Genomic DNA, 115,343 nt, shown 5'->3' on the forward strand with positions numbered 1-115,343 from the left:
CCGCGCCGCCGAACAGGGCCTGTCCGCCGACCGGTTGGTCCCGCTGTTCGAGCAGCTCTTCGCGGCCGTGCTGAAGACCGCCGTCCATCCGAAGCGGCTGCCCGCCAAGCGCCGCATCTTCTTCCGGCTGGCGAGCAGGCTGTACCGCCGCCACCGTCCGGCCGGCCACCGCATGCCGGGCGGCAGTCTGGGCGTCCAGCACCGGCTGCTGGCGACCGGGGCGTACACCGCCTTCCGAGCCCTGCGGGGCGTCAACCAGTCGGCGTCGAAGGCGGCCGAGCACCTCCCGCGCCCCCGCATGGTGCGCACGCGTCTGCGGTACGCGGCCAATCTGCGCCGCCCGCTGGATCCGAACCTGGCGGTGTACTGCGCCTATTGGGGCCGCGGCTACGCCTGCAACCCGGCCGCGATCCACGCCAGGGCCCGCGAACTCGCCCCGCATCTGCGCTCGGTGTTCCTGGTCGAGCCGGACCAGGCGCACACCGTGCCGCAGGACATCGAGCACGCGGTGATCGGCAGCGCGAAGTACTGGGACGTGCTGGCCCGCGCCACGTACCTGGTCAACAACGCCAACTTCGCGGACGCCGTCGTCAAGCGCCCCGGCAGCGTGCACCTGTCGACCCAGCACGGCACCCCGCTGAAGAAGATGGGCGTGGACCAGGCGACGTATCCCGTGGTGGCGGCCGCGACCGGCAGCTTCAGCAAGCTGCTGGCCCGCATCGACCGCTGGGACTACAACCTCACCTCCAACCGTCACTCCACGCAGATGTGGGAGCGGGCCTTCCCGGCCGCGCACGAAACGCTCGAGTACGGCTATCCGCGCAACGACGTCTACTACACGGCGACGGCGGCGGACGTGGCCCGTATCCGGGCGGAGCTGGGGATCCCGGAGGGCAAGACGGCCGTCCTGTACGCGCCGACCCACCGCGACTACCACACCGGCTTCGACACCGGCCTGGCCCTGGAGGCCTTCTGCGAGGAGGCCGGCGAGGACGTCGTCGTCCTCCTGCGGGCCCACTACTTCTACGACCAGGGCACGGCACGGAACACCGGCCGGATCATCGACGTGACCGCGCACCGCTCCTCCGAGGACGTGTGCCTGGCCGCCGACGCGCTGATCACCGACTACTCGTCGATCATGTTCGACTACGCCAACCTGGACCGGCCCGTCGTCGTGTACGCGGACGACTGGGACGTCTACCGGGAGACCCGGGGCGTCTACTTCGACCTGATGGAGGTCCCGCCGGGCCCGGTGGCACGGACACCCGGCGAACTCGCCCGTGTCTTTCGCGACGGCTCCTGGGCGTCGCCCGAGTCCACGGCCGCGCGCGCCGCCTTCCGGGAGCGTTTCTGCCAGTTCGACGACGGCCGCGCCGCCGAGCGCGTCGTACGCCGGGTGCTGCTGGGAGAGCCGCCCGAGTCGATCCCGCCCGTGATCCCGCTCGCCGAGCGCACCCCGGCCCCGGTCCCCGCCCTTGTGAGGAACTGAACCCGTGCCCCGCTTCACCATCATCGTCCCCGTCTTCAAGGTGCAGGGCTTCCTGCGCGAGTGCATCGACTCGGTGCTCGGACAGTCGTACCCCGACTTCGAGGTGATCGCCGTCGACGACCGCTCGCCCGACCACTGCGGCGCGATCCTCGACGAGTACGCGGAGCGCGACGAACGGGTGCGGGTGCTGCACCTGACCGAGAACGTCGGCCTCGGCCGGGCCCGCAACGCCGGCCTGGAGCAGGCGCGCGGCGACTACGTCCTCTTCCTCGACAGCGACGACTTCTACACGCCCGGCCTGCTGGCCGCCGTAGCCGACCGGCTCAAGAGCGCCGAGGACCCGGACATCCTGGTCTTCGACCACGTACGCACCCACTGGTGGGGGCGGGGCGGCCCCAGTGACGCCTCCACCCTGCTGGCCGCCGCGGGCCAGGACGTCTTCGACCTCCGTCAGAGCCCGCAGTACGTCCACCTGTTCCTGGTCGCCTGGAACAAGGCGTACCGGCGCGACTTCTTCCAGGAGCACGGCCTCCAGTACGCGCCCGGCCTGTACGAGGACGCGCCGGTCACCTACCGGTCGATGGTGCTGGCCGAGCGCATCGCCTGTCTGAACCGGATCGGCGTCGAGTACCGGCAGCGGCGGCAGGGCGCCATCACCAAGACCCCGGGGCGCCGGCACTTCGACATCTTCACGCAGTACGAGGGCCTGTTCGCGTTCCTGGAGGAGCACGACGACCTCGCCTGGGCGCGCCCGCTGCTGTTCGAACGGGCCTTGGACCACATGCTGTTCGTGATCGCCCGCGAGGACCGGGTGACCCTGGCGGACCGTGGCAACTTCTACCGCGAGATCCGCGCCTTCCACGAGCGGCACTGCCCCGAGGGCTTCGTCCCGCCGGACGGCGACCGCGGCACGGAGATGCGGCTGCTGGCCTCTGCGCCGTACGCCTCGTACGCGGCGCTGCGCGCGTCGCGCGGTCTGCGCAGGCTCGCGGGGGCGGGCAAGCGGCGCACGCTGGGCAGGGCGTCCACGGCGGCCCAGCACGCCTGGTACCGGGCCCAGTCGAAGCTGCCGCTCGATCCGCACCTCGCCGTCTACTCGGCGACCCACCATGCGGGCGTGCACGGCGACCCGGCCGCGATCCACGCCAAGGCCCGCGAACTGGCGCCGCACATCCGCGGTGTGTGGGTGGTCCGGGAGGACGCGGTGGACTCGCTGCCGCCCGGCGTCGACCATGTGACGCCGGGCTCGCGGCGCTACCGCTCGGTCATGGCGCGGGCCACGTACTGGGTGAACAACGTCAACTGGCCCGGCGCGCTGGTCAAACGCCCCGGCCAGGTCCACCTGCACACCCATCAGGGCACGCCGCTCAAGTACATGGGCGCCGACCTGCTGACCAAGCCCGGCGCCCGGCACGGGTTCAGCGTGCCGAAGATGCTGCACCGCGCCGACCGCTGGGACCTGAGCCTGGTCGCCAACCGCCACTCCGAGCTGGTGTGGGACCGGGCGTATCCCTGTCACTTCACCTCGCTGCGGACGGGTAGCCCGCGCAATGACGTACTGGTCGACCCGGCGGCGGATCACGGCGCGGCCGTCCGCGCGCGGCTCGGCGTCCCCGCCGGGAACACGGTCGTGCTGTACGCCCCGACCCGCCGCGAGTACCGGCGCGGCGGGCATGTCGACCGGATCGACCTGGCCAGGTTCGCCGCGGACCTCGGCGCCGGCCACACCCTCGTCGTACGCCTGCACCCCAGTCTCGCCACCGGCACGACGCGCGGGCTCGGGCTCGCTGATCTGCACGCGCGCGGCGTGCTGATCGACGCCACGGACGAGCCGCACGTCGAGGACCTGATGCTCGCCTCCGACGTACTGGTCACCGACTACTCGGCCCTGATGTTCGACTACGCCAACCTGGACCGGCCGATCGTGATCCACGCCGACGACTGGGGCGCGTACGCGGCGAGCCGGGGCGCCTACTTCGACATCACCGCCGAGGCGCCGGGCCATGTGTCGCGCTCCTACCGGGAGTTGGCGTGGCTGTTCGCCTCGGAGACATGGCGGGACGAGGAGTCGGCGGGCCTGCGGGCCGGCTTCCGGGAGCGGTTCTGCGAGTTCGACGACGGGCGGGCCGCCGAGCGGGTCGTACGGACGCTGCTGCTCGGCGAGCAGATGCCGGAACCCGCGGCAACCCCCGTGCTGCCCGCCCCGGCCGCTGAGCGGGCCCACTCGATGCGGTGACGTCGGTTGCTGGGGCCGAACGGAAGCAGCGCGGACGCCGGCCACCGGCGTCCGCGCTGCTTCTCCCCGTGCGGGGCGGCCCTGACCGGCTGCGAGGCGAGTCAGGTGATCCGTGGGGGCTACTCGATGACGAGGTCGACCTCGATGTTGCCGCGGGTGGCGTTGGAGTAGGGGCACACCTGGTGGGCGGTCTCGACGAGCTTGCGGCCGGTCGCCTCGTCCACGGTGTCCGGAAGCTCGATGCGGAGGGTGACCTTGAGGGCGAAGCCCTCGCCCTGCTTGCCTATGCCGACCTCGGCGGTCACGGCGGCGTCGCTGACGTCGACCTTCGCCTGGCGGCCGACGAGGCCGAGGGCGCTGCCGAAGCAGGCGGCGTAACCGGCGGCGAACAGCTGCTCCGGGTTGGTGCCCTCGCCGTTGCCGCCCAGCTCCACCGGCGGGGCCAGCTTGAGGTCGACCTTGCCGTCGTTGGAAACGGCGCGACCGTCACGGCCGTGGGTGGCGGTGGCGACAGCGGTGTAGAGCGCGTCCATGGATGACCATCCCTCTCGAGTTCACGTTCGGCGGCTCTTGCGTGGCCGCCTCACGGCCATAAGTAGAGCACACAATTCAATTGCGCACAACTAAATGGCTCGCAAGAGCTATCCTGGAGGCATGACCACCGAGCCCGAGACCCCCGCGACCGACTGGCTCCGCCTCGACCAGCAGATCTGCTTCTCCCTGCACGCCACCTCGCGCGCCTTCGGCGGCGTCTACCGCGTCGTCCTCAAGGACCTCGGGCTCACCTATCCCCAGTACCTGGTGATGCTGCTGCTGTGGGAGCACGGCGATCTGCCGGTCAAGAAGCTGGGCGAACACCTGCGGCTCGACTCCGGCACCCTGTCCCCGCTGCTCAAGCGGCTGGAGACGGCCGGTCTGGTACGGCGTGAGCGCAGCGCCCGCGACGAGCGCTCGGTAGAGGTCCGGCTGACCGAGCAGGGCACGGCGATGCGCGAGCGCGCGGTGCAGGTACCGCGCCGCATCGCCGCGGCGACGGGCTTCGACGTCGACGAGATCCGCACCCTGCGCGCCCGCCTCGACGAGTTGACCCACGCCCTGGACGCGGCCGTGACTTCGGAGTCGGCGGGGCATCCGGAACAACAGGCATAGGTCGCGACCTGCCGGACTACGGACGGGACGGCAACCCCGGCAACCCCTCGCAGCCCGGCGGCGGACAGGGTGAGCCGCTGGTGCGCCGGACGGTCGCCGCAAGGGCCACCGCGGACGGAGAAGCCGTCGTCTGCGCCGGGCGGCGGACATAGAGGCGGAGGGTCACGCGGCCGCTGACGTATTTCTCGCGGGCGGTGAACTGCTCCTCCACGAGCGCGAGTTTGACGCGGTCGGCCGGGTTGCCCGGACGCAGCCGCGAGCGCAGCAGCCTCGAATCGGCGACGACCCAGACGCGGTCCGCGCCGAGGAGCTTGCGCCGTAGCTCGCCGGGGGCGGATTCGCGGCCGCTGAGGGTGCCCGACCGGGGCCCCGACTCCCGGAGCGCGACGTCGCGGGCCTGGCTGAACCCCTTCGGATACGTCAGTGCCGCGAGCCGCCAGGTCGACGGCAGGTACAGCACCGGATCGCCGGGGCGGATGTCGCGGGCGGCGACGGCGGCGACGGCGGCGAGGTTCTCGGGGCGGTGCGCCGGGGAGCGGTCCTGCCGGTAGAGGGGGAGGCACTGGACGAAGGCGAGGCCGACGGTCACGACACCGGTGAGGGTGACGTAGCGGCCGTAGCGCCGTCGGCTGCCGAGCGGTCGCAGGTGCCCCAGGGCCACGGCCACCCGGTCCAGGCCCGCGGCCGTCAGCAACGGCGCCCCCGCCAGCGCGTACAGCACATACCGCTCGTGATACAGCGGCCGGTACTGCGACACGGTCATCAGGATCACCGGCGGCAGCACGAGCAACGGGAACGCGACCACCGCCGGCCGCCCCGCGCCGAGCCCCACCACCATCAGCAGGACGCACACCCAGAACACCGCCCCCGTCGGACCGGTGGCGAAGTCCCGCACCAGCGCCTCCGCCTTGTCCCACCCGGGCACGACCAGCCACGCCACCTGCCCCGACTGCAGCTGCGACACCCACACCAGGGGCAGTACGACGACCCCCACCAGCCCCGCCGCCCGCACCCAGTCGAGCCACACCCTCCTCGGCACCCGCGCGAGCAGCAGGGTCACCGCATGAGCGCACAGCGCCAGCACGACCAGCTCGTGCAGCAGACAGGTCACGGCGAGGAGACCCCCGTACCGCCACCACCACCCCCGCCGCGGACGGCCCTCCACCGCCGGCACCAGCAGCAGTGTCGCCCCGGCCACGCCCGCCGCGACGATCGCGTACGACCGTCCCTCCTGCGCGTAGTGGCCGGTCAGGGGCGTGACCGCGTAGAGCAGCCCGGCCCACAGTCCGACTCTCGGCCGGGCCAGCCGGACACCGAGAGCCGCGACCAGGCCGGCCGTCGCGGCCGCCCCGCACACGGACGGGAGGCGCAGGACGACCTCGCCGGGGTGGACGGTGAGCACGAGGTGCATGAACAGGTAGTACAGGCCGTGCACCGCGTCCATCCCGTGGAGCAGCTGCCAGATCTGCGGCACCGTCCGCCGCCCGACCAGGAAGGTGACGCTCTCGTCGCCCCACATGCCGCCTCGGTCGAGACCCCACAGTCCGATCGCGAGTATGACCGCGGCGGGTACCGCCACGGCCACGATCTCCGCACGCACCCAACGACGGTTCGCCCGCCCCGCGTCCTCGATCTCCACACGGCTGATTTTGTGCGGTTGGCGAGCGCTTAACGGGGATTGACGGTGTTTTAGCTCTTACACACCATTCGCCCGGCTTACGATCCGCCGTGATGAATGCAGCGATCACCCTTGTCCGCACACACCGTCTCCTCACACTCGGCGCCGCCTGGCTCTCCACCCGTGCCCTGATGCTGTGGCTGCTCGCGCACAACGCGACGCCGCTGCTCGGCCGGGGCGGGGTCGCGCGGGAGGTGTGGCGCCTGTACCACCACTGGTACGGCGTCCTCGCGCACGGCGCCTTCCCCGCGCACGACCCGCTGTGGCAGTACCCCCCGGGCGCGGGCGCGGTACTGCTGTCGCCCGCTCTGCTGCCGGGCCTGACCTACTTTCAGGCGTTCGTGGCCCTCACCCTCGCCGCCGACGCGGCGATCACGCTGGCGCTGGCCCACGCGGGCACCCGAACCGGCCGCACCCTCCTCGGGGCCGCGATGTGGGTGGCCGGTCTCCCGCTCCTCCTGCACGTCCCGCTCGCCCGCTACGACGTGCAGGTCACGGCGTTCGCCGTCATCTCCCTGTTGACGTTGTCGCGCTCCACGCGCGCGTACGGGGTGCTGGCGGCGCTGGGCGCACTGGTGAAGGTGTGGCCGGCGCTGGTGCTGCTGGGTACCCCGAGAGGGCGCACGACGCGTTCCGCGTGGGTCTGGGCCGCCGTCACCGGGGCCGGGTCGCTCGCGCTCTTCTCGGCGCTGTTCGCCAACCCGCTGGCGTTCCTGCGGCAACAGGGCGGCCGGGGCGTGCAGATCGAGTCGCTCGGCGGCACGGCACTCGCCCTGGCCACGCATGCCGGATGGCCGGGGAAGGTCCGCTACCAGTACGGCGCGCTGGAGTTCACGGGACCGCATGTGCGGACCGTCGCGCACGTGTCCCTCGCGCTCACGGCGGTCGCCTTCGGGCTGCTGCTCCTGTGGCGGCTGCGGGCCCGGCACTGGACGCCCGCGACGCCGTACGACGCGGCGCTGAGCGCGGTGCTGCTGTTCACTGTCACCAGCCGGGTGATCAGCCCGCAGTACATGATCTGGCTGCTGGGCACAGCCGCCGTGTGTCTGACCTCGCGGCACACCGTGCAGCGCCCGGCGGCCGCCCTGATCCTGGTGGCGACCGCGCTCAGCGTCGTCGCCTATCCGACCCTGTACTCCCAGGTCAGGGCGTGCACGTGGACGGGCTGCGGCCTGATGCTCGCCCGCAACGGGCTACTCGCCGCAGCCGCCGTACTGTCCTTCACCCGCCTGTGGCGCTCCACCGCCACCCCGCCCACGATGCGGAACCAGGCACCACGCGTGTCCCCCGATGCACGGGGCGTCGCACCGGTCGTGCACGTATGACTCCCCGGGCCTGCTTCACTGATAGCGACGTCAGCGCACATCGCACACCTCAGGCCAACTGACGAGGGGACGGCCGTACATGACCTGGCTGATCACCGGCGGTGCCGGCTACATCGGGGCGCACGTCGTCCGGGCGATGTCCGAGGCGGGCGAGAGGGCCGTGGTGTACGACGACCTGTCGACGGGCATCGCCGAGCGCGTGCCGGACGGGGTGCCGCTGGTGGTGGGTTCGACGCTGGACGGCGAGCGGGTCGGGCGGGTGCTCGCGGAACACGACGTCACCGGCGTCGTGCACCTGGCCGCGAAGAAGCAGGTGGGCGAGTCGGTGGACCTGCCCCTGCACTACTACCGGGAGAACGTCGAGGGCCTGCGCGTCCTCCTGGAGGCCGTGACGGCGGCCGACGTGCCGTCCTTCGTGTTCTCGTCGTCCGCGGCCGTCTATGGCATGCCTGACGTGGACCTGGTGACGGAGGAGACGCCCTGCGTGCCGATGTCGCCGTACGGCGAGACGAAGCTGGCCGGCGAATGGCTGGTCCGCGCGACGGGCCGGGCGACCGGCCTGTCCACCGCCTCCCTGCGCTACTTCAACGTGGCGGGCGCGGCGACCCCCCGGCTCGCGGACACCGGAGTCTTCAACCTGATCCCGATGGTCTTCGAGAAGCTCACCGAGAACGCAGCCCCGCACATCTTCGGCGACGACTATCCGACCCCCGACGGGACATGCGTACGCGACTACATCCACGTGGTCGACCTGGCCGAGGCACATGTCGCGGCCGCCCGCGCGCTCCGGTCGTCCCCCGGCCGCGACCTCACCCTCAACATCGGCCGCGGCGAGGGCGTCTCCGTCCGCGAGATGATCGACCACATCAACACGATCACGGGCTACGACCGCCCCCCGACCGTCACCCCGCGCCGCCCCGGCGACCCACCCCGAGTCGTCGCCTCCGCCGACCACGCCGCCACCGAACTGACCTGGAAGGCCAAGCACGACATCCAGGACATGATCACCTCGGCCTGGGAGGGCTGGGTGCGACTGCATCCGGAGGCGGCGCGGGACTAGTGCCGCCGCCGTCGACCTCGGCAGCGACACGGACACCGATCAGGTCACTGATGGTTCAGATACGTCAGTACGGCCAGCACCCGGCAGTGGCCGCTGTCGTTCGGTGGCAGGGACAGTTTGAGGAAGACGTTGCCGATGTGTTTGTGGACCGCGCGTTCGGTGACGACGAGTGTCTTGGCGATGGTCGCGTTGTCGTGGCCCTCGGCCATCAGTGACAGCACCTCACGCTCGCGCGGGGGGAGCGGGTCGAGGGTCGTGTCCTTGCGGCGGGCGAGGAGTTCGGTGACGACCTCGGGGTCGAGTGCCGTGCCGCCGGCGGCGACCCGCTCCAGCGCGTCGAGGAACTCGCCGACCCGGCCGACCCGGTCCTTGAGCAGATAGCCGAGCCCGCTCGCGCCCCCGGCCAGCAGTTCGGCGGCGTACGTCTCCTCGACGTGCTGCGAGAGCACCAGCACCGGGAGCCCGGGGATCCGCTCGCGGGCCGCCAGCGCCGCGCGCAGGGCCCTCGTCGCGGAAGCCGGGCGGCATGCGCACATCGAGCGCGGCGGCGTCGGGGCGGTGCTCCAGCAGCGCGGGCAGGACCTCGGGCCCGGTGCCCGCGACGGCCACGACCTCATGTCCGGCGGACGTCAGCAGGAGGACGAGCCCTTCGCGCAGCAGGGCGTTGACCTAGGCGATCACGACTCTCACGGCAGTCCCGCCTCAACTCCGGCCACCGCACGCGGCGACTCGTTCCCCGGTCACGGGCGGCCGGCGAGCGCACCATACTCACAGCGCTTTGGGACGCTCACAGCGACTTGAGACGCTCACAGCGCCTTGAGCGCCTCCGCGGTGGCCCGCGCGAGCGCCCCGAGATACCCCTTCGGCAGCTTCGGGCTGCGGATCACCACCGAGCGCCAGTACAGGGGGCCCGAGATCAGGTCGAGGGCCAGCTCGTCGTCGAACCCCTCGCGGATCTCGCCGCGCCGCTCGGCCGCCACCAGGATCTTGCTGGCCACGCCCTCCTGTCCCTCCCGCAGCGTCTTCTGCATCGCCTCGGCGATCTCGGGGTTGCGGGCCGCCTCGGCCTGCAGGTCCGGGATGATCTGCGAGGCCACCGGGTGGCGCAGGGCGCGCGAGGTGACCTCGTACAGCAGGCGCAGATCGCCCTCCAGGGAACCCGTGTCCGGCGTCGGCAGGCCCATCACCGCGAGCGCCGAGACGACGTCGAGCACCAGGTGCAGCTTGGAGCGCCAGCGGCGGTAGACCGCGGTCTTGCCGACGCCCGCGCGGCGCGCGATGCCCTCGATGGACATCCGCGCATAGCCGACGGCCGCGAGCTCCTCGAAGACTGCCGCCCGGATGGCTTCCGTCACATCCTCGCGGAGTACGGCCGCCCCGGCGGGGGCACGGCGGCGCGGACGCGTCTGGGGCTCGTCGGCGTTCGTCGTCATGCGGACCAGCATAGGGCGTTACGACGAAACGGTTGCGTTCCGACGTCAACTCGGCCTACGCTCACGTTGCGACGATACGGTCCCGTCCCGACGTAAGAGAACATGAAGAGAAACGTAAGGAAACGTGGGGCAACGGGCCGGCCGGACGCCGGCATCCCCTCCCCCCGAGCGAAAGCAGCGGATGTGAGCCAGGTCATCCACACACCGCCCCCGGCGTCGGCTCCGGCCGACGACGACCTCGCGGCGCTCGCCGCACGGCACGGCCTGTCGGTCAGCGGTGCCCGCCCCTCCCTGCCTGCGTACATCCGGCAGTTGTGGGACCGGCGCCACTTCATCACGGCGTTCGCCACGGCCAAGCTCACGGCGCAGTACAGCCAGGCGAAGCTCGGCCAGGTCTGGCAGGTCATGACCCCGCTGCTGAACGCGGCGGTGTACTACTTCATCTTCGGCGTCCTGCTGCACACCAAGAAGGGCGTGCCGGACTACATCCCGTTCCTGGTCACGGGCGTGTTCATCTGGACGTTCACGCAGAGCTCGATCATGGCGGGCACCCGCGCGATCTCCGGCAACCTCGGCCTGGTCCGGGCGCTGCACTTCCCGCGGGCCGCGCTGCCGATCTCCTTCTGCCTGCAGCAGCTCCAGCAGCTGCTGTTCTCGATGGCCGCCCTGGTCGTCATCCTGCTCTGCTTCGGCGTGCCGGTCGCCTTCTCCTGGGTGCTGGCGATCCCGGCCCTGGTGCTGCAGTTCACGTTCAACGCGGGCGTCGCGATGATCATGGCGCGGATGGGTGCCAAGACGCCGGACATCGCGCAGCTGATGCCCTTCGTGCTGCGCACCTGGATGTACATCTCGGGCGTCATGTGGAACATCGACAAGCTGACCGGCAAGGGCAGCGGGCTGCCGCACTGGGTGGCTCCGGCGCTCAAGGCCAATCCGGCCGCCGTCTACATCGACCTGATGCGGTACGCCCTGATCGACAGCTTCCACTCGCGCCAGCTGCCGCCCCACGTGTGGGCGCTCTCGGTGGGCTGGGCGCTGCTCGCCGGCGTCGGCGGCTTCATCTACTTCTGGAAGGCTGAGGAGACGTACGGCCGTGGCTGAGTACACCAACGAGTTCACCGACGAGTACGCGGACGCGTACACCGACGCGCTCCCCCAGCTCACCGACGCGCTCCCCGCCGACCAGATCCCCACGGTCGTCGTCGACGGCGTCGACATCGTCTACCGGGTCAACGGCACCGGCGCCGGACGCGGCTCCGCGACCGCCGCCCTCAACCGCATGCTGCGCCGGGGGCAGGCCGAGAAGGCAGCAGGCGTGCGCAAGGTGCACGCCGTCAAGCACGTGTCGTTCGTCGCCTACAAGGGCGAGGCGATCGGCCTGATCGGCACCAACGGCTCGGGCAAGTCGACGCTGCTGAAGGCGGTCGCGGGCCTGCTGCCGGTGGAGAACGGCCACATCTACACCCACGGCCAGCCCTCTCTCCTCGGCGTCAACGCCGCCCTGATGGGCGACCTGACCGGCGAGCGCAACGTCCACCTCGGCGGCCTCGCCATGGGCATGTCCCGCGAGGAGGTCAGGGAGCGGTACCAGGACATCGTCGACTTCTCCGGCATCAACGAGAAGGGCGACTTCATCACCCTGCCGATGCGCACGTACTCCTCCGGCATGGGCGCCCGTCTGCGCTTCTCCATCGCCGCCGCCAAGGACCACGACGTGCTCCTCATCGACGAGGCGCTCGCCACCGGTGACCGGTCCTTCCAGAAGCGGTCCGAGGAACGCATCCGCGAACTGCGCAAGCACGCGGGCACGGTGTTCCTGGTCAGCCACAACAACAAGTCGATCCGCGACACCTGCGAACGCGTGCTGTGGCTGGAGCGCGGCGAACTGCGCATGGACGGACCGACCGAGGACGTCATGAAGGAGTACGAGGCCTTCACCGGCGACAAGAGCGACAAGGCCAAGCCGAAGCCCAAGGTAGCCGTCGCTTCCTGACTGCCTGGCTGCCTGGCTGCCCGACGTTCTGACGTTCTGACGCTTCAACGACGAGGGCGCCCCGAGCCGTTCGGCTCGGGGCGCCCTCGTCTTCGTAGGCCTGCCTACGTGGCCGTGGCCACAGGGCTTACGAGTGCGTCCGCAGCAGTGTCCTCATCGTCCGCATCGCCACCGACAGGTTGGCGAGGTCGAACGTCTCCGAGCCCTGGATCTCGTCCAGGGTCGAGCGTGCCCGGCCCAGGATCGCCGCGTTCTTCTCCTCCCACGCCTTGAAGCGCTGCTCGGGAGTCGAGGTGCCGTTGCCCACGGCCAGGACGTCCGAGGTCACGGCCGCGTGGGCCGCGTACAGGTCCTCGCGGATGGAGGCGCGGGCCATGGACTGCCAGCGGTCGGTGCGGGGCAGCTCGATGATGCGGTCCATGAGCTGGGTGATGTGCAGCCGGTCGGCGAGGTCGTAGTAGACCTCGGCGACGTCCATCGGCTCCTTGCCCATACGGTCGGCCACCGAGACGATGTCCAGCGCCGGGAAGGCGGAGGAGAACCCCGCCACCCGTGTGGCCAGCTCGTCCGGGACGCCGGCGCCGGTCAGCTCGTCGTAGATCTGCTGCCACCACTCGAGGTCCGCGCCACGCATCAGCTTGGTCAGCTGCTGCCAGACCTGTTCGACGCGCTCGGCGAAGAAGTCGACCGTCTCGGCCAGTTGCAGCGGCTGCGGCCGGTTGTTGAGCAGCCAGCGCGTACCGCGCTCCACGAGCCGGCGCGAGTGCAGGCGGATACGGGTCTGGACGGCGGCCTCGACCTGGTTGTCCAGTCCTTCCACCGCGTCCCACACCGGTGCGGAGCGGAAGATCGCGCGGGCCGCGGTCTGCGCCCTGACGATCTCCTCCAGCGAGGCGCCGGTCTCCTCGCGCAGCCGGTGCAGATAGGTCGTACCACCCGTGTTGACCGTGTCGTTGACCAGGACGGTCGTGGTGATCTCACGGTTCAGCGGGTGGCCGTCGATCTGGTCGGTGAACTTCTCGCGCAGCGCGGCCGGGAAGTAGGTGTGCAGCAGACCGCGCAGATACGGGTCGTCCGGCAGCGAGGTGTGCAGCAGCTCGTCGGCGACCGTGATCTTCGTGTACGCCAGCAGGACGGCCGTCTCCGGGCTGGTGAGGCCCTGGCCCGCGCTGAGGCGCTCGCGGATCTGACGGTCGGCCGGGAGGAACTCCAGCGCCCGGTCCAGATGGCCCGAGCGCACCAGGTGGCGCATGTAGCGCTGCTGGGCGTGGAGCATGTCCTTGGACTGGGCGAGCGCGTTGGCGATCGCCGTGTTCTGCGCGTAGTTGTTGCGCAGGACCAGGTGGCCGACCTCGTCGGTCATCTCGGCGAGCAGCTTGTTGCGCTGCTTGACGGTCATGTCGCCGTCCGCCACCAGGCCGTTGAGCAGGATCTTGATGTTCACCTCGTGGTCGGAGGTGTCCACGCCCGCGCTGTTGTCGATCGCGTCCGTGTTGATCTTGCCGCCGTGCCGTGCGAACTCGATCCGGCCGAGCTGGGTCAGGCCCAGGTTGCCGCCCTCGCCGACGACCTTGACGCGCAGGTCGGCGCCGTCGACGCGGATGGGGTCGTTGGCCTTGTCGCCGACGTCGGCCTGGGTCTCCGTGCTGGCCTTCACATACGTACCGATGCCGCCGTTCCACAGCAGGTCCACCGGGGCCTGGAGGATGGCCTTCATCAGGTCGGCCGGGGTCATCTTGGAGACCTTGCCCTCGATACCGAGGGCCTCACGGATGTGCGAGTTGAGCGGGATGGCCTTGGCGGTACGCGGGAACACGCCGCCACCGGCCGAGATGAGCTCGGTGTTGTAGTCGCCCCAGCTGGAGCGCGGCAGCTCGAAGACGCGGCGACGCTCGGCGTACGAGGTCTCCGCGACCGGGTTCGGGTCGATGAAGATGTGCCGGTGGTCGAAGGCGGCGACCAGGCGGATGTGCTCACTGAGCAGCATGCCGTTGCCGAACACGTCGCCGGACATGTCGCCGATGCCGACGACCGTGAAGTCCTCGCTCTGCGTGTCGACGCCCAGCTCCCGGAAGTGCCGCTTGACGGACTCCCAGGCACCGCGGGCGGTGATGCCCATGCCCTTGTGGTCGTAGCCCGCGGAGCCGCCGGAGGCGAAGGCGTCGCCCAGCCAGAAGTTGTACGTCTCCGCGACCCCGTTGGCGATGTCCGAGAAGGTCGCGGTGCCCTTGTCGGCGGCGACGACGAGATAGGTGTCGTCCTCGTCGTGGCGCACGACGTCGGCCGGGGGCACGACCTCGCCGGCCACCATGTTGTCGGTGATGTCGAGCAGGGCCGAGATGAACGTCTTGTAGCTGGCGATGCCCTCGGCCAGCCACGCGTCCCGGTCCACGCTCGGGTCCGGCAGCTGCTTGGCGACGAAGCCGCCCTTGGCGCCGACCGGCACGATGACGGTGTTCTTCACCATCTGCGCCTTGACCAGGCCGAGGATCTCGGTCCGGAAGTCCTCACGCCGGTCGGACCAGCGCAGACCTCCGCGCGCGACCTTGCCGAAGCGCAGGTGCACGCCCTCCACACGCGGCGAGTACACCCAGATCTCGAACGCCGGGCGCGGCGCCGGCAGATCGGGGATCGCCTGCGGGTCGAACTTCATGGACACGTACGCGTGCGGCTGGCCGCCCGCGGCCTCCTGGAAGAAGTTCGTACGGAGGGTCGCCTTGATGACCGTCAGGAAGGACCGCAGGATCCGGTCCTCGTCGAGGGAGGCCACCTGGTCGAGGGCCGCCTCGACCTCTTCGAGGAGGGCGTCGACGATCTCGCGGCCCGCGCGCTGGCGGTCCGGCGACATCCGCGCCTCGAACAGCGAGACCAGCAGCCGGGTGGTGTGGACGTTGTTGCGGAGGGTGTCCTCCATGTAGTCCTGCGAGAAGGTGGAGCCCGCCTGCCGCAGGTACTTCGCGTACGCCCGCAGCACCATCGCCTGACGCCAGTCCAGCCCGGCGCTGAGCACGAGGGCGTTGAAGCCGTCGTTCTCCGCCTTGCCGGTCCAGGTGGCGGCGAAGGCCTCCTGGAAGCGCTCGCGGCCGTCGTCGCCGAGGTAGTCCCCGCCGCCGTTCGCCGACTTGGGCATGCGCAGGCCGAAGTCGTAGATCCACGCGGTCGTGCGGTCCGAGCAGCGCAGCTCGTACGGCCGCTCGTCCGTCACCTCGACGCCGAGCCGACTGAGGGCCGGCAGCACCGCCGACAGGGAGACGGCCTCGCCCCTGCGGTAGATCTTGAACCGGCGCTCCTCCGGGGCGGCGCCCACGGGCTCGTACAGGCTGAGCGAGAAGTCCTTGCCGCTCGCCGCCTGCGCCTCGCTGAGCTGTTCGAGGTGGACGAGGTCGGCGACCGCGGCACGCGGCGTGTGGTCCGCCTTGTAGCCCTCGGCGAAGGCGCTGCCGAACTTGCGCAGCAGCTCTGCGGCCTTCTCCTCGCCGCACTCGGCGTTCAGTGCCTCGGCGAAGCCGTCGGCCCAGGAACGCGCGGCCTCCACCAGCCGTGCCTCGATGCGGTCCTTGTCGGCGTCGGACAGCTCCGGCAGCTCGGTGCCCTGCGGGACGCGCACCACGAAGTGCAGCCGGGAGAGGATCGACTCGGTGTTCCAGGCCGTGAAGTCGACGCTGGTGCCGCCGAGTTCCTCCTTCAGGATGTCGATGATCCTGAGGCGGACGCCGGTGGTGTAGCGGTCGCGCGGGAGGTAGACGAGGGCGGAGTAGTAGCGCCCGTACTCGTCCTGGCGCAGGTAGAGGCGAAGCCGCCTGCGCTCCTGGAGGTAGAGGACGGAGGTGGCGATGGTCTCGAGCTCGTCGGCCGGGGTCTGGAAGAGCTCGTCGCGCGGGTAGGTCTCCAGGATCTGCAGCAGGTCGCGCCCGTCGTGGCTGTTGGGCGAGAAGCCGGCGCGCTCCAGGACCTCCTCGACCTTGCGGCGGATGACCGGAACCCGGCGCACCGACTCGGTGTACGCGGCGGAGGAGAACAGACCGAGGAAGCGGCGCTCGCCGACGACATTGCCGTCCGCGTCGAACTTCTTGACGCCGATGTAGTCCAGGTACGACGGCCGGTGCACGGTCGCGCGGCTGTTCGCCTTGGTCAGGACGAGGAGCTTGTGCTCGCGGGCCTTGGCGCGGGCGTCGGCGGGCAGCCGCTCGAAGGACGGGCTGACCGGGTGGCTCTCGTCCGCGGCGTGCTGCGGGTCGGAGCGCAGGATGCCGAGGCCGGTGCCGGGCACGGCGGCCAGCGAGTCGTCCTCGCGCAGCTCGTACTCACGGTAGCCGAGGAAGGTGAAGTGGTCGGCGGACAGCCAGCGCAGCAGCTCGCGGGCCTCCTCGACGTCCTGCTCGCGCAGGTCGGGGGCGACGGGCTCGGCGGGCAGCTCGTCGGCCATGCGCAGCGCCGCGTCCCGCATCTTGTCCCAGTCCTCGACGGTCTCGCGGACGTCGGACAGGACGCGCAGCAGGTCGGCGGTGATCTGCTTGAGGTCGCCGCGGTCGGTCTCGCGGTCGATCTCGACGTGGATCCAGGACTCGGTGTGCGCGTCGTGCGGAAGGTCGCCGCCCGTCTGCGCGCTGAGCACCTCGATGAGCTTGCCGGTGACGTCCCGGCGGACGACGATCTGCGGGTGGATGACGACGTGGATGCCACGCCCCTGCCGCGTCAGCTCATTGGTGACGGAGTCGACCAGGAAGGGCATGTCGTCGGTGACGACCTCGACGACGGAGTGGCTGCACGTCCACCCGTTCTCCTCCACCGTGGGCGTGTGCACCCGCACGTTGGCCGTGCCCTGCGGGCGGTTCTCGGCCAGCCGGTAGTGCGAGAGTGCGGCTCCGAAGATGTCGACCGGGTCGCGGCCGCTGAGGTCCTCCGGGGCGGTGTGCAGGTAGTAGCGCTGGAGGAACGCGAGCACGGTGTCCCGGTCGGGTGTGCCCTCATCCGTCGTCCCAGTCGGTAGGTGCCCCCCGACCGGGCTGTTCTCAGCTACCCGGGCGGCCCTCTCGAGCAGCTCGGCCTTGGCTTCGTCCAGCTTGGTCTGCATTGTCCTCTGGCTCCTGTCGCGCGCCATTGCGTGACGTAGAAGGAAGTACGGGCTCTTCCCCTGGGACGTGACGCCGTGACGCGGGGTGTCCGGTCTGCTCCGACGCTATGCCGCAAGGGGAGATGAGCGGGGGGTTATCGGCCATTCTCAACGCGCCCACGGGGTGTGACGCTGCTCTCGGCGGCGTCTGCTTCCGGGGTGTGTGCGGCGTCCTGGGGGTCCGTGCGACCCCGTCCCGCCCGCGAGGACCAGCGACCGCCACCCGGTCACGGAGGTGTTCCGTGCTCACCGGGCGTAGGGCAGGGGCATGGATGCCCCCGCGAGCTATCGCGCTGATCACGCCATAAGGCTATCGCTCACCATGGGGGGCCCGTCATGAGCCGTATGTGTACAAAACCAGGGGTCGAACTTTGACACTCTGCACAGGGGCGTGAGCCCTGTTGTCGTGCGGGTCGGCGATTGCAGCCCTTCATCTGATCCCCCTTGCTCGAAAACGACCGGACCTCTTGGCAAGGCCACCCCCTCAGAGGCACGTTGCCCATGACAGCGCACGCCCTCCCGAGGGGAGCCGCCCGACATGACCGCGAAAATCCTCATCGTCACCGGCGACGCAGCAGAGTCACTCGAGGTCCTGTACCCGTACCAGCGCCTCCGCGAGGAGGGCTACGAAGTCCACATCGCGGCCCCCGCCCGCAAGAAGCTCCGGTTCGTCGTCCACGACTTCGAACCCGGCTTCGACACCTACACCGAGAAGCCCGGCTACACCTGGCCGGCCGACCTCGCCTTCGCCGAGGTCGATCCCGGCCAGTACGCCGCCCTCGTCATCCCGGGCGGCCGCGCCCCTGAGTACCTCCGCAACGACCCCGAACTCCGCAAGATCCTCAAGTCCTTCTTCGACGCGGACAAGCCGGTGGCCCAGATCTGCCACGGGCCCCTGCTGACCGCCGCGGTGGACGGTCTGCGCGGACGCCGGGTCACGGCGTATCCGGCGCTGGAACCCGACATGCAGGCCGCGGGCGCCAGCTTCCAGGACGCCGAGGCGGTGGTCGACGGCACCCTGGTCTCGTCCCGCGCCTGGCCGGACCACCCGGGCTGGATGCGCGAGTTCCTGACCGTGCTGCGCGCGAAGGCACCGGTGACCTGACTGACCCCACCGCCGCGCGTACGCCCGCCGGCTCAGGCCGCCAGCCGCTCCGCCTCCGCGACGGCCTCCGCCAGCGAGTCCACCACCGGCACGCCCACCTCTTCCAGACTGGCCCGCCCGTGCGAACCGCCGGTGTAGAGCACGGCCCGTGCCCCCACGTGCCGTGCGGCCACCGCGTCGTCGGCGGCGTCGCCTATCACCACCGTGCGAGCCGGGTCCACACCGGTCAGCGAGGCGAGGTGCCGCACCATGTGCTCCGCCTTGCTGCCGCCCGAGGGCCCGGTCCGCCCGTCGACGCGTATGAAGTGCGCCTCGATCCCGAACCCCCGCACCAGCGGGACGAGTTCGTCGTGCCCGTACATGCTGAGGATCGACTGACTGCGGCCCGCCGACCGCCATCCGGCGAGCAGCTCCACCGCGCCGGCGGTGAGCCCGCAGCCGACCCGGTGCTCCGTGTAGTAGCGGTGGAAGGTCACGTCCATGACCTCCCACTCGGCGTCCGTCGGCAGCCGCCCCAGCAGCCGCTCGTAGAACTTCGGCACCGGCACGCAGTACAGCGCCCGGTACTGCTCCATCGTGATCGACTCAAGGCCCAGCTCGCCGAATGCCGCGTTCGTCGCCCCGATGATCGCGTCATTGTCGTGGAACAGCGTCCCGTTCCAGTCCCAGACGATGTGCGTCCCTGTCTGCTTCCCCATGCCAAAAACGTACCCGCCACCACTGACAATCAAGAGAACTGCAGGTCAGAAAGGCGTTGAGAGGTCAGACAGGCATGGAGCCGGGCGCGGGAGGGCTCAGACCCCGAGTTCCACCAGGTTGGGGATCTCCTGCGTCGCGTACCACAGCAGCTCGTGGTCCTCGGCGCCGTCCACCACGAACTGCGCGTCGTCGTCCCCGCGGTCCGCCGCCTCCAGCGCCTCGGCCGCGGCGGCCACGTCCGCCTCCGCCTCGTCGAGGTCGACGTGCACGGCCGCCGCCTTGGCGAGCCGTACGGTCCCGGTCACCCGTACCTCGCCGAGCGCGGCCGTGTCGAGACCCCGGTCGGGGTCAGCGGCCGCCGCGCCGTCGGGCACGTCGACGGCGACCACGACGCGGCGTCGTACCGCCCGAGGGTCCGCGGCCAGCAGCCGCAGCGAGGCCAGCGCGGCGCGGTTCAGAGCCGCGTACTCCAGTTCCTCGATGTCGTCGGAGAGGTACCACTCGCGCAGGGCGGGCGTGACGGCGTAGGCGGCGAGCGGCCCCGCCCCCAGCTCTCCCGTCTTGTACGCCTCGGCGAGACCGGAGAGGGTCAGGGGGACGTAGACGCGCATGTCTGGCCGCTTTCGTGGTCGGGTACCGGGCGCGGCAGCCGCGCCGTCCGGAGGGGCTTCAGGATACGTGCGGGGGTCCCCTTTCGAGTCCCTGCCCCCAGCCCCTCAGGCGTCCACTTCCCGCCCGGGAAGTCACCCGGCGCGCCCCCGTGATCATGGGCTCCGGCAGCCCCTCCGTCACCCTGATAGGTGAAGAATCCAGCCACTCCAACCCGGGCCCTCAGGTCCTTGCCGCAGCGGTCCCGCGCCCCGTACAAGATCCCCAACGCAAAGTTACCGCCCGGTATCAATCGGGCCCTCCGAACGGGGAAGCGCATGCACAAGGTCATGACCAGGGCGCAGCACCAGCCGGGCACCCGCCCTCCCGGCCGCCGCGACTCCCGCCGCCCCGGCGGCGCTCCTCCCCGTATCCCGGGCGGAACCGCGACCAGCACCGCACCGGGCGGCGGCCGTCCACCGGGCTCCCGGGCCGGCGGCCACTCTCCGGGCACCAGGCCCGACGACAACCGCCCGCCGACCGCTCACGCCGGGCCGGCCAGCGGCGCGACCGCCGCCCGCACCAGGCCGGCCACCCCGCCGAAGACCACCGCGCCGTCAGCCACGGGCCCCTGCGCGAGCACCTCCATGGCTCCCGCCTGCCGCACCACCACCCACGCCCCGCCGGATGTCGTTCCCACCCCCGGCGAAGCCGCATCGGCCGCCCCGGTCACCGGGATCACGGCCGGCCACCCCAGGCCGGCCCCCCGGCCGCGTCCCACCGACGTCTTCGCCGATCTCCTGCTCGCCGTGCTGAGCGGCCAGCGCCCGGTCCACTCCATGCTGCGGCACACCGCGGGCCGGGCCTACGACGAACTGGCCTGGCTCGCGGAACGCGGCCCCCTGCGCACACGCGGCACCCGCCCGGTCGTCCGCGACATCGGCTACTACGAAGCCCGTCCCGGCGCTGTCGAGGCCTTCGCGCGCGTCGGCGCCGGCGACCAGCTGCGGGCCATGGCCTTCCGCCTGGAACGCGGCCAGGACCTGCGCTGGCGCTGCACGGCGGTCGAACTCGGCGGCCCGCGCCCACCGCGCCCCACCGACGACTAGGGCGGGCAGTACGCCGAAGGGCCGGGCCACCCCGAGGTGGCCCGGCCCTTCAAGCCGCTGCTACGGCGCCCAGGCGCCGCTTCCTACTTCCTGCGGCGCCGCCCGCCCCGGGACTGCTTGCGCCGCTCCGCGCGCGTGAGACCGTCGGCCTCGGAGCGCACGGGCTCGTCGTCGTCGCCGAAGTCGCCCTCGACGGTTCCGCCCTCGCCGTCCACGGTCGGCGCGGAGAAGTGCAGGTTCCGGCGTTGCGGAGCGTCCAGCCCCTTCGCACGGATCTCGGGACGCGAGCCCGCTTGCGCCGGCACCGCGTCCTGCTTGTCCATGTCGACCGGCTGGGCGTCCTCGACCGGGACCTCCTCGACCTGCTGCTCGACCTGGACCTCCAGGTTGAACAGGTAGCCGACGGACTCCTCCTTGATGCCCTCCATCATCGCCGTGAACATGTCGAAGCCCTCCCGCTGGTACTCGACCAGCGGGTCCTTCTGCGCCATCGCGCGCAGGCCGATGCCCTCCTGGAGGTAGTCCATCTCGTAGAGGTGCTCGCGCCACTTGCGGTCCAGGACCGACAGCACGACCCGGCGCTCCAGCTCACGCATGATCTCGGAGCCGAGCTGCGACTCCCTCGACGCGTACTGCTCGTGGATGTCGTCCTTGATGGACTCGGAGACGTACTCGGCGGTCAGACCCGCCCGGTCACCGGCCGCGTCCTCCAGCTCCTCGACGGTCACCTTGACCGGGTAGAGCTGCTTGAAGGCGCCCCACAGCCGGTCGAGGTCCCAGTCCTCCGCGAAGCCCTCGGCGGTCTCCGCGCCGATGTACGCGTCGATCGTGTCGTCCATGAAGTGCACGACCTGCTCCTGCAGGTCCTCGCCCTCCAGGACGCGGCGCCGCTCGCCGTAGATGACCTCACGCTGGCGGTTGAGGACCTCGTCGTACTTCAGGACGTTCTTACGGGTCTCGAAGTTCTGCTGCTCGACCTGCGACTGGGCGGAGGCGATCGCGCGCGTGACCATCTTGTTCTCGATCGGCACGTCGTCCGGGACGTTCGCCATCGACATCACGCGCTCGACCATCTGGGCCTTGAAGAGCCTCATCAGGTCGTCGCCGAGGGAGAGGTAGAAGCGGGACTCGCCGGGGTCGCCCTGACGGCCGGAACGACCGCGCAGCTGGTTGTCGATACGACGCGACTCGTGCCGCTCGGTGCCCAGGACGTAGAGCCCGCCGAGGTCCTTGACCTCCTCGAACTCCGCCTTCACGGCCTGCTCGGCACGCTCCAGGGCGGCGGGCAGGTACTGCGCCCACTCCTCGATGTGCTCCTCCGGGTCGAGGCCGCGCTGGCGCAGCTCCGCCTCGGCGAGGTCGTCCGGGTTGCCGCCGAGCTTGATGTCCGTACCACGGCCGGCCATGTTCGTGGCCACGGTCACGGCGCCCTTGCGGCCGGCCTGGGCGATGATCGGCGCCTCACGGTCGTGCTGCTTCGCGTTCAGCACCTCGTGCTGGATGCCTCGCTTGGAGAGCTGCTGCGAGAGGTACTCGGACTTCTCGACCGACGTCGTACCGACGAGGATCGGCTGGCCCTTCTCGTGCTTCTCGGCGATGTCGTCGACGACCGCCTCGAACTTGGCCACCTCGGTGCGGTAGATCAGGTCCGACTGGTCCTTGCGGACCATCGGCCTGTTGGTCGGGATCGGGACGACGCCGAGCTTGTAGATCTGGTGGAACTCGGCGGCCTCGGTCATCGCCGTACCGGTCATGCCGGAGAGCTTGCCGTAGAGGCGGAAGAAGTTCTGCAGGGTGATCGTGGCGAGGGTCTGGTTCTCGTCCTTGATGTCCACCCCTTCCTTCGCCTCGATCGCCTGGTGCATGCCCTCGTTGTAGCGGCGGCCGGCGAGGATACGGCCGGTGTGCTCGTCGACGATCATGACCTCGCCGTCGATGACGACGTAGTCCTTGTCCTTCTTGAAGAGCTCCTTGGCCTTGATGGCGTTGTTCAGGTAGCCCACCAGCGGGGTGTTCACCGACTCGTAGAGGTTGTCGATGCCCAGCCAGTCCTCGACCTTGCTGACGCCGGGCTCGTGGATGGCGACCGTGCGCTTCTTCTCGTCCACGTCGTAGTCGCCGGTCTCCTCCTCGCCCTTCAGCGGGTTGCCCGCCTCGCCCTTCTTCAGGCGCGTGACCAGCTTGGCGAAGTCGCCGTACCACTTGGTGGCCTGGTCGGCCGGGCCGGAGATGATCAGCGGCGTACGGGCCTCGTCGACCAGGATCGAGTCGACCTCGTCGACGATGGCGAAGTTGTGGCCGCGCTGCACCAGTTCGTCCTTCGACCACGCCATGTTGTCGCGCAGGTAGTCGAAGCCGAACTCGTTGTTCGTGCCGTACGTGATGTCGCACTCGTACTGCTCGCGGCGCTCGGCCGGCGTCATGTTCGCGAGGATGCAACCGACGGTCAGGCCCAGGAACTTGTGGACGCGGCCCATCATTTCGGAGTCGCGCTCGGCCAGGTAGTCGTTGACCGTGATGAGGTGGACGCCCTCACCGGAAAGCGCGTTGAGATACGCGGGCAAAGTGCCGACCAGGGTCTTGCCCTCACCGGTCTTCATCTCGGCGACGTAACCGAGATGGAGCGCGGCACCACCCATCATCTGGACGTCGTAGTGACGCTGTCCGAGGACACGCTTGGCGGCCTCGCGTACGGTGGCGAACGCCTCGGGGAGCAGGTCGTCCAGGCTCTCTCCGTCGGCGTACCGCTGCTTGTACTCATCGGTGAGGGCCCGCAGCTCGGCGTCGGAGAGGTCGACAAAGTCCTCTTCGATGGACTTGACCTGGTCCGCGATGCGGTGCAGCTTGCGCAGGATCTTGCCTTCGCCTGCACGCATGATCTTCGAGAGGACGGACACGGGGGTTGGTCTCCTTGCCGGTCGGGCCTGGGACGGTCGGTTTCCATTTGACTTACTGAGCAACGGCCATCGTATGCGAGGAGACCGCCAAGCCGGGAGGCCTGCCGGGACGACGACGGCAGGCGGCTTCTCGCACCGCTTCAAATCTTCTTCAAAAGGGTCAACGGCCGGGCCTCGCGGATGGTGCCGCGCCCCGCCGACGAATTGCGCGAATTGTGATCACCCGCTCACACACGGCTAAAAACATGGCGTGCTCCTCGGCCGTCCCAGCAGAATCGGCCGATGGAACCCGTGACGCTCACGACCCCCCGTCTCCTTCTGCGCACCGTCGGCGCCGAACACACCGACGCCGTGTACGCCGCCGCCCAGGACCCCGACATCCAGCGCTGGACCTCGATCCCCTCGCCCTATCTCCCCGAGCACGCGCGGAGCTTCACCCACGAGTTGGTCCCCGAGAGCTGGGCGAGCGGCTCGATGCTCACCTTCGGTCTCTTCCTCCCCGAAGGGGAGGAACTGGTGGGCATGCTCGGCCTCACCATGCACTCCCTGAGCGTGACCGAGATCGGCTTCTGGGGCACCAAGGAGCACCGGGGCAACGGCTATGTCACCGAAGCCGCCGTCGCCGCCTCCCGCTGGGCCTTCACCCACCTGTCGGTGGACCGGGTGGAATGGCGTGCGGAGGTCGGCAACAGAGCCTCCCGCGCGGTGGCGGAACGCGCCGGCTTCGTCATCGAGGGCGTCCTGCGCTCCGCGATCATCCACCAGGGCGTACGCCGGGACTGCTGGGTGGGTTCGCTGCTGCCCTCGGACCTGGGCCTTGCCTCGACGGCGCCGTATCTGCCGGCGCCTGCCTCGACACCGGGCGCCCCGTGACGAATGTGCAGGCCACCGCCGATTGTCAGTCCCGGCGCCTATCGTGCGGACCATGACGACCCCGCGCCCCATCACCGACCTCTCGGCAGACGACGCCCGCCGCATCGCCCTGCGCGCCCAGGGCTTCATCGGCACGCCCGACCGCAGGGCCGGCGTCCGCGGCGTCCTCCGCCACCTCGGCGCGGTCCAGCTGGACACGATCTCGGTCCTGGCGCGCTCCCACGAGCTCATCGCGTACGCCCGCCTCGGCGCCGTCGGCCGCCAGACGGTGGAGAGTGCCTACTGGAAGGCCGCGTCCGACCTCCCGCACTCCTTCGAGTACTGGTCGCACGCCGCGTGCATCCTCCCCGTCGAGGAGTGGCCCCACTTCGCCTTCCGCCGCCGCGCCTACCGGAACCGCCCGCACTGGAACCACGACCTCCCGGACGGCACCTACGACCAGGTCATCAAGCAACTCCGCGCCGAAGGCCCCCTCACGGCCACGGAGTTGGGCGGCGCCAAGCGCACCAGCGAGTGGTGGGACTGGTCCGGCGCCAAGGTCGCCGTCGAGCGCGCCCTGATGTACGGCGAGGTGGTGTGCGTGGAGCGCCGCGGCTGGAAGCGGGTCTACGACCTCGCCGAGCGCGCGATCCCGGACGCACTGCTGCACGACGAGCTGGACGACAGGGAGTGCCTGCGCCGGCTGGTCGGTCTGGCGGGCCGGTCCCTGGGCGTCGGCACGCGCGCGGACATCGCCGACTACCACCGCCTCAAGGGCGAGCAGGTCGACTCGGTCATCGCCGATTCCGGCCTGGTCCCCGTCACGGTCGAGGGCTGGGGCAAGCCGGCCTGGGCCGACCCGGCGGCCCTGGAGGCACTGCCACGCGGCCGCCACCGCACCACACTCCTGTCCCCGTTCGACTCCCTGATCTGGGAACGGGCACGCACGGAGCGGATCTTCGGCTTCACCCACCGCCTGGAGGCCTACGTCCCCAAGCCGAAGCGGGTGTACGGCTACTTCGCGATGCCGGTGCTCGCGGGCGGCCGTCTGGTCGGCCGCGTCGACCCTGCCCGTGAGGGCCGCACGCTGGTGGCCAGGCAGGTCACCCTGGACGGCCCCAAGGCGGTCCCCGCGGTGGCTCAGGCCCTGGCGGAGGCCGCGAGCTGGGTGGACTGCACGGACGTACGGGTGGAACGGACGGAGACGCCCGAACTGCGCGAGGCCCTGTCCAAGGAACTCACCCGCGCACTCGGCTGAGCGTCACCGGATCTCGAGGATCTTCTCCCGCATCGCGTACACCACCGCTTCCATCCTGGAATGCAGCTGGAGCTTCTCCAGGATGTTGCGCACATGGTTCTTCACGGTGTTCTCGGAGATGAACAACTCCTTGGCGATGTCCCGGTTGTTCATTCCCGTGGCCACGAGCTTGAGGACCTCCAGCTCGCGGTCCGTCAGCCGCGGCGCGGGGACGAGTCGACGCTCGTCGGTCCGCTGGATCATCGACTTGAACTCGGTGAGCAGCTTCGACGCCATCGAGGGGCTGATCTGCGACTGCCCGTCGGCCACCGCGCGAATGGCGGTGGCCACCTCGTCCGTGGAGATCTCCTTGAGGAGATAACCGGTCGCACCCGCCTTGATCGCGTCGTAGAGGTCGGCTTCCTCGTCGCTGATCGTCAGCATGATGATCTTGGCGCTGGGGGCCACCTCCTTGATGGAGGTGCAGGCCTCGATCCCGCCCCGCTTGGGCATCCGCACGTCCATCAGGACGATGTCGGGCAGCAGGTCGGCGGCCTTGTCGACGGCCTCCGCGCCGTCCCCGGCCTCCCCGACGACCTGGATGTCCTCCTCGGCCGCGAGCACGATCTCCAGGCCCCGGCGGAAGAGGGCGTGGTCGTCCACGACAAGCACCCGGATCGGCTCCTTGCGTGGAGCTCCCCCGTCCGGGCCCATGCCGACGACGCCGCCGCCGGCACCCTCGTCATGCATCGGTCCGAAGCTGTCCGCCATCGTTCCTCCCCCTGAAGGCTGTGGCCTGTGGTGCTGCGCCATCGCCAACCCAAGGCAACGGCCCACCGGTTGGACCGCTGCCGCCATGATTCCATGCCCGGACGACAACGCGGTGACGGAGCGGGCTCGAAGGGGTCGCACACCGGTGCCCCTGGGGGCGCACAGGCGCTCCAGGGGCACCGGCTCAGCCGTCAGCCGCGCGGGTCAGCCGCCCAGCGTGCCGCCGGGCGCGGGAGAATGCGCCTGCGCGACCATCGGGTCGGTGCTGAGGTGGATGACGCCGTAGTCATAGGCGTGCCGCCGGTAGACGACACTCGGTTCCTTCGTCTCGGAGTCGACGAAGAGGTAGAAGTCGTGTCCGACCAGTTCCATCTCGTAGAGGGCCTGGTCGAGGGTCATCGGGGAGGCGACGTGGGTCTTCTCGCGGACGATCAGGGGGCCTTCGCCCTTGACCTCCAGCGAGCCGATCTTCTTGGTGGGCACTCCGTCCGACTCTTCCTCGTGGACGGGGTGGCCGTTCCCGTTGAGAGTCGCCGCGCCCGGGACGTGGTCGGGGACCTCGGCGGCCGAGATCCTGCGCGAGCCACGGCGAGAGAACCGCTTGTCGTGCTGTTTGCGCAGCCGGGCGTCCAGCTTCTCCGCCGCCAGGTCGAGTGCCGCGTACGGATCGCTGGCCGCTGCTTCCGCCCTGATCACCGGACCGCGGGAGCGGAGCGTGATCTCCACTCGGTCGCAACGGTCGGCCTGTCGGGGGTTGGGCTCCTTGGACACCTCGACGTCGAGGCTGATCACCTTGCCGTCGAGCTTCTGGATCTTCTCCAGCTTCAGCTTCTCGGCCACGTGCTTGCGGAACCGCTCGGGCACCTCGGTCTTGCGTCCCTTGACGACGATGTCCACGCAGAACTCCGTTCCCGGATCACTCCGCTCCAACGGCGGAGCATCTCCCTTTTGCACCAGGCTCCGGCAGCTCCGGAACCTCGGACTCGGTGACTTCCACCTCCTCCCCCGCGGGCAAGATCCCCACTCCACCACTGCCGATGATTGTGGAAAACCCGCAGCCCGGCATTCGCGTATGAGAGAGATGGCCTGCGCCTTTCTCTCACAACCGAACATATCTCGCCCGGACGGATGTCGTCACCCTCTACTGCGGCGTACCTCCGTTCAGGTGAATTGACCCTCTCATTACCTGCAACGATGCAAGTTGACAGTCAGTTCCGGTTTACTTCGAAAGAATCTGGCGACGCCGCGACCACAGCTGCGCGGATCACGTCACCCGGGCCGCCTGCACCCGCCTTTCCCGGCACGGAGTGCCTCCTGTCGATCCCTTCGTCCATTGATCCAGCCGTCCGTTCCTCTGTGCTTTCCCGGGCAGCTGCCGCGTACACGGCCGTAGTTGCTTCGCCGTAGGAAATCAGCCCCGTTTCTGCCGCCCTTGCCGTGTGCACGGCACGCGCTGCTTCCCTGAGGGACGCACCTGTCGTCATCAGGTCGTCGACGAGCACGACCGAACCGCAGCGCAGCAGCCGCTCGCCGCCGGGTGCCACCGCGAGCGCACCGGCCAGATTGTCCAGCCGCTGCCGGGAGTTGAGCCCCGCCTGGTCGGCCACGGCACGCCGTTGTCGCAGCACGGCGAGCACTCTGGCCGCGGTCCCGGTCCGCCGCAGCTCGCCCGCCGCCGCGAGCGCGATCCGCCGCGCCGGATCGTGCCCCCGCGCGCGCACCGCCCCACGCGCCGACGGAACGGGAACGAGCAGCACGGGCCTGTCACCGCCCACGGCCACGGTGCCGGACATGTCCATGAGCCCCGCCCGCACAGCTCCTGCCAAAGCCGTGCCCAACGGTGCCGCGAGTGCCAGCGCGCCGCGCTCCTTGTGGGCCAGGAGCACGGCCCGGACCTCGTCGGCGTACCGGGCGGCCGCGTGCACCACGGGCAGCCCGGGCGGCTCCGGCACCGGTCGCACCCGGCTCGGTGCGGCCCCACTCAGGGCGACACGGCACTCAGGGCAGAGCACCGTGCGAGGCCTCCCGCAGCCTCCGCACTCAGCCGGCAGCACCAGGTCGGTGAGGTCCTGCCACCACCCCCGCATGCCCACCACTGTGCCAATGCCGGAGCCGACCTGCCACCCCTGTGGATAACTCCCTGTGGACAACTCGTCCCGGACGCAAACCGCCCCGGGGCAACGGTTCACCCCGGATAGACCGGCGCCACCCCGTCCGTGACCTTCTGCCACTGCGTCCCGGCCGGCAGCCGTACGATCCCGTCCTCCGAGTACGCCACCAGCGGCAGCCCGTCGGACTCCGCCGCGGTGATCTCCTTGATCCCGCTGAGGGCCGCGGGCGCGGGCCCCTCCGGCGTGGAGCCGTCGACCTGGACGTACCGCATGGTCTGCAGTCCGCCCTGTTCGCGCCCGACCACCACGAGCCGGCTGTCCCCGGACCACGACATGGCCGTGACGTCCTCCAACTCCGGTGACGCGGACCGCAGTCCGAGCACGGAAACCGTCGGCCGGTCCTCCGCGACCTCCTGCCGCCGCTCGATCCGTCCGATGAACAGCGACTTCTTGCCGTTCTTCGTCACCACGAGCGCGATCCGCACCCCGTCGGCAGCCACCCGGACGCTGTCGATGCGGCCGTCCAGCTCCGGGGTCTTCACCACGAGCGGTACACCCTTGCCCTGCTCCAGCAGGAGCAGCCGGGGTTTGTCACGGTCGCGGTCGGCCACCCAGAGGTCGCCGTTCCCGTCCCAGCTGGGCGGCGTCAGCCGGTCCTGCTCCGACTTGCCCCGGCTTGCCAGCACGGGGTCCCCGAGCGAACTGCCGGACACCAGCGACGTGACGTACAGATTCTTGCCGTCGCCACTGACGGCGGCCGCGGTGTCCTCGTCACGTGACAGGGCCACCGACCGCAGCGCCTTGCTGCCCTCGCCCAGTGCTCCGGGCACCGGATCGTCCTTGGTGCCGTTGTTGCCGACCGCTATCCGTTCGAGCCGGCTCTTGTCGTCGATGAAGTACACGTAGCCGGGACGGTCCATCGAGCCGCGCGCGGCCACGTCGTCCGCGTGGTCCTCGGCGAGCGAGCACAGGTGCGTATCACCGGACAGCAACTCGACCTGGTCCACCACCGGGGTGAGGTTCTGCAGCGTGAACAGGAGCTGGGCCGCCATCTCGCTGCACTGCTTCACACCGACGCGGGCGGCCTTCTCGTTCAGTGGCACGGTCAGCTTGTTCTGGTCGTCGGGCGTCAGCCCGCCGACGCCCTTCTGCAACGCCGTACCGGTGGGGAAACTCGTCCGCACCACATGGTCGAGCCAGGTCGTGGGCCCGTTGAGCAGCGACTGCACCATCTGTGTCATGGGGTCGACGCGCCGCCGCACGTACACGGGATCCCCGACGGCCGCCGTCTGCGTCGTCCCGGCCGCGGCATTCGAGGCGAAGTAGTACTTGTTGACGGACATGTAGTTGCGCTGGAAGTCCGACTTGCCCATGACGACGCCCTGCGGCAGCGTGTCGATGCGCCACTGCTTGGTCTTCTTGTCGCGCGTGAGATGCACCGGCGCGTTGTAGGTCCCGCTTGCGGGCGAGTACGCCTGCTGCTCGTCCACCCTGGCGACCCTCGTGCCGGTCAGCGTAAACGTGAGGTCGTCGCTGCCCTCCCGGCCGCCCAGGCGGTTGGGGTCGATACCCGGCCCGTCCGCGAGGACCGTGCTGGACAGTCCCGGCTTCCAGGTCTGCGAGGCAGTCTTGGTGAGGTACTGGCGCGCCGTCGAATAGGTGGGATCGTCGCTGGTCAACGCCTCGAGGAAACCCGAGACGATGTCCGAAGGCTGCGCGTCGTCCTGGGGCGGCATGGCGAAGACCCGCACCTGGGTGTCCTGCCGCGGTGTGGAGTCGACGCCGCGCAGGTCCCCACTGTCGGGCATCGAGGCGCACCCCGCCAGCAGTACGACGCCGCAGACGCCGTACACCACCATGCGCAGCGGTCCGCGCCCGGCGCCCCCCTCGCGGTCAGCGCCCACGAAATGCCTCCCCTTGCTTCTTCGAGTCCTCCGGCGCGGTGCCCGGGGGACCCGAGGTCTCGCTCAGAGCCCTGTCCTCGCCGGGCGTCTCGTCCTGCCGTCGCGCTCCGGAGACGGGCCGGGGCACCACGCGCGCGCCGTTGCCGGGCAGTGCCGTCGGGTCGGCGGTGGGGGCCGCACCGGCCATTCTGGAAGCTATCGGCGGTATCTGGTCGCCGGTCGGCTGCACGGGCACGGTGGCGGACTTGTCCCCGCCCCCGCGCGGCAACCCGGCGTCGTTGAGTCCGCGGTTGCGCCGCGAGTCCCTGGGCTCCAGCGGTATCGGCGATCCCCGCAGCGGCTCGTCCGCGGTCCGCGGCAGCGTCAGCCGGAACTGCGAGCCGCCACCCGGCTCGCCCCACGCCTGCAGCCAGCCGCCGTGCAGCCGCGCGTCCTCCAGGGCGATGGACAGCCCGAGGCCCGTACCGCCGGTGGTACGAGCGCGTGCCGGGTCGGCCCGCCAGAAGCGGCTGAACACGCGCGTGGCCTCACCGGGCTTGAGCCCGACGCCGTAGTCGCGCACCGCGACCGCCACCGCTCCGCCCGCCGCGGCGAGTTTGACGACCACGTCCTTGCCCTCGCCGTGCTCCACGGCGTTGACGACGAGGTTGCGCAGCACCCGCTCCACGCGCCGGGCATCCGCCTCCGCGACGACGGGCTGGAGGTCGCCCACCACACGTATGTGCGTCCCCTTGCGTTCGGCGAGCGGCTCGGCCCCGCTGACGACGCGCCGCACGACCTCCCTGAGGTCTATCGGCTCCGCCTCCAGCGCCGCGGCACCCGCGTCGAAGCGGCTGATCTCCAGCAGGTCCGCGAGCAGTGACTCGAACCGGTCCAGCTGGTCGGCCAGCAGCTCGGCCGACCGCGCGGTGATCGGATCGAAGTCCTCCCGCGCCTCGTGGATGACGTCCGCGGCCATCCGTACGGTCGTCAGCGGCGTCCGCAGCTCGTGCGACACGTCCGACACGAACCGCCGCTGCATCCGCGACAGGTCCTCCAGCTGCTGGATCTTCAGCTGCAGGTTCTGCGCCATCTTGTTGAAGGCCTCACCGAGCCGCGCGATGTCGTCCTCGCCGGTGACCTTCATACGTTCCTGCAGCCGCCCTGCGGACAGCCGCTCCGCGATACCGGCCGCCATCCGCACGGGCGTCACGACCTGCCGCACCACCAGCCAGGCGATCGCCCCGAGCAGGACGACGACGAACAGCCCCGCGGTCGCCAGCGTGCCCTTGACCAGGCTCAGCGACTTCTCCTCCTGCGTGAGCGGGAAGAGGTAGTACAGCTCGTACGGGTCGCCGTTGGGGTCGTTGACCTGCTTACCGATGACCAGCGCAGGCTGGGACTCGTTGCTGTTGCTGTAGACGATGCGGGTGTAGCTCTGGGAGGCCGCCGTGTCGTCGTTGATCCGTGAGCGCAGGTCGTCGGGAACGCTCGCAGAGGGGTCGACGTCCCCGGAGGCACGCGGCCCGCGCCCGCCGCCGCTGTTGTCGCCGGCAGGCAAGGTCACCACGTCGAAGGCGCCCTGACCGCCGCTGGACAGCGAGGACACCAGTTCACTCATCCACTGGATGACGTTCTGCGAGGGACGGCCGTCCGCCGTCGTACCGCCGTCACCGGTCCCGACCGCCGCCTCTTCGTCGGCCTTCTGCTTGGCCACCGCGAACCCGCCCGTGGCCTGGCTCTGGGAGGCTTTCACCTTGGCGTCAAGCAAGCCGTTGCGCACCTGCCCGATGACGACGAAGCCCAGCAGCAGTACGACACCGAGCGACATCAGCAGCGTCGTGGCGACGACCTTGAGCTGGATGTTGCGTCGCCACAGCCGCATGACGGGCAGCAGCGGGCGACGCACCCAGCGCATGAAAAGGCGCAGGACCGGGCTGCCCTGGACGCCGCCCTGCAGCAGTCCGCCCTCGAGCAGGCGTCCCCAGCGGGAGCCCGCCGTCTTCCGGCCGACAGGCCGCCCCGCGCGGGCCTCGCCCGGCCCGGGCGCCGAAGCGGCACTGTCACCGGTCATGTCAGCTCGGTCCTGCCTTGTAACCGACGCCGCGGACGGTCACCACGATCTCCGGCCGCTCGGGGTCCTTCTCGACCTTCGAACGCAGCCGCTGTACATGCACGTTCACCAGACGGGTGTCGGCGGCGTGGCGGTAACCCCACACCTGCTCGAGCAGCACCTCACGCGTGAACACCTGCCACGGCTTCCGGGCCAGCGCCACCAGCAGATCGAACTCCAGCGGCGTCAGCGCGATCGACTGCCCGTCCCGCTTCACGGAGTGACCCGCCACGTCGATGACCAGGTCGCCTATGGCCAATTGCTCCGGCGCCGGCTCCTCCGACCTCCGCAGCCGCGCCCGGATCCGGGCGACCAGCTCCTTCGGCTTGAACGGCTTCACGATGTAGTCGTCGGCGCCCGACTCCAGCCCGACCACCACGTCGACGGTGTCGCTCTTGGCGGTGAGCATCACGATCGGCACACCGGACTCCGCCCTGATCAGACGGCACACCTCGATGCCGTCCCGCCCCGGCAGCATCAGGTCGAGCAGCACCAGATCCGGTTTGCTCTCACGGAATGCGGCCAGCGCCTTGTCGCCGTCAGCTACGAAAGACGGCTCAAAACCTTCACCACGCAGCACGATGCCGAGCATCTCGGCCAGTGCCGTGTCGTCGTCGACGACAAGGACTCGTCCCTTCATAAACGACATCATCCCATTCTCATAACGGTGGCGAAGGTGCAGGTGAGCAGGCTCACTGGCCCGTGACGATAGTCGTACTCGGCCGTCACTGTCTGCCCCTGTCCCGCGACGTCGATGTCCGTAACGGATGTCAGCTACCCAGCGTAGGCGCACCCTGACCACATGGTCGGCCCAGCGGCTCGGGCCAGGGCGGGCTACGCGGACGCCACGACGGCGACACCGGCCTTCACGTTCGGCCTTCGGCACTCACGCGCCGGGGCGGACGGTGCCCATCGGATTTCCATCCGCGCCGGACGTGGAAGGCCGTGCACAGGTCGTTGATCTGTTCAGGTCGGCAGGAACCGCAGTGCGCAGAACGGTCCTGGATGACGTCACCATCATCCACCGCACCGACCTAGTTATAAGTTCTCCGCGCTACGGCTCCGCGCACCCTTGTGCTGATCAGCTGATCTTGACCTGGCGCGACCTGGCACACAGCTCAGCGAGCGCCTCAGCCGTCACGGGCGAAACGACGCCCTCTTCCGTGACGATCGCGGTCACCAACTCGGGCGGCGTGACGTCGAACGCCGGGTTGTACGCCTGAGTCCCCAGCGGCGCCACCGGAATCCCACCTCCTGCCCCCGCTCCCGTCACCGGCACCTGAGGAGCTGTGACCTCGGTCACCTCATGGCCGGGGCGCTGCTCGACCTCGATGGCAGCACCGTCCGGAGTGTCCGGATCCACCGTCGTCACCGGCGCCACCACGATGAACGGCACATGGTGGTACTTCGCGAGCACCGCGAGCGGATAGCTCCCCACCTTGTTCGCCACCGATCCGTCGGCCGCGATACGGTCCGCCCCGATCAGCACCGCGTCCACCTCGCCGGCCGCGAAGAGCGAGCCCGCCGCGTTGTCCGTGAGCAGGGTGTACGCCATGCCACGGCGCGCCGCCTCGTAGGCCGTCAGTCGAGCTCCTTGCAGCAGCGGACGGGTCTCGTCCACCCACAGCCGCCGCAGCCTCCCCGCCCGGTGCGCCGCGAGCGCCACCGCGAACGCCGTCCCTTCCCCGCCCGACACCAGCGCCCCGGTGTTGCAGTGGGTGAGGATCCGGTGGCCGCCGCCGGGGAGCAGCTCGTCCAGCAGCGCCAGCCCACGCTCGGCCATCCGAGCGCTGGCCTCGGCGTCCTCCTCGTGCAGCCGCCGCGCCGCGGCAAGCGCCGCCGCCGCGGCCCGCCCGGCGTCACCGCTCTTGGCGAACTCGGCCCGGTGGGCGGACTGAGCCCTGCGCACACCGACAGCGAGGTTCACCGCGGTGGGCCGGGCGCCCGCCAGCGCGGCCGCAGCATCGTCCACGTCGAAGCCACGCACGGCGGCGAGCGCGACACCGTACGCTCCCGCGATGCCGAGCAGAGGTGCCCCGCGCACGGACAGCGAACGGATCGCCTCCACCAGCGCGGGTGCGTCCGTGCAGACCAGCTCGACCTCCTCGGCCGGCAACCTCGTCTGGTCGAGAAGGACCAGTACCGGGCCTTCGGGTGGCTCCTCCCAACGGATCGCCGGTGTCTCGGTCGGCCTGCTGTCTTCACCGGATTGCGCGTACTGATCAGCCATGCCGTCAGTCTGCCCCTTATCCGGCGGACAATTGAAGGTGTGCAGCCCATACCGCGGCCGGCCCCTGGATGACCACCCCATGGCACGATGGCTGCCAACCTGCCGCCGCGACCGCGGACGGGCACCGTGAAGGAGCGACGATGAAAGACACTCCGGGCTGGGCCTCGCCCGGATCTGCCCCCTCCGATGGACAGGAGCCCGGCGCGTCCGGCCCTGCCGAGCCCACCGACCGTCCCGGCCCCGCGGAGCGCGCGGACCAGCCCGGTCCCGACCCGCAGGACAGCCCTGGCGCGCAGAGCACCGGCTCGCAGTGGTCGAAGGAACAGCCGCCGCCCGCCCAGTGGTCCGCGCCCACCGGCCCCGCGGGCCCCGCCCGGCCTGCTCCGCCACCACCGCCACCCGGCCCCGGCTGGGGCCCGCAGCCTCCCCCCGGTCCCGGTGGCCACGGCGCTCCCGGTCCCGGTGGTTACCCGCCCTACGGCACTCCCGGGTACCCCGCATGGGGAGGCGGTTGGGGCGGTCCTCCGCCCGCCGCCAAGCCGGGCGTCATCCCGCTCCGCCCTCTCGGCGTCGGCGAGATCCTCGACGGCGCGGTCTCCACCATGCGCACCTACTGGCGGACCGTCCTGGGCATCTCCCTGACCGTCGCCGTGGTTACGGAGATCCTCGTCATCCTGCTTCAGGGCCTCGTGCTGAACGACACCAGCACCGCGGCCCTCGACGACCCGAGCGCCACCGCAGGCGAACTGACCCGCGCCCTGGGCGAGGTCATGCTCAGCTCCAGCGCCGTCTTCCTGATCTCCCTGATCGCGACAGTCGCCGCGACCGCCCTGCTCACCACCGTCACCAGCCGTGCCGTCCTCGGCCGGTCCGTGAGCACCGGCGAGGCCTGGCGCGACGCCCGCCCTCAGGTCGTCAAGCTCCTCGGTTTGATCGTGCTGCTGCCTGTCATCGCCGCGGGAATCGTCCTCGCAGGCACGCTTCCCGGCATCCTCGTGGCCGTCTTCGGGAACGCCGACGGGGGTGTCGCGCTCGCCGTCCTCGGCGGCATCGGCGCCGGAATCGTCGCACTCTGGTTGATGATCCGCTTCTCCCTGGCCTCGCCGGCTCTGATGCTGGAGAAGCAGGGCGTCTTGAAGTCGATGGGCCGGTCCGCGAAGCTCGTCCGCGGCTCCTGGTGGCGTGTCTTCGGCATCCAGTTGCTCGCCGGGATCATCTCGAGCATCATCTCGGCGATCGTCGTCATCCCCTTCACCTTCCTGGCCGCGCTGTTCAGCGGCGACGGCATCGCCAGTCTCCTCAACAACAGCGGCGGCGACCTCAGCTGGACGTTCCTCGTCATCAGCGGGCTGGGCTCGGTGATCGGCTCCATGATCACGTTCCCGATCAGTGCCGGCGTCACTGTGCTCCTCTACATCGACCTGCGCATCCGCCGTGAGGCCCTCGACCTCGAACTGGCCCGCGCCGCAGGCGTCCAGGGCTACGGCGCCGAAGCCGGCGCGGGAGGCTGATGCAGTGAGCGTGACGGGGGGAGTTCTCACAGCGGTGCCGACGGCTTTGCCACGCGCCGCCGCCGAAGCGGCCATACGGACGCTGCTGCGTGTCGGCGACAATTCCGTCCTGTCGTCGATACGCACCGGAGACGAACCGCCGGTGACGATTCCGCGGGATCCCGCGCGCGAGGCGGCCCGTCGTGAGCTGTCCAAGCGCATGTACCACGAGAACGACCCCAGCTTGTTCGAGCGCGCCCTGAACGCCTTCTGGGGGTGGGTCGACAAGCTGTTCGGCTCGGCTGCGGCCGCGACACCAGGAGGCACGCTGGGCCTCGTCGTCGTCATCGTCGCCGTCCTCGCGGTGCTGGGCGCACTGTGGTGGCGCCTGGGCACGCCACGCCGCGAACCGACCTCGTCGGCCGCTCTGTTCGACGACCGCCCCCGCAGCGCCGCCGAACACCGCGCGGCAGCCGAGGCACACGCCGCCCAAGGCCACTGGAACCAGGCCGTCCAGGAACGCATGCGCGCCATCGTCCGCTCCCTCGAAGAGCGGGCGCTCCTGGACGTACGCCCCGGCCGCACCGCGGACGAGGCAGCCGCAGCAGCGGGCCGCACACTGCCCTCCCACACGGACCGGCTGCGCGCCGCCGCCCGGGACTTCGACGACGTGACGTACGGCGGCCGAAGGGCGAGCGAGCAGTCGTACCACCGCATGGCGGAACTCGACCGCGACCTCGATCGCACCAAGCCCCAGCTCGCGAACAGCAGCCCCAGCACGGCCCACAACGCCCGCCAGGGAGCCGCCGGATGACCACCGAGGCCACGCTCCCGACCACCTCGGTCTCGCCCACCGCACGCCAGGTGTGGACCCGCGCGCGAGGCATCGCCCTCTCCGTCGTCCTCCTCCTGGCAGCAGCCGTCGTGATCGCCGTGATCCGCTCCGACGCCCGGCACGGCGAACTCGACCCGCGCTCCGCCGACTCCTACGGCAGCCGCGCCGTCGCAGAACTCCTCACGGACCACGGCGTGACCACGCGCACGGTCACCACCCTGGACGAAGCTCGCGCCGCAACAGCTCCGGACACCACGCTCCTGGTCGCCGTCCCCGACCTGTTGACGCACCGTCAACAGTCGCGGCTGCACTCCGCGATCGCAGGCTCCGGCGGACGCACCGTCCTGGTCGCCCCCGGCAGCTGGTCCGTGGAAAAGCTCGCCCCCGGTGTCACCGCGGACCCCGCCACCAGCTTCGACTCGACGCTCTCCCCCGACTGCCAACTGCCCGCCGCCCGCCGCGCGGGCACGGCGGACACGGGCGGCATCCGCTACACGACCACACACCTCGGCGCCGACGAGTGCTACCCCAGCAAGCGCCTCGCCACGCTCGTGCGCATCCCGGAGACGTCCGGGGGCGGCGACACGGTCGTCCTCGGCGCACCCGACATCCTCTTCAACGACCACCTCGACAAGCAGGGCAACGCCTCGCTCGCCCTTCAACTCCTCGGCTCCCGCCCTCATCTGGTCTGGTACCTCCCCTCGCTCTCCGACAACTCGGCCGCCGGCACAGGCGACGAAAAGGGCTTCTTCGACCTGCTCCCCTCCGGCTGGCTCTGGGGCACGCTGCAACTCTTCGTCGCGGCAGCCCTCGCCGCCCTCTGGCGGGCACGCCGACTGGGCCCCCTCGTACCCGAAAGACTCCCCGTGGCGATCCGCGCCTCCGAAACCGTCGAAGGCCGCGCCCGTCTCTACCGCAAAGCGAACGCCCGCGATCGCGCAGCCGCCGCTCTTCGTTCCTCCACCCGCATCCGCCTCGCCCCCCTCGTCGGCGTCTCCGTCGTTCAGGCGCACGCGCCCGAGGCCCTGCTCCCCGCTCTGTCCGCCCATCTCCACGGCTCCGGGCAGGCCCTGGACTCTCTCCTCTTCGGCCCGCCGCCCAGCGACGACGCGGCCCTTATCTCCCTCGCCGACCAACTCGACGCCCTCGAAAGAGAGGTACGCCGTCCATGATGGACCCGACCACTGACAACGCCGGGTACACCGGGGACCCGGGCAGGGCCCGGGCCTCCCTTGAAGCCCTGCGCGCCGAGATCGCCAAAGCCGTGGTCGGCCAGGACCCCGCCGTGACCGGCCTCGTCGTCGCCCTCCTCTGTCGTGGACACGTACTACTAGAAGGAGTCCCCGGGGTCGCCAAAACGTTGCTCGTCCGCGCCCTCGCGTCCGCACTCGAACTCGACACGAAGCGCGTGCAGTTCACCCCGGACCTGATGCCGAGTGACATCACGGGCTCCCTGATCTACGACACCCGTACCGCCGAGTTCTCGTTCCAGCCCGGCCCGGTCTTCACCAACCTCCTCCTGGCCGACGAGATCAACCGCACACCCCCGAAGACCCAGTCGTCCCTCCTGGAGGCCATGGAGGAACGCCAGGTCACGGTCGACGGCACCCCGCGCCCGCTGCCCGACCCGTTCCTGGTGGCCGCGACGCAGAACCCGGTCGAGTACGAGGGCACGTACCCCCTCCCCGAAGCCCAACTGGACCGTTTCCTCCTCAAACTGACGATCCCTCTGCCCTCCCGCCAGGACGAGATCGACGTCCTCACCCGCCACGCCGAGGGATTCAACCCGCGCGACCTGCGCGCCGCCGGCGTACGCCCGGTGGCCGGTCCCGCCGATCTTGAGGCCGCCCGCGCAGCCATCGCCAAAACGACGATCTCCCCGGAGATCACCGCCTACGTGGTGGACATCTGCCGAGCCACCCGCGAGTCCCCGTCACTCACTCTGGGCGTCTCCCCACGCGGCGCCACGGCCCTCCTGGCCACCTCGCGCGCGTGGGCCTGGCTCACGGGCCGCGACTACGTCATCCCCGACGACGTCAAAGCCCTGGCCCTCCCCACCCTCCGCCACCGCGTACAACTCCGCCCCGAGGCAGAGATGGAAGGGGTCACGGCCGACTCCGTAATCAACGCGATCCTCGCCCACGTCCCCGTCCCCCGCTGATGGCCCTCACCGGACGCGCCGCGCTCCTCGCGGCCCTCGGCTCCCTCCCCGTCGGAATCTGGGACCCCAGTTTGACGGGCATCCTCGCGGTGAACGCCCCCCTGGCCGTGGCCTGCGCCTGCGACTTCGCCCTCGCAGCACCTGTACGACGCCTCGGCCTGACCCGCTCCGGCGACACGTCCGTACGCCTGGGCGAGGCCGCAGACGTGACCCTCACCGTCACCAATCCGTCCAGCCGCCCGCTTCGGGCGCGCCTGCGCGATGCCTGGCCCCCCAGCAGCTGGCAGCCCGGAACCGAGGTGGCAGCCTCCCGCCACAGCCTCACGGTTCCCGCCGGCGAACGCCGACGCGTCACCACCCGCCTACGCCCCACCCGCCGCGGCGACCGCCAGGCCGACCGCATCACCATCCGCTCGTACGGCCCCCTCGGCCTGCTCTCCCGCCAAGGCACCCACAAGGCCCCCTGGACGGTACGCGTTCTGCCACCCTTCACCAGCCGAAAGCACCTGCCTTCGAAACTCGCCCGTCTGCGCGAGCTCGACGGCCGCACCAGCGTTCTCACCCGCGGCGAAGGAACAGAATTCGACAGCCTGCGCGAGTACGTCCCCGGCGACGACACCCGGTCCATCGACTGGCGCGCAACGGCCCGCCAGTCCTCTGTCGCCGTACGCACATGGCGCCCCGAGCGCGATCGTCACATCCTGCTCGTCCTGGACACCGGCCGCACCTCTGCGGGCCGCGTGGGCGACGCCCCACGCCTCGACGCCTCCATGGACGCGGCCCTCCTCCTGGCAGCACTCGCGTCCCGCGCAGGCGACCGGGTGGACCTGATGGCATACGACCGCCGGGTACGCGCACTCGTCCAGGGGCGTACGGCCCGCGATGTCCTCCCGTCCCTGGTCAACGCGATGGCAACCCTCGAACCCGAACTGGTCGAACTGGACGCCCGAGGCCTGACGGCAAGCGCACTCCGCACGGCTCCCCGCCGCTCCCTCATCGTGCTGCTGACGAGCCTCGACACCGCACCAGTGGAGGAAGGCCTGCTCCCCGTCCTCTCCCAACTCACCCAGCGCCACACCGTTCTGGTGGCATCGGTGGCAGACCCCTATATCGCCCGCATGACGACGGCCCGTGGAAATACCGAGGCCGTTTTCGAAGCTGCCGCTGCCGCCCAAGCGCAGAGCGAGCGTCACCGCACCGCGGAACAACTCCGCCGTCACGGCGTCACGGTGGTCGACAAGACCCCTGAGGAACTGGCGCCGGCGCTGGCAGATGCATATCTGGCACTGAAGACAGCAGGACGTCTGTAAACGAAGGGGCTCTCTTCTAAAGAGCCCCGAAGCATAAGCCCTGAAACGCAGAAAACCCCCGGACCGGTATCCCCGGCCGGGGGTTTTCTCAAAGATTGTTCGGCGGCGTCCTACTCTCCCACAGGGTCCCCCCTGCAGTACCATCGGCGCTGTAAGGCTTAGCTTCCGGGTTCGGAATGTAACCGGGCGTTTCCCTCACGCTATAACCACCGAAACACTATGAAACTGTTCAGCCGCACCGTTGTCGTGGCCCGACAACGGGGCTGTTCGTGGTTTCAGAACCAACACAGTGGACGCGAGCAACTGAGGACAAGCCCTCGGCCTATTAGTACCGGTCACCTCCACCCATTACTGGGCTTCCAGATCCGGCCTATCAACCCAGTCGTCTACTGGGAGCCTTACCCCATCAAGTGGGTGGGAATACTCATCTCGAAGCAGGCTTCCCGCTTAGATGCTTTCAGCGGTTATCCCTCCCGAACGTAGCCAACCAGCCATGCCCTTGGCAGAACAACTGGCACACCAGAGGTTCGTCCGTCCCGGTCCTCTCGTACTAGGGACAGCCCTTCTCAATATTCCTGCGCGCGCAGCGGATAGGGACCGAACTGTCTCACGACGTTCTAAACCCAGCTCGCGTACCGCTTTAATGGGCGAACAGCCCAACCCTTGGGACCGACTCCAGCCCCAGGATGCGACGAGCCGACATCGAGGTGCCAAACCATCCCGTCGATATGGACTCTTGGGGAAGATCAGCCTGTTATCCCCGGGGTACCTTTTATCCGTTGAGCGACGGCGCTTCCACAAGCCACCGCCGGATCACTAGTCCCGACTTTCGTCCCTGCTCGACCCGTCGGTCTCACAGTCAAGCTCCCTTGTGCACTTACACTCAACACCTGATTGCCAACCAGGCTGAGGGAACCTTTGGGCGCCTCCGTTACTCTTTAGGAGGCAACCGCCCCAGTTAAACTACCCATCAGACACTGTCCCTGATCCGGATCACGGACCCAGGTTAGACATCCAGCACGACCAGACTGGTATTTCAACGACGACTCCCCCTGAACTGGCGTCCAGAGTTCACAGTCTCCCAGCTATCCTACACAAGCCGAACCGAACACCAATATCAAACTGTAGTAAAGGTCCCGGGGTCTTTCCGTCCTGCTGCGCGAAACGAGCATCTTTACTCGTAGTGCAATTTCACCGGGCCTATGGTTGAGACAGTCGAGAAGTCGTTACGCCATTCGTGCAGGTCGGAACTTACCCGACAAGGAATTTCGCTACCTTAGGATGGTTATAGTTACCACCGCCGTTTACTGGCGCTTAAGTTCTCAGCTTCGCACGCCCGAAAGCGCACTAACCGGTCCCCTTAACGTTCCAGCACCGGGCAGGCGTCAGTCCGTATACATCGCCTTACGGCTTCGCACGGACCTGTGTTTTTAGTAAACAGTCGCTTCTCGCTGGTCTCTGCGGCCACCCCCAGCTCATGGAGAAAATCCAATCACCGGTGATGGCCCCCCTTCTCCCGAAGTTACGGGGGCATTTTGCCGAGTTCCTTAACCATAGTTCACCCGAACGCCTCGGTATTCTCTACCTGACCACCTGAGTCGGTTTAGGGTACGGGCCGCCATGAAACTCGCTAGAGGCTTTTCTCGACAGCATAGGATCATCCACTTCACCACAATCGGCTCGGCATCAGGTCTCACCCACATGCCATCCGGATTTACCTGGATGACGGGCTACACCCTTACCCCGGGACAACCACCGCCCGGGCTGGACTACCTTCCTGCGTCACCCCATCACTCACCTACTACAAGTCTGGTCCGTCGGCTCCACCACTTTCCATTCCCCGAAGGGTCCGGAACGGCTTCACGGACTTAGCATCGCCTGATTCAATGTTTGACGCTTCACAGCGGGTACCGGAATATCAACCGGTTATCCATCGACTACGCCTGTCGGCCTCGCCTTAGGTCCCGACTTACCCTGGGCAGATCAGCTTGACCCAGGAACCCTTAGTCAATCGGCGCACACGTTTCTCACGTGTGTATCGCTACTCATGCCTGCATTCTCACTCGTGAACCGTCCACCACTGCCTTCCGGCGCGGCTTCACCCGGCACACGACGCTCCCCTACCCATCACAGCCTCCGTTGGGAGTATTGCTGCAATGACACGACTTCGGCGGTACGCTTGAGCCCCGCTACATTGTCGGCGCGGAATCACTAGACCAGTGAGCTATTACGCACTCTTTCAAGGGTGGCTGCTTCTAAGCCAACCTCCTGGTTGTCTGTGCGACTCCACATCCTTTCCCACTTAGCGTACGCTTAGGGGCCTTAGTCGATGCTCTGGGCTGTTTCCCTCTCGACCATGGAGCTTATCCCCCACAGTCTCACTGCCGCGCTCTCACTTACCGGCATTCGGAGTTTGGCTAAGGTCAGTAACCCGGTAGGGCCCATCGCCTATCCAGTGCTCTACCTCCGGCAAGAAACACACGACGCTGCACCTAAATGCATTTCGGGGAGAACCAGCTATCACGGAGTTTGATTGGCCTTTCACCCCTAACCACAGGTCATCCCCCAGGTTTTCAACCCTGGTGGGTTCGGTCCTCCACGAAGTCTTACCTCCGCTTCAACCTGCCCATGGCTAGATCACTCCGCTTCGGGTCTTGAGCGCGCTACTATACCGCCCTATTCGGACTCGCTTTCGCTACGGCTTCCCCACTCGGGTTAACCTCGCAACACACCGCAAACTCGCAGGCTCATTCTTCAAAAGGCACGCAGTCACGAGAATGTGCAAGCACATTCCGACGCTCCCACGGCTTGTAGGCACACGGTTTCAGGTACTATTTCACTCCGCTCCCGCGGTACTTTTCACCATTCCCTCACGGTACTATCCGCTATCGGTCACCAGGGAATATTTAGGCTTAGCGGGTGGTCCCGCCAGATTCACACGGGATTTCTCGGGCCCCGTGCTACTTGGGTGTCTCTCAAACGAGCCGCTGATGTTTCGACTACGGGGGTCTTACCCTCTACGCCGGACCTTTCGCATGTCCTTCGCCTACATCAACGGTTTCTGACTCGTCTCACGGCCGGCAGACCGTAAAAGAGAGATCCCACAACCCCGTATACGCAACCCCTGCCGGGTCTCACACGCATACGGTTTGGCCTCATCCGGTTTCGCTCGCCACTACTCCCGGAATCACGGTTGTTTTCTCTTCCTGCGGGTACTGAGATGTTTCACTTCCCCGCGTTCCCTCCACTTGCCCTATGTGTTCAGGCAAGGGTGACAGCCCATGACGACTGCCGGGTTTCCCCATTCGGACACCCCCGGATCAAAGCCTGGTTGACGACTCCCCGGGGCCTATCGTGGCCTCCCACGTCCTTCATCGGTTCCTGGTGCCAAGGCATCCACCGTGCGCCCTTAAAAACTTGGCCACAGATGCTCGCGTCCACTGTGCAGTTCTCAAACAACGACCAGCCACCCATCACCCCGCCACACTCGGCGAGTTCACTGGGGCCGGCACTGAAGGCAGCCAACACTCGGCCGTACCTTCAGACACCCAACAGCGTGCCCGACCCGACTCCCGCCCGGAGATCATGCTTTCCACACTCCGAAGAGCAGTACTGGCAGCCTCCGACCCGTGAACCGGACCGAATAATCAACGTTCCACCCATGAGCAACCAGCATCGGACGTTCGCCGATGAACTGGCCTCTGACCTCACCCCGGAGGGATCGGTAAGAAGTGCTCCTTAGAAAGGAGGTGATCCAGCCGCACCTTCCGGTACGGCTACCTTGTTACGACTTCGTCCCAATCGCCAGTCCCACCTTCGACAGCTCCCTCCCACAAGGGGTTGGGCCACCGGCTTCGGGTGTTACCGACTTTCGTGACGTGACGGGCGGTGTGTACAAGGCCCGGGAACGTATTCACCGCAGCAATGCTGATCTGCGATTACTAGCAACTCCGACTTCATGGGGTCGAGTTGCAGACCCCAATCCGAACTGAGACCGGCTTTTTGAGATTCGCTCCACCTCACGGTATCGCAGCTCATTGTACCGGCCATTGTAGCACGTGTGCAGCCCAAGACATAAGGGGCATGATGACTTGACGTCGTCCCCACCTTCCTCCGAGTTGACCCCGGCGGTCTCCTGTGAGTCCCCATCACCCCGAAGGGCATGCTGGCAACACAGGACAAGGGTTGCGCTCGTTGCGGGACTTAACCCAACATCTCACGACACGAGCTGACGACAGCCATGCACCACCTGTACACCGACCACAAGGGGGGCACCATCTCTGATGCTTTCCGGCGTATGTCAAGCCTTGGTAAGGTTCTTCGCGTTGCGTCGAATTAAGCCACATGCTCCGCTGCTTGTGCGGGCCCCCGTCAATTCCTTTGAGTTTTAGCCTTGCGGCCGTACTCCCCAGGCGGGGAACTTAATGCGTTAGCTGCGGCACCGACGACGTGGAATGTCGCCAACACCTAGTTCCCACCGTTTACGGCGTGGACTACCAGGGTATCTAATCCTGTTCGCTCCCCACGCTTTCGCTCCTCAGCGTCAGTAATGGCCCAGAGATCCGCCTTCGCCACCGGTGTTCCTCCTGATATCTGCGCATTTCACCGCTACACCAGGAATTCCGATCTCCCCTACCACACTCTAGCTAGCCCGTATCGAATGCAGACCCGGGGTTAAGCCCCGGGCTTTCACACCCGACGTGACAAGCCGCCTACGAGCTCTTTACGCCCAATAATTCCGGACAACGCTTGCGCCCTACGTATTACCGCGGCTGCTGGCACGTAGTTAGCCGGCGCTTCTTCTGCAGGTACCGTCACTTTCGCTTCTTCCCTGCTGAAAGAGGTTTACAACCCGAAGGCCGTCATCCCTCACGCGGCGTCGCTGCATCAGGCTTGCGCCCATTGTGCAATATTCCCCACTGCTGCCTCCCGTAGGAGTCTGGGCCGTGTCTCAGTCCCAGTGTGGCCGGTCGCCCTCTCAGGCCGGCTACCCGTCGTCGCCTTGGTGAGCCATTACCTCACCAACAAGCTGATAGGCCGCGGGCTCATCCTTCACCGCCGGAGCTTTCAACCACCACCCATGCGAGTGGCAGTGATATCCGGTATTAGACCCCGTTTCCAGGGCTTGTCCCAGAGTGAAGGGCAGATTGCCCACGTGTTACTCACCCGTTCGCCACTAATCCACCCCGAAGGGCTTCATCGTTCGACTTGCATGTGTTAAGCACGCCGCCAGCGTTCGTCCTGAGCCAGGATCAAACTCTCCGTGAATGTTGTCCCGTAATCGGGATGACACCACGAGAGCGGAACAGCCGGGCGGAATAAGCCCAGCCGTTCACAGCGTCCTCGCTGTGTTTTACTTCAAAGGAACCTCGACCACCGGATGATTCCGGCAGACGGGGTATCAACATATCTGGCGTTGATTTTTGGCACGCTGTTGAGTTCTCAAGGAACGGACACTTCCTTTGTACTCACCCTCTCGGGCTTTCCTCCGGGCGCTTCCCTTCGGTCTTGCGTTTCCGACTCTATCAGACCGTTTCCCGATCCGATTTCCTCGGTGCTTTCCAGGTTTCCGCTTTCGCGTTTCCCTTTCCGGCGGTTCCGACTTTATCAGAAGTTTCGAACCGGACTGACCGGCCGCTCATTTCCGATTTGATCGGGAGTGGCTTCTTCGAAATCGATGTTTTCGAGAAGCAAGCAGACTCTCACTGCTGCCGACCGGACTAGATCCAGTTCCAGGCAACTGTTCGAATCTACCTCCCCGCTTGGTCCGTGTCAACGGCTCCTGTGGGGCGAAGGAGAGACTAACAGCTCAGCAGGTGTGTCCGCACATCAGGCGGCCATCGGCACCGTGGCGCTGCGTTCCGCTGCTTCGACGTCGCCCGTCTCCCCGGCCCGGGCCGCTCGGCCGCCCAGGACGAAGACGTACGCCAGGAAGGCGAGTTCCACGGCGGCGCCAATGCCTATTCGGGCCCAGGTGGGCAGGCTTGAGGGGGTGACGAAGCCTTCGATGGCGCCGGAGACGAAGAGGACGAGCGCGAGACCGATCGCCATGCCCACGGCGGCTCGCCCCTCCTCGGCGAGAGCCGTGCGCCGGGAGCGGGGGCCCGGGTCGATGAGGGTCCAGCCGAGGCGGAGTCCCGTGCCGGCGGCTACGAAGACGGCGGTCAGCTCGAGCAAGCCGTGCGGGAGGACCAGCCCCAGGAAGGTGTCGAGACGGCCGGCCGAGGACATGAGGCCGAAGCCGACTCCCAGGTTGAGCATGTTCTGGAAGAGGATCCACAGGACGGGCAGGCCGAGAAAGACGCCCAGGATCAGGCACTGGGCGGCGGCCCAGGCGTTGTTCGTCCAGACCTGGGCGGCGAAGGACGCCGCTGGGTGGCTCGAGTAGTACGTCTCGTACTGGCCGCCGGGACGAGTGAGCTCGCGCAGTTCGCTGGGGGCCGCGATGGTGGACTGCACCTCGGGGTGAGTACCTATCCACCATCCCAGGAGGACGGCGACGGCGATGGACAGGAGCGCGGTGGGGACCCACCAGCGGCGCGATCTGTAGACCGCGGCAGGAAACCCGTGGGCCAGGAAGCGTGTGACGTCTCGCCAGGAGGCACGTCGGGTGCCGGCCACCGCACTGCGCGCGCGTGCCACGAGTTGGCTGAGCCGTCCGGTCAGCTGGGGATCGGGAGCGCTGGACTGGATCAGGGAGAGGTGGGTGGCCGTGCGCTGGTAGAGCGCGACGAGTTCGTCGGCCTCGGCACCGGTGAGGCGGCGTTGCCGTTTGAGGAGGGCGTCGAGGCGGTCCCATTCCGCTCTGTGAGCGGTGACGAAGACGTCGAGGTCCATCGGTTTGGCTGCTCCTCGGCTGTTCGTCGGCGGCTCTTCGTGGTTCAGCTTGTCGTACTGGGGCGCGATGCGCCCTCAGCTTGGCAGACTGGCCGTTCAACGGGCAGGCCAGGGGAAGGACGACGGGCGTGAGCGAGCTGGTGACGGGCGAGGCGGTGGCATTGGAGTTGCGCCCCGCGAGGCTGCCCAGCAGGGGGCTCGCGGTGTTGCTCGACCTGGCTGTGGCGGTGGTCGTGTACGTCGTGCTGACCATTGCGCTGGTCGCTGCCACGGCTTCGCTGGACGAGGCGGCGCAGACGGCGGTGTCGATCGCGAGCTTCGTGCTGGTGCTGGTGGGCGGGCCGATCGCGGTCGAGACGCTCAGTCATGGGCGCTCTCTTGGAAAGATGGCGTGCGGGTTGCGGGTGGTGAGGGACGACGGCGGGCCGATCCGGTTCCGGCATGCGCTGGTTCGGGGCGGGATCGGGTTCGTGGAGATCGTGATGACGTTCGGGGTCATCGCCTGCATTGCGTCCCTTGTGTCGGCTCGTGGCCGGCGGCTCGGCGATGTGTTCGCCGGGACTCTCGTCGTGCGGGAAAGGATGCCCGTCGTTTCGACGGGCTTCGTGCCTCCGCCACCGCTCTGGTTGGCCGGGAGGTTCTCGGAGGTTGATCTGTCAGCCGTTCCCGACGGCTTGTGGCTCGCGGTCCGTCAGTACCTGACGCGGATGCAGCAGCTGGATCCGCAGGTCGGCTCGGCCATGGCGGAGCGGCTCGCCTCGGATCTCGCGGCTCGTACGGGGACGCCGGTTCCGCAGGGTGTTCCTTCGGCGGCGTATCTGGCGGCCGTGGTGCAGGAGCGGCAGGCCCGGGAGGTACGACGGGCAGTCGCGAACGGCACATCACCCGGGGGCCAGGCTGTCCTGCCGGGCTCCTCCGGGCGTCCTGCGGGATTTTCTCCGGTGACGGAACCGTCTCCTGCGACTCAGGTCGCGCGGGCGGCCGCCGCGCCGACCGGTTCGCAGGTGGAGCCGCCTGCCGATCGTCCGTCCAGCGGGGCGAGCGGGAGAGCCGAGTCCAGCGGGTTCGTGCCGCCCGCGTAACCCCGTCGAAGGTGCGGCTGCGTCGCGTCGGGTTTGCCCACGTCTCTCAGGCGGTGACCGTCTCGCTCAGCTGAAGGTGGACGGCGGTGATTCGAGGTCTTCCAGCTCGATTCCGGGCGCCCCGAGCACTACGTCGCCGGCGATGTGTACGGCGTGCTGTTCGCCCGTGTCCAGGGCTGTGACCTGGTATTCGTCCACGGTCAGGGGGGCGTTGTCAGTGGCGTGTGTTTCTCTGTTCACCAAGGTCCAGGACTGGTCCACGGTGCGCGGGGCGAGGACGGGGTCCGTGAAGGCGACGAGGCGTACGCGGGTTGCTGAGGCGGAGGGGGTGAGGCGCAGGAGACGGGTGGTGGCGACGAGGAACGCGGGGGATGTACCGGTGAACGCGTGAGCGGGGACGTTGCCCTCACTGGCATCAGCCCCGGTGGGGTCCGTGCGGACCCAGGTGACGCCGTCGAGAGCGGCGCCCCGGACCTGCCAGCCGGCGGCGTGGAGTTCGAGGCGGATGGGGCGGCCGAGTTCGTCGAGGGTGAGGTCGACGGAGCCGTGGTGATCGCCCGAGGGGGTGGTCAGTTTCGACACGTAGCGCCAGCCGGAGGGGCCGGGGGCGCAGTGGAAGTGCTCTTCTGCGAGGGGGGTGTGATCGTGCGGATCGTGGAGCGAATAACGGCCGCGGGGCATGGGGGTCCTGGGTCTTGACGGGCTGGTCCGGTTGACGGCCGGGTCCGGCCGACCGGCCGCAGAGCCAAAGGGGCAGGCCCCCGGCACGGGGGTGCGGGGGCCTGCCTCGGAGGGACTGCTGCTGGTGGGCGCGTCAGCGCACCGACGCGCCCACCATGTGCTGCGCCGGGCCGCTCAGTAGCGGTAGTGGTCCGACTTGTACGGGCCCTCGACGTCGACACCGATGTACGAGGCCTGCTCGGGGCGGAGCGTGGTCAGCTTCACGCCGAGCGAGTCCAGGTGGAGACGGGCGACCTTCTCGTCGAGGTGCTTGGGCAGCACGTAGACGTCGGTCGGGTACTCGTCGGGCTTGGTGAACAGCTCGATCTGGGCCAGGGTCTGGTCCGCGAACGAGTTGGACATCACGAACGACGGGTGGCCGGTGGCGTTGCCCAGGTTGAGCAGGCGGCCCTCGGACAGGACGATCAGCACCCTGCCGTCGGGGAACGTCCAGGTGTGGACCTGCGGCTTGACCTCGTCCTTGACGATGCCCGGGATCTGCGCCAGGCCGGCCATGTCGATCTCGTTGTCGAAGTGACCGATGTTGCCGACGATGGCCTGGTGCTTCATCTTGGCCATGTCCGAGGCCATGATGATGTCCTTGTTGCCCGTCGTGGTGACGAAGATGTCGGCCTTGTCGACGACCTCGTCGAGGGTCGTGACCTGGTAACCGTCCATCGCCGCCTGCAGGGCGCAGATCGGGTCGATCTCGGTGATGATCACGCGGGCGCCCTGGCCGCGCAGGGACTCGGCACAGCCCTTGCCCACGTCGCCGTAGCCGCAGACGACCGCGGTCTTGCCGCCGATGAGGACGTCGGTGGCGCGGTTGATGCCGTCGATCAGGGAGTGGCGGCAGCCGTACTTGTTGTCGAACTTCGACTTGGTGACGGCGTCGTTGACGTTGATCGCCGGGAACAGGAGGGTGCCGTCGCGGTGCATCTCGTACAGACGGTGGACGCCGGTGGTGGTTTCCTCGGTCACGCCGCGGATCTCCGAGGCGAGTTGGGTCCACCTCTGCGAGCCGTCGGAGATGGTGCTGTGCAGGAGCTCGAGGACGACGCGGTGCTCGTCGGACTCGGCCGTGTCGACGGACGGGACCTTGCCGTCCTTCTCGTACTCGACGCCCTTGTGGACGAGGAGGGTGGCGTCACCACCGTCGTCCAGGATCATGTTCGGGCCGCCGGTGGGGGTGTTGGGCCAGGTCAGCGCCTGCTCCGTGCACCACCAGTACTCCTCCAGGGTCTCGCCCTTCCAGGCGAAGACCGGGATGCCCTGCGGGTTGTCGGGCGTGCCGTTCGGGCCGACGGCGATGGCGGCGGCCGCGTGGTCCTGGGTGGAGAAGATGTTGCAGGACGCCCAGCGGACCTCGGCGCCCAGGGCGACCAGGGTCTCGATGAGGACGGCGGTCTGCACGGTCATGTGCAGGGAGCCGGTGACGCGGGCGCCGGCCAGCGGCTGCGCCTCGGCGTACTCCTTGCGGATCGACATCAGGCCGGGCATCTCGTGCTCGGCGAGGGTGATCTCCTTGCGGCCGAAGGCGGCCAGGGAGAGGTCGGCGACCTTGAAGTCCTGTCGGTTGTCGACAGTCGTCATTGCGAGCTGCTCCTCGGGGTTGGGGCGAGGTGGGTACGGCTGGTCTGCGCGGCGGCGGACACAGGGGTGCCCGAAGAGGACACAGGCATGCCCGGTGCGCGCAGCGCAGTCCGTCGGAGGCCCTCTCTCCCTCGGTCGGTCCCTTGTGGGACCGCCCGACCGCCATCAGCAGCGACGTCTGGCTCCGTCCCAAGCTACACCGGTCCGCCCGGCCGTCCCCAGTCCACATCCGAACACATCACGTCGATCACGGCGAGCGGCGGGTGGGGAGGGCGAGGGGCGGGCAGCGCGATAACAGGACACGTACGAACGGGAGAACAGGAGTCAACAGAACGGCGCAGACAGGAACTTTTGCCTCTTTGAGGTGGGCGTGAGGTGGTGCAGGATGCCTGGAGATCGGAACTCTCTGATCGATCTGGCGGGGCGTCCGGGACGGCGCTTCGCGCGACAAAGGCGTTAGGAGATCGACGTGACCATTCCGGCCGGCCCTCCCCCCACGGGCGGCGGCGAAGGCGAGAGCAGGAGCGTGAAGCTGCTCGCCGTGACCGCGTGCCCGACCGGCATCGCACACACGTACATGGCCGCGGAGAAGCTCGCGCAGGCCGCCGCGAGCCGCGGCATCGACATGAAAGTGGAGACCCAGGGATCCATCGGGGCTGAAAACGTCCTCGATGACAACGATGTCAGCACCGCGGACGGGATCATCGTCGCCGCGGACAAGGATGTGGACCTGAGCCGTTTCGTGGGCAAGCGGGTGCTCAAGGTCGGGGTGGCGGAGGGTATTCACCATCCCGAGCGGCTGATCGAGCAGGTGCGGTCGGCACCCGTGCACCGGCCGGGGGGCGCGGCTGCGTCGCCCTCGACCAGTGGTGGCAGGGAGCGGAGCGTCGGGTACAAGGCGCTGATGAACGGGGTCAGCTACATGATCCCGTTCGTGGTGGTCGGCGGGCTGCTGATCGCGATCTCGCTGTCGCTCGGCGGGCACGCGGACCCCTCGGGCGGTCTGGTCATCCCGAAGGACTCCTTCTGGATGGACGTGAACAACATCGGCGTGATCGGCTTCACGCTGATGGTGCCGATTCTGTCCGGGTACATCGCGTATGCCATCGGTGACCGGCCGGCGCTCGTGCCGGGCATGATCGGTGGCTGGATCGCGAACACGGGGTCGCTGTACGACTCCAAGGCGGGCGCGGGCTTCATCGGGGCGATCGTGACCGGATTCCTCGCCGGGTATCTGGTGTTGTGGATCAAGAAGGTCAAGGTCCCGAAGTTCGTGCAGCCGATCATGCCGATCATCGTGATCCCGATCCTGGCGACGACGGCGCTCGGGATGTTCTTCATCTACGTCATCGGGAAGCCGATCTCGTGGGTGTTCGAGCATCTGACCAGCTGGCTCAGTGGGATGACGGGCACGAGTGCGATCCTGCTCGGCGCGATTCTGGGGCTCATGATCGCGTTCGACATGGGCGGGCCGGTCAACAAGACGGCGTTCCTGTTCGGCGCGGGGCTCATCGCGACCGGCAACCAGACGGTCATGGGCATGTGTGCCGCCGCGATCCCGGTCATGCCGCTGGGACAGGGCCTGGCGACGTTGATGCGCAAGCGGCTCTACACCGAGCAGGAGCGGGAGACGGGTCTCGCGTCCCTTTTCATGGGGTGTTTCGGGATCTCCGAAGGCGCGATTCCGTTCGCGGCGGCGCGGCCCGCGCTGGTCATTCCGGCCAACATGCTGGGCGGCGCGGTGGCCGGTGCGGTCGCCGGGATCGCGGGTGTGAAGGACGCGGTGCCGCACGGCGGACCGATCGTGGCTGTGCTGGGTGCGGTCAGCGGCGTCCCGATGTTCTTCGTGGCGGTGGTGGTCGGCACGGTGGCCACGGCGCTGACGACGGTGGCCCTGGTCGACATCAGCGAACGCAAGCGGCGCGCGGAGCCGGTGGTCGGTGCGGGTGTGGCCGGTGTCGAGCCGGCGTCACCGTTGGTCCCGGCCGGCGTGGGTGCCTCGTCGGGTTCGGGCGCGCGTGCTGTCGTTGCGCCGCAAGCCGTGCGTGGATCCGCGTCGGCCGGTGCGGGCTCGGGTGGGGGGAACTCCGCTCCTGAGGGGGAGCCGACTGGTTCCGCCGATGCCGACGCCGACGCAGGTACCGGTGCCGAAGGTGCCGAACGTGCCGATGTTCTCTCCGGCTATCTCACCGAGCGGACCGTCAAGATCCGGCTCGACGCGCAGGAGAAGGAGGCTGCCATCCGGGAGATGGCAGTGCTGTTGGCGCGCGGCGGCAAGGTGACGGACGAGGACGAACTCGTGCGGACCGCGCTGCGCCGCGAGGAGCAGGGCAGCACCGGGCTCGGCGAGGAGATCGCGATTCCGCATGCCAGGACGGACGCGGTGACCGCGCCGGTCGTCGGGTTCGCCCGGTCCGAGGAGGGCGTCGAGTGGGGCTCGATGGACGGTACGAAGGCGCGGCTGGTGTTCATGATCGCCGTACCCGAGGCGGCGGCGGGCGATGAGCACCTGCGGATTCTGGCGTTGCTGTCGCGGAAGTTGACGGACGCCGGGTTCCGGGGGCGGCTGACCGCCGCGGCGGACGAGCGGGCCGTGCTCGATGTGCTGGGTGAGATCGGGTGAGCTGAAAGAAGCTGGTGCGGGTCCGTGCGCCGAGCGCCGTACGGGCCCGCACCGGGTGTTCACAGAGGCCGGTTGTTCTCCGCGCCGCGGATGGGCCGCATGGGGAGGAAGTGACATGGCGCGCAGAGGGCGGGGACTGGGGATCGCGGCGCTCGTGGTGGGGTTGCTGGGGTTGATGCCGGCGATCGGCACCTTCGTCTACGGGCGCAGTGCGTACGGCGTGGGCACGCAGCCCAGTGGGAGCATGGCGCCGACGTACAAGGCGGGCGAGCGCATCGTGTGGGAACAGGTGGACGGCAGCGAGGTGCGGCGCGGAGACGTCGTGCTGTTCTCCGCGCCTGACCGCTACGGCGCGGAGGGCGTCCACATGCAACGGGTGATCGGGGTGGGCGGCGACCGCGTCGCCTGCTGCACGCTCGTGGGCTCCCAGGAGCGTGTCACCGTGAACGGTAAGCCGATCAAGGAGCCCTACGTCAGTGGGGGCGACGCCGACGGTGGGCACGGGCAGTACGACGTGAAGGTGGCACAGGGGCGGCTGTTCCTGCTGGGCGACCACCGCGCCGACGCGATGGACTCCCGTTTCTTCGCCAAGGACCACGGCGGAACCGTGCCCGTGGACGCCGTGCGGGGCCGGATGACGGACAACCGTACGATCCTGGTTCTGCTGGGCTCGGCCCTGCTGCTCGGCGCGGTGCTGTTCCTCACCGGGATCGGGCTGGGCATCGGCTTCCTGGTGGTGCGGCGGCGCAAGGCGCCGCCGGTGCCGCCGGCGCCCTGGCCCACCCAGCCGGTTCAGGTCTGAGTCGGCCCACGCAGCCCGTTCAGGTCTGAGCGCTCAGTGTTCCGCCGGGTGCTGCGCCGGTCCCCCCGGCGTCGCCTCGCGGTCCGGGCCCTTGGCGGCCTCCGACTCGCTGTAGATGTCCGGTTCGAGGTAGATGACGCGGGCGATGGGGACGGCGGCGCGGATACGCGTCTCGGCGGCGTTGATGGCGGAGGCGACCTCGGCGGCCGTGTCGTCGTGCTGGACGGCGATCTTGGCCGCGACCAGCAGTTCCTCGGGGCCGAGGTGGAGCGTGCGCATGTGGATGATCCCGGTGACCGTGGCACCGTCGACCACCGCGTCCTCGATCTTCTTGACGTCTTCGGTGCCGGCGGCCTCGCCGAGCAGCAGGGACTTGGTCTCCGCGGCGAGGACGAGCGCGATCAGGACGAGCAGGACACCGATGCAGACGGTGCCGATGCCGTCCCAGACTCCGTCACCGGTGAGCAGGGCGAGCCCGACGCCACCGAGCGCGAGGACCAGACCGATCAGCGCGCCGAAGTCCTCCAGGAGGACGACCGGCAGCTCGGGCGCCTTGGCGCGGCGGATGAACTGTGACCAGGACAGCGTGCCCCGCAGTTCGTTCGACTCCTTGATGGCCGTGCGGAAGGAGAAGCCCTCGGCGATTATCGCGAAGACGAGGACGCCCACCGGCCAGTACCAGTGCTCCACCTGGTGCGGGTGGCGGATCTTCTCGTAGCCCTCGTAGATGGCGAACATGCCGCCGACCGAGAAGAGGACGATCGAGACGAGGAAGGCGTAGATGTACCGCTCGCGGCCGTAGCCGAAGGGGTGTTGCGGGGTCGCCTCGCGCTGGGCCTTCTTGCCGCCGATCAGGAGCAGGGCCTGGTTGCCGGAGTCGGCGAGCGAGTGGACGCCCTCGGCGAGCATCGACGACGAGCCGCTGAACGCGAACGCCACGAACTTCGATGCCGCGATCGCGAGGTTGGCGCCCAGTGCCGCCACGATCGCCCTGGTGCCGCCTGACGCGCTCATGTGTTCGCGTTGTCCCTTCGCCTTGGTACGTACGCCGTCCGGGGCCCCGCCTCGTCGCGGCTTTGCCCGTCCTTTGCCGGTGGGCCATTCTTGCAGCCCTGTCCGGCGACGGCGCGTGAGGTATCCACAACCCCGGTCATACGATCACAGTGGCCCGGAAGATCGTGCCCGCTCCGGACACTTCCGCCTTCTCGCCCGCCGGGACGAAGACCGACTGTCCGGGGCCGAGTTCGTGTCCGTCCGCCCGCACGCCACCGGCCGTGCAGAGCAGGATCTGCGGGGTGGCCCGGGTGAGGTCGCGAGGGGCGCCGCCTTCGGGGAGGACGTACCTCGACAGCCGGAACTCGTCGATGGGCGTCTCGTAGACCTCCTCGTCATCCGTTGACGCCTCGGGACGCAGCACGCCCGGGTCGCCGGCCTCGAAGCGGACGATGCGCAGGAGTTCGGGGACGTCGACGTGCTTGGGGGTGAGGCCGCAGCGCAGGACGTTGTCGGAGTTGGCCATGATCTCGACGCCCAGGCCGCTCAGGTACGCGTGCGGGATGCCGGCGCCGAGGAACAGGGCCTCGCCCGGCTGGAGGCGGACGTGGTTGAGGAGCATCGCGGCGATGACGCCAGGGTCGCCCGGGTAGTGGTGGGCGATGTCCGCGTAGGGCGCGTATCGGCCACCGAGGCGGGTGCAGGCGGCCGCGGCCGCGGCGACCGTGTGGCGCATCTCCTCGGGGTCGGCGGTGAGGACCGCCGTGAGGACCTCGCGCAGGGCGGCGTCCTCGGGGTGGGCGTGCAGCAGGTCGACATAGGGCTTGAGGGAGTCGACACCCAGGCCGGCGAGCAGATCCGCGGCCTGCAGCGGGTCCCGGAAGCCGCACAGGCCGTCGAACTCGGTGAGCGCGCAGATCAGTTCGGGCTTGTGGTTGGCGTCCTTGTAGTTGCGGTGCGGGGCGTCGACGGGGATGCCGCGGCGCTCCTCGTCCTCGTAACCCTCCTTCGCCTGGGCGAGGTTGGGGTGCACCTGGAGGGAGAGCGGGCCGCCGGCGGCGAGGATCTTGAGGAGGAAGGGCAGCCGGGGCCCGAACTTGGCGACGGCTGCCGGGCCGAGTTCCTTCTCCGGGTCCGCGTCGACGATCTCGACGAGCGTGCCGCGTTCCGTGCGCGAGGGTGCGCCCGGGTGGGCGCCCATCCACATCTCCGCCTGCGGCTCACCGCTCGGCTCGACGCCGAGGAGGGTGGGGATGGCGGCGGTGGAACCCCAGGCGTAGGGGCGGATGGTGTTGTCCAGGCGGTCCATGCGGTTGCGGTTCTTTCTGCCGGTTCGTGTGCGTACGACTGCTCGTCCTCGCGTGCGTACGGACGTGTCTTCGCGTCCGTACGACGGTCAAAGCGTCGGCGTCAAGATCAGGCTCCCGAAGCGAGCGCCAGGTAAACGGCGGCGAAATCCGTGATGGCGATCAGTTCGGCGAGGGTCTCCAGTTCGCCGCCGGGCTCCGGCTCCAGCTCACTGATCGGCGTGTCGTGGCTGAGGGCCAGTTCACGGGCGGCGGGGGCGGCGGTGAGGCCGCCGAGCGGGCGGTCGCGGAGCAGCACCACGCGTGCGTGCAGTGCGGGTGCCTCCTCGACGCGGTCGCGGAAGAAGTCGTCCGGGTCGGCGCTGGCGGCGAGCGGCCCGGCCAGCAGGGCACTGTGCGCGGCGAGCGCCTCGGGGAGTTCGGCCACCACGGCCGGGCGACCGGAGAGTTCGGCGAGGGCGGCGGCGAAACGGCGGCCGGCGGGGCCCGCCGAGACTCCCTCGGTCCATACGACGGGCAGCGAGTCGGCGAGTTCGGCGGCGAGCGTCTTGGCGGGGTTGCTGTAGGTCACGATGGCGGGCCCGCAGCGCTCGGCGATGTGGTCGAGACGGTCGGCGATCTTCTCGACGGCGTCCGGCGGGGCGGTGACCAGGCCGGTGCGGTCGAGGAGAGCAAGAAGGGGCGTGAGCAGCGCCCACAGGACTCCGGGGGCGGAGGCGGCGAACTGCCGTTCGTCCTGTTCGTACGGGGCTGTCGCCATCGGTACGAACAGGCCGTGGGCGCTTTCCACCGCCTCGGTGAGCGGGGTGTGGGCGGGGGCGACCGCGACGACCGTGCAGCCTCGGCGGTAGGCCGAGTCCGCCAGCAGCGACAGGCCTGGTTCGGAGCCGTCGGGGGTGGTGATCAGCAGCAGGTCGACCGAGCCGGCCCAGCCGGGAAGCTCCCAGCGCAGGGCGCCCGCCGCGGGGGCGACGCCGGTGGGGGCGAGGCGGATGACGGGGCTGCCGGGGCCCGCGAGCGTGCCGAGGAGGTCGGCGACGCAGGTGGCGGCGGCGCCGGGGCCCGCGATGAGGACGGCGCGCGGGCGGCCGTCGGGCTTGAGGTCGGCGACGCCTGCCTCGGCTGCGTGCCGTGCGGCCGTGCGGACGCGGGCGCCTGCCTCGGCGGCTCCGCGGAGCAGGCTGCGGCGGTCGGCCTCCGAGAGGGCCTCGGGGGTGTCGAGCAGCGATTCGTCGAGCATGGGCGGCAGCCTCCGATCGCCGGGGGTCATGGGGTGCGCCCCGGGGGTTCGTGCGCGGGTGGCGGGGCTCGGCGTTACGAGGGTCGGCGGGCCTCGTCGACGAGCAGCACCGGGATGCCGTCGCGAACGGGGTAGGCCAGGCCGCAGTCCTCGCCCGTGCAGATCAGCTCGGCTTCCTGCTCCTTGAGCGGGGCGTGGCAGGCCGGGCAGGCGAGGATCTCCAGGAGGCCGGCTTCGAGCGGCATGGGTGTGTCCCTTCGAGGGCGGGGGCGCGTGCGCTTGCTTGCACATGTGCTTGTGCGGATGTGCCTGGTCAGGGTACCGCCGTGGGGGGCGGGGTGCCGGGGGTTGGGCGGGAGCGGGTGGGGGTGGCCGTGGGAGGGGTGGCCCCCCGCCGCCCCTACCCGTCCCGTCGCCAGGGGCGCTGCCCCTTCGACCCCGCCAGGGGGCTCCGCCCCCTGGACCCCCGATCGGCCTCAACGGCCTCGTCCTCAAAGGCCGGACGGGCTGAAGTTGCGGAACCCTCAGGCTCGGATGATCGCCAAGGCCTCGTCCCGGACCTTTGCCATCGTCTCCACGTCCCTCGCCTCCGCGTTCAGGCGCAGCAGCGGCTCCGTGTTGGAGGGGCGGACGTTGAACCACCAGTCGGTGGAGGTGACCGTCAGGCCGTCGAGTTCGTCGAGGGTGACGTCCTCGCGGGCGCCGTACGCCGACCTGATGGCTGCCAGGCGGTCGGTCTGGTCGGCGACCGTGGAGTTGATCTCTCCGGAGCCCACGTAGCGGTCGTACTCGGCGGTGAGGGCGGAGAGAGGGCCGGCCTGGCCGCCGAGGGCCGCGAGGACGTGCAGGGCGGCCAGCATGCCCGTATCCGCGTTCCAGAAGTCCTTGAAGTAGTAGTGGGCGGAGTGCTCGCCGCCGAAGATCGCGCCCTCCTCGGCCATTTCGGCCTTGATGAAGGAGTGGCCGACGCGGGTGCGGACCGGGGTGCCGCCGTGCTCCTTCACCACCTCCGGGACCGACCAGGACGTGATCAGGTTGTGGATGATCACGCCCTTGCCGCCGTTCCTCGCGAGCTCGCGTGCGGCCACCAGCGCCGTGATCGCGGACGGGGACACCGGGTCGCCGTGCTCGTCGACCACGAAGCAGCGGTCCGCGTCGCCGTCGAAGGCGATGCCGAGGTCGGCGCCCTCCTCGCGGACGCGCTGCTGCAGGTCGACGATGTTCGCCGGGTCCAGCGGGTTGGCCTCGTGGTTCGGGAAGGTGCCGTCGAGTTCGAAGTACATGGGGACGACGGTCAGGGGCAGGCCCGCGAAGACCGTGGGGACCGTGTGGCCGCCCATGCCGTTGCCCGCGTCGACCACGACCTTCAGGGGGCGGATGGAGGCCAGGTCGACGAGGGAGCGGAGGTGGGCCGCGTAGTCCGACAACGTGTCACGCTGCGTGATCGTTCCCGACTCGGCGGCCGGCTGCGGAGCGCCCGACTCCGTCCACTGCTCGGCCAGTTCGCGGATCTCGGCCAGGCCCGTGTCCTGACCGACCGGCGCCGCGCCGGCGCGGCACATCTTGATGCCGTTGTACTGGGCCGGGTTGTGCGAGGCCGTGAACATCGCGCCCGGGAGGCCGAAGGCACCCGAGGCGTAGTACAGCTGGTCCGTCGAGCACAGGCCGATCTCGGTCACGTCGGCGCCCTGTGCGGCCGCCCCGCGCGCGAAGGCACGCGACAGGCCGGGCGACGAGGGCCGCATGTCGTGGCCGGTCACGATCGCGTCCGCCCCGGTCACCCGGACGAAGGCCGCCCCGAAGAGTTCGGCCAGCGGCTCGTCCCACTGGTCCGGGACCACCCCGCGTACGTCGTACGCCTTCACGATCTGCGACAGATCAGCAGCCACGGCCAACCCTCCTGAAGTCCTATCGGTCGCCCCAAACTACCCGTACCGGATGGCCGTGCGGCGTGCGGACGCCTAGTGGACTCCCAGCCGTAACCTCAGGTCAGAGACGGGTGGGAGATCGGGAAGAGTCAGGGCAGCATCCAGCCGAGGACCGGCGAGCTCTGGGCCACCACGATCAGGCACATCACCAGCAGCAGGCCGAGGCTCCAGGGCAGCACCTTGCGCAGCAGATCGCCCTCGCGGCCCGCGAGACCCACGGCCGCGCACGCGATCGTGAGGTTCTGCGGCGAGATCATCTTGCCGAGGACGCCGCCCGAACTGTTGGCGGCGGCCAGGAGTTCGGGCGACAGGCCGGACTCGCGGGCGGCGGTCACCTGCAGCGCCCCGAACAGCGCGTTGGCCGACGTGTCCGAACCGGACACCGCGACTCCGAACCAGCCCAGCACCGGTGACAGAAAGGCGAGTCCGGCCCCCGCCGCCGCCACGAAGTGGCCGATCGTGCCCGCCTGTCCGGAGAGGTTCATGACGTACGCCAGCGCCAGTACGGACGTCACGGTCAGGACCGCGAACCTCAACTCGTGGACGGTCGCGGCCCATTCCCTGACCGCCACGCGCGCGTGCACGCCGAGGACGACCGCCGTGCACACCCCGGCGAGCAGTACGAGCGTGCCGCCCGTCGACACGACGGGCCACGTGAAGACATTGCCGCCGACCGGCTTCCCGTCCGGCCCGGCGACGTCCAGGAACGGCCAGTCGTACGTCTGCGTCGTCCCGGCCAGCCAGTCCTTGACCGCCGGGATCTGCGCGACGGAGAAGATCACGACGATCAGCGCGTACGGGGCGTACGCGCGCAGGACCTCGCGCCGCGGGTCCTGTTCGTCCAACTCCTCGCTGCGCGCGCCGGTCAGCACGGACGCGCGTACGGACTCGGTGGCGGGCACGCGTGCGTGCGGTACGGCGACCAGGGCGCCCGCGCCCGCCAAGGACGCTCCGATGTCGGCGAGTTGCGCGGAGACGTAGTTGGAGGCGGCGAACTGGACCACGGCGAAGGCGACTCCGCACACCAGGGCGGGCACCCAGGTCTCGCGCAGACCGCGCCGTCCGTCCAGCAGCCAGACCAGGACGAGCGGAACCACCAGTGCCAGCAACGGAGTTTGACGTCCCACCACGGAGGCCACAGAATCCAGCGGCAGTCCCGTCACCTGCGCGAGCGTCACGACCGGCGTGCCCATCGCACCGAACGCGACCGGCGCGGTGTTGGCGACGAGCGCCACGACCGCGGCACGCACCGGGTCGAAGCCCAGGGCGACGAGCATGACCGAGCAGATCGCGACCGGCGCACCGAATCCGGCGAGGGCTTCCAGAAGCGCGCCGAAGCAGAACGCGACGACGAGCGCCTGGATGCGCGGGTCGTCGGAGAGGCGCCCGAAGGAGCGGCGCAGGATGTCGAAGTGCCGGGTACGGACGGTCATCCGGTACACCCACAGGGCGTTGACGACGATCCACAGGATGGGGAAGAGGCCGAAGACGGCTCCTTGGACGGCGCTGGAGAGCGTCTGGTCGAGCGGCATGTCATAGGCGAGCCAGGCGACCAGAACGGCCGCCGCAAGCCCCGTCAGGCCCGCCAGGTGCGCCGTCATGCGCACCCCGCCGAGCAGGATCAGGACGATCAGCAGGGGCAGGGCCGCGACGAGGGCGGACAGGCCGAGCGAGCCGGCGACGGGTTCCAGTTCCTGGACGTACACGGGCGCCTCCCCGGATTCCGGCATGCGGAAAGCGATTTCCCGCCGGTTACGGAATGGTCGTGTCCGCGACAAGGGCGCGTCAATGGGTGTGCGTCACCGCGTGAACGGCAGGGAACGGCAGGGAAGGATGCCGACTGTCCTCAGTTGTCCGGAGACCGCAGTACCCGCAGGTGGCCGCGCCGCGCGACCTCCATGGGGTCCGCCCTGCGCGCCCCGCCTCCGGCACCGGCCGCCCGCTCCTGGGGACGGGCCGCCTCGCGCACCGCATTGGCAAGCGCTTCCAGATCGTCGCCGCTGGGGCGGGCCGGAGCGGAGCCGTCGAGGAGCCGTACGACCTCCCAGCCACGAGGGGCGGTGAGGCGCTCGGAGTGCTCGGCGCACAGGTCGTAGCAGTGGGGTTCGGCATAGGTGGCGAGCGGGCCGAGGACCGCGGTCGAGTCGGCGTAGACGTACGTCAGCGTCGCGACGGCGGGACGGCCGCAAGCGGTGCGCGAACAGCGACGTACAGGGCTCACGACGTTGGACGGTACCGCACTCTTGAGCGGGCCGCGACGACTCCCCCTCAGGTCACTCCACCGTGTCGTGCTGTGAAACAGACCACAGCCTTTCTCCTGCACACCTCGGTGACCTGCAAGGACGCACGTTCACACGATGTCGGACGATCGCACACCCGATCAACACTCCGTACAAACAGCGTCAATTGCCGCGAGATCGCCGGTCTCGGAGAGATACGGAACGAGCCCAACCTTGGCTGGAATGGTCATCGTGCGACATGCCGTCCGGGGGGCTCCGAGGCCGTCCGGCAAGCCGCGTGGGGCACGGCGTGCGGTCCCGGCGGGGACTACGCTTCACCAGTGATGGACAACCCCGTACCGCCCCGTGCCGCCGCCCCCGGGCCTCGCCGTCGTGATCGCCACGGTCGCGGCATGCGCGGCCCGATCGCGCCGCCCCAGGTACCGCTCGCCGCGAGCCGTGCCGAGGCATTCGCGGATCTGGTGCAGGACTCAGTGGAGCGGCTGGAGCGGCGCTGGCCGCAGCTCGCCGACATCGATTTCCTCGTCATCGAGGTGCCGCGTCTGGACGGCCCCGGTCAGGCCTGGAACGACGAGTCGGTGCCGCTGGGCGGCACGATTCCCTCCCGGGAGGGACGGCCGGCGCGCGTGGTCGTGTACCGGCGGCCGGTCGAGATCCGCACGAAGGGGCGCGACGAGCGGGCAGCGCTGGTGCACGAGGTCGTCGTCGAGCAGGTGGCCGAGCTGCTGGGGCTGACTCCTGAGACGGTGGATCCGCGCTACGGCGAGGACTCGGAGGGCTGAGCGGACCGGGGGCGCTCAGCGGGCGAGGACGGGACGGCCTCCTCCCTCGCCCGGCAGCAGCTATTTCTGCAGGACCGACAGATCCTGGTCCGCCTCCGGCACCGCCACCGTCCCCCGGTCGTCCGGCAGCGTCTGCACCGTGAAGCCCGGGACTCCGTCCTCCGTCGCCGCCAGTGTTCGGGCCGCGTAGACCGGGCCGCCGGACACTCGCTCGACCGTGAGCGCGTACGTGCCCTTCAGGCCGCTCGGGACCGGGGCTTCGACGTCCTGGGAGGTGCCCGCCTTGATCGTGTACGTCTTGGACACCGCCGTGCCGCCCTCGCTGCCCGCGGACGCGGTGACCTTCACCTGCGCGGTGCGGGTGGGCGCCGTCAGGGACAGCGTGGTGCCCTTGCCGCTGTTGTCGGCCGACGTCGCGCGCGTGCCCACCGGCCTCGTGGCCGGGATGAACGCCGTCTCCTGCTTGTCGCCCTTGCCCCGCACGACCCGCAGCGCCGCGACGACGGGCACCGACTCGTCGGTGGGCGTGAGGACCAGGGAACCCGCCTCGCCGCGCGTGACGTCACCGAGGTCGACGGCGGTGGTCATGCCCGCCTTCACGTGCAGCGTCTCGTTCCCGGCGGGCGTGATCAGCCCGGACGGGGAGGCGAGCCGCAGCTTCAGATCGGCGTCCGCGTCGCCGGGAGTGAAGGCGACCAGGCGCACGGAGGTGGCGTCCTTCGGGATGCCGGGCAGGACGAGACTGCCCGCCGGGTCCGTGGACGCGGCCAGCCAGTCACCGCCGAGCTTGTCGTCGAGGGCCTGTACGGCGGCGCCCACGCGTCCGCTGCGGACGTTCACGTGGACGGTGAGGTTGGGCTGCTTCTCGTCGGTCAGGGTGGAGAGCAGGACCGGGTCGCTGGAGTGCGGCCCGACCGTGATGCCCTCCCCCACCGTGGACTTGAGGGCGCCGTCCTTGCCGTAGAGCTCGACGTCGACGACGGCCGCCGAGTCGTCGGGGTTGGTCAGGTGGACGTAGTCGGTGCGGGAGGCGTCCGTGCTGGCGCCCGGGAACCAGAACTCGGTGTCCGGCGCGGTGCAGTTGACGCCCTGGAGGCCTCGGCCGGTGCCTGCGGCGACCTCGGTGGTCTCCTGCACCGTCCAGCCCGGCGCGAACCTGCCCTCGGCGGTACCGACGAGCGCAGGAGTGTCGGAGCCGGAGGTGTCGCCGGTGACGGGCTTGCCGGGCTCCTTCGGGGTGAGGACCGGCTTGCCGGCCGTGCCGGTCTTCTTCTTACCGCTCGTCTTGGTCTTGCCGTCCGTCTTGCCCTTGCCGTCCGTCTTGCCGACGTTGCCCGTTCCGTCGGCCGACTGCTCCGTCGCGGGCCGGAGTTCGCCCTTGCCCTCGCTTCCGGTGCCCTTGGTGAGAGGCGTGAACGAGGTGTACGACGTGTCGGCGAGGTCGGAGGCGCTGGGTGCCGGGCACAGCAGGCTCGTGCGCTCCACGGGCAGTTCGGCGGCCGCCTTGGCCGTGTGCGCACCGGAGGCGCCCGGCACGGTGAGCGAGGCGAATCCGGTGATGGCGGCGAGCGCGGCCGTGCCCGCGATCAGGGAGATGGTCGTGCGGTTCACTGCTGACTCCCGTCGGGGCGCTCAGGGGCGTGCGGCGGCGGCTGCTGATGCTGCGCCGGGTCGTACGTGGGGTCGTAACCCTGCTGGTACGACGGGTCGTACGCGGTCTGGTCGTACGTCCCCTGGTGCGCACCGCCGTACGCGTACGGGTCGTACTGGCCGCCCTGGTACGGGTCCGCCTGGTACGTCTGGTCGTACGTGCCCGCCTGGTACTGCTGGGCGCCCTGGTACTGCTCGTTGCCGTAACTGCCGTACTCGGCGCCCTGGTAGGCGGCCGCGTCGTAGTCGCCGTAGGGCTGCTGGTGCGGGACGGCGACGGGTGTCTCCTCCGGGGGAGGGGACGGGAACTCCTCGCTCCGGCCGGGCTCTTCGGCCTCCGCCTGGGCGCGCAGGCGGCGGGCGCGGCGGCCCTCGCCGGCCACGGCCTGCGCGGGGACGGCCGGCTCCTCGGGGAGGTCGTCGTCGATGTCGCGGCGCCGGCCGGGCAGGGCCAGGACGACGAGGACGACGGCGAGGAAGCCCTGCGCCCACAGCCACACGGTGTGGGTGACCGGGTCGTCGTAGGTGACGTCCAGCCTGCCGCCGGACGCGGGGAGCCGGAAGCCCTGGGCCCAGCCGTCGACCGTGGTGCGGGTGAGCGGCTTGCCGTCCAGGGTGGCCGTCCAGCCCTCGGCAGCGGTGTCGGCGAGGCGCAGGACGCGGCCGTCCGAACCGGCGGGGACCGTGGTGTGGATCTCGACGGGGCCCGCGGCGACGGGCTGCGCCGGGCCGGAGGCGGCGGCGATGGTGGCGCGCGCGACCTCCTGGTCGACCCGCCACAGGGCGCTGCCGTCCTGCTGGCTCAGGCGCGAGAGGCCGGGCGTGGCGTCCAGGACGCGGGTGACCTCGCGGGGCGCGCCCTTGTGGACGAGGACATAGCGGACGGCGAACTTGCCGAGCTGGTCGGCCTGGTCGGCGCCGGAGCCCGCGACGAGGTTGGCGACGACCTTGTCGAGCCGGCTGTTCTCGCCGTCGGCCGCCGCGGACTCGGCGTCGCCGAGGCGGGCGCCGGAGCCGCGGACCAGCGTGTAGCCGACGCGGGCCGTGGAGTCGCTGTCGAGCACGAGCGTGCGTGCCTGGTCGCGGGTTCCGCTCTCCTCGGCGACGAACGCGGGCACCTGCACGGGGTCCTGTCGCTCGACCGGTCCGTCGGCGCCGCCGATCATCCAGCCGGCGGCGATGACCAGCGGACCCGCGAACGAGGCGAACGCGATCAGCGCGGCCACCGGCTGGCGCCAGCCGAAGCTCTGCTCGGCCACACGCGCGCGTGCGCCGTCGGCGCCGAGGACGGCGGCCGTCAGGAGGGCGAGGCCGTAGACGAGGGTCGCCGGGCCGGCCCAGGCCGACCCGTTGGACAGGACCGCGAAGACCAGGCCCACCAGGGCGACCGCCCAGGCCGTCCAGATGCCGAACTGGCGCTCCGAGCGCAGCAGGGCGGCCAGCGCGGCCAGGACGACACCGATGAGCATCAGCCCGCTGACCGTGCCCGGGCCGCCGGGGCTCGCGCCGAGCAGGTCGAGGGCGGAGGCGGCCGAGGAGCCGTACTCCAGCCCGGCCTCCTGGAAGAAGCCGAACGGGAGCAGCGACAGCGACCACGGAGCGAGGACCAGCAGGGGCGTGCCGAGCTGGGCCAGGAAGCGCAGGCCGTGGGCGGTGATGTCGCCGCGGCGCACGGCGAGCAGGGCGATGCCGAGGATCAGCGCGATCGGCCACACGATCGGCGTGAACGCGGTGGTGATCGTCAGCAGCAGCGCGTACGCCCAGGTGGCGCGCCAACTGCCGCGCGCGCCCGAGGTGTTCGTGAGGCCGCCGGCCGCGGCGCCCGCGCGTGCGATGAGCGGCAGCAGGACCGCCAGCACGGCGGTGCCGATGCGGCCGCCCGCGAGCGCGCCCGTGGCGGCGGGCAGGAAGGCGTAGACGACTGCCGCCCACGCGCGCAGGAGGCGCGACTCGACGAGCGGACGGGAGGCGAAGTAGGCGGTGACGCCGGCCAGCGGCACGGAGCCGACCAGCAGCACCGTGACCGCGAGGCCCGTCGAGCCGAACAGCGTGGAGGCGAGCATCGCCACGATCGCGAGGTACGGCGGTGCGGACGGGGAGCCGCCCGCACCCACGGCGTGCCAGGAGTCGAGGTAGCGCGACCACAGCTCACCGGAGTCGGCCGGGGCGGGCAGCAGGGCGCCGCCCGCGAGCGCGCCGCCGCCGAGCAGTGCGCGGCAGGCGACCAGGGAGACCAGCAGCAGCACCAGGAACAGCATCGGGCCCGGCTTGCGGCCGATGCGCTTGAGGCGGGCGAACTGCTCGATCTCCAGGAAGTCGGCGTCGTCGCCGCCGGGCCCGGACTCGACGGCGCCGCCGTGCCGTCCGGCTCCGGAGGTCACCTCGGGGTCGGAGCTGTCGACGAAGTTGCCCGCGACCTGCTCGACGGTGGCCCGCACGGTCGCACCGGGCGGTGGGAACAGTGCGCGCAACTCGCCCTTGTCGATCTGCGGATTCCCGCGCCTGCGCCGTCCGGCGATGATCCGCTCGGGGCGCAGCAGCGTGCCCAGCAGACCGCGGATCTCGTCGAGCGCCTGTCCGGGGACCTTGCCGACGAGGTAGGCGACGGTGCGCAGGAGGGTGCCGACCACGAGGCGCACCAGCACCCAGGGCAGCATGGCCGTGCGCGTGTTGACCAGGAGGGTGTAGGCGGCGCCCGCCTTGTCGACCTTGTGCGGGGAGGCGACGGTGCGGCCCCCGCAGTCGACGGTGCGGCGCTCGCGGGAGGCGGCCTCGGCGTGTCGTACGACCGCTTCCGGGGCGACGAGGACGCGGTGGCCGGCGGCATGCGCGCGCCAGCACAGGTCGACGTCGTCACGCATCAGGGGCAGACGGCGGTCGAATCCGCCGAGCTGTTCGAAGACGTCGCGCCGGATGAGCATGCCGGCGGTGGAGACGGACAGGACGGTCCGGACGTGGTCGTGCTGTCCCTGGTCCTGTTCACGCCGGTCCAGGCCGGTCCAGCGGCGGCCGGAGTGGGCGATGCTGACGCCGACTTCCAGGAGCTGGCGGCGGTCGTACCAGCCGCGGAGCTTGGGGCCCACGACGGCCACGTCGTCGCGGCCGAGTTCGAGTTCGTTGTCCACGACGCGCAGCAGCTGGGCCAGGGCGTCGGGTTCGGGTGCGCTGTCGTCGTGCAGCAGCCACAGCCACTGGAGCGGCTCCCCGTAAGGGAGTTCCGGCATGTCGTACGCGTCGTCGCGCCAGGAGCGCGTGACCGGGTCCCAGCCGCTCGGCCGCTTCAGATAGGGCAGCTCTTCAGGAGTCAGGACGGGGGCGGTCCGTGCCGCCTCCTCGACGGCCTGGCCGAAGCCGGTGCGCCGGGCGAGGTGCAGCACCCGGTCGGCGCCGATGGCGTCGGTGAGCAGCTGGGCGGAGGCGTCCGCGCTGCCGGTGTCGGCGGCCATGGCGAACTGGACGGGACGCTCCTGGCCGAGCAGCCCGGCGAGCGCGTCGGGCAGCCAGCGGGCGCCGTCGTGGGAGACGACGACCGCCGTCACCACGTGACGCGGAAACTCTGGAGCGGCAGCGTCGTGTTGGGCTGCCGTGTGGCTGTGCACGGACATCGAGGTACGGGCCCCGGTTCGATGGACTGCGGTGGACGTCTGTGCCCCCTGTGGGCGGCGAGGCGTCTCGGACGAGCGACCACACTATCGGGAGAACCAAAAGGGGCGGCGCGAAGCGCCTCGATGAGGGGCGGTGGTCGGGCGACGGGTGGGCATGACAGCGGCCCGCCGCCTGTGGAAAACCCACCTGCGACGGGCCGTTCGGTTGCTGTGAGGGTGTGGGGCCGTCCGGTCAGACGGCGGCCTTCTTCAGGCGACGTCGCTCCCGCTCGGACAGGCCGCCCCAGATGCCGAAACGCTCGTCGTTGGCAAGGGCGTACTCAAGGCACTCGGAGCGGACTTCACAGGCGAGGCAGACCTTCTTGGCCTCACGGGTGGAGCCGCCCTTCTCGGGGAAGAAGGACTCGGGGTCGGTCTGGGCGCACAGCGCGCGCTCCTGCCAGCCGAGTTCCTCGTCCGCGTCGTCGACCAGCAGTTGCTGCACCAGCTCGGTCATGTGCGCCCCTCGTCTGTCTTTCGCGTCCCCGTGATGTAGCCGTTACCGATCCCGGCTGAACGACACGAGTGAAATTACAAGTGTGCTGCTCCGGGCGAGTCAAGCCGAGATCTGCTATTGGGTCCCTTATTCACTCTGCGGAACCAAGGCCATGCGGAAAGTGTTCAAATCGGCATAAACCTTGACATGGCGACGAGGCCCGGAAGGGCCTCCGCCCCCGTGCAGAGCCTGCATGGGGAAGGACGCCCGGAGATCCGATCTCGTTCCATGCGCACCTCGGAGCGAACCGGATCACAGTCGGATCACGGGATCGCAACGAGGTTTACGCGCCCGGTTGTGCGCCATGTGTCCCGGTTGGCGGCTGCACAAACCTTTCGCCTGGGACATGGACCTGATGAGGTGAACCATGTCCCACATACCGGGCGTCGAGTTGACAGTGAAGGTGTGAGCCGCTGTCCTTGTGGGCATGCTCGCGAACTTGGCAGTCACCTCGACCCGCACCGCCGGGTCCCTCGGTGCTGCCCGTGCTCGCTGTAGCTGTTGTTGCTGTTCCAGCTGTTGAGCCCCACCTGCTCCAGCTGTAGGTCCGGTCTTCCGCGACTGGGCTCCCGTTCCCTCTGACCTTCTTTCACTGAGGAACCACCGCACCCCATGAACAGCGACAACGACCTCCAGATCGCCGGCGACATCCTCGAAGTCGCGCACCTGCTGCAGCCGCCGCGCGAGCACCCGGCCACCGTGGCCGAGTTCGTCGGGCTGGCGCGCTCCGTCGCCGCCGACCGCGCGCAGTGGGAGCACCTCGTCGAGTACGACGCCACGACGCGCTGGTACCACCGGCTGCGCACCGGGCCGGGCTACGAGGTGTGGCTGCTGTCCTGGGTGCCCGGTCAGGGCAGCGGGCTGCACGACCACGGCCGCTCCTCCGGGGTGCTGACCGTCCTGGAGGGCACGCTGACCGAGCGGACCGAGCGGGGCACGCGCGCGCTGGGCGCGGGTGCGCAGCGGGTGTTCGCGCCGGGATACGTGCACGAGGTGAGCAATGACGCGCTGGAGCCGGCGGTCAGCCTGCACGTCTACTACCCGGGTCTGACCGAGATGCCGATGCACACGTCCCCGCACTGCGAGGCGCGCACCGAGCCGCGTCCGGTGACTGCCTGACACGTTGTCGTACCCGCCTGCAAGACTTGGCCCATGCGCATTGTGGTTCTGGCAGGCGGCATCGGTGGTGCCCGATTCCTGCGCGGTCTGAAGCGGGCCGTGCCGGACGCGGACATCACCGTCATCGGCAACACCGGGGACGACATCCACCTCTTCGGGCTGAAGGTCTGCCCGGACCTCGACACGGTGATGTACACGCTCGGCGACGGCATCAACGAGGAGCAGGGCTGGGGACGGGCGGACGAGACGTTCCACCTCAAGGAGGAGCTCGCGGCGTACGGCGTGGGGCCGGAGTGGTTCGGGCTCGGCGACCGGGACTTCGCCACGCACATCGTGCGGACGCAGATGATCGGCGCGGGATATCCGCTGAGCGCGGTGACGCAGGCGCTGTGCGACCGGTGGAAGCCGGGCGTGCGGCTCATCCCCATGACCGACGACCGGGTCGAGACGCATGTGGCCGTCGTGGTCGACGGCGAGCGCAGGGCGGTGCACTTCCAGGAGTACTGGGTGCGGCTGCGGGCCTCGGTGCCGGCCGAGGCGGTCGTGCCCGTCGGGGCCGAGCAGTCCAAGCCGGCACCGGGTGTGCTGGAGTCGATCGCGGAGGCGGACGTGGTGCTGTTCCCGCCGTCGAACCCGGTCGTGTCCATCGGCACGATCCTCGCGGTGCCCGGTGTCCGTGAGGCGATCGCCGAGGCCGGGGTGCCGGTCGTCGGCCTCTCCCCCATCGTCGGGGACGCGCCCGTGCGCGGGATGGCCGACAAGGTGCTGGCGGCGGTCGGCGTGGAGTCGACGGCCGCGGCGGTCGCCGAGCACTACGGCTCGGGGCTGCTCGACGGCTGGCTCGTCGACACCGTGGACGCGCACGTGGTGGAGCGGGTCGAGTCCGCCGGGATCCGGTGCCGGGCCGTGCCCCTGATGATGAGCGACATCGAGGCGACCGCCCGGATGGCACGCGAGGCACTGGCATTGGCGGAGGAGGTACGGGCGCCGTGAGCAGCGGGAATTCCGGGGGTGCCGGGGCCTTGGCGGGCGGCGAGGTGTCCGGTTTCCGGGTCTGGGCCGTGCCCGGGCTGCCCGAGGTCGCACCGGGTGACGACGTCGCGAAGCTGATCGCCGCCGCCGAGCCGGGGCTGGTCGACGGGGACGTCCTGCTCGTCACCTCGAAGATCGTGTCCAAGGCGGAGGGGCGGGTCGTCGAGGCGGACGACCGGGAGGCCGCCATCGACGCCGAGACCGTGCGGGTCGTGGCGCGGCGCGGTGCGTTGCGGATCGTCGAGAACCGTCAGGGGCTCGTGATGGCCGCGGCCGGGGTCGACGCCTCCAACACCCCTTCGGGCACGGTGCTGTTGCTGCCTGAGGACCCGGACGCGTCCGCCCGTGCGATCCGGGACGGCGTGCGGGACGCTCTCGGCGTCGAGGTCGGCGTCGTCGTCACCGACACCTTCGGGCGACCGTGGCGCTCGGGTCTCACGGATGTCGCCATCGGCGCCGCCGGTGTGCGCGTACTGGACGATCTGCGCGGGGGCACGGACGCGTACGGCAATCCGCTCAGCGCGACGGTCGTGGCGACGGCGGACGAGTTGGCCGCGGCCGGCGACCTGGTCAAGGGCAAGGCCGCCGGGCTGCCCGTCGCCGTGGTGCGCGGGCTGGGGCACGTGGTGGCAGGGGACGACGGGGAGGGGGCGCGGGCCATGGTGCGGGGCGGACGTGACGACATGTTCCGGCTGGGGACGTCCGAGGCGATCCGTACGGCGGTGACCCAGCGCCGTACGGTGCGGGCCTTCACCGACGAACCGGTGGACCCCGGTGCCGTACGGCGGGCGGTCGCGGCGGCCGTGACCGCTCCGGCGCCGCATCACACGACGCCGTGGCGGTTCGTGCTGCTGGAGTCGGAGGCCGCGCGGACCGGGTTGCTGGATGCCATGCGCGACGCCTGGATCGCCGATCTGCGGCGGGACGGGAAGAGCGAGGACTCCGTCGCCAAGCGGGTCCGGCGCGGCGACGTGCTGCGGAACGCGCCGTATCTGGTGGTGCCGTGTCTCGTCATGGACGGGTCGCACACCTACGGGGATGCGCGGCGGGACGGGGCCGAGCGGGAGATGTTCGTGGTCGCCACGGGCGCCGGCGTGCAGAACTTCCTGGTCGCGCTGGCCGGGGAGCGGCTGGGGTCCGCGTGGGTGTCTTCGACCATGTTCTGCCGGGATGTGGTGCGGGAGGCGCTCGGACTGCCGGAGGACTGGGATCCGATGGGAGCGGTGGCGGTCGGGCATCCGGCGGAGGAGCCTCGGCCCAGGCCGGAGCGGGATGTGGGGAGCTTCATCGAGGTACGGTGACGGTCCGCTGGGGGCGTTGGGAGCCTACGGTTCGTGAGGGTCTCGGTCCTGTGTGCGGCTGCGGGCCCGTGGGGGCTTGTCGCGCAGTTCCCCGCGCCCTTCAGGGCGCTGTGCGCACCCGGGGGACGCATGTGCGGCCTGGTCCCCGCGCCCCCTTCAGGGCGCCGTGCGCACCCGGGGGACACATGTACGGCCTGGTCCCCGCACCCCTTCAGGGCGTTGTGCGCACCCCGGGGGACACATGTACGGCCGAGCCCCCGGGCCCCCTTCAGGGCGTCGTGCGCACCCGGAGGACACATGTACAGCCTGGTCCCCGCATGCGTTGAAGGCGTTGTGCGTACCGGCGGTCTTGTGTACCGCCTAGTCTCGTAGGGCATTCCCGACACCCCCAGGAACCCATCCGTGGCAGGACGATTTGCTCCCCGGTCCACCCGTACGACCGTGCGTGGTGGGCATGTTGCCGTGCCCGCGCGCGGTGGTGTGCCGCGCCAGGCCGTGGCGCCTGGGCGGGTGCGGACCGTGGTGCCGGACGGGCCGCTCGACCTTGGGCTCGTGCTGGGGCCGCTGCGGCGCGGGCCGGGGGATCCGACGTTTCGCGCGATGCCCGACGGCTCCGTGTGGCGGGCCAGCCTCACGCCTGCCGGGCCCGGCACGCTCCGGGTTTCCGTGCGCGGGAGTGAGGTGTGCGGGGAGGCGTGGGGGCCGGGAGCCGAGTGGCTGCTGGAGAAGCTGCCGGAGCTGCTCGGCGCCGCGGACGATCCGGACGCGTTCGCGCCGCGGCACCGGTTGGTGGCGCTCGCCCGGCATCGGCGGCCGGGGCTGCGGCTCACACGGACCGGTCTGGTGCTGGAGTCGCTGATCCCGTCGGTCCTGGAGCAGAAGGTCACCACCGACGAGGCCTACCGGGCCTGGCGGCTGCTGGTGCGCAAGTTCGGCGAGCCGGCACCGGGGCCCGCGGCGGGCGGGCGGCTGTGGGTGATGCCGGGGCCGCGGACCTGGGCCTTGATTCCGTCCTGGGAGTGGCACCGGGCCGGGGTCGACAACAAGCGGGCGTCGACCATCCTGCGGGCCGTGCGGGTCGCCGCGCGGCTGGAGGAGGCGGTCGGGATGGAACCGGCGGCCGCCCGGACGCGGCTGGAGGTCGTGCCCGGGATCGGTCCGTGGACGTCGGCGGAGACCGTGCAGCGCAGCCATGGGGCGCCGGACGCCGTGACCGTCGGGGATCTGCATCTGCCGGGCATCGTGGGCTGGGCGCTCGCCGGGGACCGGGACGCGGACGACGCCGTGATGCTCAAGCTGCTGGAGCCCTATGCGGGGCAGCGGCACCGGGCGGCCCGGTTGATCCTGCTCAGCGGCAGGACGCCGCCGAGGCGGGCGCCGAAGATGCCGAAGACCGACATCGGGCTGCTCTGACCGTTCCCTCGCGGACGACCGGGGCGACCGAGACCACGGGGACCACGGGCCAGCCGGGGGCTAACCCGCGTCCAACGGCCGTTCGAAGAACGTCTCCAGGACCACCGTCGCCTGCGTTCCGCTGACCCCCTCGATCGCGTACAGGCGCCGCAGCACGTCCTGGAGCTGTCCGGTGGTCGCGGTGCGCACCTTGACCAGGACGGCCGCGCTGCCCGCGATGACGTGTGCCTCCTGGATCTCCGGTACGGCGGCGAAGGCCTCGCTCCGCTCGCCCATCCACGCGTTCGAGTCGACCAGCACGAAGGCGAGGACGCCGCGGTCGAGGGCGGCCGGGTCGACGTCGACCGTCGTGGCCCGGATGACCCCCTGTTCGCGCAGCTTGCGCACGCGCTCGTGCGCCGCGCCCGCCGACAGGCCGACGTCCTTGCCCAGCAGGGCGTAGGACCGGGTGGCGTCCCGCTGGAGCAGTGCGATCAGCCGGCGGTCGATGTCGTCCACTCGCTTCATGCGAAAACCATATCTGATTCAGCAGAGTGCGTGTTACGTTGAATTCTGTCCTGATCAATATCTCTGAGGGGAAACCATGTCCGGCCACATCGTCGACGACCTGTACGAGATCCTGGACGACCGCTTCCGCACCGGACGCTGTACGAACGGCGACAGCAGGCTGGAGGTGCTGTACGACGACTGCCGGTGGGCGGAGGGTCCGCTGTACCTGCCGGCCTGGCGGCAGCTGGTGTGGAGCGACATTCCGAACGACCGGCTGCTGCGCTGGGACGAGGCCAGTGGCAGGGTCGCCGTGTTCCGCAGCCCGGCGGGTCACGTCAACGGCAACACCCTCGACCGGCAGGGCCGGCTGGTCAGCTGCGAGCAGGGCAACCGCCGGGTCACCCGCACCGAGCCCGACGGCACGGTCACGGTCCTCGCCGACCGCTACGCAGGCAAGCGCCTCAACAGCCCGAACGACTCAGTCGTACGCTCCGACGGCACGATCTGGTTCTCCGACCCGGACTTCGGCATCACCAGCGACTACGAGGGCCACCGCGCGGAGTCCGAGATCGGCGCGTGCCACGTGTACCGGATCGATCCGGTGAGCGGGGAGGTGCACCTCGCCGCCGACGGGTTCGAGGGCCCCAACGGCGTCATCCTCTCCCCCGACGAGCGGCGGCTGTACGTCTCCGACTCGCGGGCCGCCCGGATCCGCGTCTTCGACGTCGGCGCCGACGGCACGCTCTCGGCCGGAAGGGTCTTCGCCGAGGCCGGGAAGGGCGTCCACTACGACAACATCCGCTTCGACGACGAGGGGCGCCTGTGGGCCGCCGCCCTTGAGGACGGAGTGCACTGCTACGACCCCGACGGCACCCTCATCGGCCGCCTCCGGGTGCCCGAGACCGTCTCCAACATCACCTTCGGCGGTCCGAAGAACAACCGCCTGTTCATCACCGCCACCACCTCGCTGTACTCACTGGTGATGTCGGTGACGGGGGCGCCGCGCGTCTGAGGCCGGGCCCGGCACCCCCGCGTACGTCGCTACTGGTGGCTACTGGTCGGAGGAGAACCGCACCGAGCCCGCCGGGATACGCGCGTCGCACCACACCCGCACACCGTCCCTCAGTTCGTTGTCGGCGCCGATGACGGCGCCGTCGCCGATGACCGTGCCGGTCAGGACGGAGCGTTCGCCCACGCGCGCGCGGGTGCCGATGAGGGAGTCGGTGATGACGGCGCCGGGTTCGATGACGGCGCCCGGCAGGATCGTGGAGCCGAAGACCCTGGCGCCCTCCGCCACGAACGCGCCCTCGCCCACCACCGTGCCGCCCGTGAGCTTGGCGTCGGGGGCGACCCTCGCCGTCGGCAGGATCAGGCGGTCGCCGCAGCGGCCGGGGACCGCGGGGGACGGAGCACGGCCCAGGACGAGGTCGGCGGAGCCGCGGACGAAGGCCGCCGGCGTACCCAGGTCCAACCAGTACGTCGAGTCGACCATGCCCTGCAGATGAGCTCCGGCGGCGAGCAGCCCCGGGAACGTCTCCCGCTCGACCGAGACGGGTCGGCCCACGGGGATCGTGTCGATGACCGAGCGGCGGAAGACGTACGCCCCCGCGTTGATCTGGTCGGTGACGATCTCCTCGGGGGTCTGCGGCTTCTCCAGGAAGGCGAGGACGCGGCCCGTCTCGTCCGTGGGGACCAGTCCGTAGGCGCGCGGGTCGGTGACCTTGGTGAGGTGGAGGGAGACGTCGGCGCCCGTCTCCTCGTGGGTGTCGACCAGCGCCCTGATGTTCAGGCCGGTCAGGATGTCGCCGTTGAAGATCAGGACCGGGTCGTCGGGGCCGGAGTGCAGCCGGGAGGCGACGTTGCGGATGGCGCCGCCCGTGCCCAGGGGCTCCTCCTCCGTCACGTATTCGAGGTGGAGGCCGAGCGACGAGCCGTCGCCGAAGTGCGGCTCGAAGACCTCGGCCAGGTAGGACGTGGCCAGGACGATGTGGTCCACGCCCGCCGCTCTCGCTCTCGCCAGTTGGTGCGTGAGGAACGGGACGCCCGCCGCCCGGACCATGGGCTTCGGTGTGTGGACCGTGAGCGGGCGCAGCCGGGTTCCCTTGCCGCCGACCAGGAGGATCGCTTCTGTCACCTGTCGTCTCTGCTTCCTGCCGGGACCGGCCGAACTGTCTTTCGGCCGGCCAGTGTATGCAGAACGTTGTGTGGCGCCTTCGACGGCCGTGCGGTGTTCCGTGGTTCCACCCGTGCAGCCCCCTGGCGTGAATGCGTCCCGGGCCCGGCTCCCTCGCGGGGCCTAACGGCCCTGGTAGCGCGCCGCGGTGGAGCGGGCCGTGCCGAGCTTGCGGTAGAGCTGCGTGCCCGGGCAGTCCGTGGCGAAGCCGTCACGGTGGCCGGAGATCACATTCAGTCGTACGTTCTTTCCCTTTCGGTAGAGATTGCCACCGCCCGACTTCAGATATGTCTTTCCGCGCGGATTGGCCCCGTAGAGACCGAGTTTCCAGGCCGTGAGCCGGGCGATGGCCTTCAGCGCGGCCGCGGGCGGCTTGCGCGCGCCGAAGCTGCCGAGGACGGCGATCCCCATGCTGTTGGTGTTGAAACCGAGGGTGTGGGCGCCCATGACCGCCTTGGCCACTCCCCCGGCGCGCCCCTCGTAGACGGTTCCGCACTTGTCGACGAGGAAGTTGTAGCCGATGTCGCGCCAGCCCATGCTCTTGACGTGGTAGCGGTAGATACCGCGGATGACGGAGGCGGCCTGCGAGCAGCGGTATCCGTTGCCGGACGCCGTGTGGTGCACGAACGCCGCCTTGACCTTCTTCGTGTAGCCGAACCCCTTCTCGCGCAGCTTCTCGTTCGCGCCCCAGCCACGGCGGGTGACGATGCGGGGACGGGCGCCGATGTAGGGCTTCGCGCGCTGACTTGCCGTCAGTTCGCTGCCGCGCAGGGCCCGTAGCTCCCGTACGGTCGAGGCCTGGCTCAGCTCGGGGATCTCGGTGGCGCCGAGCGGGGCGACGTCGGCGTTGGCGGCGGAGACGGCGAGGGCCTCGCTGGACTCGGCGGCGAGGGCGCCCGCGCGCGGGACTTCAGCCGGCATGCCGTGCGGCGCGAGGGCCGGCGCGTCGTCCGCCCCGGTCTCCTCGCCGGGGTCCACGAGTTCCAGACGCAGGCCCGAGGGAAGGGCAGAGGCGGCCGTCACGGCTCGGGGGCCCCGGGCGGTCTCTTCGGTACGCGGGGCACCCTCGGCGCGGACCCGGACCTCCACGCCGTCCGAGTCGCCCACCCACAGCGGTGCGGTGGAGCCGCGGACGCGGCCCGAGGTGCGCTCGGCGGTGCCGGGGTCGGCCGCGTCGTCGTTGTGCGTCTCCAGGCTCTGCCAGGTGGACCAGGTGCCGTCGCCGGCCGCGCGGGTGCGGACCTGGACGCCACCGTGCAGTTCGGTGTCCGGGTTGTCCCAGATGACGCCGACCATCGAGAAGTGCCGTACGTCTGGGCGGATCAGGCCCTGCTCGGCGGCCGCGCCACTGATCGAACGGGTGCGGGAGGCGAGGGGCGCGAGGGGCAGCGACTGGGTGCTGCCGGCGAGATCGGGCTGGACGGCCGCCGACGCGGATCGCGCCGCACCGCCCATGGGTCTCGCCGTCGCCGCGGTCGCGGGCGGCGTCAGCTGCACGGCGAGGGCGGCCGCGCAGGCGACGCCGATCGAGGAGGCGATCGAAGAAGCAAGGAATCCACGCATGCCATCGATCTTGGACATAGTCATACATATATGTCCATCCGGGATCTGACGGACCGTCGGCTCCCGTTCCTCCGAACCGGTGGCCCCACCACGCCGTGCGCGACCGGCCGCCCGCGTACCCTTGCGCGGGTGAACGCCACCGACCGCACCCCCGCCGACCTGCTGCGTTCCGCGCTCGCCGCGGACCCCGGACGCCCCCTGGTGACCTTCTACGACGATGCCACGGGCGAGCGCGTCGAACTGTCCGTGGCCACCTTCGCCAATTGGGTGGCCAAGACCGCCAACCTCCTCCAGGGCGACCTCGCCGCGGGACCCGGCGACCGGGTCGCGCTGCTGCTGCCCGCGCACTGGCAGACGGCCGTGTGGCTGCTCGCGTGCGCCTCGGTGGGCGCGGTCGCGGACGTCGACGGTGACCCGTCCGCGGCCGACGTGGTGGTGAGCGGGCCGGACACGCTGGACGCGGCGCGGGCGTGCCGGGGTGAGCGGGTCGCCCTTGCGCTGCGGCCGCTGGGCGGCCGGTTTCCGCAGCCCCCGGACGGCTTTGCCGACTACGCCGTCGAAGTGCCGGGTCAGGGAGACCGGTTCGCGCCGTTCGCGCCCGTGGACCCCGAGGAGCCGGCGCTGATCGTGGCAGGACGGGAGTTCACCGCCGCCGAGGTGGTCGAGCGGGCCCTGGACGAGGCGACGTCGCTCGGGCTGACGGGACCGGGCTCCCGGATTCTGTCCGGGCTGTCGTACGACACCTGGGAAGGGCTGCATGCCGGGTTGTACGGCCCGCTCGCGGTGGGGGCGTCGGTGGTGCTGTGCCGGAACGCGGACCGGCTGGACGAGGCGGCACTGGCCAAGCGGATCGAGAGTGAGCGGGTGAGCGTGGTGCGCCGCTGAGAGAGGGGCGCGTCCGCACCGCGACGCCCCATGGGGCGTCGCGGTTGCCGCCACCCGTTCGGATCAGCAATGGCCGCCCTCGTCGGCCCCTGAGGGGCATGGTCGTAGGAACAGCACGTTCGTACGCCATGAGGGGTGGAGCGGCACGTGAGAGGGCTGGGTCGACGGCGGCGGTGGGTGCGGTACGGGGGGCTTGCGGTCGCCGCGCTGGTCGTCGGGGCGGCCGGGGGCGGGCTGGTGCTGTACATGAAGCTCGACGGCAACATCAAGCCCGACGAGGCGGCCGCCAGGGAACTCGCCCGGTACGAGAAGGAACGGCCCACGTCGCTGGTCAAGGGCGCACAGAACATTCTGCTGATCGGGTCGGACTCGCGCTCCGGGGACGGCAACGCGCAGTACGGACGGGACTCGGGGACCGAGCGCTCCGACACGACGATCCTGCTGCACCTCGGCGCGGGCAGGCGCACCGCCACCGCGATGTCGCTGCCGCGTGACCTGATGGTGGACGTGCCCTCCTGCCTGCGCCCCGACGGGACCCGCTCGCAGCCGACCTTCGCGATGTTCAACTACGCGTTCCAGGTGGGCGGTTCGGCCTGCACCATCCGGACCGTCGAGAAGCTCACGGACATCCGCGTCGACCATCACGTCGTCATCGACTTCCACGGATTCAAGGAGATGGTCGACGCGGTCGACGGCGTCCAGGTCTGCCTGAGGGAACCGATCGACGACAAGGCCGCCAGACTGAAGCTGCCCGCGGGGCGGGTCACGCTCGACGGCGAGCAGGCCCTCGGCTATGTCCGCGCCCGCAAGTCCCTGGGCAACGGCAGCGACACCGACCGGATGGACCGCCAGCAGAGGTTTCTCGGGGCGCTCGTCAACAAGGTGCAGAGCAACGACGTACTGCTGAATCCGGTGAAGCTCTATCCCGTGCTGGATGCCGCCACGTCGTCCCTCACCACGGATCCGGATCTGGCGAGTCTGCGCGGCCTGTACGAACTCGTGCGCGGGCTGCGTCACATCCCCACGAAACAGGTGCAATTCCTCACGGTTCCGCGGGAGTCGTACGTCTACAACGCCAATCGCGACCAGCTCGTGGAACCCGAGGCGGAGAAGCTGTTCGAACGTCTGCGCAGAGACGCGCCATTGACGGTCACGAAGGAAGTTCCACCGGATTCCGACTCGAAGAGTAGCAATCCGGATTCACGTGGGGTTTCGTTCGGGCAGCCGTACGACTACGGCGAGTACGGCGACGGCAACGGAAAGTCCGGAGAAAAGCGGTCCGATGAGCCCGTGACGTCCGTTTCGCCCGCGCCCACGTTCCGCGGGAACACCGCCGCCGAAGACGGTTGCGAGTAAAGCGAACATCAAGGCGACGAACAGCCGCGTCAAGAAAGTCCAAGGAAATGGGCGTATTGCCCAGTTGTAGGGCGTGGACTTTGTCACTGACGTCGCTTGACGCTGAACTGGGCGGATAGTGTGAGCGATCCGGTGCATCCGGCCGCGAGGTCCTTCCTGCGGGTCGCACACCGGGTGACCGTGACCCGAGCGCCTTTGAGGGGGAAGGCGCCGCGTGGCCCAAACGGAGGATTCGGACAACCGTGGACGCGCAAAGCCGAGGGCGGGCGGACAACGTCGATCCCGCAGACCAGTGGGTGCTCAATCCGAACACCGGCGAATACGAACTGCGACTGACTCCTTCCGCTCCGCAATCGACGGTTCCCGGGCCTCGCAGATCCGCCCCTCGTGGCGCGGGCGGCGGGGCGCGCAGCCGTACAGCGAAGCCGCAGACCCCGGGCCGCGAGGTACCGCCGCAACGGCGGCGCCGCGCGACGCCCGAGGAGCCACTGCCGGGGCGGCGCGGGCGCCGGCCGGTGCAGAAGAAGTCGAAGGCCAAGAAGGCCCTGATGTGGACCGGCGGTTCGATGGCGCTGGTGCTGGTCGCCGTCGGCACGGCCGGCTACCTCTACCTCAGGCACCTGGAAGGCAACGTCTCCACGACGGACGTCGGCAGTGCGGGCAAGAGCGGCTTCAGCAAGGACGAGGCCTTCAACATCCTGATCATCGGCACCGACAAGCGCACCGGTAAGGGCAACGAGGGCTACGGCGACTCGGGCAGCGTCGGTCACGCCGACACCAACATCCTGCTGCACGTCTCGAAGGACCGTACGAACGCGACCGCACTGAGCATTCCGCGTGACCTGATCGTGGATGTCCCGGACTGTCAGACGAAGCAGTCCGACGGCAGCGAGAAGGTCATCGCGGGCTCGGAGGACGTCCGCTTCAACACCAGTCTGGGCCAGGACGGCCGGGACCCCGGTTGCACCATGCGCACGGTGAAGGCGGTCACCGGCATCGAGCCCGACCACTTCATGATGGTCGACTTCAACGCGGTGAAGACGCTGACGACCGCGGTCGACGGCGTGCCGGTGTGTCTCGCCCACGCGGTGAGCGACAAGGAGTCGCACCTGAAGCTGCCCGCCGGCCCGTCCAAGGTGGAGGGCGAGCAGGCACTGGCGTTCGTCCGCACCCGGCACAGCTGGGGCAACGCCGGTGACCTGGACCGCATCAAGGTGCAGCAGCAGTTCATGGCCTCGCTGATGCGGAAGATGTCCTCCAGCGACACGCTGACCAGCCCGACCAAGCTGTACAAGCTGGCCGAGGCCGCCACCAAGGCGCTCACGGTGGACACCGGCATCGGCAAGGTCAGCACGCTGAAGGACATCGCCCTGGAGATGAAGAAGGTCCCGACGAAGAACATCAGCTTCATGACGGTGCCGGTGCGGGACAACCCTGCGGACGGCGTCGTCCACAAGACCGTGATCGTCGACCCGAACGCGGCGCCCGAGGTCTTCGACGCGATCAAGAACGACGTCTCCTTCACCGCGGTCAAGGCGAAGGAGAAGAAGGAGAAGGCCGCCGTCGCCGCCCGTCTCAAGGGCAGCAAGTCGGCCGCCTCCGAGGTCCGGGTACGGATCCTCAACGGCGGCGCCGCGCCCGGCTCGGCCCAGGAGACCCTGGCCTGGCTGCAGAACGACGAGGGCGTGTCCAAGTCCGAGAACGCGGGCAACGCGGATGCGGCACTGTCGAAGACGACCCTGGAGTATGCGCCCGACCAGGCGGCCCAGGCCCGCAAACTGGCCGCCATCATGGGTTTGTCCGGATCCGCGTTGAAGCCGGGCAAGAGCGTGACCAACTCCCAGGGCCTGCCCGCTATGACCCTGACGCTGGGCAAGGACTTCCAGGAGGCCGGCGAGCCGCTCAACGCCTCGTCGAAGGCGCCGCCCGTCGCCAGGTCCACGGCGGACAAGGTCAACTGCGCGAGCTGAACGAAAATGTGCGCCAATTGAACATCTGAGGTGACCACACAGGCCTGCCGTGCGTCTAACAGGACGCACGGCAGGCCTGTTCATGGCATGGGTGGGGAGGACGGGAGATGACGGAGAGCAGTGTGCGGGGGGAGGGGACGCTTCCCGGTGTTCGACGCGGAGAGGGAAAGAGCCGGAAGGGCAGCCTGTTCGACGCGGGTGAGCCGTCCGCCGAGGGGAGCGGCAGCCGGCACGGCAGACGTCGGCCGAAACGCAAGCACCGCGTGCTCAGATGGTCGGCGACGACGCTGGCGGTGCTGATACTCGGCACGGCCGGCGCCGGATATCTCTACTACCAGCACCTGAACGGCAACATCCAGAAGGGGCAGCGCAGCAGCGGCGACTCCAAGGCGACGAGGACCGGTCCGAACGCGGCCGGCCAGACGCCTCTGAACATCCTGCTGATCGGCTCCGACAGCCGTAACTCGGCGGAGAACCTGAAGCTCGGCGGACACCGGGAGAGTGTCGGCGCGCCTCCGCTGGCCGATGTGCAGATGCTCATCCACCTGTCCGCGGACCGCAAGAGCGCCGCCATGGTGAGCATCCCCCGGGACACCCGTGTCCACATCCCGACGTGCAAGGACCCGGACACCGGCAAGGTCTACCCGGCGACCGACGACATCATCAACACCACCCTGGCCCGGGGCGGGGCCGGTTGCACGCTGAACACCTGGCAGGACCTCACCGGCGTCTACATCGACCACTGGATGATGGTCGACTTCGCGGGTGTGGTGCGGATGGCGCACGCCGTCGGCGGCGTGGACGTCTGTGTGAAGCAGAACGTCTGGGACCGCTCGACGGCGGCCCAACGCGGCGGCTCCGGGCTGAAGTTGAAGGCCGGGACGCACAAGGTCGACGATGTGCAGGCCCTGCAGTGGCTGCGCACACGGCACGCCTGGGGCAGTGACCTGATGCGGGCTCGCGCCCAGCACATGTATCTGAACTCGATGATCCGCACGCTGAAGGGCCAGAACGTCTTCACCGACTCCGGCCGGCTGATGGACCTGGCGGAGGCGGCCACCAAGTCCCTGAAGGTCTCCGAGGAGATCGGCTCGGTCAAGAAGCTGTACGACCTGGCCATGGAGATGAAGTCGGTGCCCACGAACCGCCTCACGTCGATGACCATGCCCAACGTCGAGGACCCGCAGAACGGCGAGCACGTGGTGCCGGCGGCCGGCGCCGACCGGATCTGGCAGATGCTCCGTGACGACGTGCCGCTCGACAAGAACGGCAAGCGGTCCGACGCACGGCAGGTCGGCAGCCAGGCCGCGGCGACCAAGTCGCCCTCCACGGACCCGAGTCGGCTGGGCGTGCTGGTGCGCAACGCCACCCGGACCTCCACGGAGACCGCGGTCGACGGGCGGGCCGGGACGATCAGCCAGGCGCTCGTGCAGGCAGGGTTCAGCAGGGCGGCGCTCGACACCTCCGGATCGGGGTCGGAGGAGAGCACGGTCGTGCGGTACCCGAGCGCGGACCTGCAGGGCGACGCGCAGGCCGTGGCGAAGGCGCTCGGCATTCCGATGAGCGCGGTGAAGAGGTCGACCGACGTCTCGGGGGTGACCGTCGTCGTCGGCTCCGACTGGCGCACGGGCACTCACTACCCGAAGGCGTCCAAGCCGAAGGCCGGCGACCTGCCCAGCGGTTCCGACGCCATCAACGGGTCGGACTCCACGCCGTGCATGGACGTGTACAAGCCCTACCAGTGGTGACCGGCCGACGGCCGGCACCTGACAGCACGTCCTGGGGCCCGTACCGGAGGGACGCAGCCGGCGGATGAGGTCCTGCGGTGTCGCCTCGTCGATCTGCTGATCGGCGGGGCGACGCGCAGTTCATCGGGAGGCGCCCCCACCGAGGACGGCCTTCGCCTCGGTGACCTGGGCTCGGTGGATCCGCTGCAGTTCCGACAGCGCCGCCGCCTGCTTGCCGATCATCGCCGTCTGGATCCGCGATTCGGCGCCGAACCAGACGGGCAGAAGCCTCGTCTTCCGCTTGCACTCCACATCCGCCACCGCGGTGGGCACCTCGCGGGCTCCTGGGTGACCCTTGGTGAACTCCGGAACATCGAGCGGGTCCATGGGGGACGCATAGCGAAGGCCGCTTGCCGCCATGCAGCTCGACCAGCGACGGAAGACGGCCAGGACGGCGGGTTGCCGCATCGACTGCGCATAGCTGCCGTTGGCGATCGCGCCGGCCGCGGCCGAGATGTTCGGCCGGGCGTATTCGCCCTCGACGCGCTCGACCGCCTCGGCCCGGCACCCGCCCCTCGGGACGGCCTTGCCGTGGTAGGTCACCTCGCTGCCGGTGTTCTTGCCGCGCTCGCCCATGAGAACCGTCAGCATCCCCGGCGGTATCGGCGGCGCCGAGACGGCGGGGCTCGGCGGGAGGTGATAGCCGTACGCCGAGGCCTCCTTGGGACTCGACAGCCCGTACCGCCGGTCCGCGGTGCGCGTCTGCGGCTGCCGGGTGAAGGGGTAGGAGATGCCGTAGCGCGCCAGACACTTCTGTTCGAGCTTCTGCTCCGCGGACTGGATGAGTTCGCTCTGGTCGGGGGTCAGGCTGTAGGCGGCGATGGGCAGTTGCCCGCTGTAGTCGCCGGACAGCACGGGCACATCGCCTGCCGAGGGGCGCGGCGAGGTGGCGGGCGCCGAGGCGGCGTGACCGGCGGGCGGGGACGAGGAGCCGCCGCAGGCCGTCAGCGCCGCTGCGGCCAGGACCGCGACGGCAGCGCCGCGCAACGGCGCCGGAAGAGAGTTGATCACCGGGAGCCTCCACGGTGACGTGCGGCGCGGTGGTGGTCACCGCACCGCACGTCCGGTGTTGTCAGAACTGGTAGCAGCGGGTGTCGTGGGTGAACTTGAAGGAGGCGTCGTTGTTGTACGTGTTGTGCAGACGGAAGACCAGCTTCGACGGCGGCACCGAGTCGCAGGAGCCGCCGTAGCCACTGTTGAAGTAGATGCTGACGTACGAGTTGGGCGACACGTTGTCCAGCGAGGCGGCGTTGTTCTTCACCGGCTGGCCGTAGCCTGCGTCCCCGGAGTACTCGTCGAAGGTGTAGCCGGCCAGGTTCGAGACGTTGTCGCGCTCGAAGTGGGCCGACGCCCCCTCAAGGTCACTGTTGAAGTCGAAGACGACGCACAGCGAGCTGTCCAGGCAGTTGTCCGAGGCGTACGCCGAAGCCGGCGCGGTCGTGGCGATGAGGGAGCCCAGCACGACCGGAAGCGTCACGGCTGCGGCGACGATGTTCCTGCGGAGGTTCATGACGTTGTCCTTGTCCGGAAGGGAATGAGGTCTGGGGCCGGGCCGGCTCAGTAGGCCGCGGTGCGGGTGTCGGCCTCGCCGGCGGCCGTGTCGACGGTGCCCTCCGCGAAGGAGGTCAGGCCCTTGTCGTAGACCATGGGCGTGTAGCACTGCGTCTGGCCCTGGCCGATGGTGCAGCTGTAGGTACGGCCGTCGTTGTTGCGCACGACGTAGGCGTGGGCGCAGTCGTAGCCGGCGGACGCGTTGCCGCACGCCGACTGGGTGTAGTTGAGGGTGAATCTCGCCCAGGCGGTGTGACACGCGGTGCTGTAGCGCATCTCGATGGTGCCGAAGGTGGTGTGCGAGTTCTTCACGACGGCGGACTGCACCGTGGTGGCACCGCTGGCGCACCCCGAGGAGGACGGGTCGGACCCGTCGTAGGTGTAGGCCTGGGCGCCACCGGTGGCGGCGATCAGCGACAGGCCGAGAGCGCCGACGACCACACCCGCACGCGCGGAGTTCCTCAGGTTGAAACGCATAGTGCAATTCCTTTCATGGGCATGACAGATGAACCCGGGGCCCCGTCCCGTCGTGGACGGGGCGCCGGGCGGGTGATGCGTGGTGCGTGGGTCCGCGTCAGCGCCAGCGGAAGGACGCGTTGTTGTTGTACGTGTTGACGAGGTTGCCCAGGTCACGCGGCGGGGCCACGTCCGAGGCACCGCCGTAGTTGGAGTTGAAGTACGACACACCGGTCTTGTCGGTGCGGCTGTTGGCGTAGGACGCGGCGTTGTTCTTCACCGGGGTGTTCACGCCGGACGTGCCCTGGCCGCCGTCGGAGAAGTTCCAGTTGACCCAGTTGGGGATGTTCTCGTAGGTGGCCGTCCAGCCGCCCTTCTGGTTCGAGTTGTACCAGAGGCAGTAGTCGACATCGATGACACCGCCGCACAGGTTGTCCGGGATGGTGTCGGCCTGGGCGGGCGCGGCGGTGACCAGCATGCCGAAGGTGCCGGCGGCGGCCATCGCGGCGGCGACGGCGGAGCTACGAAGACGCATGAGGTGGGATTCCCTTCTGATGGGTGAACGGGGGGTGTGACGCAGCGGTGCGGTCACCGGAACTCACCGGGACTCACCGATCTCGGCGGCGGCACGCTTGAGCTGGTCCTCCTTGTGCCGCTTGATCCGGGCGAGCGACTCGGCGTTCTTGTCGATCTCCGACTGCTGCATCGCGGACTCCACGTCGAACCAGGTGCGGACGAGTCCGGTCTTCTTCTTGCATTCGACGTCCGCGCGGGCCGTCGAAATCTCTGTGGATTCGGTCGTGGGCTTGCCGAACCTCGGGTCGTCGATCGCGTCCATGGGCGAGCCGTAGCGGTAGCCCCTGGCCGCCATGCACGAGGACCAGCCGCGGAAGGCGGCCAGCACCCGTGGGTCCTTCTCGCTGCGGACGTAGCTGTCCATGTTGATCCGGCGCGCAATCTCGTCCGGGCCGAACGTGCCCTTGTCCCCGGCCAGCCGTCGCTTGGCCTCGCCGACGCACCCGCCGTCGGGGTCCAGCCGCCCGTCGGCACGGGGCTTGCCGCTCAGCGCGATACGGCCGGCCTCGCCCAGCGCCTGGACGTTGGCCCGGCCGGTCCTGGGCGTCGGGAAGTGGTAGCCGTAGGTGGCCGCCGTGTAGGAGTTGGCGATGCCGTATCTGCGGTCCACGACGCCGATGTCGGGGGTGTCGGTCTCGTCAGGGCGGTAGTCGAAGCCCTTGGCCTTCATGCAGTCGCGGGCCAGGTCGTTCATCGCGTGGGTGAGCAGGCCCATGTCGGACTCCGAGAACACGTAGCTCTCGACCGGCAGCGCCAGATCCGCCGTCAGGCTGGAGGACTTGGGGGCGATGGAACTGTCCGGGGCGGCGGACGCCCGCGCCCCGTCGTCGTCACCCGCGCCGGAGCACCCCGTCAGCAGCACCGCGGCGGCGAACAGAACAGCGGTCGTCTTCTTTCGCATTGCTCTTCCCCTTGAGCCCACAACGTCTTCGGAATGGCGCGGGCGGCCCCCGGCCCGGCCGGTCACCGGCGGAGCGCTTCCGCCGGCTGGACGCGGCTCGCGCGCCAAGCGGGATACAGGCCGGCGACGAGTCCGGTCGTCAGGCCTATGACGGGCGCGGCGACCACCGTCAGCGGGGCCATCACAGGGGTCCAGTCGCGCACGACGGCCATGACGACCACCGTCACCGTGCCGAGGCTGGTGCCCACCAGGCCGCCCAGCGCGCCCAGCGCGCCCGACTCGGCCAGGAACTGCGCCATGATGTGCCGGCCGCGGGCGCCCAGGGCACGGCGTAGCCCGATCTCACCGGTGCGTTCCAGGACCGCGACCAGCGTGGTGTTGGCGATCCCGACGGCGCCGATCACCAGGCAGATGCCGGCCAGCAGCATGAAGAGCTGGTCGAGGTCGGAGGTGACATCGCCGCGCAGTGCCCTCGGGTCGGGAGGTGGCACGGCCCGGAACAGGCCGGGGTGCGCGGGATCGAGCGCGAGGGGCACCTCGTCGGCGATCTGCCGTGCGGCACCCAGGTCGGTCGAGATGAGCATCCCGGCCCGCCGGCCGCTGTCCGGGCCACCCCAGATCCGCTCGGCCGTGGTGCGGGGGACGACGACGGACAGCAGCAGGTCCGCCTTGCGCCGCACGTCGTCGACGATGCCGATGACGGTGAAGGGACGGCCGCCGACGAACACGGCAGGCTGGGTCTCAAGGGTGGTGATCCCGAGGCGCGCGGCAAGCCCGGAGCCGATCACGGCGACGCTCTCGCCGCGCCGTTCGTGGAAGGCGTCGAAGACCCGCCCCTGCGCCAGATGCGGGTCCGCCGCCGCGAGGACTCCCGGGGAGGCGGCGATCACCTGGGTCCGCTCACCTGCAGCCGGTTCCGCGGCCGAACCGGGAGGAACGGCCGCGACGAGTTCGTCGGCCCGCAGCCGGACGGGCCAGTACACCCCCGCGTGCCGAACACCGTGCAGTGCCTCGACGCGTCGGTCGGCGTCGGCGGGGAAGGCGTTGGGCAGCAGGTCGGGCTGGTCGCCGCCGGTGTCCTCGACGGTGACCTCCGTCGCGGACAACGCGTTGAAGCGCGAGTCGATCTGCGACGAGGCGGTGGCCGTGAGACCCAGGACGGCGACGAAGGTGCCGACGCCGAGCACGGTCCCCAGCGCGGTCAGCACGGAACGCGCCGGCCGCTGCAGGATTCCCGCCATGGCCTCGCCGAGCACGTCCCGGGCACTGAGCCGGGACCTCTCGACGGGCGGTACGACCGCGGGCCGACGCCACCGCAGCAGGCGCCGGGCCGCACCCCGCCGGGACCGAGCGGGCTCCGCGCCGGGTACGGCCGTGTCCGCGACGGCGCTCCCCGGCTCCGCGGCGGACCGCCCCGAGCCCTTCGGACGGGGGCGAACGGTCGGGGTTCTCATGCCACCGCCCGTTCGGTGAGCACGCCGTCCCTGATCGTCACGGTGCGCTGACCGCGCGCGGCGACACCGGGATCGTGCGTGATCACGACGAGGGTCATGCCGTCGTGGTGCAGATCGTCCAGCAGCCCGAGGACCGACTCGGCGGTGGCCGTGTCGAGGTTGCCGGTCGGCTCGTCGCACAGCAGCAGCGAGGGGCGGGTGACCAGGGCGCGGGCGATGGCGACGCGCTGTCTCTCGCCGCCGGAGAGCCTCGTCGGCAGCGCGTCGGCGCGATGTGCCAGGCCCACCCGGGCGAGCGCCTCGCGGGCCCGCGTACGGCGATCCGTGCGCGGACCGGTGTTGTAGACCATGGCCAGCATCACGTTCTCGGTGGCCGACCGGTGCGGCAGCAGATGAAAGCTCTGGAAGACGAAGCCGATACGCCGGCCGCGCAGTGCGGTGCGGTCCGCGTCGCTGAGCGCCCCGGTGTTCACGCCGTCGAGGAAGTACCGTCCGCTGGTCGGCGCGTCCAGCAGCCCGGCGATGTTGAGGAAGGTCGACTTGCCGGAGCCGGAGGGGCCGACGACGGTGACGTACTCGCCCTGGCGGATCGTCACGTCACTGGGTCTCAGGGCCGGTACGGGCGGCGGTCCGGGGTAGGTGAGACCGACTCCGCGAAAGTCCACGACTGGGTCTGCGGAGGTGGTCACCGGGCGGCCCCGGAGCCCTGCGCCACACCGATCACGACTTTGTCACCGGACGACAGACGGGCGCCGCCGGCCGGGGTCACGGCCGTGTAGCCGTCGCCGGAGGTACCGGTGCGCACCTCGACACGGCGGCGGGCGCCCGAGCGGTCGAGGACGGTGACGGTGGTGCGGGAGTCGGCGCCGGCCGAGATCGCCGAGACGGGGACGACGAGGACCTGGTGACCGGAGGAGGCGGCCTCGACGGTCAGCCGTACGTCCTGTCCGGCCAGCCGGGTCGGCAGCGGCGAGCCGGGCGTGACCGTGACCGGGTAGCCCGCGGCGCCCTGACCATCGTCCTGTCCGTCGGCGTCGGAGGTGGTGGGCGCGTCCGCGACCCTGGCCACCGTGCCGGTGAGTTCGTCACCGGTGACCTCGGAGTAGACGCGGACCCTCTGACCGGGGTGGACCAGGCCCTTGTCCTGCAGGCTGAGCGAGCCCTTGACCACCAGTTCGCCGGCGGAGACGGTGGCGAGCTTCTCGCCCGCCTCGGCACCGACCTTGGCCCCCAGGCTCTCGACGCGGGCCGGGAAGCCCGAGAGGAAGACGACCTCGGAAGCGGGCACCATCGGCCCGGAGACCGATTCGGCCTTCGCCAGTGCGGACCTGGCATCGGCCAGGTCGGAGCGGGCGAAGCGGATGTCCTCGGCGCCCGCGCCCTTGCCGGTCAGACGGTCGAGTTCGCGCCGGGCCCGCTTGACGTCGGCCCGGGCGGCGTCGGCCGCCGTGCCGTCCGTGGTGACGGGTTCGTAGCCGATCGCCTCGTAGAGCGCGGTGACCGCGTGCTTGGTGCCGGGTCCGAAGGTGCCGGGCCGGTCGGATCCCGTGGGGTGGCCCAACTCGCGTAGAGCGCGCTGGAGTTGCCGGATGTCGTCTCCGTGCGCGCCGGGCTTGAGGTCACGGTAGACGGGCAGGCTGCCGCGCAGTGCGAAGAGGGGGCGGCCGGAGACCTCGACGAGGACGCGTCCGGCCGGGAAGGTCTGCCCGGAGTGCACCATCACCTTGGTGACCACGGGCTTGAGGCCCCCCTCGGCGGCGGTGCCGGAGGCAGCGATGTCCACGGTCTGCGACGCGGAGACGGTGCCACGGGTGACGACCGTGTCGGAGAGCACGCGCCGCTCGACCGGGGCGGTGAGCACGTCGGCAGCGGGCGGTCGCGCGTCGGCAGCGGCCTGGGCGGGCGACTTCACATACGCCGAGGTCCACAGCGCGGTGGCGGCGAGCAGTACGGATCCACCGGCCAGGCCACCCAGCAACCGCTTGCGCCGCAACAGCGCAGAGCTCTCCCCCGTACCGGACAACGGTCCCCCAAATCCCCCATTCCTGTGGGCAATTGACCAATAAGCCCACAGGTACTTCATAGTCGGGGACAGTTGATCACTACTGATCCAAAAGTGTCAAGTTCTTTCACGAGGTGTGCGGTGACACCGGTAACACCCGGCAGAACGTAATGAGTTGCGCGCCCGCCGCCTCCACGTAATGATCACGCTCGGTTCTGCAACCGACCTGATGGGATCTCAGCCATGTTCAGAAGCAAACGACTTGGTTCAGCGGTGGCCGTCCTCGGCCTGACCGCCGCCGCGACTGTCGCCGCCACCGGCACCGCGTCGGCCGCCTCCTACAACGGCGGCTGCGGGTCCGGCTACAGCGTGATCGGCTCCAAGGATGTCGGCGACGGCAAGGCCTACATCACCTACAACGGCTCGACCGGCTACAACTGCGTCGTCACCGTCAGTGACACCCCGGGCACGGCGATGTATCTGGACGCCCGACTGCGGATCCACCGGACCGACGTCGTGTGGAAGTCCACCGAGATGGACGCGGGCCACTTCCAGTACTACGCGGGCCCCGTCTACGTGTACGCCAAGGGTTCGTGCATCGACTACGGCGGTTCCGCGGGCAACTCGAGCTACATCCAGATCGACTACAACGTCCACTGCGGCTGATCCCTGCCGCCGCGGGTCCTCCCCCACCCAAGGGGCCCGGGACACCCACAGCCAACTCCCATCCGGCTGCACAATGATGAGGCGCGCTCACGTCCGAGGGGCTGGGGACCCGAGGGCGGCGCGCCCTCTCGCTCGCCCCGTCCGGGGGGACGGGTGACCGAGAGGTTCGACAGCCGGCGGCGGACGAGGGTCCGTGGCCGACGAAGGCGGTGCACCGGCAGGTAACCCTCTGGGGGCGTCGTGCGTCTGACCGGACGCGCGACAAATCCGTCGCCGGGCGCAGGGGTGGGAGGCAGGCAGTTGGCGCGAAGCAGTGTGCGCAAAGAGGTTCCCGCGGTCGAGGACACGATGTCCCTCACACCGCAGGACCAGGACGCGACGACCGAGCACGACGGACACGACGGGCACAGCGGACACGACGGGCACGGCGACGGGCGGCGCAGGAAGGGCCCGGACGCTGACCGCAGGCGCCGCAGACGGCGCGTTCTGCGCTGGTCGGCGATCGTTCTGGCGGTGGTGATACTCGGCACGGCGGGGGCCGGATATCTCTACTACCAGCACCTCAACGGCAACATCAGGAAGGACGACCTCAACCTCGGCGACGCCAAGGACAGGGCGGCCGAATCGAAGGCCAACGCGGCCGGGCAGAAGCCGCTGAACATCCTGCTGATCGGCTCCGACGCACGGGACTCCGAGCAGAACCAGAAGCTCGGCGGCGCCAAGAGCACCTTCAACACCGCCCCGCGCGCCGACGTCCAGATGCTGCTGCACCTCTCGGCGGACCGCACCAACATGTCGGTCGTGAGCATGCCCCGGGACACCCTGGTCGACATCCCCAGGTGCACGGACCCCGACACGGGCAAGGTCTACGGGGCACTGACCTCGACGATCACCAACGACTCCCTGGGCCGCGGCGGCCCCGGCTGCACGGTCGCGACGTGGGAGAAGCTGACCGACATCCACATCGATCACTTCATGATGATCGACTTCTCGGGCGTGGTGTCCATGGCGGGCGCCATCGGCGGCGTACCGGTCTGCGTCGATGCCAACATCTACTCCAAGTCCTCCGACGGCCACGGCTCGGGCCTGAAGCTGGAGAAGGGCACCACGTACGTGAAGGGCGTCAAAGCCCTGCAGTGGCTGCGCACACGCTACGGCTTCGAGGACAACACCGACATAGCCCGCGCCAAGGCCCAGCACCAGTACATGAACGCCATGGTGCGCCAGCTGCGCGAGAACACCACCCTCGGCAACCCGGGCAAGCTCCGCAAGCTCGCCGAGACGGCCACCAACGCGCTGACCGTCGACGACGGCCTCGGCACCGTGGCGAAGCTGTACGACCTGAGCAAGGAGCTCAAGAAGGTCCCCACGCAGCGCATCACCATGACGACGATGCCCTGGCAGTACTCCTCGACGAGCAGCGGCCGGGTCGTGCCCAGGCCGGGCGACGCGGACAAGCTGTTCCGGCTGGTCCGCGAGGACATCTCGCTGGACGGCAAGGGCAAGAAGAAGTCCACCGCGGCGACGACGTCCCCGGACCCGGCCGCCGCGGACGACAGGATCGCCGTACGCGTACTGAACGGCACCAGATCCGGCACCCGGCTCGCGGCTTCCGGGCGGGCGAGCGGCGTCGCCCAGCTGCTCGTCGGCAAGGGCTTCACCGAGGCGGTGCCGGACTCCTCAACGGTTCTCAGCGAGGAGAAGACGGTGATCCGCTATCCGAGCGCCGACCTGGAGGGCGACGCCCAGCGGGTGGCGAAGTCGCTCGGCATCCCGACGTCCTCGGTCAAGAAGTCGACGGACGTCTCCGGGGTGACGCTGGTCGTCGGCGCCGACTGGCGCTCGGGGACGACGTACACGACGACGGAGGACGACGACCGGACACCGTCCTCCGCACAGGTCATCAACGGCTCGGACGAGAAGCAGTGCATGCACGTCAACCCGAACTACACCTGGTAGTCCGGGTCGACAGGCGTCAACAGGCGTCCCCCGGTGCTCAGTTGGAGGCGAGCACCGCGGGCCGCCGGGACGCGATGACCTTCTTCGCCAGCGCCCTGGGGCTGGTCAGGAAGCCCCAGCCCCACGTCATGTGCATGGTGGCGAGGGCCACGGGGATCTGCAGCCGTGCCTTCAGCGGCAGCCCCTTGCCCGCGGGGACGGAGCCGAGAGCTATCGCGGCGAGGTAGCCGCCGGGGATCACGAACCCCCAGGGCGTCAGGGCCGCGCCGGTCACGAGGCCCGCCGCGATCGCCAGGACGGCCGTCGGCGGCGCGAGGTAGCGCAGGTTGATGGAGCCCTCGTGGTAGCGGGCGACGACGTGCCGCCAGCGGCCGTAGTCCTTGTACTGCTTGGCGAGCGCCTTCACGCTCGGCCGCGGGCGGTACGACACCTTCAGCTCCGGCGAGAACCAGATCAGCCCGCCGGCCTCCCGGATCCGGAAGTTCAGCTCCCAGTCCTGGGCCCGGATGAACTCCTCGTTGTACCCGCCCTGTTGCTCCAGTGCCTCGCGCCGGAAGACCCCGAGGTAGACGGTCTCGGCCTCGCACGCGCCGCCGCCCGTGTGGAAGACGGCGTTGCCGACCCCGATCTTCGAGGTCATGGCGGCGGCGACCGCGTGCTCCCAGTCGTTCTCGCCCTCGGCGTGCATGATGCCGCCGACGTTCTGCGCGCCGGTCTCCTCCAGGAGCCGTACGGCGGTGGTGATGTAGTTCGGCGAGAGCATGCCGTGCCCGTCGACGCGGACGACGATCGGGTGGCGCGAGGCCTTGATCGCGGCGTTCAGGGCGGCCGGCGTACGACCGGTCGGGTTCGGGACGGTGTGGACGCGCGCATCGTCGCGGACGAGCTCGGCGGCGATCTCGTCCGTGCGGTCCGTGGAGGGACCGAGGGCGATCACGACCTCCATCTCGCCGGCGTACTCCTGCGCGAGGATCGCTTGGACTGCTCCGCGCAGATGCCGCTCCTCGTTGAGGACGGGCATGATCACAGAAACGGCGGGGAGCTGCACGTCGGGGTTGGCGTTCATCGCCCGTTACGTTACCGCGAACGGGGGACACCTCTGCGCCCCGCCGGGGCGGTGGCCCGGGCCACAGATCGTATGGGCCTACGGTGCTCACGATCCCACGTACGGCCGTCGCCCGGAGGTGTCCCCCTTGCCCACGCAGCCTCGGTCCGCCGCGCCCGCCCGTCCGCAGCGCCGCCCCCAGCCCGCCCACACCCCGGATCCGCCCGGGCCCCGGCCCCCCTCGCGACGGAAGAAGCCGCGCTGGGCCATGCGCGCGGCGACGACCCTGTCCGTCGTCGTCCTCGCCTCCGCCGGGATCGGGCACGCGGTGGTCACCAGCCTCGACGCGGGCATCGCCCGCGTCGACCCCTTCAAGGACATGAAGAACCGCCCGGCGGCCGGTCACGGGATGAACGTCCTGCTGGTCGGCACGGACGGCCGCGACCGGATCAGCGCGCAGGAACGGAGCCGCTACCACCTGGGCGGCGCCCCCTGCCACTGCACCGACACGATGATGATCGTGCACATCTCGGCGGACCGGGAGCGGGCGAGCGTGGTGAGCCTGCCGCGCGACTCGTACGCCATGACGCCCGAACGCGTCGACGACAGGACCGGGAAGCGGATCGCGGGCCACCCCGTCAAGCTCAACGCGGCCTACGCGGAGGGCGGCCCGAACCTCACCGTCCGGACCGTCGAGGACATGACCCATGTGAAGATCGACCACTATCTGGAGGTCGACTTCACCAGCTTCATGCGGACCGTGGACGTGCTCGGGGGCGTGCAGATCTGCACGGCCACCCCTCTGAAGGACACGTACACCGGCCTCGACCTCCCCGCCGGGACGCACACCCTCACCGGCGGACAGGCCCTGCAGTACGTCCGTGCCCGGCATGTCGACGGGGCCTCCGACCTCAACCGCATGAAGCGCCAGCAGCGCTTCCTGGCCGCGCTCGTCGAGCGGACCACGTCGTCCGGGATCCTGCTCAACCCGATGAAGTTCAGGGACGTGACACGGGCCGTGCTGGGGTCGGTGCGCGCGGACAAGGGCTTCGGCACGGACGAGCTGCTCGACCTCGGCCGGGCCATGCGCAACTTCTCCCCCTCGTCGTCCGAGTTCACGACCGTGCCCATCGGAAAGATGGGATACGTCGTGAAGGGCCTCGGCGAGACGCTGAAATGGGACACCGCCAAGTCCGGCAGCCTCTTCCGCTCCCTGCGCGACGACAAGCCCCTGGCCGTGCACGCGTCGCGGCCCGCGGCGGTGCTGGTCGACGTGTCTCCGCAGCAGATCCGCGTGCAGGTCGAGAACGGCACGCCCGCCGACGGACTCGGGGGGCGCGTGGACACGGCGCTGGCGGGGGCCGGCTTCCGGACGACCCGGGCCCCGGCGATGGCGGCCGACCGCACGCTGAAGCGGACGGTCGTCGCCTACGACCCCGGGTGGGACCGGTCCGCGAAGTCACTGGCCGCCGCGCTGCCGGGCAGCGAGCTGCGGCCGGTGAAGGGGCTCGGGCCGACGTTGAAGGTGATCGTGGGCGCCGACTTCAGGCAGGTGCGCAAGGTGCGGGCGGAGGACGCGTATCTGGGCGAGGCCGGAGTGGTGACCGGCGACCAGGTGGTGTGTTCGTAACAGCCCGGTCTGTCACCGTCCCGGACTGTCACGGTCCCGGTCAGTCATCGAGGCCCTCGGCGGCCCGTTTCTCCCGCAGCTCCATGATCGCCCGCCGCCGGGCCAGCCGGTGGGTGCGGCGGATCTGGGCCTCCTGGCAGCGGCGCCGGTCCTTCTCCGTCTCCGGCAGCACCGGCGGCACTCGGCGCGGCTTGCCGTCGGCGTCCACGGCCGCGAAGACCAGGTACGCGGAGCCGACCTGGGTGGGCGGCGCGGACTCGTTCCAGCGCTCGGCAAGGACCCGGACGCCGACCTCCATGGAGGTACGCCCGGTCCAGTTGACCTGGGCCTTCACATGGACGAGGTCGCCCACACGGACCGGCTCCAAGAACGCCATCTCGTCCATGGAGGCCGTCACGGCGGGGCCGCCGCTGTGCCGGCCGGCGACCGCACCGGCCGCGTCGTCCACCAGCTTCATGATCACGCCGCCGTGCACCGTGCCCAGAAGATTCGTGTCGTTGTGGGTCATGATGTGGCTGAGCGTGGTCCGGGAGGCCGAGGTGGGCTTGCCCGGGATATCCGCAGTATCCGGTTCCGCGGCGGGGGCCTGGTCTGTCATGGCCTCCACCTTATGCGGAGGCGACATCTGCGGACTTTGTGTTGGGTTCGCAACAGCCGTGACCTGATTTTCCGACGACCCTTGTAAACGACCTGGCCGCTCCCTGCACACTGGGGCCCATGAACGATTGGCCCGAGGCATGGTCCGACGACAACCGCAACCGGTACGGACGCGGCAGCGCGAACGCACGCCCTGAGGGCGCCCGCGCGATGCGGCAGGTCCGCCGGCCCTCCTCGGGCGGGTACGGGGACCCCGGCCCCTCCGCGCCGCCGTACGGCGGGGTGCCCCAGCAGCCGTCGTACGTCAACGGCCAGGGGCACGGCGGCTACGGCGACGACACCCCGGCCGACGGTTACGGCGACGGCTACAACACCGGTCAGGTCTACGGCTCGCCGGGCGGCCAGGGTCCGGGCGGTCCCGGTGGGCCGGGCGGGGCACGGCCGCGGCCGAACTGGCGGCGCCGCATCAAGTGGACGGCGATCACGCTGGTGACGGCGCTGGTCGTGACGTCGGTCGCCACCTACTTCTGGGCCGACGGCAAGCTGCACCGCGACGTCGACCTGTCCACGGTCCTGGACCGGCCCGAGGCGGGCGACGGCACGAACTACCTGATCGTCGGCTCCGACAGCCGTGCCGGGCTGTCCTCCGACCAGAAGAAGCAGCTGCACACCGGTTCCGCGGAGGGCAAGCGGACCGACTCGATGATGATCCTGCACGTCGGCGACAGCGGCGACACCCTGATCTCACTGCCCCGCGACTCGAACGTGACGATCCCCACGTACAAGGGATCCACGTCCGGCAAGACCTACCAGGGCACGGGCCGGCAGACGAAGCTGAACGCGGCCTACGCGGAGGACGGGCCGACGCTGCTGGTGCGGTCGGTCGAGTACAACATGGGCCTGCACATCGACCACTACGTGGAGATCGGGTTCGCCGGCTTCGCGAACATCGTGGACGCGGTCGGCGGTGTCGACATCGACATCGACAAGGGCTTCAAGGACAAGTACTCGGGCGCCGACTTCAAGTCGGGCAAGCAGACGCTGAACGGCGAGCAGGCCCTCGCCTTCGTCCGTACCCGGCACGCCTTCGCGGCGAGCGACCTGCAGCGCACCAAGAACCAGCAGAAGTTCCTCTCCGCGCTGGCCCACCAGGTGGCGACCCCCTCGACGGTGCTGAACCCCTTCAAGCTGTACCCGACGATGAGCGCGGGCCTGGACTCCCTGACCGTCGACAAGGACATGAGCCTGTGGGACCTTGCGTCCATGTTCTGGGCGATGAAGGGCGTCAGCGGCGGCGACGGCACCTCCATGAACATGCCGATCTCCGGGTCCACCGGCGGCAACCTCGTCTGGGACAAGGCGAAGGTCAAGACGCTGGTGAACGAACTGAACAACGACCAGAAGGTCACGGTCTCGGGTGACTGACAGCAGCAACGGCAGACCGCCCTTCGGGGCGGTTCTGTGTGACGTCGACAATGTGATCCGGTCCTTCGACTCCTCCCGTCTGGAGGCGCTGGAGCGCGCCGCGGGGATCGCCGAGGGCACCACCAAGAAGGTGGCGTTCGCGCCGGACGCGGTCTCGCCGCTGGTGCTGGGCGAGATCACCTCGCAGGAGTGGGCACAGGCGATCGCCCAGGGCCTCGCCGGGCTGGTGGCCGAGCCGCAGACGGCGTACGAACTGGCTCTGGCGCTCCTCGAATCGCCCTTCCACGCGGACGACGAGGTCGTGGGGCTGCTGCGCCGCGCGCGCGTCCGGGTGCCGCTGGTCCTCGTCTCGAACGCGGCGATGGAGCTGGAGTCCGACCTGCACTCACTGGGCCTGAGCGATCTCGCCGACCACGTCGTCAACAGCGCCCGCGTGGGCCTCGCCAAGCCGGACCCGCGCATCTACCACCTGGCGGCGGAGCTGGCGGGCATCAGCCCCGAGCGCTGTCTGTTCGTCGACGACAGCGAGGAGAACCTCCGGGCGGCAGCGGAACTGGGCATGCACGGCGTGCTCTTCCGTGAACCGGCGGACCTGGAACGGGCCCTGAAGCCGCTGTTCGCGTGACCGCCGGTTCGCGGCCGTGCGGTCAGGCGGTGGTCACATCGTGGCGCCCGCCATCGTGCGGCACATCTCGGCGCAGCGGCGACACGCCTCCGCGCAGCGCATCATCTGGGGGTCGTCCGGCATGGACATACACGCCTCGGCGCACATGTCGCATGCTTTGGCGCACATCGCGCACATCTCGGCCGACATGGGCGAGCGGCGCATCATCATGTCCGCGCACATGCGGGTGGTCTCGGAGCAGTCCATGAGCGCACGCATGATCTGCATCTGGGCCTGACCGCCCATCTGCATGCAGGAGCTCATGGTCTCCTCGCACACGCTGTGGCAGGCCATGCACGCCTCGACGCAGTCCTGCATCTCCTTGGTCATGGCAGTCATTCCGGGCTGGGTCATGGCTCCTCCTGGGAGACGGCGGGGCCCTGGGCAGGCCCCGTGCCCTTCCGTCCTACGCCTGCCCGACGCCGGGCGCCATCGGGCGGACGCGAACAATCCGCAACGTATCCGGCGGATTCGGCCGAGAGCGGCCTGGGGCGGCTCGGCCGTCGTCACCGTGCGCAGGCCTGACGGGCGTTGATCGCCGCCGGCGCGATCCGGTCGGCCGGACGTCAACTGCCCCGGAGGAGAACCCGGTCCCCGCCCGTGCCCGGACAACCCGTCGGCGCCGCAGCCGTGTTGGTCCCGGCCGCAGCCGGCCGGGCCCTGGGAGCCGACCGGGTGAACGAGTGCGGCCCGCACCCCCGGCCGGGAGTGCGGGCCACAGCCACGTACGCGTGCGTCCTACGAAAGCCCTACGAAAGCCCTACGGAAGCCCTACGGAAGGTTCCTCGCCATCACGATCCGCTGGACCTGGTTCGTGCCCTCGTAGATCTGCGTGATCTTCGCGTCGCGCATCATGCGCTCCACCGGGTAGTCACGGGTGTAGCCGTAGCCGCCGAGCAGCTGGACCGCGTCCGTGGTGACCTCCATCGCCACGTCCGAGGCGAAGCACTTGGCCGCCGCGCCCTGGAAGGTGAGGTCCTTGTCGCCGCGCTGCGACTTCGCCGCCGCGGCGTACGTCAGCTGGCGGGCGGCCTCGATCTTCATGGCCATGTCGGCGAGCATGAACTGGATGCCCTGGAAGTCGGCGATCGGCTTGCCGAACTGCTTGCGCTCCTGGACATAGCCCTTGGCGTAGTCGAGCGCGCCCTGGGCGATACCGAGGGCCTGGGCCGCGATGGTGATGCGGGTGTGGTCCAGGGTCTTCATCGCCGTGGCGAAGCCCGTGCCCTCCTCGCCGATCATCCGGTCGGCCGGGATGCGGACGTTGTCGAGGTAGACCTCGCGGGTCGGGGAGCCCTTGATGCCGAGCTTCTTCTCCGGGGCGCCGAAGGAGACACCCTCGTCCGACTTCTCGACGACGAACGCCGAGATGCCCTTCGAGCGCTTGGTGGGGTCGGTCACGGCCATCACCGTGTAGAACTCGGACTCGCCGGCGTTGGTGATCCAGCGCTTCACGCCGTTCAGGACGTAGGTGTCGCCTTCGCGGACCGCCTTCGTCTTCATGCCGGCCGCGTCCGAGCCGGCATCCGGCTCGGAGAGGCAGTACGAGAACATGCCCTCGCCCTTGGCGAGCGGGGTCATGTACTTCTTCTTCAGCTCCTCGGAGCCGGAGAGGATCACCGGCAGCGAGCCCAGCTTGTTCACGGCCGGGATGAGGGAGGAGCTGGCACACACGCGTGCCACCTCCTCGATCACGATCACGGTCGCCAGCGCGTCCGCGCCCGCGCCGCCGTACTCCTCGGGCACGTGCACCGCGTGCAGGTCGTTCGCGACCAGGGCCTGAAGGGCCTCCTGCGGGAAGCGGGCCTCCTCGTCCACCGCGGCCGCGTACGGCGCGATCTTCGCCTCGGCCAGCGAACGGATCGCGTCGCGGAGCATGTCGTGCTCCTCGGACGGGCGGTACAGGTCGAAGTCAGCCGATCCGGCCAAGGTCTCTCACGCTCCAAGGACGCTTCTGACGCACCGTGGTGACGCCGCTAATTACCGTTAAGTAACTCAAATTTTAGGGGGCGGCCCACGGGAGTGATACGTGAGCTTGGCGACAGCGGGAAAACTGCCCGGCGCAGGCCCGTTTCACGCCACGACTATGCTCGTCCCGCGCACCCCCACGATGTACCCCAGGAGCACGCATGAGCCTCAAGATCACCGTGATCGGCACCGGCTACCTCGGCGCCACGCACGCCGCGGCCATGGCCGAGCTCGGGTTCGAGGTGCTGGGGCTCGACGTCGTTCCGGAGAAGATCGAGACGCTCCAGCGGGGCGAGGTCCCGATGTACGAGCCCGGCCTTGAGGAGCTGCTCAAGAAGCACGTGGCCGGGATCGAGGGGTCGAGCGGACGGCTGCGGTTCACCATGGACTTCGCCGAGGTCGCGGCCTTCGGTGACGTGCACTTCGTGTGCGTGAACACGCCGCAGCGGCACGGGGAGTACGCGGCCGACATGTCGTACGTCGACGCCGCCATAGCCTCCCTCGCCCCGCACCTCACCGGCCCCGCCCTGGTCGTCGGCAAGTCCACCGTGCCGGTCGGTTCCGCCGACCGTCTCGCCGCCTACCTCGCCGAGCACGCGCCGGCCGGGGCGGACGCGGAGCTGGCCTGGAACCCGGAGTTCCTGCGCGAGGGCTTCGCCGTCCAGGACACGCTGCACCCGGACCGGCTGGTGGCGGGTGTGCGCAGCGAGCGCGCGGAGAAGCTGCTGCGCGAGGTGTACGCGACGCCGATCTCCGAGGGCACGCCGTTCGTCGTCACCGACTTCCCCACCGCCGAGCTGGTGAAGACGGCCGCCAACTCCTTCCTCGCCACCAAGATCTCCTTCATCAACGCGATGGCCGAGGTGTGCGAGGCCGCGAACGGCGACGTGGCCAAGCTGGCCGAGGCGATCGGGTACGACGACCGGATCGGGAAGAAGTTCCTGCGCGCGGGGATCGGCTTCGGCGGCGGGTGTCTGCCCAAGGACATCCGGGCGTTCATGGCGCGCGCCGGTGAGCTGGGGGCCGACCAGGCGCTGACCTTCCTGCGCGAGATCGACTCGATCAACATGCGCCAGCGCGGGCAGATGGTGGAGCTGGCGCGGCAGGTGCTCGGCGGCGGGTCCTTCCTGGGCAAGCGTGTCGCGGTGCTCGGCGCAACCTTCAAGCCCGACTCGGACGACGTACGGGACTCCCCCGCACTGAACGTCGCCGGGCAGATCCACCTCCAGGGCGGCCAGGTGACCGTCTACGACCCCAAGGGCATGGACAACGCCCGCAGGCTCTTCCCGACGCTCGGTTACGCGGACACCGCGACGAAGGCGGTCCGGGGCGCCGACGTCGTACTGCATCTGACGGAGTGGCGGGAGTTCCGCGAGCTGGACCCGGCGGAGCTCGGCGCGGTCGCGGCGGACCGGGTGATCCTGGACGGGCGCAACGCCCTCGACCCTCAGGTGTGGCGCAACGCCGGGTGGACGTACCGGGCGATGGGTCGCCCGACCGCCTAGAGGCAGGCAGGGCTTTCGACGTACACGACGCCGGTTCGGCCGAGGCTCAGTCGGCCGAACCGGCGTCTGGTTGCATTCTGCACCACCGGCCCCGGCGCTGCGGGTGAACTACTTCGCCCGGTACCGGCGCATTTTCGCGCGCGCCCCGCACACCTGCATCGAGCACCAGCGCCCGCGGCCGGCCGGGCTGCGGTCGTAGTACGCCCAGTGGCAGGTGACGGCCTCGCAGGCCTTCAGGCGCAGCCAGGTGCCGGCGACGAGTGCCTCGGCGACGGCGGCGGCGACACGGGAGTTCAGGGGGCGTACGTCGGCGGCGGTCAGTGCCGCCGAACCGTCGACGGCGTCGACGGTCAGGCGCAGGGGCGCCGTCGCCAGCAGGTCGTCCAGGGGCGTGACCCTGGCGTGGGGCGGGTGGCCCGCGTGGGCGAGCAGCACAGCGCGCAGGGATTCGCGCAGCTCGCGTGCGGCGGGGACCTCGTCCTCGGTGAGCCCGAACGGCGCGCGGCCGTCCGCCGTTTCGAGGGCGTCGGCCCCCGACTCGATGTCCAGCGTGTTCACCAGGGACTCGACCAGGACCAGGCCGCCCGGCGCGGCCGATCTCTCACTCATGCTTGCCACGTTACCTCCAATGCGGGAGCATGCAGTAACCGTTACTGGTTGCAGGGCCCTATGGGTAACAGTCCCTTCATGGGCAGCACCGACTCCGAGGAGGAAGTCATGGCTCTCGCCAAGCTGGGTGTCGTCGTCCTGGACTGTCCCGACCCGAGCGCACTGGCCGGTTTCTACGCCGGTGTGCTGGGCGGCACCGTCGAGGGCGAGGGCGACTGGGTGGATCTGAAGGTGCCCGGCGGACAGTCGCTGGCCTTCCAGTCCGCCTCCGGGTTCGTGGCGCCCGAGTGGCCCGCGCCCGACCACTCGCAGCAGTTCCACCTGGACCTGACCGTCGACGACCTGGACGCGGCCGAGGCGGGCGTGCTGGCGCTGGGCGCCAAGCCGCTGGACTCCGACGACCGCTCGCGCACCTGGCGGGTTTACGCGGATCCGGCAGGGCACCCGTTCTGTCTCTGCGCCTGCTGACCCGTCCTACCGCGTCCGTGCGCCTGAACCTGTCCCCGCGCCTGTTCTAGGCACCCGTCTGCGCACCCGTCGCACCCGTCTTCGCATCTGTCTTCGCATCTGTCTTCGCATCTGTCCGCGCGTCCGCGCGTCCGCTGAACCAGGAGGACACCATGTCCGTGGTCCGCTTCCGCTCCGTCGTCCTCGACTGCCCCGACCCGCGCGCACTCGCCCGCTTCTACGCGGGCGTCGTGGGCGGTACGCCCGAGGAGGCGGACGCCGACTGGGTCGTGCTCCACGTCCCCGGCGGGCCCCGGCTCGCCTTCCAGCGGGCGGAAGGCCTCACCCCGCCCGAGTGGCCGCGCGCGGACCGCAACTCGCAGCAGTTCCACCTCGACTTCGACGGCGGGTCGACCTGGGAGGAGATGGACGCGGCGCACGAGAAGGTGCTGGCGCTGGGCGCGCGGCCGCTGGATCTGGAGGACCGGGAGAAGAAGGACTTCCAGGTGTACGCCGATCCGGCCGGACATCCCTTCTGCCTGTGCCGGATCGAGAACCCGTAAGCGGCCTCCTCCGGTCACCCGTCCAGTTCCGCGATCTTCGCCGTCGACGGCTCCCGGCGCTGCTGGGCCGCACGGGCGGTGAAGTCGCCGCTGCGCAGAACCCGCTGGACGTTGCCCCAGGTCAGCAGGGCGATGTCGGGCTCGGACCAGCCGCGGTGCAGCAGCTCTGCGATGAGGTGCGGATAGCAGGAGGCGTCGCCGAGTTCCTGGGGGTGCGCGGTGCCGGCGTCGTAGGTGCCGGACAGGCCGACGCAGGCCGGGCCCGCCACCTCGCGCACATGGTCGAGGTGGTCGGCGACGTCCCGGACGGACGGACCCGTCTGTTCCGGTGTGAGCGGCACCATGCACAGGCCCTTGGCGGCGCCCAGCTCGGCGAGCAGGTCGTCGGGGAGGTTGGCAGGGTGGGGGCGCAGGGAGCGGGCGGCGGAGCGGGTGAACAGGGCCGGCGCCCTGGAGACCGCGAGGACCCGGCGGACGGTGTCCGCGGAGGCGCCGGAGAGGTCGGGGAGCACGCCGACCCGGTTCATCTCGCGCACGACCTCCTCGCCGAACCGGGTGAGCCCCGCCTCGCTCGCCCAGGACACCCCGGACAGGGTGAGGACGCGCAGGCCGAGGGCGTACAGGGCGCGCAGGATGCCGAGGGAGTCGCCGAGGGCGGCGGCTCCGGCGGGGCCGAGCAGGACGGCGATGCGGCCGCAGTTGTGGGCGTCGGTGGCCTGCCCGGCGGTGCACACCAGGCGCAGGCCCTCGGGGTGGGTCCGTACGACGGTGTTCACCAGGTCCAGCTGCTCCAGGGTCGCGCCGACGGCCCGGTCCCCGACGATGCCCTTCGGCAGGTGCAGCGACCAGAACAGCACGCCGACGTGGCCCTCGCGCAGCCGTGGCACGTCCGTGTCGACGGAGGCCTCGCCGAGCTCCAGGTCGTACCAGGGCAGGTGCCTGAGCGCCCACGGCAGTCCGCTGTAGCCGTCGGCGACGGGATGGACGGCAAGGATGGCGCGGGCGCGCTCCAGCGGGGCGTCGGCCGGGTCGGAGACCTGCGCGTAGGACTCGGCCTCGAAGGGATCCGGCAGGCCGTCGAGCTCGCTGGTGCTGTGCAGTTCGTCCTGGAGGTCTGCCATGGCGGGCTCCGTACGTCGTGAATCGTCCCCAAGGGGTACGGTCACCGTCGCACGGGGGCGCGGGGGGCTTCCTGGTGAGTGGGGCGTTCGGGGGACCGGACCGGCTCAGTGCTCCTGGGCCGCCTCGATGACCTCGTCCAGGGTGTCCCGGGAGCGGACCAGGTCGGCGATCATGCGGTCGATGCGCTCGCGCTCCGACGCGAGGCCCGCGACCAGCCGCGCGGTGGCGACCGCCGAAGGCCCGCCGTCCTGGTCGCGCACACAGGGCAGCAGCTGCCGGATCCTCTCGCTGTGCGGACCGGCCGCGTACAGCTCCTGGATCCGCACGACTCGGTCCACCGGTCCACCGGTCCGCGGCCGGTACCCGATGTATGTGGGCGGGGCCGACGGCTGCACCGACCACCCCGCCCTCGACGCCCGGCTGCCTCAGCCCTCGGAGCCGTCCAGCGACTCGATCGTGGCGTTGGACGGCGACCGGGTCGCCTGAAGGTCCCGCGCCACGTCCTCCGCCGCACCCAGCACCCGTACCGAGTTCTGCCAGGTCAGCTTGGCCAGGTCGGGCTTCGACCAGCCGCGGTCCAGCAGTTCTGCGATCAGGTTCGGGTAGCCGGAGACATCGCTCAGACCGTCGGGTGTGAAGGCCGTGCCGTCGTAGTCGCCACCGATGCCGAGATGGTCGATACCCGCGACCTCGCGCATGTGGTCCAGGTGGTCGGCGACCGTTGACACCGTGGCGACGGGGCGGGGCGTGCGCTCCTCGAAGGCGCGGTGCAGCTTCATCGCCTCCTCGCTGGTGTCCAGGTGGTGGAAGCCGTGGGCGCGCAGGTTGTCGTCGGCCGCGGCCGTCCAGTCCACGGCCGCCTGCAGCACGAACTTCGGCACGAACGTGACCATGGCCACGCCGCCGTTGCCCGGCAGGCGTTCCAGGACGTCGTCCGGGATGTTGCGCGGGTGGTCGCAGACGGCGCGGGAGGAGGAGTGGGAGAAGATCACCGGCGCGCTCGTCGCGTCGAGCGCGTCCCGCATCGTCGTCGCCGCGACGTGCGAGAGGTCGACGAGCATGCCGAGGCGGTTCATCTCCCGGACGACCTCACGGCCGAAGGCGGACAGACCGCCGACGTTCGGCTCGTCGGTCGCCGAGTCGGCCCACGGGTTGTTGTCGTTGTGGGTGAGCGTCATGTAGCGCACGCCCAGCCCGTACAGCCCCCGCAGCGTGCCCAGCGAGCAGGCGATGGAGTGGCCGCCCTCCGCCCCCATGAGCGAGGCGATACGGCCCTCCCGGCGTGCCGCCTCCATGTCCGCGGCCGTCACCGCGGGTGCCAGATCCGCCGGATGCCGCGCCAGCAACTGCCGTACGCAGTCGATCTGTTCGAGCGTCGCGGGCACCGCGTCCGGCAGGTCCGAGCGCACGTACACCGACCAGTACTGCGCGCCCACACCGCCCTCGCGCAGACGCGGGATGTCGGTGTGCAGATGGGCGTTCTGGGGCTGCGTGATGTCGCGGACGTCGAGGTCGTAGCCGACCTTGCGCAGCGCCCAGGGCAGGTCGTTGTGCCCGTCGACGACCGGGAACTCGACGAGCAGGGCGCGGGCTTCCTCCAGGGAGGTCATCTGCGTCACTTCCCGAAGCCGAAACCGCCGCCGGCGTTGCCCTCGACCTTGGCGCGCAGGCGCTTGCCCTTCTCCGTTGCCTGGTCGTTCAGCTCCTGCTGGAACTCCCGCATGCGGACGAGGAGTTCCTCGTCGTGTGCGGCGAGGATGCGGGCCGCGAGGAGGCCGGCGTTGCGGGCGCCGGCGACGGAGACGGTGGCGACGGGCACGCCGGCCGGCATCTGCACGATCGACAGCAGGGAGTCCATGCCGTCCAGGTACTTCAGGGGCACGGGCACGCCGATCACCGGCAGCGGGGTCACGGAGGCGAGCATGCCCGGCAGGTGGGCCGCGCCCCCGGCGCCCGCGACGATCACTTTCAGGCCCCGCTCGGCGGCCTGCTCGCCGTATGTGATCATCTCGCGCGGCATGCGGTGCGCGGAGACGACGTCGACCTCGTACTCGATCTCGAACTCGTCGAGGGCCTGGGCGGCGGCCTCCATGACGGGCCAGTCGGAGTCCGACCCCATGACGATGCCGACCAATGGGACAGGGCGCGCGTCAGCGCTCGTTGAGGGGTGGCGGTCGGGCGACGGGTGGGCAGGGCTCATTCGGTGATCGTGCCTCTCAGGTAGCCGGCAGCGTGACGTGCGCGTTCGAGAACGTCGTCCAGGTCGTCGCCGTAGGTGTTGACGTGGCCCACCTTGCGGCCCGGCTTCACGTCCTTGCCGTACATGTGGATCTTCAGCTTGGGGTCGCGGGCCATGCAGTGCAGATACGCGGAGTACATGTCCGGGTAGTCGCCGCCCAGGACGTTCACCATGACCGTCCACTTCGCGCGCGGGCGCGGGTCGCCGAGCGGGAGGTCGAGGACCGCGCGGACGTGGTTGGCGAACTGGGACGTGATCGCGCCGTCCTGGGTCCAGTGGCCCGAGTTGTGCGGGCGCATCGCGAGTTCGTTGACGAGGATGCGGCCGTCGCGGGTCTGGAACAGCTCGACGGCGAGGTGGCCGACGACGTCCAGTTCCTTGGCGATGTTCAGGGCCAGCTGCTCGGCCTGCAGGGCGAGCGTCTCGTCGAGACCGGGGGCCGGGGCGATCACCGTGTCGCAGACGCCGGCCACCTGCTGGGACTCGACCACCGGGTAGGCGACCGCCTGGCCGTGCGGGGAGCGGACGACGTTCGCCGCGAGCTCGCGGACGTAGTCGACCTTCTCCTCGGCGAGGACGGGGACGCCCGCGCGGAAGGGGTCCTCGGCCTGGGCCACGTCGTCGACGACCCACACGCCCTTGCCGTCGTAGCCGCCGCGGACCGTCTTGAGGACGACCGGGAAGCCGTCGCCCTCGGCCGCGAAGGCGGCCACGTCCGCCGGGTCGGCGACGATGCGGTGCCGTGGGCACGGCACGCCGATCGCGTCGAGCTTCGCGCGCATCACGCCCTTGTCCTGGGCGTGCACGAGCGCGTCGGGGCCGGGGCGCACGGGGATGCCGTCCGCCTCCAGGGCCCGTAGATGCTCGGTGGGTACGTGTTCGTGATCGAAGGTGATCACATCGCAGCCCCTTGCGAACGCGCGCAGCGTGTCGAGGTCGCGATAGTCGCCGATGACGACATCGCTGACGACCTGCGCCGCGGAATCCTGAGGGGTGTCACTGAGGAGCTTGAACCTGATGCCGAGCGGGATGCCTGACTCGTGTGTCATACGAGCGAGCTGGCCTCCGCCGACCATGCCGACTACCGGGAACGTCACGCCCCCAGAGTATCGGCCGCGTCGGCCAGACCGGTTTCCGGCCGTTTTCCGGGGCTCTTACCTGCCTCTTCCCGGACGTTTCCCCCTCTCCCCCCGTTCTTTCCAACCTGTTTCCGACCTGTGAGCTCATCCACAGCAGTTTATGAAGGGGGGTGGTTAGCATGGTTTGAGTTGACGAATACGACGACTACGACGCCGCAGCCGATGCAGCCGACCCGGATGGGGGCCTTCAGGACCATGGACCAGGGTTCCTCCGGGCTGCGAAGGCTCACACGCGAGATCGCCAAGTTCGGTGCGGTGGGTGCTCTCGGCACCGTCGTGAACTTCGGCGTCTCCAACCTGCTGTGGCATCTGACCAGCCTGCAGGCGGTGCGCGCCAACGTGATCGCCACCGTCGTCGCCATCGGCGTCAACTACCTGGGCTTCCGCTACTTCACCTATCGGGACCGCGACAAGAGCGCGCGGACCAGGGAACTGACGCTGTTCCTGGCCTTCAGCCTGGTCGGCCTGGTGATCGAGAACGGCGTCCTGTACGCCGCGATCTACGGCTTCGGCTGGGACAGCTCGCTGCAGCGCAACATCTTCAAGGTCGTCGGCATCGGCCTGGGCACGCTGTTCCGGTTCTGGTCCTACCGCAGCTGGGTGTTCAAGGCCCTGCCGGCCCGGGAGGCGCTCGCCGACGCGGAATCGTTCCTGGAGAAGGCCGGGGCCGAGCGGCCCAAGGCCGAACAGCGCGTCAGCTGAGCCGCGTCCCCCGCACCCCACTCGACTATCGGACCGTCGGTTCCTCGTCCTCGGCCGGCATGCGCTTCAGTGGCGGCGTGCGGGACAGGAACAGCCCGAACACCGGCGGCATCGTCTGCAGCATCTCCAGGCGTCCGCCGTCCGCCTCCGCCAGATCCCGGGCCACCGCCAGCCCGATGCCCGTCGAGTTCCGCCCGCTGATGGTGCGCTCGAAGATCCGCGCGCCGAGGTCCGCGGGCACGCCGGGTCCCTCGTCGGTCACCTCGACGACGGCCTGGTTGCCGGTCACGCGCGTACGCAGTGCCACCGTGCCGCCGCCGTGCATCAGCGAGTTCTCGATCAGTGCCGCCAGCACCTGCGCGACCGCGCCCGGTGTGCCGACCGCCTGCAGATGCCGCTTGCCGGAGCTCACGATCGCCCGCCCCGAGCTGCGGTATGCGGGCCGCCACTCGGCGAGCTGCTGCTGGATGACCTCGTCGAGGTCGAAGGAGACGGCGTTGCCGGTGCGGGGGTCGCGGGAGTTGGTGAGGAGCCGTTCCACCACGTCCGTGAGGCGCTCGACCTGGGTGAGGGCGACGTTGGCCTCCTCCTTCACCGTGTCCGGGTCGTCGGTGAGGGTGATCTCCTCCAGCCGCATCGACAGCGCGGTCAGCGGTGTGCGCAGCTGATGGGAGGCGTCGGCGGCCAGGCGCCGTTCGGCGGTGAGCATGCGGCCGATGCGCTCGGCGGAGGAGTCCAGCACGTCGGCGACCCGGTCCAGCTCCGGGACGCCGTAGCGCTTGTGGCGGGGGCGCGGGTCGCCCGAGCCCAGCCGCTCGGCGGTCTCGGCGAGGTCGGTGAGCGGGGAGGCGAGCCGGTTGGCCTGGCGGATCGCCAGCAGGACGGCGGCCACCACGGCGAGCATCGCGACAAGCCCGATGATCAGCAGCGTCCGGCCGACCTCGCGGCTCACGGTGGAGCGCGGCTCCTCGACGACGACCTGCTCGCCCTCCTCGCCGGTGGCCCGTCCGCGGATGGCGTCGCCCTCGGGCTTGGTGCCGACCTCGATGGCTGCCTGCCCCGGGATCCGGATGACGGCGTACCGCTCCCCCGTGACCTGCTTCTTGAGGAGGTCGGCGGTGACGGCGCCCGCCCCGATGAGCCGGCTGTCCACGATGCTGGCCAGTCGCTGCGCCTCGGAACTGACCCGTTCCTGGGCGCTGTTGCTGATGGTCCGCGTCTCGACGATGACGAGGGACACGCCGAAGACGGCGATCACGACGAGCACCACGGCGAGCGTGGACTGGATCAGTCGACGGCGCATGTCCTCTGTACCTGGGTCGGGCTACGGGTCGGGCTACGGATGGGGGTTCAGCTCTTCTCGAAGCGGAAACCCACGCCTCGTACCGTGGCGATGTACCGGGGGTTCGCCGCGTCGTCGCCCAGCTTCTTGCGCAGCCACGAGATGTGCATGTCGAGGGTCTTGGTCGACGACCACCAGGTGGTGTCCCAGACCTCGCGCATCAGCTGGTCGCGGGTGACGACGCGTCCGGCGTCCCGCACGAGGACCCGCAGCAGGTCGAACTCCTTGGCGGTCAGCTGGAGTTCCTCGTCGCCCATCCACGCACGGTGCGACTCCACGTCGATCCGCACGCCGTGCGTCGCGGGCGGCTGCACCGGCTCCGCGGCGCCGCGCCGCAGCAGGGCGCGGACACGGGCGAGCAGTTCGGCGAGCCGGAAGGGCTTGGTGACGTAGTCGTCGGCGCCCGCGTCGAGTCCGACGACGGTGTCCACCTCGTCGGCCCGCGCGGTGAGGATGAGGACCGGCACGGTGTGCCCTTCGGCACGCAGTCGGCGGGCCACCTCAAGGCCGTCCATGCCGGGCAGACCGAGGTCCAGCACCACCAGGTCGATGCCGCCCTGTATTCCGGCGTCGAGTGCGGTGGGGCCGTCCTCGCGCACCTCGACCTCGTAGCCTTCCCGGCGCAGGGCGCGGGCCAGCGGCTCCGAGATGGACGCGTCGTCCTCGGCGAGCAGTACACGGGTCATGAGGTGATGGTAGTCCGCTCCTGACATGTGCTGGGGTGTGATCGGCACGGGTGATTCTTACCTTTGGGCGGATCGGGGCGAACCTGTGTCTGTGTGGTGCGATCGTGGTGGGGGCCTTGGAAAGGGCGTGTACGGTTCCACGATCACCTGTGATCCGTGTCTCAAGTCCTTCCATATCCGGCAGTGTCCTGCCGTATGGTGAAACAACGCCTGTAGCACTTCGAGGACCTTTGGCGACCACTTGACGCTGAAGGTCTCATTTGTGTGCGGTAAACCCCCACCAGCAAGGAACGACCATGGCGTCCAGCTTGACGAAGGACTCGGTTCACCCGGGCACCCCCCCTTCCGGGAAGACCTTCTTCGGCCACCCTCGCGGTCTGGCCACCCTCTTCATGACCGAGATGTGGGAGCGTTTCTCCTACTACGGCATGAAGGCCCTGCTCCCGCTCTACCTGGTGGCCCCCGGCGGGCTGCACCTGAGCGCGGGCGCCGCGACCGCGATCTACTCGGTGTACGTGTCGCTCGTGTACCTGCTCACCCTGCCGGGCGGCTGGTTCGCGGACCGTGTGCTCGGCCCCCGCAAGACCGTCGCCATCGCCGGCGTGGTCATCATGCTGGGCCACCTCACCCTGGCCCTGCCGAGCGCCGGCACCTTCTACGCGGGTCTCGGTCTGGTCGCCATCGGTTCCGGTCTGCTGAAGGCCAACATCTCCACGATGGTCGGCCACCTCTACGACGGCCCCGAGGACCCGCGCCGCGACGGTGGCTTCACGCTCTTCTACATCGGCATCAACCTGGGCGCCTTCGCCGCACCGCTGATCATCGGCACCGTCGGCGAGAGCGTCAGCTGGCACCTGGGCTTCGCGCTGGCCGCGCTCGGCATGGCGCTGGGTCTGGCCCAGTTCCTGCTCGGCACCCGCCACCTGGACGCGCGCTCGGACATCGTGCCGACGCCGCTGTCGGACGCCGAGAAGAAGGCCACGCTGACCAAGGCCGCCCTGTGGGCGGGCGTCGCGGCCGTCTTCTACGTGATCGTCGGCGTCTCCGGCGTCTACACGCTGAACTGGGTGCTGGTCCCGATCACGGTCGCGGGTCTGCTCATCCCGGTCGTCGTGATCGCCCGCATCAAGCGGGACAAGGAACTGGACCGCGCCGATCAGTCGAAGATGAGCGCGTACATCTGGTTCTTCGTCGCCGCGGCCGTGTTCTGGATGATCTACGACCAGGGCGGTTCGACCGTGTCGCTGTTCGCCGAGGCCTCGGCGAAGAACACGGTCTTCGGCTGGGAGTTCCCGGTCTCCTGGTACCAGTCGGTCAACCCGGTCATGATCATGGCGTTCGCGCCGGTCTTCGCCTGGGCGTGGCTGGCGCTGGCGCGGCGCGGCAAGGAGCCGAGCACCGCGGTGAAGTTCACCGGCGGTCTGGTCCTGATCGGTGCGTCCTTCTTCCTCTTCCTCGCGCCGCTCTCGATCGCCGACGGTGGTCACAAGGCCGCGGCGATGTGGCTGGTCGGCATCTACTTCGTGCAGACCGTCGGTGAGCTGATGCTCTCCCCGGTCGGCCTGTCGGTCACCACCAAGATGGCGCCCGCCAAGTACGCCTCCCAGATGATGGGTGTCTGGTTCCTGGCCGTCACCGCCGGTGACGCCACGACCGGTCTGCTGTCCATCGCCGGGGTCGACCTGAACAAGACGGGCATCGTGACCCTCCAGGCGGTGCTCGCGGTGATCGCCGGTGCCGCGGTGTGGATGTACCGCAAGCGGGTCAAGGAACTCATGGGCGACGTGCACTGACGTACACCCACGGCTTGACGGAGGGCCGCCGCATCCACTGGGGTGCGGCGGCCCTCCGAGTTTCTTTGTGGTCAGCGGTACCGCCGGTCACACGCCGGTCAACTCGTCGCGTCGTACGGCGGCGACGAAGGCCCCCCAGGCGGTCGCCGAGAGGACGAGGGCGGGGCCGTGGGGGTTCTTGGAGTCGCGGACGGGGACGAGGGCGCAAGGGGCGGAGAGGTTGTCGGCGACTTCGAGGCAGGCGCCGCCGTCGGAGTTGCTGTAGCTGCTCTTGCGCCAGGCTGCGGCAGCGAGGAAGTCGTCGGAAACCTCGACGCACTCGCCGCCGTCCGAGTTGCTGTAGCTGCTCTTACGCCACGTCACAGCCGTCAGGTCGATGGATCGCACGGTACTTCCTCCAACATCTGCCCGATGAACTTCCGCGACTCGGCGGGGGACAAAGCCAGGTCACGCATCGAATCGTATGCGAGTTGCAGTCGCTCAACTGAGCTTGGTTCTTCGATCAGTTCACCCCGGTGAGCGTTCTCTGTGTAGGCCACGGTGCGCCCGCCCAGCAGTCCCAGGAACGTCACCTCAGTACTGTCCAGGCCGAACGGCCCAGCACTGAACGGCAGCACCTGAACCGTAACGTTCGGTTGGTCACCGACCGCGATCAGGTCCTCCAACTGCTCTCGCCACGCCTGGCGGTCACGCAGTTCCATGCGAAGTACTGCCTCGTACAGGATGGTGCGGAAACGGGGCGGCCCATCTCCCATCAGCAACGCCGCGCGCCCGAGTCGGGCCTCGACTTGGCGGTCCAATTCCTCGCCTTGGTGGCCACCAGCCGCGATCAGCTCCCGCGCGTACCCCCTGGCCTGAAGCATGCCGTGCACACTGCTCACCCCGAAGTGCCACAAACTCACCGCCTCGGCCTCCAGCAGCATGTACCTCCGATACTGCTCCTTGAACTGCGTCGGATCCGCAACCGCCAGCTCCCACAACGCCAGCAACAGCCCCGGCGTCCCGTAGTGCTGGTCCAACGCCTGGGCAACCTCGGGGCTCCCCAGCGTCTGCCCCCGCTCCAGCTTCCCCAACGTCGACCAGTCCCAGCCCAGTTGATCCGCCAGCTGCCGCAGGCTCACCCCGCTCTTCTCCCGTAAGGACTTCACCTCCTCGGCGAACCGCTGGCGCGGCTCCTGGCTGCGGCTCGTGACCGTACGTCGCTGCGGCACCTCGCCTCCCCCTTTCCCGGCTGTGGAATTTGTGGAATTTGGAACGCCCGGCGTGGAACTTGCCCACGTCAGCGGCGTTTTCGCGGTCCGGGCGCGGCATGCTCGTACCACCTGAACACGCACCGTAATCCCTCCGGTGCCCTCTGCACAGGCAAACCGGTCACGCTCAGCGAACAAGGAGTACGCCCATGACGGCCACGGCCCTCACCACCCGACCCCGACTCCCCCGCCGCACCCGCCCGCACGGCACCCCCGCCAACTGGGCGCCGCCCGGCGGCTGGACGCGGCCGAGCACGGCGGTCCTGCGGGCGATGGAGACGGCGCTCGCGCGGTGGTCGGCGTGACGGCGCCCGCGCCCACGGACGTCTGTGACGTGTGCGGGGCGCTGCTGGCCCAGCGGGAGGCCGCGAAGGACGCGGGCCGCAGCGGCGAAGCCGGCGACTGCGAACGGGAGTTGCGGGACGCGCTGGATGAACGGACCGGCGTGCACACCGCCTCCGTGCCCCCGCGCCCGTACGACGTGAGCCGTTCGCCCGTCCCCGTGCCCGGCTGCGAGCCCTGCGCGGAACTCGCCGCCCGTCGGGCCGCGGCGCGGTCGGCGTTCGACTACAGCGCGGTGGGCGACGCGAACGTACTGATGCGAACGCACCAGCGGCTGGAGCACGGCACGTGAGGAGAACGTGAGAAGAAGGCGACGGACCCCGCCCGACGAGGCGCTGTGGAGCGGGGTCCTCACCCTGTTCTGCGTGGCCGTACTGCTCGTCGTGGTCTTCGTCCGGACGACCGCCTGACCGCGGGGACACCGCGCGTCGGGCGGTGGGTGGCGGATTCCGGGACGCCGGGTGGCCCGGAATCCGCCCCTCGCCTCCGCCGTGAACCTCCTACCGCAGCCGTCGGCGCCCCGGCAGGAACGTGAACACCGCCGCGCCAAGGAGCACCGCCGTGCCTGCCACCAGGCCCAGGGCCTTCAGCGCGCCGTGGTCACTCGCGCCCGTCTCCGCCAGGCCGCCGCCCGACGACGAGGACGAGGACGACGTACCGCCGGAGGTCGACGACGAGCCGCCCGACGCGCCGCTCGCCTGCTGCGTCGTGTCCAGGGTCAGGGAGACCTCGGACCTGTCGGGCTTGCAGGTGGTCGTCGTGCCGAGGGCGTTGATCGTGAGGACGCCCGGCGAGAGGGTCGACTTGCCGTCGGCGCC

At 69.9% G+C, this 115,343-nt stretch carries 94 protein-coding genes, 3 rRNA genes and 1 pseudogene (2 of these 98 only partly in view); 41 read left to right on the top strand and 57 right to left on the bottom strand.

The window, feature by feature from the left end; genetic code table 11:
- Both OG870_RS18430 and OG870_RS18435 read left to right on the top strand, forming a co-directional pair.
- Positions 1 to 1,489: the 3' portion of a bifunctional glycosyltransferase/CDP-glycerol:glycerophosphate glycerophosphotransferase gene (locus OG870_RS18430; RefSeq protein ID WP_266584097.1), read on the top strand. Its footprint begins 710 nt before the window's first position; the window shows 1,489 of its 2,199 coding nt (coding positions 711-2,199); its start codon lies beyond the left edge, outside the window; the stop codon is at positions 1,487 to 1,489.
- Between the two features lie 4 nt (positions 1,490 to 1,493).
- Positions 1,494 to 3,725 (top strand): bifunctional glycosyltransferase/CDP-glycerol:glycerophosphate glycerophosphotransferase, encoded by a 2,232-nt coding sequence (locus OG870_RS18435; RefSeq protein WP_266584095.1) that lies wholly within the window; start codon positions 1,494 to 1,496, stop codon positions 3,723 to 3,725.
- Positions 3,726 to 3,844: 119 nt separating this feature from the next.
- Here the strand turns inward: OG870_RS18435 and OG870_RS18440 are convergent, their stop codons facing one another.
- Positions 3,845 to 4,258 carry an organic hydroperoxide resistance protein gene (locus OG870_RS18440; protein WP_266515426.1) on the bottom strand — a complete coding sequence of 138 codons (414 nt, stop codon included), beginning with the start codon at positions 4,256 to 4,258 and terminating at the stop codon, positions 3,845 to 3,847.
- A 121-nt stretch (positions 4,259 to 4,379) separates the two neighbouring features.
- On the opposite strand from OG870_RS18440, the gene OG870_RS18445 reads away from it, so the two are divergent.
- A complete protein-coding gene (locus tag OG870_RS18445) occupies positions 4,380 to 4,874 on the top strand; it encodes a MarR family winged helix-turn-helix transcriptional regulator (protein WP_266584093.1) in 495 nt (164 codons plus the stop codon).
- A 16-nt stretch (positions 4,875 to 4,890) separates the two neighbouring features.
- Here OG870_RS18445 and OG870_RS18450 read toward each other — a convergent pair whose 3' ends face one another.
- A complete protein-coding gene (locus OG870_RS18450; protein WP_266588390.1) occupies positions 4,891 to 6,393 on the bottom strand; it encodes a glycosyltransferase family 39 protein in 1,503 nt (500 codons plus the stop codon).
- A 212-nt stretch (positions 6,394 to 6,605) separates the two neighbouring features.
- On the opposite strand from OG870_RS18450, the gene OG870_RS18455 reads away from it, so the two are divergent.
- Positions 6,606 to 7,877, top strand: coding sequence for a glycosyltransferase family 87 protein (locus tag OG870_RS18455; RefSeq protein WP_266584091.1), 1,272 nt, complete (start codon positions 6,606 to 6,608; stop codon positions 7,875 to 7,877).
- Between the two features lie 79 nt (positions 7,878 to 7,956).
- Entirely contained in the window at positions 7,957 to 8,937 is a 981-nt protein-coding gene (gene galE, locus OG870_RS18460) for a UDP-glucose 4-epimerase GalE (protein WP_266584083.1), read from the top strand.
- 44 nt (positions 8,938 to 8,981) lie between these two features.
- On the opposite strand, the pseudogene OG870_RS18465 reads toward galE, so the two are convergent.
- Together OG870_RS18465 and OG870_RS18470 are read right to left on the bottom strand one after the other, a co-directional pair.
- Positions 8,982 to 9,597: pseudogene (locus OG870_RS18465) on the bottom strand (LuxR C-terminal-related transcriptional regulator).
- A 146-nt stretch (positions 9,598 to 9,743) separates the two neighbouring features.
- Positions 9,744 to 10,370 carry a TetR/AcrR family transcriptional regulator gene (locus tag OG870_RS18470; RefSeq protein WP_266515436.1) on the bottom strand — a complete coding sequence of 209 codons (627 nt, stop codon included), beginning with the start codon at positions 10,368 to 10,370 and terminating at the stop codon, positions 9,744 to 9,746.
- 183 nt (positions 10,371 to 10,553) lie between these two features.
- Between OG870_RS18470 and OG870_RS18475 the strand changes: the two genes are divergently transcribed.
- Both OG870_RS18475 and OG870_RS18480 read left to right on the top strand, forming a co-directional pair.
- The gene (locus OG870_RS18475; protein ID WP_266515439.1) at positions 10,554 to 11,471 is read left to right on the top strand and encodes an ABC transporter permease; all 918 of its coding nucleotides are present in this window, start codon (positions 10,554 to 10,556) and stop codon (positions 11,469 to 11,471) included.
- Positions 11,472 to 11,556: 85 nt separating this feature from the next.
- Positions 11,557 to 12,363, top strand: a complete 807-nt coding sequence (locus tag OG870_RS18480; RefSeq protein ID WP_266588388.1) for an ABC transporter ATP-binding protein — start codon at positions 11,557 to 11,559, stop codon at positions 12,361 to 12,363.
- 127 nt (positions 12,364 to 12,490) lie between these two features.
- Here the strand turns inward: OG870_RS18480 and OG870_RS18485 are convergent, their stop codons facing one another.
- On the bottom strand, positions 12,491 to 17,437 hold the full coding sequence (locus tag OG870_RS18485; protein ID WP_266584081.1) for an NAD-glutamate dehydrogenase: 4,947 nt from the start codon (positions 17,435 to 17,437) through the stop codon (positions 12,491 to 12,493).
- A 577-nt stretch (positions 17,438 to 18,014) separates the two neighbouring features.
- Between OG870_RS18485 and OG870_RS18490 the strand changes: the two genes are divergently transcribed.
- On the top strand, positions 18,015 to 18,581 hold the full coding sequence (locus OG870_RS18490) for a DJ-1/PfpI family protein (RefSeq protein WP_266515444.1): 567 nt from the start codon (positions 18,015 to 18,017) through the stop codon (positions 18,579 to 18,581).
- A gap of 32 nt (positions 18,582 to 18,613) precedes the next feature.
- Here the strand turns inward: OG870_RS18490 and OG870_RS18495 are convergent, their stop codons facing one another.
- Both OG870_RS18495 and OG870_RS18500 read right to left on the bottom strand, forming a co-directional pair.
- Positions 18,614 to 19,279 (bottom strand): HAD family hydrolase, encoded by a 666-nt coding sequence (locus OG870_RS18495; protein WP_266840140.1) that lies wholly within the window; start codon positions 19,277 to 19,279, stop codon positions 18,614 to 18,616.
- 96 nt (positions 19,280 to 19,375) lie between these two features.
- On the bottom strand, positions 19,376 to 19,891 hold the full coding sequence (locus tag OG870_RS18500) for a DUF6912 family protein (protein ID WP_266840138.1): 516 nt from the start codon (positions 19,889 to 19,891) through the stop codon (positions 19,376 to 19,378).
- 315 nt (positions 19,892 to 20,206) lie between these two features.
- Here OG870_RS18500 and OG870_RS18505 point away from each other — a divergent pair, with 315 nt between their 5' ends.
- A complete protein-coding gene (locus OG870_RS18505) occupies positions 20,207 to 20,977 on the top strand; it encodes an Rv3235 family protein (RefSeq protein ID WP_266840136.1) in 771 nt (256 codons plus the stop codon).
- A gap of 83 nt (positions 20,978 to 21,060) precedes the next feature.
- On the opposite strand, the gene secA is transcribed toward OG870_RS18505, so the two are convergent.
- A complete protein-coding gene (secA, locus tag OG870_RS18510) occupies positions 21,061 to 23,874 on the bottom strand; it encodes a preprotein translocase subunit SecA (RefSeq protein ID WP_266924546.1) in 2,814 nt (937 codons plus the stop codon).
- A 282-nt stretch (positions 23,875 to 24,156) separates the two neighbouring features.
- Between secA and OG870_RS18515 the strand changes: the two genes are divergently transcribed.
- Positions 24,157 to 24,747, top strand: coding sequence for a GNAT family N-acetyltransferase (locus OG870_RS18515; protein ID WP_266515455.1), 591 nt, complete (start codon positions 24,157 to 24,159; stop codon positions 24,745 to 24,747).
- 52 nt (positions 24,748 to 24,799) lie between these two features.
- Positions 24,800 to 25,984: a winged helix-turn-helix domain-containing protein gene (locus tag OG870_RS18520; protein WP_266840134.1), complete on the top strand. Its 1,185-nt coding sequence runs from the start codon at positions 24,800 to 24,802 to the stop codon at positions 25,982 to 25,984.
- Between the two features lie 3 nt (positions 25,985 to 25,987).
- On the opposite strand, the gene OG870_RS18525 is transcribed toward OG870_RS18520, so the two are convergent.
- The 7 genes from OG870_RS18525 to mtnA all read right to left on the bottom strand — a co-directional run bounded on the left by OG870_RS18525 (position 25,988) and on the right by mtnA (position 35,071).
- Positions 25,988 to 26,734 carry a response regulator gene (locus tag OG870_RS18525; RefSeq protein WP_266515464.1) on the bottom strand — a complete coding sequence of 249 codons (747 nt, stop codon included), beginning with the start codon at positions 26,732 to 26,734 and terminating at the stop codon, positions 25,988 to 25,990.
- Between the two features lie 204 nt (positions 26,735 to 26,938).
- Complete coding sequence (gene hpf, locus OG870_RS18530; RefSeq protein WP_405624478.1) at positions 26,939 to 27,631, bottom strand: ribosome hibernation-promoting factor, HPF/YfiA family; 693 nt, start codon at positions 27,629 to 27,631, stop codon at positions 26,939 to 26,941.
- 311 nt (positions 27,632 to 27,942) lie between these two features.
- Positions 27,943 to 28,821 (bottom strand): ComF family protein, encoded by an 879-nt coding sequence (locus OG870_RS18535; protein WP_266840131.1) that lies wholly within the window; start codon positions 28,819 to 28,821, stop codon positions 27,943 to 27,945.
- 98 nt (positions 28,822 to 28,919) lie between these two features.
- Positions 28,920 to 30,749 (bottom strand): LpqB family beta-propeller domain-containing protein, encoded by a 1,830-nt coding sequence (locus OG870_RS18540; RefSeq protein WP_266840129.1) that lies wholly within the window; start codon positions 30,747 to 30,749, stop codon positions 28,920 to 28,922.
- Entirely contained in the window at positions 30,739 to 32,802 is a 2,064-nt protein-coding gene (mtrB, locus tag OG870_RS18545) for an MtrAB system histidine kinase MtrB (protein WP_266584075.1), read from the bottom strand. The genes OG870_RS18540 and mtrB overlap by 11 nt, the downstream gene beginning before the upstream one ends.
- Position 32,803: 1 nt before the next feature.
- Positions 32,804 to 33,493 carry a two-component system response regulator MtrA gene (gene mtrA, locus OG870_RS18550; RefSeq protein ID WP_187284748.1) on the bottom strand — a complete coding sequence of 230 codons (690 nt, stop codon included), beginning with the start codon at positions 33,491 to 33,493 and terminating at the stop codon, positions 32,804 to 32,806.
- Between the two features lie 429 nt (positions 33,494 to 33,922).
- Entirely contained in the window at positions 33,923 to 35,071 is a 1,149-nt protein-coding gene (gene mtnA / locus OG870_RS18555; RefSeq protein ID WP_266515474.1) for an S-methyl-5-thioribose-1-phosphate isomerase, read from the bottom strand.
- A gap of 140 nt (positions 35,072 to 35,211) precedes the next feature.
- Here mtnA and OG870_RS18560 point away from each other — a divergent pair, with 140 nt between their 5' ends.
- The 5 genes from OG870_RS18560 to OG870_RS18580 are packed head-to-tail and all read left to right on the top strand — an operon-like array spanning position 35,212 to position 40,867.
- Complete coding sequence (locus tag OG870_RS18560; protein WP_266584073.1) at positions 35,212 to 36,582, top strand: hypothetical protein; 1,371 nt, start codon at positions 35,212 to 35,214, stop codon at positions 36,580 to 36,582.
- 4 nt (positions 36,583 to 36,586) lie between these two features.
- Complete coding sequence (locus OG870_RS18565; RefSeq protein ID WP_405624479.1) at positions 36,587 to 37,375, top strand: DUF4129 domain-containing protein; 789 nt, start codon at positions 36,587 to 36,589, stop codon at positions 37,373 to 37,375.
- Entirely contained in the window at positions 37,372 to 38,568 is a 1,197-nt protein-coding gene (locus tag OG870_RS18570; protein ID WP_266584069.1) for a DUF4350 domain-containing protein, read from the top strand. The genes OG870_RS18565 and OG870_RS18570 overlap by 4 nt, the downstream gene beginning before the upstream one ends.
- The gene (locus tag OG870_RS18575) at positions 38,568 to 39,557 is read left to right on the top strand and encodes an AAA family ATPase (protein WP_266588386.1); all 990 of its coding nucleotides are present in this window, start codon (positions 38,568 to 38,570) and stop codon (positions 39,555 to 39,557) included. The genes OG870_RS18570 and OG870_RS18575 overlap by 1 nt, the downstream gene beginning before the upstream one ends.
- On the top strand, positions 39,557 to 40,867 hold the full coding sequence (locus OG870_RS18580) for a DUF58 domain-containing protein (RefSeq protein ID WP_266584067.1): 1,311 nt from the start codon (positions 39,557 to 39,559) through the stop codon (positions 40,865 to 40,867). Before OG870_RS18575 ends, OG870_RS18580 begins: the two co-directional genes overlap by 1 nt.
- A 97-nt stretch (positions 40,868 to 40,964) precedes the next feature.
- Here the strand turns inward: OG870_RS18580 and rrf are convergent.
- From rrf to OG870_RS18600, 4 genes are all read right to left on the bottom strand, one after another.
- Positions 40,965 to 41,081, bottom strand: a 5S ribosomal RNA gene (rrf, locus tag OG870_RS18585).
- Between the two features lie 91 nt (positions 41,082 to 41,172).
- Positions 41,173 to 44,290, bottom strand: a 23S ribosomal RNA gene (locus OG870_RS18590).
- Positions 44,291 to 44,609: 319 nt separating this feature from the next.
- A 16S ribosomal RNA gene (locus OG870_RS18595) occupies positions 44,610 to 46,135 on the bottom strand.
- The 16S, 23S and 5S rRNA genes sit together here, the layout of an rRNA operon.
- A 561-nt stretch (positions 46,136 to 46,696) precedes the next feature.
- Positions 46,697 to 47,704, bottom strand: a complete 1,008-nt coding sequence (locus OG870_RS18600) for a stage II sporulation protein M (protein ID WP_266515485.1) — start codon at positions 47,702 to 47,704, stop codon at positions 46,697 to 46,699.
- Between the two features lie 128 nt (positions 47,705 to 47,832).
- Here OG870_RS18600 and OG870_RS18605 point away from each other — a divergent pair, with 128 nt between their 5' ends.
- Entirely contained in the window at positions 47,833 to 48,786 is a 954-nt protein-coding gene (locus tag OG870_RS18605) for an RDD family protein (RefSeq protein ID WP_327691159.1), read from the top strand.
- 66 nt (positions 48,787 to 48,852) lie between these two features.
- Here OG870_RS18605 and OG870_RS18610 read toward each other — a convergent pair whose 3' ends face one another.
- Both OG870_RS18610 and ahcY read right to left on the bottom strand, forming a co-directional pair.
- A complete protein-coding gene (locus OG870_RS18610; protein WP_266515488.1) occupies positions 48,853 to 49,467 on the bottom strand; it encodes a hypothetical protein in 615 nt (204 codons plus the stop codon).
- A gap of 174 nt (positions 49,468 to 49,641) precedes the next feature.
- Complete coding sequence (gene ahcY, locus OG870_RS18615) at positions 49,642 to 51,099, bottom strand: adenosylhomocysteinase (protein WP_327691160.1); 1,458 nt, start codon at positions 51,097 to 51,099, stop codon at positions 49,642 to 49,644.
- A gap of 469 nt (positions 51,100 to 51,568) precedes the next feature.
- On the opposite strand from ahcY, the gene OG870_RS18620 reads away from it, so the two are divergent.
- Both OG870_RS18620 and lepB read left to right on the top strand, forming a co-directional pair.
- Positions 51,569 to 53,722: a fructose-specific PTS transporter subunit EIIC gene (locus OG870_RS18620; RefSeq protein ID WP_266924558.1), complete on the top strand. Its 2,154-nt coding sequence runs from the start codon at positions 51,569 to 51,571 to the stop codon at positions 53,720 to 53,722.
- A gap of 115 nt (positions 53,723 to 53,837) precedes the next feature.
- On the top strand, positions 53,838 to 54,524 hold the full coding sequence (lepB, locus tag OG870_RS18625) for a signal peptidase I (RefSeq protein ID WP_266924560.1): 687 nt from the start codon (positions 53,838 to 53,840) through the stop codon (positions 54,522 to 54,524).
- Between the two features lie 33 nt (positions 54,525 to 54,557).
- On the opposite strand, the gene OG870_RS18630 is transcribed toward lepB, so the two are convergent.
- The 7 genes from OG870_RS18630 to OG870_RS18660 form a co-directional block, all read right to left on the bottom strand.
- Positions 54,558 to 55,538 (bottom strand): cation diffusion facilitator family transporter, encoded by a 981-nt coding sequence (locus OG870_RS18630; protein ID WP_327691161.1) that lies wholly within the window; start codon positions 55,536 to 55,538, stop codon positions 54,558 to 54,560.
- Between the two features lie 136 nt (positions 55,539 to 55,674).
- Positions 55,675 to 56,826 (bottom strand): mannose-6-phosphate isomerase, class I, encoded by a 1,152-nt coding sequence (gene manA, locus OG870_RS18635; protein WP_327691162.1) that lies wholly within the window; start codon positions 56,824 to 56,826, stop codon positions 55,675 to 55,677.
- Positions 56,827 to 56,933: 107 nt separating this feature from the next.
- Positions 56,934 to 58,064: an SIS domain-containing protein gene (locus tag OG870_RS18640; protein WP_266515502.1), complete on the bottom strand. Its 1,131-nt coding sequence runs from the start codon at positions 58,062 to 58,064 to the stop codon at positions 56,934 to 56,936.
- Positions 58,065 to 58,138: 74 nt separating this feature from the next.
- Positions 58,139 to 58,309, bottom strand: coding sequence for a Trm112 family protein (locus tag OG870_RS18645; protein ID WP_266515504.1), 171 nt, complete (start codon positions 58,307 to 58,309; stop codon positions 58,139 to 58,141).
- A 279-nt stretch (positions 58,310 to 58,588) separates the two neighbouring features.
- A complete protein-coding gene (locus OG870_RS18650; protein WP_266515507.1) occupies positions 58,589 to 59,953 on the bottom strand; it encodes a phosphomannomutase/phosphoglucomutase in 1,365 nt (454 codons plus the stop codon).
- 128 nt (positions 59,954 to 60,081) lie between these two features.
- A complete protein-coding gene (locus OG870_RS18655) occupies positions 60,082 to 61,698 on the bottom strand; it encodes an L-lactate permease (RefSeq protein WP_266842173.1) in 1,617 nt (538 codons plus the stop codon).
- A 140-nt stretch (positions 61,699 to 61,838) separates the two neighbouring features.
- A complete protein-coding gene (locus OG870_RS18660) occupies positions 61,839 to 62,213 on the bottom strand; it encodes a DUF3499 domain-containing protein (RefSeq protein WP_266515510.1) in 375 nt (124 codons plus the stop codon).
- A 342-nt stretch (positions 62,214 to 62,555) separates the two neighbouring features.
- Between OG870_RS18660 and OG870_RS18665 the strand changes: the two genes are divergently transcribed.
- A complete protein-coding gene (locus OG870_RS18665) occupies positions 62,556 to 63,014 on the top strand; it encodes a metallopeptidase family protein (protein ID WP_266520328.1) in 459 nt (152 codons plus the stop codon).
- Positions 63,015 to 63,074: 60 nt separating this feature from the next.
- Here OG870_RS18665 and OG870_RS18670 read toward each other — a convergent pair whose 3' ends face one another.
- From OG870_RS18670 to OG870_RS18680, 3 genes are all read right to left on the bottom strand, one after another.
- The gene (locus tag OG870_RS18670) at positions 63,075 to 64,625 is read right to left on the bottom strand and encodes a DUF5719 family protein (protein ID WP_266584055.1); all 1,551 of its coding nucleotides are present in this window, start codon (positions 64,623 to 64,625) and stop codon (positions 63,075 to 63,077) included.
- Positions 64,622 to 68,269, bottom strand: a complete 3,648-nt coding sequence (locus tag OG870_RS18675; protein ID WP_266584053.1) for a glycosyltransferase family 2 protein — start codon at positions 68,267 to 68,269, stop codon at positions 64,622 to 64,624. Before OG870_RS18675 ends, OG870_RS18670 begins: the two co-directional genes overlap by 4 nt.
- Before the next feature lie 232 nt (positions 68,270 to 68,501).
- Entirely contained in the window at positions 68,502 to 68,765 is a 264-nt protein-coding gene (locus OG870_RS18680; RefSeq protein WP_003975777.1) for a WhiB family transcriptional regulator, read from the bottom strand.
- A gap of 651 nt (positions 68,766 to 69,416) precedes the next feature.
- Here OG870_RS18680 and OG870_RS18685 point away from each other — a divergent pair.
- The 4 genes from OG870_RS18685 to OG870_RS18700 all read left to right on the top strand — a co-directional run bounded on the left by OG870_RS18685 (position 69,417) and on the right by OG870_RS18700 (position 73,669).
- Entirely contained in the window at positions 69,417 to 69,923 is a 507-nt protein-coding gene (locus tag OG870_RS18685; protein ID WP_266515517.1) for a cysteine dioxygenase, read from the top strand.
- 33 nt (positions 69,924 to 69,956) lie between these two features.
- Positions 69,957 to 70,916, top strand: coding sequence for a 2-phospho-L-lactate transferase (cofD, locus tag OG870_RS18690; protein WP_266840115.1), 960 nt, complete (start codon positions 69,957 to 69,959; stop codon positions 70,914 to 70,916).
- Positions 70,913 to 72,256, top strand: a complete 1,344-nt coding sequence (locus OG870_RS18695; RefSeq protein WP_266515523.1) for a coenzyme F420-0:L-glutamate ligase — start codon at positions 70,913 to 70,915, stop codon at positions 72,254 to 72,256. Before cofD ends, OG870_RS18695 begins: the two co-directional genes overlap by 4 nt.
- A 402-nt stretch (positions 72,257 to 72,658) precedes the next feature.
- Positions 72,659 to 73,669 (top strand): DNA-3-methyladenine glycosylase family protein, encoded by a 1,011-nt coding sequence (locus OG870_RS18700; protein ID WP_266584051.1) that lies wholly within the window; start codon positions 72,659 to 72,661, stop codon positions 73,667 to 73,669.
- Between the two features lie 60 nt (positions 73,670 to 73,729).
- Here the strand turns inward: OG870_RS18700 and OG870_RS18705 are convergent, their stop codons facing one another.
- Entirely contained in the window at positions 73,730 to 74,167 is a 438-nt protein-coding gene (locus tag OG870_RS18705) for an Lrp/AsnC family transcriptional regulator (protein WP_266520330.1), read from the bottom strand.
- Positions 74,168 to 74,252: 85 nt separating this feature from the next.
- Between OG870_RS18705 and OG870_RS18710 the strand changes: the two genes are divergently transcribed.
- Positions 74,253 to 75,170, top strand: coding sequence for an SMP-30/gluconolactonase/LRE family protein (locus OG870_RS18710; protein WP_266840112.1), 918 nt, complete (start codon positions 74,253 to 74,255; stop codon positions 75,168 to 75,170).
- 39 nt (positions 75,171 to 75,209) lie between these two features.
- Here the strand turns inward: OG870_RS18710 and OG870_RS18715 are convergent, their stop codons facing one another.
- Together OG870_RS18715 and OG870_RS18720 are read right to left on the bottom strand one after the other, a co-directional pair.
- Positions 75,210 to 76,292 carry a nucleotidyltransferase family protein gene (locus OG870_RS18715; protein WP_266515529.1) on the bottom strand — a complete coding sequence of 361 codons (1,083 nt, stop codon included), beginning with the start codon at positions 76,290 to 76,292 and terminating at the stop codon, positions 75,210 to 75,212.
- Between the two features lie 162 nt (positions 76,293 to 76,454).
- Positions 76,455 to 77,894 (bottom strand): peptidoglycan recognition protein family protein, encoded by a 1,440-nt coding sequence (locus OG870_RS18720; protein WP_327691164.1) that lies wholly within the window; start codon positions 77,892 to 77,894, stop codon positions 76,455 to 76,457.
- A 129-nt stretch (positions 77,895 to 78,023) separates the two neighbouring features.
- Between OG870_RS18720 and OG870_RS18725 the strand changes: the two genes are divergently transcribed.
- The 4 genes from OG870_RS18725 (at position 78,024) to OG870_RS18740 (ending at position 83,853) form a co-directional block, all read left to right on the top strand.
- Entirely contained in the window at positions 78,024 to 78,779 is a 756-nt protein-coding gene (locus tag OG870_RS18725) for a TIGR03089 family protein (protein WP_266515533.1), read from the top strand.
- 147 nt (positions 78,780 to 78,926) lie between these two features.
- Positions 78,927 to 80,135, top strand: a complete 1,209-nt coding sequence (locus OG870_RS18730; protein WP_405624481.1) for an LCP family protein — start codon at positions 78,927 to 78,929, stop codon at positions 80,133 to 80,135.
- Positions 80,136 to 80,377: 242 nt separating this feature from the next.
- Positions 80,378 to 82,105, top strand: coding sequence for an LCP family protein (locus OG870_RS18735; protein WP_266840106.1), 1,728 nt, complete (start codon positions 80,378 to 80,380; stop codon positions 82,103 to 82,105).
- A gap of 107 nt (positions 82,106 to 82,212) precedes the next feature.
- The gene (locus tag OG870_RS18740) at positions 82,213 to 83,853 is read left to right on the top strand and encodes an LCP family protein (RefSeq protein ID WP_266840104.1); all 1,641 of its coding nucleotides are present in this window, start codon (positions 82,213 to 82,215) and stop codon (positions 83,851 to 83,853) included.
- Between the two features lie 120 nt (positions 83,854 to 83,973).
- On the opposite strand, the gene OG870_RS18745 is transcribed toward OG870_RS18740, so the two are convergent.
- From OG870_RS18745 to OG870_RS18780, 8 genes are all read right to left on the bottom strand, one after another.
- A complete protein-coding gene (locus tag OG870_RS18745) occupies positions 83,974 to 84,903 on the bottom strand; it encodes a hypothetical protein (protein ID WP_266924570.1) in 930 nt (309 codons plus the stop codon).
- Positions 84,904 to 84,964: 61 nt separating this feature from the next.
- Positions 84,965 to 85,402 carry a hypothetical protein gene (locus tag OG870_RS18750; RefSeq protein ID WP_266840100.1) on the bottom strand — a complete coding sequence of 146 codons (438 nt, stop codon included), beginning with the start codon at positions 85,400 to 85,402 and terminating at the stop codon, positions 84,965 to 84,967.
- A gap of 47 nt (positions 85,403 to 85,449) precedes the next feature.
- Entirely contained in the window at positions 85,450 to 85,920 is a 471-nt protein-coding gene (locus OG870_RS18755) for a DUF2690 domain-containing protein (protein WP_266840098.1), read from the bottom strand.
- Between the two features lie 97 nt (positions 85,921 to 86,017).
- Positions 86,018 to 86,434 (bottom strand): peptidase M23, encoded by a 417-nt coding sequence (locus tag OG870_RS18760; RefSeq protein ID WP_266515549.1) that lies wholly within the window; start codon positions 86,432 to 86,434, stop codon positions 86,018 to 86,020.
- Positions 86,435 to 86,497: 63 nt separating this feature from the next.
- Positions 86,498 to 87,376 carry a hypothetical protein gene (locus OG870_RS18765; RefSeq protein ID WP_327691165.1) on the bottom strand — a complete coding sequence of 293 codons (879 nt, stop codon included), beginning with the start codon at positions 87,374 to 87,376 and terminating at the stop codon, positions 86,498 to 86,500.
- A 62-nt stretch (positions 87,377 to 87,438) separates the two neighbouring features.
- Positions 87,439 to 88,617: an ABC transporter permease gene (locus OG870_RS18770; RefSeq protein ID WP_266842169.1), complete on the bottom strand. Its 1,179-nt coding sequence runs from the start codon at positions 88,615 to 88,617 to the stop codon at positions 87,439 to 87,441.
- Positions 88,618 to 88,826: 209 nt separating this feature from the next.
- A complete protein-coding gene (locus OG870_RS18775) occupies positions 88,827 to 89,519 on the bottom strand; it encodes an ABC transporter ATP-binding protein (RefSeq protein WP_266515554.1) in 693 nt (230 codons plus the stop codon).
- A complete protein-coding gene (locus tag OG870_RS18780) occupies positions 89,516 to 90,853 on the bottom strand; it encodes a peptidoglycan-binding protein (protein WP_266840093.1) in 1,338 nt (445 codons plus the stop codon). The genes OG870_RS18775 and OG870_RS18780 overlap by 4 nt, the downstream gene beginning before the upstream one ends.
- A 222-nt stretch (positions 90,854 to 91,075) precedes the next feature.
- Between OG870_RS18780 and OG870_RS18785 the strand changes: the two genes are divergently transcribed.
- A complete protein-coding gene (locus OG870_RS18785; protein ID WP_327691166.1) occupies positions 91,076 to 91,498 on the top strand; it encodes a spore-associated protein A in 423 nt (140 codons plus the stop codon).
- A 348-nt stretch (positions 91,499 to 91,846) separates the two neighbouring features.
- Positions 91,847 to 93,457 (top strand): LCP family protein, encoded by a 1,611-nt coding sequence (locus OG870_RS18790; protein WP_443063464.1) that lies wholly within the window; start codon positions 91,847 to 91,849, stop codon positions 93,455 to 93,457.
- 37 nt (positions 93,458 to 93,494) lie between these two features.
- Here the strand turns inward: OG870_RS18790 and OG870_RS18795 are convergent, their stop codons facing one another.
- The gene (locus OG870_RS18795) at positions 93,495 to 94,523 is read right to left on the bottom strand and encodes a glycosyltransferase family 2 protein (protein WP_266840089.1); all 1,029 of its coding nucleotides are present in this window, start codon (positions 94,521 to 94,523) and stop codon (positions 93,495 to 93,497) included.
- Between the two features lie 127 nt (positions 94,524 to 94,650).
- Between OG870_RS18795 and OG870_RS18800 the strand changes: the two genes are divergently transcribed.
- Complete coding sequence (locus tag OG870_RS18800) at positions 94,651 to 96,132, top strand: LCP family protein (RefSeq protein WP_443044433.1); 1,482 nt, start codon at positions 94,651 to 94,653, stop codon at positions 96,130 to 96,132.
- Positions 96,133 to 96,172: 40 nt separating this feature from the next.
- Here OG870_RS18800 and OG870_RS18805 read toward each other — a convergent pair whose 3' ends face one another.
- Positions 96,173 to 96,730, bottom strand: a complete 558-nt coding sequence (locus OG870_RS18805) for an acyl-CoA thioesterase (protein WP_266515573.1) — start codon at positions 96,728 to 96,730, stop codon at positions 96,173 to 96,175.
- Between the two features lie 119 nt (positions 96,731 to 96,849).
- Between OG870_RS18805 and OG870_RS18810 the strand changes: the two genes are divergently transcribed.
- Both OG870_RS18810 and OG870_RS18815 read left to right on the top strand, forming a co-directional pair.
- Positions 96,850 to 98,154 (top strand): LCP family protein, encoded by a 1,305-nt coding sequence (locus OG870_RS18810; RefSeq protein WP_266584039.1) that lies wholly within the window; start codon positions 96,850 to 96,852, stop codon positions 98,152 to 98,154.
- Positions 98,147 to 98,779, top strand: coding sequence for an HAD family hydrolase (locus tag OG870_RS18815; protein ID WP_266515579.1), 633 nt, complete (start codon positions 98,147 to 98,149; stop codon positions 98,777 to 98,779). The genes OG870_RS18810 and OG870_RS18815 overlap by 8 nt, the downstream gene beginning before the upstream one ends.
- 33 nt (positions 98,780 to 98,812) lie before the next feature.
- Here the strand turns inward: OG870_RS18815 and OG870_RS18820 are convergent, their stop codons facing one another.
- Both OG870_RS18820 and OG870_RS18825 read right to left on the bottom strand, forming a co-directional pair.
- The gene (locus tag OG870_RS18820) at positions 98,813 to 99,172 is read right to left on the bottom strand and encodes a four-helix bundle copper-binding protein (RefSeq protein ID WP_266515581.1); all 360 of its coding nucleotides are present in this window, start codon (positions 99,170 to 99,172) and stop codon (positions 98,813 to 98,815) included.
- Between the two features lie 417 nt (positions 99,173 to 99,589).
- Entirely contained in the window at positions 99,590 to 100,747 is a 1,158-nt protein-coding gene (locus OG870_RS18825; protein ID WP_266515583.1) for an acyl-CoA dehydrogenase, read from the bottom strand.
- A gap of 200 nt (positions 100,748 to 100,947) precedes the next feature.
- Here OG870_RS18825 and OG870_RS18830 point away from each other — a divergent pair, with 200 nt between their 5' ends.
- Positions 100,948 to 102,291 carry a UDP-glucose dehydrogenase family protein gene (locus OG870_RS18830; protein ID WP_266515585.1) on the top strand — a complete coding sequence of 448 codons (1,344 nt, stop codon included), beginning with the start codon at positions 100,948 to 100,950 and terminating at the stop codon, positions 102,289 to 102,291.
- Positions 102,292 to 102,399: 108 nt separating this feature from the next.
- On the opposite strand, the gene OG870_RS18835 is transcribed toward OG870_RS18830, so the two are convergent.
- On the bottom strand, positions 102,400 to 102,900 hold the full coding sequence (locus OG870_RS18835) for a CGNR zinc finger domain-containing protein (protein ID WP_266515588.1): 501 nt from the start codon (positions 102,898 to 102,900) through the stop codon (positions 102,400 to 102,402).
- Between the two features lie 108 nt (positions 102,901 to 103,008).
- Here OG870_RS18835 and OG870_RS18840 point away from each other — a divergent pair, with 108 nt between their 5' ends.
- Together OG870_RS18840 and OG870_RS18845 are read left to right on the top strand one after the other, a co-directional pair.
- Positions 103,009 to 103,368: a VOC family protein gene (locus OG870_RS18840; protein WP_266520338.1), complete on the top strand. Its 360-nt coding sequence runs from the start codon at positions 103,009 to 103,011 to the stop codon at positions 103,366 to 103,368.
- 152 nt (positions 103,369 to 103,520) lie between these two features.
- Positions 103,521 to 103,910 carry a VOC family protein gene (locus tag OG870_RS18845; RefSeq protein WP_266584035.1) on the top strand — a complete coding sequence of 130 codons (390 nt, stop codon included), beginning with the start codon at positions 103,521 to 103,523 and terminating at the stop codon, positions 103,908 to 103,910.
- A gap of 14 nt (positions 103,911 to 103,924) precedes the next feature.
- Here OG870_RS18845 and OG870_RS18850 read toward each other — a convergent pair whose 3' ends face one another.
- The 5 genes from OG870_RS18850 to OG870_RS18870 form a co-directional block, all read right to left on the bottom strand.
- Positions 103,925 to 105,031, bottom strand: coding sequence for a dipeptidase (locus tag OG870_RS18850; protein WP_266515594.1), 1,107 nt, complete (start codon positions 105,029 to 105,031; stop codon positions 103,925 to 103,927).
- A gap of 105 nt (positions 105,032 to 105,136) precedes the next feature.
- Positions 105,137 to 105,427, bottom strand: coding sequence for a MerR family transcriptional regulator (locus OG870_RS18855; protein WP_443063434.1), 291 nt, complete (start codon positions 105,425 to 105,427; stop codon positions 105,137 to 105,139).
- A 30-nt stretch (positions 105,428 to 105,457) separates the two neighbouring features.
- Entirely contained in the window at positions 105,458 to 106,642 is a 1,185-nt protein-coding gene (locus tag OG870_RS18860) for a dipeptidase (RefSeq protein ID WP_266520340.1), read from the bottom strand.
- Between the two features lie 5 nt (positions 106,643 to 106,647).
- A complete protein-coding gene (gene purE, locus OG870_RS18865) occupies positions 106,648 to 107,151 on the bottom strand; it encodes a 5-(carboxyamino)imidazole ribonucleotide mutase (protein WP_266515597.1) in 504 nt (167 codons plus the stop codon).
- A gap of 77 nt (positions 107,152 to 107,228) precedes the next feature.
- Positions 107,229 to 108,368 (bottom strand): 5-(carboxyamino)imidazole ribonucleotide synthase, encoded by a 1,140-nt coding sequence (locus OG870_RS18870; RefSeq protein WP_327691168.1) that lies wholly within the window; start codon positions 108,366 to 108,368, stop codon positions 107,229 to 107,231.
- Positions 108,369 to 108,605: 237 nt separating this feature from the next.
- On the opposite strand from OG870_RS18870, the gene OG870_RS18875 reads away from it, so the two are divergent.
- A complete protein-coding gene (locus OG870_RS18875; RefSeq protein WP_327692320.1) occupies positions 108,606 to 109,112 on the top strand; it encodes a GtrA family protein in 507 nt (168 codons plus the stop codon).
- Between the two features lie 25 nt (positions 109,113 to 109,137).
- Here OG870_RS18875 and OG870_RS18880 read toward each other — a convergent pair whose 3' ends face one another.
- Positions 109,138 to 110,415, bottom strand: a complete 1,278-nt coding sequence (locus tag OG870_RS18880) for an ATP-binding protein (RefSeq protein WP_266515602.1) — start codon at positions 110,413 to 110,415, stop codon at positions 109,138 to 109,140.
- A gap of 47 nt (positions 110,416 to 110,462) precedes the next feature.
- Positions 110,463 to 111,140: a response regulator transcription factor gene (locus OG870_RS18885; protein WP_266515605.1), complete on the bottom strand. Its 678-nt coding sequence runs from the start codon at positions 111,138 to 111,140 to the stop codon at positions 110,463 to 110,465.
- A 296-nt stretch (positions 111,141 to 111,436) separates the two neighbouring features.
- On the opposite strand from OG870_RS18885, the gene OG870_RS18890 reads away from it, so the two are divergent.
- Positions 111,437 to 112,933, top strand: a complete 1,497-nt coding sequence (locus tag OG870_RS18890) for an oligopeptide:H+ symporter (protein WP_266515608.1) — start codon at positions 111,437 to 111,439, stop codon at positions 112,931 to 112,933.
- An 87-nt stretch (positions 112,934 to 113,020) separates the two neighbouring features.
- On the opposite strand, the gene OG870_RS18895 is transcribed toward OG870_RS18890, so the two are convergent.
- The gene (locus tag OG870_RS18895) at positions 113,021 to 113,320 is read right to left on the bottom strand and encodes a DUF397 domain-containing protein (RefSeq protein WP_327691169.1); all 300 of its coding nucleotides are present in this window, start codon (positions 113,318 to 113,320) and stop codon (positions 113,021 to 113,023) included.
- Positions 113,302 to 114,144: a helix-turn-helix domain-containing protein gene (locus OG870_RS18900; RefSeq protein ID WP_327691170.1), complete on the bottom strand. Its 843-nt coding sequence runs from the start codon at positions 114,142 to 114,144 to the stop codon at positions 113,302 to 113,304. The genes OG870_RS18895 and OG870_RS18900 overlap by 19 nt, the downstream gene beginning before the upstream one ends.
- Before the next feature lie 188 nt (positions 114,145 to 114,332).
- Here OG870_RS18900 and OG870_RS18905 point away from each other — a divergent pair, with 188 nt between their 5' ends.
- Both OG870_RS18905 and OG870_RS18910 read left to right on the top strand, forming a co-directional pair.
- On the top strand, positions 114,333 to 114,488 hold the full coding sequence (locus tag OG870_RS18905) for a hypothetical protein (protein ID WP_266515617.1): 156 nt from the start codon (positions 114,333 to 114,335) through the stop codon (positions 114,486 to 114,488).
- Positions 114,485 to 114,817: a hypothetical protein gene (locus OG870_RS18910; protein WP_266515620.1), complete on the top strand. Its 333-nt coding sequence runs from the start codon at positions 114,485 to 114,487 to the stop codon at positions 114,815 to 114,817. The genes OG870_RS18905 and OG870_RS18910 overlap by 4 nt, the downstream gene beginning before the upstream one ends.
- Before the next feature lie 208 nt (positions 114,818 to 115,025).
- On the opposite strand, the gene OG870_RS18915 is transcribed toward OG870_RS18910, so the two are convergent.
- Positions 115,026 to 115,343 carry the 3' end of a hypothetical protein gene (locus tag OG870_RS18915; RefSeq protein WP_266584025.1) on the bottom strand. The gene runs 1,002 nt beyond the window's last position, so the window shows 318 of its 1,320 coding nt (coding positions 1,003-1,320); its start codon lies beyond the right edge, outside the window — the gene reads right to left on this strand; it ends in the stop codon at positions 115,026 to 115,028.

It is taken from the genome of Streptomyces sp. NBC_00461 (assembly GCF_036013935.1).
In the GTDB taxonomy this organism is placed as follows: Bacteria; Actinomycetota; Actinomycetes; order Streptomycetales; family Streptomycetaceae; genus Streptomyces.

What these genes read in the sequence shown, in the direction of transcription:
- OG870_RS18440 (WP_266515426.1), bottom strand. Translation starts at nt 4,258, where the DNA reads ATGGACGCGCTCTACACCGCTGTCGCCACCGCCACCCACGGCCGTGAC.
- OG870_RS18445 (WP_266584093.1), top strand. Translation starts at nt 4,380, where the DNA reads ATGACCACCGAGCCCGAGACCCCCGCGACCGACTGGCTCCGCCTCGAC.
- OG870_RS18450 (WP_266588390.1), bottom strand. Translation starts at nt 6,393, where the DNA reads ATGTGGGGCGACGAGAGCGTCACCTTCCTGGTCGGGCGGCGGACGGTG.
- OG870_RS18455 (WP_266584091.1), top strand. Translation starts at nt 6,606, where the DNA reads ATGAATGCAGCGATCACCCTTGTCCGCACACACCGTCTCCTCACACTC.
- galE (WP_266584083.1), top strand. Translation starts at nt 7,957, where the DNA reads ATGACCTGGCTGATCACCGGCGGTGCCGGCTACATCGGGGCGCACGTC.
- OG870_RS18470 (WP_266515436.1), bottom strand. Translation starts at nt 10,370, where the DNA reads ATGACGACGAACGCCGACGAGCCCCAGACGCGTCCGCGCCGCCGTGCC.
- OG870_RS18485 (WP_266584081.1), bottom strand. Translation starts at nt 17,437, where the DNA reads ATGCAGACCAAGCTGGACGAAGCCAAGGCCGAGCTGCTCGAGAGGGCC.
- OG870_RS18490 (WP_266515444.1), top strand. Translation starts at nt 18,015, where the DNA reads ATGACCGCGAAAATCCTCATCGTCACCGGCGACGCAGCAGAGTCACTC.
- OG870_RS18495 (WP_266840140.1), bottom strand. Translation starts at nt 19,279, where the DNA reads ATGGGGAAGCAGACAGGGACGCACATCGTCTGGGACTGGAACGGGACG.
- OG870_RS18500 (WP_266840138.1), bottom strand. Translation starts at nt 19,891, where the DNA reads ATGCGCGTCTACGTCCCCCTGACCCTCTCCGGTCTCGCCGAGGCGTAC.
- OG870_RS18505 (WP_266840136.1), top strand. Translation starts at nt 20,207, where the DNA reads ATGCACAAGGTCATGACCAGGGCGCAGCACCAGCCGGGCACCCGCCCT.
- OG870_RS18515 (WP_266515455.1), top strand. Translation starts at nt 24,157, where the DNA reads ATGGAACCCGTGACGCTCACGACCCCCCGTCTCCTTCTGCGCACCGTC.
- OG870_RS18520 (WP_266840134.1), top strand. Translation starts at nt 24,800, where the DNA reads ATGACGACCCCGCGCCCCATCACCGACCTCTCGGCAGACGACGCCCGC.
- OG870_RS18525 (WP_266515464.1), bottom strand. Translation starts at nt 26,734, where the DNA reads ATGGCGGACAGCTTCGGACCGATGCATGACGAGGGTGCCGGCGGCGGC.
- OG870_RS18535 (WP_266840131.1), bottom strand. Translation starts at nt 28,821, where the DNA reads ATGCGGGGGTGGTGGCAGGACCTCACCGACCTGGTGCTGCCGGCTGAG.
- mtrB (WP_266584075.1), bottom strand. Translation starts at nt 32,802, where the DNA reads ATGACCGGTGACAGTGCCGCTTCGGCGCCCGGGCCGGGCGAGGCCCGC.
- mtrA (WP_187284748.1), bottom strand. Translation starts at nt 33,493, where the DNA reads ATGATGTCGTTTATGAAGGGACGAGTCCTTGTCGTCGACGACGACACG.
- mtnA (WP_266515474.1), bottom strand. Translation starts at nt 35,071, where the DNA reads ATGGCTGATCAGTACGCGCAATCCGGTGAAGACAGCAGGCCGACCGAG.
- OG870_RS18560 (WP_266584073.1), top strand. Translation starts at nt 35,212, where the DNA reads ATGAAAGACACTCCGGGCTGGGCCTCGCCCGGATCTGCCCCCTCCGAT.
- OG870_RS18570 (WP_266584069.1), top strand. Translation starts at nt 37,372, where the DNA reads ATGACCACCGAGGCCACGCTCCCGACCACCTCGGTCTCGCCCACCGCA.
- OG870_RS18575 (WP_266588386.1), top strand. Translation starts at nt 38,568, where the DNA reads ATGGACCCGACCACTGACAACGCCGGGTACACCGGGGACCCGGGCAGG.
- OG870_RS18580 (WP_266584067.1), top strand. Translation starts at nt 39,557, where the DNA reads ATGGCCCTCACCGGACGCGCCGCGCTCCTCGCGGCCCTCGGCTCCCTC.
- OG870_RS18600 (WP_266515485.1), bottom strand. Translation starts at nt 47,704, where the DNA reads ATGGACCTCGACGTCTTCGTCACCGCTCACAGAGCGGAATGGGACCGC.
- OG870_RS18610 (WP_266515488.1), bottom strand. Translation starts at nt 49,467, where the DNA reads ATGCCCCGCGGCCGTTATTCGCTCCACGATCCGCACGATCACACCCCC.
- ahcY (WP_327691160.1), bottom strand. Translation starts at nt 51,099, where the DNA reads ATGACGACTGTCGACAACCGACAGGACTTCAAGGTCGCCGACCTCTCC.
- lepB (WP_266924560.1), top strand. Translation starts at nt 53,838, where the DNA reads ATGGCGCGCAGAGGGCGGGGACTGGGGATCGCGGCGCTCGTGGTGGGG.
- OG870_RS18630 (WP_327691161.1), bottom strand. Translation starts at nt 55,538, where the DNA reads ATGAGCGCGTCAGGCGGCACCAGGGCGATCGTGGCGGCACTGGGCGCC.
- manA (WP_327691162.1), bottom strand. Translation starts at nt 56,826, where the DNA reads ATGGACCGCCTGGACAACACCATCCGCCCCTACGCCTGGGGTTCCACC.
- OG870_RS18640 (WP_266515502.1), bottom strand. Translation starts at nt 58,064, where the DNA reads ATGCTCGACGAATCGCTGCTCGACACCCCCGAGGCCCTCTCGGAGGCC.
- OG870_RS18645 (WP_266515504.1), bottom strand. Translation starts at nt 58,309, where the DNA reads ATGCCGCTCGAAGCCGGCCTCCTGGAGATCCTCGCCTGCCCGGCCTGC.
- OG870_RS18665 (WP_266520328.1), top strand. Translation starts at nt 62,556, where the DNA reads ATGGACAACCCCGTACCGCCCCGTGCCGCCGCCCCCGGGCCTCGCCGT.
- OG870_RS18675 (WP_266584053.1), bottom strand. Translation starts at nt 68,269, where the DNA reads ATGTCCGTGCACAGCCACACGGCAGCCCAACACGACGCTGCCGCTCCA.
- OG870_RS18680 (WP_003975777.1), bottom strand. Translation starts at nt 68,765, where the DNA reads ATGACCGAGCTGGTGCAGCAACTGCTGGTCGACGACGCGGACGAGGAA.
- OG870_RS18685 (WP_266515517.1), top strand. Translation starts at nt 69,417, where the DNA reads ATGAACAGCGACAACGACCTCCAGATCGCCGGCGACATCCTCGAAGTC.
- cofD (WP_266840115.1), top strand. Translation starts at nt 69,957, where the DNA reads ATGCGCATTGTGGTTCTGGCAGGCGGCATCGGTGGTGCCCGATTCCTG.
- OG870_RS18710 (WP_266840112.1), top strand. Translation starts at nt 74,253, where the DNA reads ATGTCCGGCCACATCGTCGACGACCTGTACGAGATCCTGGACGACCGC.
- OG870_RS18720 (WP_327691164.1), bottom strand. Translation starts at nt 77,894, where the DNA reads ATGCGTGGATTCCTTGCTTCTTCGATCGCCTCCTCGATCGGCGTCGCC.
- OG870_RS18740 (WP_266840104.1), top strand. Translation starts at nt 82,213, where the DNA reads ATGACGGAGAGCAGTGTGCGGGGGGAGGGGACGCTTCCCGGTGTTCGA.
- OG870_RS18750 (WP_266840100.1), bottom strand. Translation starts at nt 85,402, where the DNA reads ATGAACCTCCGCAGGAACATCGTCGCCGCAGCCGTGACGCTTCCGGTC.
- OG870_RS18755 (WP_266840098.1), bottom strand. Translation starts at nt 85,920, where the DNA reads ATGCGTTTCAACCTGAGGAACTCCGCGCGTGCGGGTGTGGTCGTCGGC.
- OG870_RS18760 (WP_266515549.1), bottom strand. Translation starts at nt 86,434, where the DNA reads ATGCGTCTTCGTAGCTCCGCCGTCGCCGCCGCGATGGCCGCCGCCGGC.
- OG870_RS18765 (WP_327691165.1), bottom strand. Translation starts at nt 87,376, where the DNA reads ATGCGAAAGAAGACGACCGCTGTTCTGTTCGCCGCCGCGGTGCTGCTG.
- OG870_RS18770 (WP_266842169.1), bottom strand. Translation starts at nt 88,617, where the DNA reads ATGGCGGGAATCCTGCAGCGGCCGGCGCGTTCCGTGCTGACCGCGCTG.
- OG870_RS18785 (WP_327691166.1), top strand. Translation starts at nt 91,076, where the DNA reads ATGTTCAGAAGCAAACGACTTGGTTCAGCGGTGGCCGTCCTCGGCCTG.
- OG870_RS18790 (WP_443063464.1), top strand. Translation starts at nt 91,847, where the DNA reads ATGTCCCTCACACCGCAGGACCAGGACGCGACGACCGAGCACGACGGA.
- OG870_RS18795 (WP_266840089.1), bottom strand. Translation starts at nt 94,523, where the DNA reads ATGAACGCCAACCCCGACGTGCAGCTCCCCGCCGTTTCTGTGATCATG.
- OG870_RS18805 (WP_266515573.1), bottom strand. Translation starts at nt 96,730, where the DNA reads ATGACAGACCAGGCCCCCGCCGCGGAACCGGATACTGCGGATATCCCG.
- OG870_RS18810 (WP_266584039.1), top strand. Translation starts at nt 96,850, where the DNA reads ATGAACGATTGGCCCGAGGCATGGTCCGACGACAACCGCAACCGGTAC.
- OG870_RS18820 (WP_266515581.1), bottom strand. Translation starts at nt 99,172, where the DNA reads ATGACCCAGCCCGGAATGACTGCCATGACCAAGGAGATGCAGGACTGC.
- OG870_RS18830 (WP_266515585.1), top strand. Translation starts at nt 100,948, where the DNA reads ATGAGCCTCAAGATCACCGTGATCGGCACCGGCTACCTCGGCGCCACG.
- OG870_RS18835 (WP_266515588.1), bottom strand. Translation starts at nt 102,900, where the DNA reads ATGAGTGAGAGATCGGCCGCGCCGGGCGGCCTGGTCCTGGTCGAGTCC.
- OG870_RS18840 (WP_266520338.1), top strand. Translation starts at nt 103,009, where the DNA reads ATGGCTCTCGCCAAGCTGGGTGTCGTCGTCCTGGACTGTCCCGACCCG.
- OG870_RS18845 (WP_266584035.1), top strand. Translation starts at nt 103,521, where the DNA reads ATGTCCGTGGTCCGCTTCCGCTCCGTCGTCCTCGACTGCCCCGACCCG.
- OG870_RS18850 (WP_266515594.1), bottom strand. Translation starts at nt 105,031, where the DNA reads ATGGCAGACCTCCAGGACGAACTGCACAGCACCAGCGAGCTCGACGGC.
- OG870_RS18860 (WP_266520340.1), bottom strand. Translation starts at nt 106,642, where the DNA reads ATGACCTCCCTGGAGGAAGCCCGCGCCCTGCTCGTCGAGTTCCCGGTC.
- purE (WP_266515597.1), bottom strand. Translation starts at nt 107,151, where the DNA reads ATGGGGTCGGACTCCGACTGGCCCGTCATGGAGGCCGCCGCCCAGGCC.
- OG870_RS18875 (WP_327692320.1), top strand. Translation starts at nt 108,606, where the DNA reads ATGGACCAGGGTTCCTCCGGGCTGCGAAGGCTCACACGCGAGATCGCC.
- OG870_RS18880 (WP_266515602.1), bottom strand. Translation starts at nt 110,415, where the DNA reads ATGCGCCGTCGACTGATCCAGTCCACGCTCGCCGTGGTGCTCGTCGTG.
- OG870_RS18885 (WP_266515605.1), bottom strand. Translation starts at nt 111,140, where the DNA reads ATGACCCGTGTACTGCTCGCCGAGGACGACGCGTCCATCTCGGAGCCG.
- OG870_RS18890 (WP_266515608.1), top strand. Translation starts at nt 111,437, where the DNA reads ATGGCGTCCAGCTTGACGAAGGACTCGGTTCACCCGGGCACCCCCCCT.
- OG870_RS18905 (WP_266515617.1), top strand. Translation starts at nt 114,333, where the DNA reads ATGACGGCCACGGCCCTCACCACCCGACCCCGACTCCCCCGCCGCACC.